Raw genomic sequence first — 84,735 nt, 5'->3', positions numbered from 1 at the left:
GTTCTCGAACCACCAGTGATGCGAGCCATCGATCTGTACCAGTTCGCCAAAGCAATCACGTCGGCCGCGTGGCTGGAAAACCCGCTTCTTGCGTTCCCGACGCGAGACCCAGATGCCGGCCTCGGTCATCCATTGCCGCAGGGTCTCCTTGGCGACCGAGATCCGGTGCAGCTCGATCAGCTTCTCACGCGCCAGCGTCGGACCGAAATCCAGATAGCGCTCACGGATCAGATCCAGTGCCGCATTGCGAAACTCCTCGCTATGGCGCCGGTTGCTCGGTCGCGATCGCTTCTTGGAAACAAGCCCGGCCGGACCATCCCGGTCATAGGCCTGCAGCAGCCGATGGACCTGACTTCGACTGAGGTCGAGCCGTTCGGCGGCCTGCACAACGCTCAGGCGTTCGTCACGGATCTTCTGGATGAGTTCGAGGCGATGCAATTCTTTCTGCGACATAGTGATCATAAAGGACATGACGACTCCGACCGCTCATGGTCTCGACCAGGCTGAAGGTCGTCATCCTTGCTCCCGACATTGGCATTGACCAGTCGTCGAGAGGCGAGATTGTCGCATCTCTAACTGGCCCAACTGTCGCATTACTAAATAGCCTCTACAATCAAAGATCACATAAGATAGATTATGGAACATAAACATGTCATTTGATTGCAAAGGCATACTGCCGTCCCGCCTATAGCCCTACTCTTTTAAAGCGGAAATTTTCCCTGTGGCGCGGCTATTCCTGAGGCGTTGGGATGACTTTGGATGGCCTTTGTAGTTCCGCCGCGGCGGCTGAAGCCGTTGCATCTCCCGTCCCGCTGGAAACATGAACCGTCGGGGTTGCAAACTGGATGCCTTTTTCCGCGAATGTCTTCTTGAGCATGGCGAGTGCCTTCCGGCGAACGCCGAATTGTTCGCCGGGTTTGGCCATGAACTTCAGCCGAATTTGCACACCGTAATCGGCCATCTGCTCAATGCCCTGCATTTTCAAGGGCTCGATGATGTTAGGCCCGAGTTCGGCATCCTCCAGAAGCTCGACGCCGATGCGCTTGATGGTCTTGCGGACCTCTTCAAGGTCGCTGTCATAGTTTAGCGTAAGGGTAATGATGTCGATCACCCAGTCGCGGCTGAGGTTCTGCACCGCGCCGAGTTCCCCGAAGGGAACGATGGTGACCGGACCGCGATGGTGCCGCAGGCGGATCGACCGCAGCGAGAAACCTTCGACCGTCCCTTTGTATTTTGCCGCCTGAATGTACTCACCGATGCGAAAGGCATCGTCGAACAGATAAAAGACGCCGGAGATGATGTCCTTGACGAGTGTTTGTGCACCGAAGCCGACGGCAATGCCGACGACGCCGGCGCCCGCCAGCAGCGGTCCGATCTGAATGCCGACGGCATCCAGGATCATCAGGAAGCCGACAGCCCCGATCGCCAGAAACAGCACATTGCGAAGGATTGGCAGCAGCGTATTCAATCGCTGACGCCGGCGCGCGTCGGGTCCGTCCTGATGGCCCGCCTGCGCACTTCTCGACGCCAGTGCCATCTGACTGTCGATCAGCGTGCTCGCGAGCTTCCAGATGACGTCGGTCACCAGCAGCACGATAACGATGCGGATTCCTGCGCGGATCAAACGTGTGGTCACAGTCTCGGCTGCGGCAAGATCACCGAGATTGACATTCCACGAACGGGCAATGAGCAGCGCGGCGACCACGATGAGGCCATTGCGCAGCGTTTGCATGATGACAACAGACCATCCGACGATGGCCGGATCTTCAACAACGTGCTCGCCGCCGGAGCGTATGATGCGACCAATGATATCGCGAGCCACGGAAACGGTCAGCGGCAGAAGCGTCATGACGATCAATGTCCAGAATGCTCCGCGCAGCCCGGACACCCATAACAGCCACGATAGCACGATGCTCGCGCTGAAGCCGACACAGGCCAGCCGGTTCACCGGCGGCCCATCAGAACGAAAATGCCGCAGCCAGATCATGGCGATCAGCGTGATTGAAACGACACCGAGCCACGCCGCGGTAAAGAGGTCGACCAGGATTGGAGAAGCCCCGATGGTCTGGAACACTTCGATGATGGCCCAGCCAGCCGCCAGCACGGCGACGATTGCGAGGAGCCAGCGGTACCAGAACCAGGCAAGCGAGGTGACAAGCGTCAGAAGCCGCATATGCGGCAGCCGGGCGCCGGGCGCGATGACAATGCGGCCCACAAGCACGCCGAGGCGCACCAACAGCGCCGCGGACAGCAGAATGAGCGCAATATCGCGAAAGACGGCAGGCCATGGAAAGAGGATAAACGCGCCGAGACTTCCGATCAGATAACCGACCAATGCGAGAAGGCCCATTGCAAGCCGGCTCGCATGCAGCTTGATCCGCTGGCGGACGGTGTCGGCAGGCGCGGTCAGCACAAAATGAAGAAGTCCTCGCCCGGACCACCAGGCAAGGCGCTGCGCAGCGAATCCGCCTGCTACGAAGAGTGTGACCGCCAGGATCAGGCCGACAGGATCGATATGATTATCCGTTTGGAAGGTCTGCACCGCCGCCCGGATCTGCCCAGGAAGAGTCGGGACTGCATCGACGAGTGTCAGCAACCTCTGGCGCAAATCCTGTAATGCGGTGGCAATCGACGGCGCCGCCTCTTGCGGGGCCGCTATCGGCTGCGCCGGTTCCTGATTGCCGGGAACGATCCGATTGACCAATGCGCGTCCGGAATCATCGTTCGGCAATTCGATGATAACCCGGATTGGTGCCGACGGATTGGGCGATTCGGCCGCTGAAATAGAATGTACGCTCCAGATCAGAAGCGCCGAAAATACAGCCGTGAGGAATATGGAGATTTTGCGGAGGGAATGACGGTCGTCGTTGATGCGCATGTACCCGTGGTCCCCCAAAAGTTGTCGTCGCTATTGCCGGCCGATAAAGCGTCGCACTTTGTGAAGGGTCGCACGATCAACGTCAATCGACGACTGTCTGGCGAACGCAGACAGAATCCCTGCCGCCACGCTCCCTGCCCGCGCATCGCCTCCCCGCCCGCATCGCCTCAATGGGCGTGAAGATCAACAACGTCGATATTGCGTCCGGTCGAAACGAGACTAAGATCTGAGGGCGAAATGGTCGATCGCCCTGTCATTCATCGAGAGCCGGGTGACGGGGACAACCGGCGGCTTTGGCGCTCAGACTGGGGATGCAAAATGAACCTTGTCAACGGAGCTTTTGGAACGCCCGAATTTCTGTCCGAGGAGCCTGGTATCTTCACGTGGGATTTGGCGACCGACACGGTTTATGCGGATTCGGCGCTGGCAATGCTTTTTGGGCTTGAGCCGGCGCAGACCATCGCGGGGCTGCCGATCATAAAATACCTCGACCGGATTCACCCGGACGACAAGCCGTCCGTGGCCAAGGCGATTTCAGACTCGGTGATCACGGGAAATCCCTATCGCCATGACTACCGGGTATTTGATCGAAGCGGGCAAGTGGTGGCCGTGGCTGCCTTCGGCCGCTGCTTCAGGGACGAAGCCGGAAACCCGTCGCACTATGCAGGCATCGTATTTCCGACGAATGATCAGAGCCAGCAAGACGAATTGTCGGCTCACTGCAGAGCGGCATTGAAAATTGCGCAGTCGTCCGGCCTGCAGACGACGGCCGATGCGCTTGAAGCAATTCTGAAAGAGCTTGCCCCGCCGATGCCTTCCGACATCGCGCCGGTTCATTGATTTCCTCCCACGCAGTGGGATCGATGCGCCTGCTCTTATCCACACCGCTGCCTTCGGTTCCCAGTCAGCCGGTCACCGCCGTCTCGCCTCGGAGAGATGACCGGCATATCCGGCAAACATGACCCCCAGCGGAACATTTCGAACCAGCCTGGCGGCAATGAAGGTTGCGCAGATCGCTGCGGCAAGCTTCGCCCAGGGATAGCTGCCCAGTTGAACATGGGCGCTTGCATCGACCGATGCGGCCTTGGCCTTCAGCGCCGCCTCCGCGTCCTCGCGCAGCATGCCTATCCGAGCCTTCAGCAGCCTTAGCTCCTGCTGCAGGGCGTTCAGATCCTGGTCGGCTTTTTCACGCGCGGTCTCCATGGCGGCATCGGCAAAAGGCGGTTCACCGTCCGCGATCAGTTCATCGGGGTCGGGAAGGCGGCCGTCGCGATTGATGGATGATTGCATGGACATATCCTCGAACAACAAGAGAGATGAGATGAAGGCCCGGCATCGTGGCCAGGCCCCCCATTGCATGTCAGCCGATCAGTGGTCGCGCCGGAAACTCTGGCTCTGCCGAGATCCGCCTTGCGACTGGCTCTGCGATTGGCGATTGGCATCGTCCGATGGCGAAGCGTCGCCGGCGCTATAGGTGTAGGCCCGCACCTTGGCGCTTCCATGCGTGGTGTCCCGCGTCGCCACGGGTCGCGTATCGTCGAATGCGCTTTCGGACACGGCGAGGTCTTCGGACGCTTTGCCGCCGGAGGATTGGCCAACAAAACCGGTATTGGATGCGCCTTGCTGCCTGTCCTCCGACGACCAGAGGTCTGCCCGTTCATCCATATCGATGCTGCCCTCGTCGTCCAGAATATCGTGGACGGTCTCATAGAGCGCGTCATCGATATTATTGACCTGGACCAGGAAACCGCCTCGCCGCAGCCCCTCTGCGTAAACAGCCCGATCCTCATCGGGGAAGAAGAAGTCGGCCAGCGCGTCGAAGAAGCCGCTGCGGTCGTCGCTCATCGTGCCGGCGGGTTTTCCATCCGCCTCATATCCCGGCATCAACCGGATTCTCGCGACCGGCACGCCGGCGTCTTCGAGACGGGAGACGGCGGATTCGGCTTGCGATCGGCTGTCGAAAAATGCGGTGAGGCTGCTGCCCCCTGTCGGGCCCGAGAAGGCCGGATTGGTATCGTTGTAAATGCTGCTCATGGGAATCTCCTCTCGATGCATAGACCCACGCCGTCGATGCCGGCTGGTTTCCTGATCAGAAAAACAGGTGGACGAGAGGAATGTTCCAAGCCAATGCGCGGGAGATATCGGCGGCATCAGCCGCACTGCCCGCCCCGGCATTCGCAACTCTCCGACATCGAAATGAGGAACTTTTGGGCATCGAGGATCGTTGTCCGGCGCCACCGCAATTCAAAGCACTGTAGCGGTTGACGTCAAACCTTCGAGACGCTAGCACGGCTTTTGACGCATTGGGGATATTTCATATGGACATCTTTACGGCAGCCGGTCTGACGGCTTTGCTGCAGGTCATTGCTATCGACCTCGTTCTAGCCGGCGACAACGCGGTGGTGATCGGTCTTGCAGCTGCCGGGCTTGAGGCCACGCAGCGCCGAAAGGCGATCATTGTCGGCATAGCGGCCGCGACCGTCCTGCGTATTCTCTTTGCCAGCGTTGCGGTCTATCTGCTCGCGATCGTCGGTCTGCTGCTGGCCGGCGGACTTCTGCTCCTCTGGGTTTGCTGGAAGATGTGGCGTGAGCTTCGCGCCGGCCATGGCGAGAACCACGAAGCGGGGGGCGCCGAAGGCGCGCCGAAAAAGACCTTTTTCCAGGCGGCGACCCAGATCGTCATCGCCGACGTCTCGATGTCGCTCGACAACGTGCTCGCCGTTGCCGGCGCCGCGCGCGAACATCCGAACGTGCTGATCATCGGTCTTGCCCTGTCGATCGCGCTGATGGGCATCGCCGCCAACCTGATCGCCCGGTTGCTCCACGACCATCGCTGGATCGCCTATGTCGGCTTGCTGATCATCCTCTATGTCTCGCTTGACATGATCTATCGCGGCGCCGTCGAGGTTATGCCCTACATGTAGTGATTTCGGGCCTGATCATGCTCTGGGGCCGGGGCTCAAGCCCCGATCCTGACCTCGGTTTCGAAACTCATCTGATCATAGGCCGGCACCACATGGTCCGGCGTCTCAGCCATCACCGCGTCGTAATCGAGCGGCGTGTGCATATGCGTGAGGATCGCCCGTTTCGGCTTCAGCCGGCCGATCCAGTCGAGCGACTGTTCCAGCGATAGATGGCTCGGATGATAGGTATATTGCAGCGCGTCGATAATCAGCACATCGAGATTCTGGAGCTTGTCGACGGTCTGCGGCGGGAAGTCGCTGATATCGCTGCAATAAGCCACATCGCCGATCCGAAAGCCGAGCGAATTTATATCGCCGTGCTGCTGGATATGCGGATGAAACCGTATCTTGCCGCCGGGACCGCGGACTTCGACGGGCTCGTCGAGGTTTTCGATGACAACAGGCAGCACGATCGGCGGATAATTGCTGCCCGGCGGTGTCTCCAGGCAATAGCCGAAGGCTTCCCGCAGCCTGTCCATCGTATATTGGTCGGCAAAGATCGGCACCCGGCGGCGGGTGTTGTGAAAATAGCCGCGCAGATCGTCGATGCCATGAATATGATCGGCATGGGGATGGCTGTAGAGCACGGCATCGACATGGTCGGCCCCTGCCCTGATCATCTGCTCGCGAAAATCCGGTCCGGTGTCGATGACGACGGTGGTGACGCCGCCATCCGGCGCAAATTGCTGCACCATGAAGGCAGCGCGCGTGCGCCGGTTCTTCGGATTGCCGGGATTGCAGGCGCCCCAGTCGCCGGTAATGCGCGGCACGCCGGGTGACGATGAACAGCCGAGAATGGTGAAGCGCCGCCGGTAGAGCACGCTCTCAGACCCTCGGCATCTTCGTAAACAGGCGCAAAGCGTTCTCCGTCGTGATCCGCGCGACCTCTGCGTAGGAAAGGCCGATCGTCTCAGCGAGCACCTCGGCGGTGTTGACGACATAAGACGGTTCGTTGCGCTTGCCGCGCCAGCGCTTCGGCGCCAGATACGGCGCGTCCGTTTCCACCAGCAGCCGATCCCGAGGGATCGTCTTGGCGATCTCGCGCAGCTCTTCCGACTTCGGGAAAGTCAGGATGCCAGAAAAGGAGATATAGCCGCCGAGTTCGACGCCGGTTCGCGCCAGTTCCGGACCGGCCGAGAAGCAGTGCAGGATGAAGGGGAAGCCCCCCTTCCCCGTTTCCTCGGTCAGGATTGCTGCCATGTCCTCATCGGCGTTGCGGCTGTGGATGACGAGCGGCAGCTGCGTGGCGCGCGCTGCCGCAATATGGCGGCGGAAGCCGGTCTGCTGGTCCTCGGGCGTCTGCGTATCGTAGAAATAATCGAGACCCGCCTCGCCGATCGCCACCACCTTCTCATGGGCGTTGGCAAGGCGCACCAGCTCTTCCGTCTGGATATCCAGCTCTTCGTCGGCATTGTTCGGATGCGTACCGACCGAGCAGAACACCGAGGGATATTTCTCGGTGATTTCAAGCAGCCCGTCGAGCTTGCGCACCCGCGTCGAGATCGTCACCATCTGCTTGACGCCGGCCTGATGGGCGCGCGCGACGATCTCGTCGCGCTCCGCCTCGAAGTCGGCAAAATCGAGATGGCAATGCGTATCGATCAGCACAGCCTCAAGCCTCCGGAGCCACGTAGCGCGGGAAGACCGGCGCCGGCGCTTCGAGCGGCGTTCCGGCAACGAGACGGCCGGCTTGCCCCAGAGCGGCGAAATCGCGCTTGTCATCGGATGCCGCGACCAGATCGAGCAGCTTGCCCGCTGAATCAGGCATGAACGGCTGCAGCAGAATGGCGATCTGGCGCACGACTTCGGCTGTCACGTAAAGCACCGTGCCCATACGCTCGGGATCGGTCTTCTTCAGCGCCCATGGCGCCTGGCCGGCGAAATAACGGTCGGTCTCGGAAACGACCGAGATGATCGAGGCGAGCGCCCGGTGAATCTGCTGCTTGCCCATGTCCTCGCGTGTCGAGGCATGCAACGCGTCGGCCTGCGCCAGCATGGCCTTGTCCTCGTCGGTCAGTGGCCCGCATTCCGGGATCTTGCCGTCGCAATTCTTCACGATCATCGACAGCGAGCGGCTGGCAAGATTGCCGATGCCGTTGGCGAGGTCGGAATTGATGCGGATGCCGATCGCCTCTTCGCTATAGCTACCGTCCTGGCCGAAGGACACTTCGCGCAGGAAGAAGTAGCGCACCTGGTCGAGACCGAAATGGTTCACCAGATTGACGGGATCGACGACGTTGCCGAGCGACTTCGACATCTTCTCGCCCTTGTTGAGCAGGAAGCCGTGGGCGAAGACCCGCTTCGGCAGCGGCAGTTTCGCCGACATCAGGAAGGCCGGCCAGTAGACGGCATGGAAGCGGATGATGTCCTTGCCGATGATGTGGACATCGGCCGGCCAGTACTTCGCCCGCGGGCCGTTCCTGTCCTCGATATAGCCGGTGGCGGTGATATAGTTGGTCAGCGCGTCGACCCAGACATACATGACATGCGAAGGGTCGTTCGGCACTTTGATGCCCCAGTCGAAGGTCGTGCGCGAGACCGAAAGGTCCTTGAGGCCCGACTTGACGAAGGAGATCACCTCGTTGCGGCGCTCGGCAGGACCGATGAAATCGGGGTTCGCCTCGTAGTGGGCAAGCAGCTTTTCCTGGTATTCGGAGAGCTTGAAGAAATAGCTAGCCTCTTCCACCCACTCGACCGGCGTACCCTGCGGCCCGTAGCGCACGCCGTCGGCGCGCAGCTCCGTCTCGTTTTCCTGGTAATAGGCCTCGTCGCGCACCGAATACCAGCCGGCATAGCTGTCCTTGTAGATGTCGCCATTCTCGGCCATCAGGTTCCAGATGTTGCGCGATGTTTCGTGATGACGCTCCTGCGTGGTACGGATGAAGTCGTCATTCGAGGCGTTCAACAGTTTCGCCATCGCCTGGAATTCGCCGGAGTTGCGGTCGGCAAGCGCCTGGGCGGTAATCCCCTCCGCGCGTGCCGTTTGCTGCATCTTCTGGCCGTGTTCGTCGGTGCCGGTCAGGAAGAACACGTCCCTGCCATCCAGGCGCTGATAGCGCGCCATCGCATCCGTCGCGATCAGCTCGTAGGCATGGCCGATATGCGGCTTGCCGTTGGGATAGGAAATCGCGGTGGTGATGTAGAAGGGTGTCTTGTCTGTCATGGCGGCCAATGTCCGGCTAACTCTATAAAAATGGTCAGCCGCTCTTAGCGCATGTCACCGTCAAGCGAAACATCAAGTTTTACCGCCGTCGATGATTTCCGGGACACGGGCGGCGGTGAACTTGACTCAGCTTCTGCCGCAATCTACCCGTCATGGAAAAGAGGGCGGGACAGAACGAAGTGCCAGTTTTCATCTATCCGGACTGTCGTGGCCACGCGCCGTCGGAGGCGCTCGATTGACGTTTGAGCCGCTCTATTCGCTTTCGGGCCTGTTTGTCGGCGCGCTCGTCGGCATCACAGGTGTTGGCGGCGGTTCGCTGATGACGCCGCTGCTGGTGCTGCTCTTCGGCGTCCATCCCGCAACCGCCGTCGGCACCGATCTTCTCTATGCGGCGATCACCAAGACCGCCGGCACCGCCGTTCACGGCATGCACGGGCGCGTCAACTGGAAGATCGTCGGCGGTCTCGCCATAGGCAGCGTGCCGGCCGCCTTGCTGATGCTGTGGCTGCTGGCAGGCGTCGATCGCAAAAGCATCGGCGTGACCAATACGATCACCACGGCGCTCGGCTGGCTTCTTGTCATGACCGCGATCATGCTGGTCTTCCGAGGCCCGATACTCGAGCTGGCGCGCCGCGCCATCGGCGACCGCACGCCGCCGCAGCCGAGAACCATCCTCGCCCTTACCGTCATTCTCGGATTTCTCCTCGGTGTTCTCGTCACCCTGACCTCCGTCGGTGCGGGCGCCTTGGGGGTGACGATCCTGCTGGTCCTTTATCCCAGGCTCGATGTGCGCGAGATCGTCGGCTCCGATATCGTCCATGCGGTGCCGCTGACCCTGATCGGCGGCACGGGCTACTGGCTGATCGGTGAAATCGACTGGCCGATGCTGTTTGCCCTGCTCATCGGCTCCATCCCCGGCATCATCATCGGCAGCCTGCTGGCGCCGAAGCTGCACGAACGCACCATCCGCATCGTCCTTGCCGTCACACTTGCCGTCGTCGCATGCAAGCTGCTGGCCGGTTGACCCCTCTCAGGGCCTCCTCGGCACAGCACATTATATGCCCGGCTGCTTGATATCGGCGAGAATGCTGATGATCGTTTGTTTGCGGTCGAGGTTATAGGCATCCGAAATGGTCAGCCGCTCGGTGATCTCGGAATAGAGCCGCGCCAGCCGTTCCGCAGCCGTGATCTTCCCCTCGCCTGCCGCTGCGCGCGCCCGGCTCATGATGTCGTCGCCGACATGGCTGACGAAGAAATCGAAGATCGTGTCGCTTTCCCTGCCCGAAAGCGCGTCGGCCAGCCGATGCATCGCCTTGCGGGCCGTCGCTCCTTCGGCCGACAACATCTCTTCATAGGCGGCGATGATCTCGCCGCCGCCGTAATTCAACAGTTTCAGCGCCTCGCCGACGCTGCCCTTGGCAGCCGAAAGCACCGCCCCGCCCTCCCCTGATATGCCGAGATGGGCAAGCGCCGCCATCAGTGCATCATCGGCAAGCGGCGCCAGTTTCAGCGGCAGGCAGCGCGAGCGGATCGTCGGCAGCAATCGTCCCGGCGCATGCGAGAGCACCAGGAACAGCGCCCGCTTCGGCGGCTCTTCCAGGATTTTGAGAATGGCGTTGGCCGCATTGCGGTTCATGTCGTCGGCCGGATCGATGATGACGATCCGCCAATTGCCGGTGCCCGAGGTCTGCGAGAAGAATTTGCCGGCGCGGCGAACCTCGTCGACGGTGATCGCCGACTTCACCTTGCCGGTCTTTTCATCCACCGGACGGGCGAGATGCAGGAGATTGTGCGAGGCGCCTGAAGTGATCTGCCGGCTGACGGATGAGGCAGGATCCGGATCGCCGATCGTCTCCGGCGCCGTGGCAGGATCGGGATGCGAGAGCACGTGATTGGCGAAGCGGAAGGCGAGCGTCGCCTTGCCGATGCCCTCAGGCCCCTCTATCAGGATGGCGTGGTGTCCCTTGCCGGAGCGGTAGGAGTGCGCAAGGAAGGCCTCCGCCTCCTCATGGCCGAACAGCCTGGTATTTTCCCCCGGCCAGATGGCACCATCGAGCAGTCCGGGTCTTTCTTCACTCATGATGGGCTTCACTCATGATGGGCGGCTTCCGGCATGCGCGCATGGCCTGCAGGCGACATCAACTGCTGCACGATCGCCTGGATCTCGGCGGCGATCGCCTCCTCGCTCTGCAACGCGTTGATCACGTGACAGCGCTCCGGCTCGCGGGTGGCGATATCGAGAAAGGCTTCACGCCGTTTCTCGTGGGTTTCGAGCCGCTCTTTCTCGAAGCGGTCGGGAGCGTCGGCGGCGGCGCGCTTCTGCGCCCGCTCCAGCCCGATCTTGGCGGGAATGTCCAGGATCACGGTGCAATCCGGCATCACGCCGTTGATGGCGATGCGCTGCAGCGTCTCGATGAAATCCGGCTCGAGATTGCCGGTGATGCCCTGGTAGACGCGGGAGGAGTCAATAAAGCGGTCGCAGAGCACGATCTTGCCGACCGCCAGTGCGGGCCGGATCACCTCTTCTACGTGGTCGTTGCGCGCCGCCGCAAAGAGGATCGCCTCCATCCGCGTGCCGAAGGCTTCGGCAGCCCCCGACAACAGCACGTGGCGCACGGCCTCGGCACCCGGCGATCCGCCCGGTTCCCGCGTCACCAGCACATCGTGACCTTCGCCCTTCAGTGCCTCGGCGAGGCGGCGAATCTGCGTGGATTTCCCAGCGCCCTCCCCGCCTTCAAACGTAACGAACAATCCCGCACAGGATGACAATGACAACTTCCCGCATTCCAGGCGCCGCACGCGCCTTGCTTCTTCTATCTATCCGAAGACAGCAGGAAGGAAAACCTTTCGCCGCGGCGACAAATTCACCTTTCCCGGCAAATTGCATCGCAGCGCCGGCATTCAGCCGGGCGCGGACTTGTCCCAGAGCCAGGAGAAGAATAGCGATTCGCCGAGTTCCAGCATGGCGTCAACAGCCCGGCTGCTGAGCGAGCCCTCGCCGACCGCCCCCACGGTATAGAGCGGCACTTCCCTGAGCAGGCGGCTGCCCGCGAAAATCCTGAGCGTGCCTGCCTGGGTATCCGGCTGCACCGGCGCCGTCAGCGGCCAGCGATAGACGATACGCGCCGACAGCCGGTCGGGATTGCTGATCGGAATATAAACGCTGACCGGCGCTTTGGCCACGAGATCGACGGTGCGCACCGTGCCGCCATAGACGCTGGCGGCTCCAATCACTTCCTTGTCGGCGAAGATCTGCCGGTTCTCGAAGGCCGTCAGCCCCCATTCGAGTACCCGCTTGGCCTCCTCCGTCCGCTCCTTGTCGGAAGCGATGCCGGCAAGCGCCAGAAACAGCCGCCTGCCGTCGCGCTCGACCGACGCGACGATCGAATAACCCTCGCCCTCGGTAAATCCGGTGGCCAGCCCGTCGGCGCCGAGATCGAGCCCGAGCAGCGGATTGCGGTTGCGCTGGAAGATCTTGTTCCACTCGAAATCCGGCTGCGCGAAATAGGGATAGAGGTTCGGATAGGTCTGCTGCAGGGCCGTGGCCAGCGTCACCATCTCGCGCGCCGTCACCTTGCTCTTTCCATCGGGAAGGCCGGTGGAGTTGCCGAACTCGGCCGTCTCCATGCCGAGCTCACGGGCGCGCCGTGTCATCGACTCGGCAAATTGGTGCTCGCTTCCAGCCATGCCTTCGGCCAGGATGATGCAGCTGTCATTGGCGCCCTGGATGGCGATGCCCTTGATCAGATCCTCAACGCGCACGCGCGATTTAAGGCTGGCAAACATCGTCGCCGTCCTCGACGGAGCGCCGCCGGTCCGCCAGGCATACTCGGAAACGGGATATTCGGTGTCGAAGGTGATCTGGCCCTTCGTCACCGCCTCGAAGACGAGATCCATCGTCATCAGCTTGGCGAGCGAAGCCGGCGAAAAGCCCTGGTCCTCGTTCTTGGCGAGAAGCACGGTGCCGGTGGCGGCCTCGATCATGTAGGCCTGCGCCGCTTTAGTGGCGAAACCGGCGGCCCCGCTATCGGCTGCAAGCGCCCCTGTGGTCAACGGCATCAGGCATGCCAGAGCAATTCCAGCAAAAGTGCGCAGCGGTTTTGCTGGAATTGCGGCGAAACAAAGGCGAAGCATAGGCTTCAGCATCAAGAGTTTCCATCGATCGAGCGGCGTGTGGTCGGGAGGTTAGAGCGAGAGGAAATCCGATGCAATTGCCGCGCTCAGCGCGCGGCGAATTTAGCCTGTTGGCGCTTGGCCGAAGCAAGGATCGACTCCTGCGTCAGCCCGTCATTGCGCACCATCACCGCGTCGAAGGCGAGATCGACGGTCACCGTCTTCACGTCTTCGTTCTGGTAACCGAGCGCGAGCGAGCCCAGCGGCCGCTCATAAGGCATGGGACCAATCTCCGGCAGCACGACCATCTGGCCGAAGGCCTGCGGGGCATTGTTGGCGGACGGTGCCGGCGGCGCCACCAGGACATGGGCGCCCGGAGCAGGAGCGGCTGCCGCATTATAGCGTGCGCTCGGCGTCGAGCCGGCATAGGAAGTCGCCGACATCGGCACCGGCACGTTGGCCGGCGTTTCGTAATCTTCCGAACTCTGCAGCTGGTCGCGGGTGATCTTGCGGCTATTGGAGGCGACCATCACACCGGTCGCGATCTGGCCTTCCGGATTGACGCTGGGAATGCGGCTGCCCTTGGGCGCGTAGGAGGCCATCAGATAGGGCATGTCGTGTCCGTCCATGCGGGCGCGACCGACATATTGCACGCGCACCTTGCCAGTGCCGCTGTGCTGCAGATCCAGCATGTCGGCCGTCTTGTTCGAAAGGTCGATAATACGGCCTTCGTGATAGGGGCCGCGATCGTTGACGCGCACGATGACAGAGGAACCACTTTCGAGATTGGTGACACGCGCATAGCTCGGCAATGGGAAGGTCGGATGCGCCGCGGAAAGATGCATCTGGTCGTAGACTTCGCCGTTCGCCGTCAGGCGGCCATGAAAGGCCGAGCCGTACCAGGAGGCGACGCCGACCTTGTTATAGGCGAAGTCTTCCTTCGGATAATACCACTTGCCCTTCACCTCGTAAGGATTGCCGACGATATAACGGCCGCCGCCCTTGGGGATATTGTTGCCGGTGGCGACCCGCGGGCTCGCCTTGACGCCATATTCGGATTCGGAGAAATATTCTTTGCCGTGGGCTTTCTTCTTCGGCACCGCTTGCGTCGTGCCGCACGCCGCAACCGTCGCACACATCGCCGACACAGCCAGCCACCGTGCTGTCGTTGCGAAAGACACCGCCCCGTATCCCAATTTCATATGTCCCACGCCGCTCAAAGATCGTTATGGTTAAGGAACTTTGCCCCATACTGGGCCAATACGCCTTATCCCCGCCCGCCTAACGAGACTTTAATCTTGCGAAGTTCGTGGCAAATTTACGAACGATTTCGCTGCGATAGCGACAATTCTAATGATTATGGTTTATAAATCACTAACGCGGGTCCAGCCGCCCTGCCCTGCCGCTGCCGCAAAGAGGCCTGAAATTCCCGTGCCGATACGAGGCATATGGTAAACATTCAGCCGCTTCAAAACGCCCGAAAAGCTCCGTATTGAAACGCCAACGTGACGGCTCCACGGCGTTTACAGCTGCCTTGCTTCAGTCGCCCATCGGACGCAACGCAACGCGGATCTTGTAGTGATACTTCGATCCCCTGGGGGAACGAAATCTCCGCCACGGGATCCGACGGGCGCTAAAACAGGATGATCTTAGTCCAGGCCGGCGCCCTATGCTGCCGGCGGGCGATACCGAACCGACTTCGCCTTCCCCAAGGCTTCGATCGTATCCTCGACGCTGAGCAGGACAGTGGTTTCCATGGAACTGACTGCTCCTCCCGCCCCGATAGCAAGCGCGACAGCCGCCATCGAGACGTTATCGGGCGCCTCCCACAGGTTCCAACCATCATGCTCGCCAAAGGCATACCAGAACCCATGGAGCTTGCCGCCCACCGATTCAATGTAGCGACGGGCCGCCTCCCGGCGATCCTCGGGGTTGTCGATCATGCGCGCCCATGTTTCGGGCGTGTAGCTGAAGCGCGTGAGATACATGGCCATGGTTTTTTCCTCCGCCAGAACAATACAGTAAACGCTCAAGCCGGACGGAACGCCAATCACTTCCAGCGAGCGGAATGGGCAAAGACCTATGCGCCGGAACTGCAATCGGCGCGGATGCCGACAAATGCTGCCGGGCAAGTTGACGCTGCTACCAAAGCTGCTAAAAAGCCAGCCATCGAGTGATTGGATGGCAAACCGGAAGCAATGGCCGGTTCGTAGAAATCAACGCAATGTGGATTTCTGAAACCTTCTCAATCAGATGGAAGAGTGTCCGAGTGGTTTAAGGAACCGGTCTTGAAAACCGGCGTGCGGGAAACCGTACCGTGGGTTCGAATCCCACCTCTTCCGCCATAACGATTTGAATTATAACGTTTTTTCCAAGACATTAAGGCGCCACCTCCGGCCTCACCGCAGAACTGTGCTTTTGCTGCTGTTGCCCGTTATTGCGGAGGTGCAATAGACGTCGGCGCCGAGTAGGCCGGTGTTCAGCGCTTGTCTGTTCGCGGTTGCGCTCCAGCCGAATGATACGTTGAAGCCAGGCGCCGATCTTGACAGCGGTGCGGGTGGGGGCCGTCCACCAGCGCAACGACGCGTTTTCATCGTGGCCAACGAATAGCATTGCCTTCGCCTTCGATCAGATGCTGGCGCCATCGATAGGACACTTCAGGCGTTTCATCGCTCGGTTGATCGTCCTTTTCCGGTTCTCCGTTGGTTGCGTCGCGAAAGCCGGAACAAGTGCTTGGGTCTCCGCATCGTAGTAAGCGGTGTGCTGTTCGCACTTAGGTGAGAAGGCCGATTAGTCGCTATTGTTTGCCAGCAATAAGATTATGGGATCCATACTGTACCGCGCCCGGGTGAACCCTCGCCAGTCCGCCATCATATCCAGGGAGGGCGCATCTGAAGCAATTTTGTTGAGATTCTCTTGGGTGCAGTCGATGGGATATAGCCCTTCCGAAAGCCTTCGCCACGTGCATTCGCAATCAAGTTCGATTTCGCTAAGCGCTGTCACATATTCTGAAATTGAGGACGCCAACATGTTGCCTGGCTCCAATTGGCCGTGCTGTCCGAAGTAGAACTGCTTTCCGATATTATTGAGCCCGTTTTTGATCGTTGCGTTCGGTGTGAGCATCGTCGCGACCATCGCGACCTGCAGGCAGTGATATCCGCCACATTGGTGGTGCAACGCGATCCATTCGCGGTCATTCGTAAGCGGTGGAACGCTTTGCAAGAATGCCAAGATGGGCACCACATGTATGGCCCGCCGCTCTTCCTCCTCTGTCGGAAATTGGTGTAGCGAGACGACGTCGTCGCGGAAAAAGAGATCGCCTGTGTTCGAAAAGAGGTTAGACGGCAGGCTGCGCACCGGAACTTTTCCTTTATCGCGAAAGCCCGACAACACCTCTTCCGTAACAATCATAGCATCGACCTCACACCATCATACCTGAACCAATACGTTGAGCAAAACCTCTGGCACGCGTAGCCAACTGCTGCAAGTGAACCACAGCGTCGTCGGGAGCGCTCGCTACCTGGTACTGAAATTCCAAGGTAAAAGTTCATCAATTCGGCGCTGTTTGTGGCCGTTGACGGTCTTGGCCCACGAGGCTTTCTCAAGGCCCGGCGAGGCCAAGAGAAAAGGCGAAACCCGGACCAATACGAAGCATAATTATTGTCTCCTCAAGAATTTTGAACTCCGCGAGTAAGACATACCAGCTATGACTACCTATGAAGGATTCCGTGAGGTCACGCCATGCCATCCGTATCGGCAGCTGAAGTCGCCGCACGCGCTTATGAAAGCAGCGAGTAGACCCAGATGCCGATAGAACCCCAGAAGATGACCGGCGCAAGTATCATCCCCGCAATGATAACCTTCGTCACAGCAAAAGCTCCGAAATTTCACTCATCCCGCGAATCTATTGCACCGACCGAAGGGTTGGTATGGGGTATGAAGTCCGGGATTGATCGGACTTTTGTCTGAGATTCGATCGCTTATCGCATATTCTAAATCGGACCGCCGGCATCAATGGATGCTTGCTGCTACACCTCCGCCTATTGTGGGCCGGACCAGCCGAAAGCGTTCAGCCGCTCGATGAAGCGTCCCTTCTGAACGTGGCGTTCAAAGATCGAATGCAGGCGGCGGGCGAAGTCGGGGGTGTCGCCGTTCTTCGCGGCGATCGTCTTCAAGTCCATGAGGAAGTGGCTGCCGGGATTTCATCGTGGACGATGGCTCAAGTCTGCGTTCCGCCTTGATGAGACCAGATGCAGCACGCCGGCAGTTTCGAAGATTCGAAACGCCTCGGCAAGGGTCAGCCCGGAATAGAGCCGCCACCATTTGCCTATGTGCCGATATTCCCGATCCATTGTTTCTTGCGCTCGATATCCTCGACCCATATTTTCGGTGCCGGACTGTATCCCACGAACCAGACGGGCCAGAATGGCAAACCACCGAAAGGCGAGCAGTGCGATGAAATTGGGCTGGCAGCCACGGAAATGGCTCGAGAAAAAGACCAAGCGGGGTATCCGCGGCTACCCCATCGGTACGATCGCCTACTATGGTCCGGACAACCGCCGCGCCACCAAGGCGGCCGTCAGTATTATCCCGGCGCCGCATGCGGAGCCGGTCGATCTGCGCCGATGGTTTGCCGAAACCGGCGATCTCAGAACAGACGACGCCGTTGTCGCTGAGATCGCGGCATTCCTGCGCGACAATGACGTGAAATCGGTGGCGGCGATGGATGGAATCTTTGGCTGCCCTCACGAAGAGGGAATCGACTATCCGGTCGGCGAGGCTTGTCCGGCTTGCTCCTATTGGAACGGGCGAAACCGCTTCACAGGTAAGCTTGAGGCAGATTGAATTCCCGACGGCTTGTGCTCGATAGATCCGGCCCGAGCGCGGTCATGCTCCTTCGGACTTGGTTCGGCGCCGGTAGGCCCCGCCCGCGATGGTGAGCGCGACGGCGATCAATGCGGCTGCGACGCCGAAGGTGATCTGCATGCCTGAATGCACGGCTTCGGGAGGCGCCGCGGCGATCTCGGATGCTGCCGATCCGTACGCAAACACGGCCCCCATGACGGATGCGCCGGTAATCAGCCCGAGATTGCGCGACAGGTTGAGTATGCCGGAGATGACGCCGCGCTGATCGGGCTGTACATCCGCCATGACGGCTGTGTTGTTGGCTGCCTGGAACAGCTGGTAGCCGGATGTCAGCATGGCGATGCCGGCGATGTAGCCGGCAATTCCGGGCAGCGCGGCAAGAGCGGTGGAGCCGGCGGTCATGGCGACGAGCCCTGCGGCAATCACGAAGGGTGCGTCCAGACGGTCGACCAGGCGACCGGCCGGGACGCCGCTGAGGATGGAGATCACGGGACCGATCGACATGACGGCTCCAACCAGCGCTTCGCCGAGCCCGAGCGCACGCGAGAGATAGAAGGGCGCGACCACCAGCGTCGCCATCATCACAGTCGAAACGAGTGCGTTCATTGCCAGGCTGGCCGTGAGCACGCGATTGCGGAACACCGGCAACTCGATCAACGGCGACGCGATTCTCGCCTCGGTGAAGACGAAGAGACCGGCGCTGAATGCGGCTGTGAGCAGCAGGGCGAGGTTCAACAGGCCAAAGCGGCCATGCCCGATCGTCATCGCCAGCGCATAGGCCGAAAGCGTCAGGGCAAGCAGCAGCGTGCCCATTGTATCGAAGCCGGCCCGATCCTTCTTCCGTCCGCCGATATCGTTCGGCAGGTAATGATAGGCGAGAACGAAGGTCGTAACGCCGAGCGGCACGTTGACGAGGAATATCGCCGGCCAGCCGAAACAGGAGATCAGCAGACCGCCGAGCGACGGCCCAAGGGCGGTGCCGATCGCCGACATGGTTCCGAGCAGCCCCATGGCGCTCCCGGTCCTCGCCTTCGGCACCGTTTCACCGACAAAGGCCATGGTCAGCGCCATCATGATCGCCGCACCCAGACCCTGCAGCGCGCGCGCCGCAATCATCAGCCACAGCGCCGGCGCAAGGCCGCAGAGGACCGAGGCCAGCGTGAACAGCAGGATGCCGCCGAGCAGCAGCCGTCGCCGGCCGGTGACATCGCCGAGCCGCCCGACGCTGACGATCAGGGTGGTAATGGCAAGGAGATAGGCGAGCACGATCCACTGCACGTGCTGGAAGGCGGCGTCGAAGCCCCGCGCCAGGCTTGGCAGACCGACATTGGCGATGCTGGTGCCGAGCGATGGCAGCAGCATGGAAAGAGAAAGGCTGGCGAGTGCCCAGCGGACGGAATAGGGTCGTTCGGCGACGGCCTCGCCTGGTTCTGCAATGATCGGTTTCACCGTTGACTCCGTTTTCTCGCTCCCGAAACGGAGCCGCCGGAAAACATAAGCCTCCGACTGGAATGGCGGAACGCGCAGCATTTGCATTCTATTCGTGCGTTGGACGCCATATGAAGCCATGTTATATCGGATGCATGTCGACACCCGATCTCAACCTGCTCGCCACCCTGGATGTGCTGCTTGCCGAAGGCAGCGTGGCCCGCGCCGCCCAAAGGCTGCGGCTCAGCCCGTCGGCAATGAGCCGGGCGCTGGCGCGACTGCGCGAGACGACGGGCGATCCGCTGCTGGTGCGCGCCGGCCGCGGCCTCGTACCCACGCCCCGGGCACTCGAACTGCGCGAGCGGGTCGGCCGGATCGTCGAGGATGCGCAAGCGGTGCTGCGCCCCGCCGAAGCGCTTGATCTCAAGCGCTTGGTACGAACGTTCACCCTGCGCGCCAGCGAGGGTTTCGCCGAGAGCTTCGGACCCGATCTTATCGCCCACCTCAGCGGGCAAGCGCCCGGCGTGCGGCTGCGCTTCGTGCCGAAGCCGGATAAGGACAGCGCCCCATTGCGCGACGGAAGCGTCGACCTGGAAACCGGCGTCGTCGGCGAAACGATGGGACCGGAGGTGCGGGCGCAGGCCTTGTTCCGCGACCGGTTCATCGGCGTCGTGCGCATCGGGCATCCGCTCTGCCAGGGCGAAATCACGCCCGCCCGATATGCGGCCGGCCGGCACATCGCCGTCTCGCGGCGCGGGCTCGACAAGGGACCGATCGACGAAGCTCTGAATGCGCTCGGGCTGGAACGGCAGATTGCCACCATCGTCGGCGGATTTTCCACGGCCCTGGCGCTCGCCCGCGCCTCGGATCTGATAGCCTGTGTTCCGGAACGACACACGGGCGCATTGCGCCACGGAATGCACAGTTTTCCCCTGCCCGTTCCGATCCCTGAGATCACCCTTTCCTTGCTCTGGCATCCGCGGATGGATGCCGATCCGGCCCATCGCTGGCTGCGCGGCTGCGTTCGGGACGCCTGCGCGGCGACGTGATCGAGGGGCCGCGGAGGACTGCGGGCGGAAGTTCGATCCGTTCGTCATGGTTGACTATCCCGTGTCGACGTGATTTTCCCGCCGAAGATCATCAGGCGAATTTATGAGGGGAACATCATGGCCGACGACATCATCGTAAAGGACAGCAATGGAAGCCAGCTTCACGACGGCGATTCCGTGACGCTGATCAAGGACCTCAAGGTCAAGGGAACTTCCGAGACGCTGAAGCGTGGAACATTGGTCAAGGGCATTCGCCTGACCGACAATCCCGGCGAGATCGAGTGCAACACCAAGCAGGTCAAAGGCCTGGTGCTGAAGACGGAATTCCTCAAGAAGGCATAGGACCGGCCTCCCCCGTCGCCGCCTGCGGCACTTCTTCGGTGATCACCTCGAAGCGGGTAAGCGTAGCCGGCCCGAAGGCCGTCGACATTGCGACGTCGGTGGCGTCGCGGCCGGTTCCCATCAGGATTCGGCCGATGCGCGGCGTGTTGTGACGGGCATCGACCGTATGCCAGTGACCGCCGAGAAAGACCTCGAACCAAGCGCTGAAATCCATCGGATTGGGATCGATCGGAACGCCGATATCGCCGAGATAGCCGGTGCAATAGCGGGCTGGGATATTCATGCATCGGCACAGCGCGATGGCGAGATGGGCAAAGTCGCGGCAGACGCCTGCCTTGTCGACGAAGCCGCCATGCGCGGTCCGGAGAAGGTCCGCCTTCAGGTAGTCGAAGGTGATGTGGTCGTGGACGAAATCGCAGATCGCCTGGACGCGCGCCCAGCCGAGCGGCGTCGACGAGAAGGTTGCCCAGGCGAAATCGGCAAGCCTGTCGGTGTCGCAATAGCGGCTGCCGAGCAGGAAGACGAGAACCTCGTCCGGCAGGTCGTTGATCGCGTGCTGGACGGCGTCGTCGGGAACGACATCGGGTTGGCCACTGTCGTAAATCTCGAACGCGGTGGAGATCGTCGTCACGCCAGCCGGGGCGACGATCCGGCTGCAGGCATTGCCGAAACCATCGGTATATTCCCAGGTCTCGATCGGCCGGTCGAATGTCAGGACCTGCTCGCTGAGAAGATCGGCGCGGCGCGAAGGATGAATGTTGAGAGCGAGCAGCATCGGCGTCGGCTGTATGCATTCATAGCCCAGATGAAACCCGGCGCGTATTTTCATGGTGGCGTCCTCGCGTCCCGCACAGATGGCGTGACTATGCAACGTCGATCGTCCTGCCCGGTTCCCGCAGACGCGATTGTCGCCGCGCCCAAACCTCGGGAAGTCCAACGTCACTTCGTGGTGACGTTGACCTGCACTGTCATGCTGTCGAAATCCGTCCCGTCGCCATCATAGCTGCCGCTTAACGGGACCGCCTGACGCGGATCGCGGGCGACGGCGACACGAATGAGATCGCGGTTGCCGACGATCCCGTTGGTCGGGTCGAATTCCGCCCAGCCGGCGCCGGGAAGATAAACCTGACACCAGGCATGGGTGGAACCGCCGCCGAGCACAGTGGAGCCGTCCCGGTCGGGAACATAGACATAGCCGGTGACGAACCGCGCCGCGAGGCCGAGGACGCGTGCCGCCTCCATCATCAGCAGCGCGAAATCCCGGCAGGTGCCGGAGCGAAGCTGCAAAGTCTGCAGCGGCGTCTGCGTTCCATGCTCCATCCGACGCGCATAGACGAAGCTTTCGCGAATGGCGTAACAGAGCGTCATCAGCATATGTCCGGTCTCCGTCGGACGCCCCTGGCGCACGAACCGGCGCGCCCAGCGTCCGACCTCATCGCCCGGGTCGGGATAGTGGCGCTGCATCGCCGGCGTCAGATCGGCAATCTCGTCCTTGTCGTAGGAGAACGGATAGGTCAGGGCCTGATCGTCCACCTTGAGGTCGAGGGCAACCTGGGGCGTATGATCGAGCGTGATCCAGGTTTCGAAACGAAGCTCGGACGCCGGCCTCGAAATATCGATGAGCGCCACGCAATTGCCGAAAACATCGTGGATCCAGCGCACATGACTTTCCTCAGGATATATCGTCAACGACGCCTCGATCAGCCGCTGGTCAAAACTGTCGCGCGGCCGGAACATCAAGCGATGCTCGCCGAAATCGACATCCCTGACGTAACGATAGGACGTGATGTGGCGGACGGAGAATATCGTCATAGGCCGCCTTTCCTCCGTGTGAGGCGCGCCCTGCCCGCTTCCCGCTTATCCCGATTTCTTGTCATATAAGCACATGCGAAAGATTGTTATTCTGCATTCACCGATCGACGGCAGAGCCGTCCAACCTAAGAGGATAAAATGCATATCATCTGGGACGTTCTGACGCTTATGCTGACAATCGGCTCGCTCTATGGCGGTCGCGAATATCGGATTATTCGCGCCCGTGCCCGCGCCCAGAACTGGGGCAACTTCTGATCCGATTCCGAAGCCTGATCGTATAGGCTGCTGCCGGAACGGCGGCGGATACGTCGAATGACGTAAAGCCACACGCTTTAGGAAATGCTTCATTAGCAGAGACGGCGTCTATCCGTCCATTCCTCCTGTTATTGCGAGCCCGCCTCACCCCAGGCGGGCTTTTTTCGCGGTGAGTCTTCTCACGTTCCTTACTTCTTGGCGCCGGCGGAAAGCACCCGATGCGTCGCATTGTCCATGGCGTGGCTCGCCTCTTGTCCATCCTTCTTCAGCCCGTATGCGGTGTTGCCGCAGCCGGAAAGTGTGAGCAGGCAGATGCAGGCGACGGCGATTGCGGCTTTTGACATCAAGTTCCCCCGGATGGATTGGCGATAAGGGAAAGATGATGCATTCCCCGGCAAAATCAATCCACCGGCGTTCAGCGCGAACGGCATAGGGAACTCTATGGCGCGACCGGCGTTTATGGAAGCCATCCAACCGAGGTACCACGACATGGATTATCAGATTGCCTTCGCTGCGACCGTTGCGACAGCGTCCTTCCTCGTCTTCATGCTCGTTGTTCACCGGACGTAGAACCAATCATCTTCCGCCAGTCACCTTCCACAAACCGCCGAGACAGGGCCGAGCGCATCAAAACGCGTCCTCGCCCGTGCACTCAGAAATAACAAACGATAAATCTTTCAATTTCTACAAGTACTCCGACGTAAATAGATGTATTAAACTTTAACTAAATGCCATACTTAACTATTCATTAACAATATACTTGCGCACCGTTCTCTTCCGCTTATGCTTTATGCAAAGGGGAGAAGAACAATGTTTACGAAAAGCCTAATCATGCCGTTGGGATTCGCAATGCTTGCCATTGCCGGCCTGTTGTTCCAGATTGCTTCCTACGCGTTGCACTCGCCCGTGACCATGCTGCAGCCGTAAGTCACATAAGTTGTTGAACCGGCAGGCAATCTCGTAACTGGGAGTGGAACTTCCGTTCGTTTCGTGCATTCTGTGACTCGTTTTGCCAGGAGGGAGATAACCATGGAAAACGCAGGCGTGGGTTGGATTGCAGCCATCATCATCGGTGGCGTCGCCGGATGGCTGGCGGAAAAAGCCATGAGCAGCAACATGGGTTTGCTCATGAACATATTGCTCGGCATCGTCGGCGCCATCGTCGCCAACTGGATCCTGGGTCTGTTGCACATCCAGCCGCTGGCCGGTTGGCTGGGTTATCTGATCACCGGCTTCGTCGGTGCCTGCATTCTGATTTTCGTCGGCCGCGCCATTCGCCGCTGATCGCCGCTGATGCAGCAGACACAATTAAAAGCCGGGCGCGCTTCGCGTCCGGCTTTTCTCTTTCCCCAATTGTCTGTCAGCGGCGGCTCAGCAGGCCAAAAACATAGGCGATGCCTGCCGTCACCGCGAGCGCCATGAGCGGCTCTTCACGAACCTTGTCGCGCAACTGTTCCGTCATCAGCGACGCCTCGTCGGTAACCGCCGACTTTGCTCCCTGCCCGAGCGCGACCACGCTTTCCGTCAGCCGGGAGAGATCGTTGCGAAGGGCTGCGACCTGCGCCGACAGGTCGTCTGCTGCCATATCAGCCTTGACGCGCGCAGCGGTGGATTCGGCGGAAGCGGTTTTCAATTCAGCCATGGTCTGCTCCTGTTGCATGGGATGCCGCTTCAACGAAATGACGGCCCGAAAGGTTCCGCCGCAACCGATCTTTTGTTGGCCGCAAAGCCGCCGCGGATAAGCGGCGCGCTTGTGCAGCTTTTCGCGCGACAAACCCTTCATTTCCTGTCGGGTTTGTTTTAAGGAACGTCGAATGTCCGCCCGCGCGCGGCTCAATGATACTGCGAGGTTTGCGTTTCCATGTTCCATATCCTGAGAAGAGCTGCTCAGACCTGGGTTGCCAAGCTGCTCCTGCTTCTCCTCGTCGTCTCCTTCGGCGCCTGGGGCGTGTCGCATCAGCTCTTGTCGGGCGGCAACAGCACCACGGTCGTGACCGTCGGCGATCAGCATGTGGACGTCAACGAATTCCACCTCGCTTATCAGCGCCAGGTGGCAAGCCTCGGCCAGCAATTCGGCATGCGTCTCACCCCGGAACAGGCCCGCGCCTTCGGCGTCGAGCAGCAGGTGCTCGCCCAACTCGTTGCCGGCGCCTCACTCGACCAGCTCGCCGAAGACATGAACCTCGGCCTGTCCGAAGACCGCCTCGCCCAGCTGATCGCCGACGATCCGGCTTTCAAGGCCGTCAACGGCAAGTTCGACCGCGAGCTCTTCGTCTCGCGCCTGCGCAATGCCAATATCCGCCAGGACGATTACATCAAGGAGCGCAGCAAGGTCGCTGTCCGCAGCCAGCTCGTCGATGCCATTTCGAACGGCTTCACCGCCCCGAAGACGCTGATCGACGCTCTGAAGCTCTATGGCAATGAAAACCGCAGCATCGACTATCTGCTGCTCACCAACGCCAATATCGAACCGATCAAGGCACCTGCCGACGACGTGCTGGCGACGTGGTTCGACGGCGTCAAGCAGCGATACCAGGCGCCTGAGTACCGCAAGCTTGTCTATCTCTCGCTGCAGCCCGCCGATATCGCCGACGCCGCGACCGTCACGGACGACCAGATCCACGAAGCCTTCGACAAGAGCAAGGATACCTACCGCACGCCGGAAAGCCGCACCATCGAACAGCTGAGCTTTGCCAGCAAGGATCTTGCCGTCGCCGCCGAAACGGCGCTGAAGGGCGGTACCAGCTTCGACCAGCTGGTCTCCGACCAGGGCAAGACGGCAAGCGACGTACTGCTCGGCGAATTCACCAAGGACAAGGTTCCCGACCAGGCCGTTGCCGATGCGGCCTTCGCAGTTTCGAAGGATGGCGGCACGACACCTGTCGTCGATGGCTCCTTCGGCTCCGTCATCCTGCGCATCACCAACATCAAGCCGGAAACCACCCGGAATTTCGACGAGGTGAAGGAGGACATCCGCAAGCAGCTGGCGCTTTCCAATGCCTCGCAGGAAGTGATCAATGTTCATGACCGCATCGAGGATCTGCGCGCCGGCGGCGCCACGCTGGAGGATATCGCCGGCCAGCTGAAGCTGAAGGCTGTCAACGTCGACGCCGTCGATATGACCGGCGCCGACAAGGACGGCAAAGAGGTCAAGGATATTCCCGTCAAGCAGCAGCTGCTCGCCGAGGCCTTCAAGACCGAGGTCGGCGTCGATGCGTCGCCGCTGCCGATCGGCAATGACGGCTATGTCTGGTTCAACGTCCGCGAAATTACCCCGACCCGCGAGCGCCCGGTCACCGAGGTCCGCGAAAAGGCGGTCGAGGACTGGACGGCGGAACAGCAGAAGGCCGAACTCGCCAAGAAAGCCGAAGCATTGAAGGTTGAAGCCGCCAAGGGCACCGCGCTTGCCGATATTGCAGCGCCGCTCGGCATCGCCGTCGAAAGCAAGAGCGGCGTCACCCGCTCCACCGATGATCCGGTGCTTGGCCGCGCCGGCGTCACCGCCGCCTTCTCCGGCCCGATCGATGCGGTCGCGAGCGCCGTCGGCGCCGATCCCTCGACGCAGATCCTGATGAAGGTCACCGAGGTCAACAGCGAGCCGACCAGCGACGCGCTGAACAACCGCGATGCCCAGATCACTGCCATGGCCAATGCCGCCGGCGACGATATTCTCGATCAGATGGTCAACCTGCTGCAGACGCAGTACGGCGCGCAGATCAACCAGACACTCGCTGAACAGGCGACGCTTCGCTAGGAGGCCTTATGACCGATCTGAAGCCGTTCCTGGCCAAGGCCGCAAGCCGCGAGCCGCTGACGCGTGACGAGGCGCGCGCCGCCTTCGACATCCTCATGTCGGGCCAGGCGACGCCCTCGCAGATCGGCGGCTTCCTGATGGCGCTGCGCGTGCGCGGCGAAACCGTCGACGAGATCGTCGGCGCCGTCACCGCGATGCGCTCGAAGATGCTGACCGTCGAAGCGCCGGCCGATGCGATCGACATCGTCGGCACCGGTGGCGATGCCAGCGGCACCTACAATATCTCGACGCTGGCGGCGCTGATCGTTGCCGGCGCCGGCGTCCCCGTCGCAAAACACGGCAACCGGGCGCTGAGCTCGAAATCGGGCGCGGCGGACAATCTCGCCGCACTCGGCGTCAAGCTCGATGTCGGTCCCGAGGTCATCTCCCGCTGCATCGCTGAGGCCGGCGTCGGCTTCATGTTCGCCCAGCTTCATCATTCCGCCATGCGCCATGTCGGCCCCTCCCGCGTCGAACTCGGCACCCGCACCATTTTCAACCTGTTGGGGCCCCTTTCCAGTCCGGCCGGCGTCCGCCGCCAGCTGCTCGGCGTCTTCTCTCCGCAATGGCTGGTGCCGCTTGCCGAAGTCATGCGCGATCTCGGCTCCGAATGCGTCTGGGTGGTTCATGGCGACGGCCTCGACGAAATCACCACGACCGGCATCACCCAGGTTGCCGCGCTCGAAGACGGCAAGATCCGCACCTTCGAGCTGTCGCCGGCCGATTTCGGCGTCAGCCCTTGCGTGCTCGCCGACATCAAGGGCGGCGACGGTGTTGCCAATGCCGCAGCACTTCGCGAGGTGCTCAGCGGCGCGAAGAACGCCTATCGCGATATTTCGCTCGCCAATTCTGCGGCCTCGCTCGTCATCGCCGGCAAGGTCGAAACGATTCGCGACGGCATGACGCTTGCGGCACAGTCGCTCGATAGCGGCGCCACCGCGCTTGCCCTCGACAAACTCATCGCCGTTTCCAACGATATCGACTAGGATTGCCCGATGACCGATATCCTGAAGAAGATCGAACTTTACAAGCGCGAGGAGATCGCCGCCGCCAAGGCTGCGGTATCGCTTGCCGACCTGAAGGCGATGCAGACCGGCCAGTCCGCCCCGCGCGGTTTTTATAAGGCGCTTACTGCAAAGCGCGACGCCGGACATTTCGGGCTGATCGCCGAAATCAAGAAGGCGAGCCCATCGAAGGGCCTCATTCGTCCGGATTTCGATCCGCCGGCGCTGGCAAAGGCTTACGAAGCCGGTGGCGCGGCCTGCCTTTCCGTGTTGACCGATAGGCCGAGCTTTCAGGGTGCGCCGGAATTCCTGACCGCGGCGCGGGCCGCCTGCGCGCTGCCCGCTTTGCGCAAGGATTTCATGTTCGAGACCTATCAGGTGCATGAGGCGCGCGCCTGGGGAGCTGACTGCATTCTGCTCATCATGGCGTCGCTGAGCGACGATGATGCGGAGCGGCTGCAGGACGAAGCTTTCTCGCTCGGCATGGACGTGCTGGTCGAGGTCCACGACGCCGAGGAGATGGAGCGGGCGCTAAAACTGTCCTCGCCCCTCATCGGCATCAACAACCGCAATCTGCGCACCTTCGAGGTCAGCCTGACAGTCAGCGAGACGCTTGCTTCATTGGTTCCGGCAGACAGGCTCCTCATCGGCGAAAGCGGCATCTTCACCCATGCCGATTGCAAGCGCCTGCAGGTCGTCGATATCAGCACCTTCCTTGTCGGCGAAAGCCTGATGCGAAAGGATGACGTGACGGCCGCCACCCACGCGCTGCTCTTCGGCGAAACCGCCATCGCGGCCGAATGATATGAGCGGCGGAAAGCCCGGCCTCACCCATATCGATGCCTCAGGCGAGGCGCATATGGTCGATGTTTCCGACAAGGCCGAGACGGTGCGCATCGCCACGGCCGAGGGCCATGTGAAGATGGCGGCGGAAACGCTGGCGCTGATCCGCCAGGGCAATGCCAAGAAGGGCGATGTGATCGGCACTGCCCGCCTTGCCGGCATCATGGCGGCCAAACGCACCGCCGATCTCATCCCGCTCTGCCATCCGCTGATGCTGACCAAGGTCACGTTAGAGATCGAGGAAGACGCCGCCCTGCCCGGCCTGCGCGTCACGGCAACCGCCAAGCTGACCGGCAAGACCGGTGTCGAGATGGAGGCGCTGACCGCCGTCTCGGTCGCCTGCCTTACGATCTACGACATGGCCAAGGCCGCCGACAAGGCAATGGAGATCGGCGGCATCCGGCTGCTCGAGAAATCCGGTGGCAAATCAGGCGATTTCCGTCATCCGGAGGCGAGATGAACCTTCTCCCGGTCACCGAGGCGCTGAGCCGCTTGCTGTCACGCGCAACGCCCGTCACTGCATCCGAGACATTGCCGCTCGCCGAGGCTGAAGGCCGCGTCCTGGCCGTCGACCTCAAGGCCGGGATAACCCAACCGCCCTTCAACGCCTCGGCCATGGATGGTTATGCGCTGCGCCGCGACGATGCGCCGGAGCCAGGCGCTGTGCTGAACGTCATCGGCACATCTTCAGCCGGCCATGCCTTTGAAGGAAACGTCGGTCAAGGCGAGGCCGTCCGCATCTTCACCGGCGCACCGGTTCCGTCAGGCGCCGACAGCGTCCTGCTGCAGGAGGATGCCGAGAAGATCGACGGCGGCATCCGCACCAATTTCCCGGTTCGGCTGGGCCAGCATGTGCGTCCCCGCGGCCAGGATTTTGCCGAAGGCGAAACCGTGCTGTCGGCCGGCAGCGTGCTCGATTTCTCGCGGCTGACGGTTGCTGCCGGCATGAACCGGCCCGATGTCGAGGTCCTCAAACGCCCGCTGATCGCCATCCTCGCAACCGGCGACGAACTGCTGCCGCCCGGAAGCACGCCCGGCCCTTCGCAGATCATCGCATCCAATACGTTCGGTATCGCAGCCCTTGCCCGCAAAGCCGGCGCCGACGTGCTCGATCTCGGCATCGTGCCTGATGATAAGACCAGGATCACGGCGGCAATCGACGCGGCGCGAGACGCCAAGGCCGACGTCATCGTCACGCTCGGCGGCGCTTCGGTCGGCGACCATGACCTGGTGCAGGCAACGCTGATCGAGGCCGGCATGCAGCTGGACTTCTGGCGTATCGCCATGCGCCCCGGCAAACCGCTGATGGTCGGCAGCTTCGGCGAGACCCATGTGCTCGGCCTGCCCGGCAATCCGGTCTCGAGCTTGGTCTGCGCCCTGTTGTTCCTGGAGCCGCTGATCCGCAAACTCGCTTCCCTGCCGCCGGTGCATCGCGAGGCAATGGTCGAGGCAGCCGTGACGCTACGCGCCAACGACCACCGCCAGGACTATATCAGGTCGAAACTCTCGAAATCCGCCGCCGGAAACTGGCTGGCCGAACCCTTCGGCAAACAGGATTCCTCGATGATGAAGATCTTCGCGCAAGCCGATTGCCTCATCATTCGCCCGCCGCATGCGCCGGAGCTACCGGCCGGAGCGCCCTGCCCGGTCATGCTGTTGCGGCCGGATCTTCTGGTATAGCTCAGGCTGTCACCTGTTTCAGAAAAGGGAAAAAACGCCCGCCTGCACCACCCCGTCGCTGGCCCCTGCGCCGAAATCCGCAACCGCATGCGTCGCGATTCGCTGAAGTGCGCCCTGCGGCAGGTAGGCGCGATGGGGATCGCCAATCAGCACCTCGATGCCGGAGGCCTGGCAACGCCGCAGGAAAGCCAGCATTCGCAATGCAAGCGCGGAATCGTAAAACAGGTCGCCGACAACGAGGAGATCAGTCGCCTCCGGCGGCGGTGCCTCGATGATATCGGCGGCGACGGCTAGGATGTTCACGCCGTTCACTGCGGCGTTGAGGCCGATTGCCGTGATTGCGTTGGCATCGACATCGACCGCCGTGACCGCGGTAGCTCCGGCCTTGGCCGCCGCAATGGCGACGAGCCCGGAGCCGGCGCCGAGATCGACGACGCGGCGGCCGGCGACCACTTCCGGCCGGTCGAGCAGGTGACGGGCAAGCACGGCGCCACCGGCCCAGGGATAGGCCCAGTAGGGCGCTGGATCGGCTTCTCCGCGGCCGGCAAGCCGCCAGAGCCCGCTCGCAGGGCCCGCCGTATGAAGAAGGATTTCGGGAATGGTGGGAACGGGCGAAATCGGCAGATGGGCCTGGATGAAGGCGGCCGGATCGGGACGCGGCGGTCCGGAACGTTTCATCGTCGTCATGTTCCCTGTCCCCGCTATAAAATCCAACGATTCAATAGATCTTCATGGCGAGATGCGGCATGCCAGTGTCGAGATATTCCGCTTGCCGGCCAACAGTCAGATAAAGCCCTCCGCCTGAACTGGCGAAGGGCTGTGGCGAAATCAGCCGGGCTTCTTCTTCGAAAACTTGTTCTTCGGCCCGGCGCCGCCCTTGCCTTCGTATTTCGGGCGTTCGGATTTGGCGCCTTCGGATTTCCCGCCTTCGAATTTTGGCTTGTCGTATTTTGGCTTGTCGAACTTCGGCTTATCTGATCTCGGACCATCGAAGCCGGGCTTGCCCGGTTTCTTGCTCCAGGGCTTGCTATCCTGCTTTTGCGGGCCGCTATTGTCGGCCGCAGCATATCCGCCGCCCGCACCCTTGCCGAACTTGTGCTTCGGGCGTTCGTCGCGGAACGTGTCGCCCGACCGTTCGTCACGCGACGACTTGCCGGCGTAGGGCTTCGGCGACGGCGCCCTGCTGAAATCCGGCGTGCCGGAAAGCCTGGTCACGCGAATGCCGCGTTCGAGTGCCTTGTTCGGCCCGATCGCCGCCAGGAAGCTTTCGGCACTCGCTGCCGCGATCTCCACAAAGGTTTCCTCGGGCTGCATCTTGATCGCGCCGATCTCGCGCTTCGTCACGTTGCCGTTGCGGCAGAGCATCGGTATAAGCCAGCGCGGCTCGGCATTCTGCTTTCGCCCAACCGAGACGGAGAACCAGACACTGGCGCCGAAATCCTCGCGCGGTCCCTTCTGCGCCGGCTCGTACGGCTCGGCATTATCCCGGCGCTTGCGGCTGCCCCCGTCCTGCACGGTGACCTCGATCAGATCCTCCGGCGCCGAATGATTGGTGCGGTAAAGACGCAGGAAAGCGGCGGCGAGCTTTTCGGCGCCGTGGCTGGAAAGCAGTTGCTGCACCAGCCCCTGTTCTTCCTCCTGCGGCGCTTCGCTGAAGATCGGATCGGCGAGCAGCCGCTCGTCGTCGCGCTCATTCACCTCTTCGGCCGATGGCGGGCGAGCCCAGGCGGCCGAAATACCGGCATTCTCGAGCAGGCGCTCGGCCTTGCGCCGTGCATTCAGCGGCACGATCATGGCGCTGATGCCCTTGCGCCCGGCCCGGCCGGTGCGGCCGCTGCGGTGCAGCAGCGTTTCCGGATTGGTCGGCAGGTCGGCATGGATGACGAGATCGAGGCCCGGCAAGTCGATGCCGCGGGCAGCGACGTCGGTCGCAATGCAGACGCGGGCGCGCCCATCGCGCATCGCCTGCAGCGCATGGCTGCGTTCGTTCTGCGTCAGCTCGCCGGAAAGCGCCACCACGGCGAAATTGCGGTTGTTGAAGCGCGACGTGAGATGATTGACGGCGGCGCGCGTCGAACAGAAGACGATGGCGTTGGTCGCCTCGTAATAACGCAGCACGTTGATGATCGCGTTTTCGCGGTCGCTCGGAGCCACCATCAGCGCGCGATATTCGATGTCGATATGCTGCTTTTCCTCGGCCGCGGTGCTGATGCGCACGGCGTTGCGCTGGTAGCTCTTGGCAAGCTTGGCGATCGCGGCCGGCACCGTTGCCGAAAACATCAGCGTCCGACGCTCGTCCGGCGCCGAATCGAGAATGAATTCCAGGTCTTCGCGGAAGCCGAGATCGAGCATCTCGTCGGCTTCGTCGAGCACGGCGGCCTTCAGTTCCGACATGTCGAGCGCCCTGCGGCGGATATGGTCGCAGAGGCGGCCGGGCGTGCCGACGACGATATGGGCGCCGCGTTCGAGCGAACGGCGTTCGCTGCGGATGTCCATGCCGCCGACGCAACTGGCGATCACCGCGCCGGTCATCTCATAGAGCCATTCGAGCTCACGCTTCACCTGCAGGGCAAGTTCGCGCGTCGGGGCGATGACAAGCGCAAGCGGCGCGCCGGCATTGCCGAAGCGCTCCCCGCCCTCGAGCAGCGTCGGCGCCAGCGCCAGGCCGAAGGCGACGGTCTTGCCGGAGCCGGTCTGGGCCGAAACCAGCGCGTCGGAGGCGGCGAGATCAGGATCGAGCATCGCCTTCTGGACCGGGGTGAGTTCGGCGTAACCGCGCTTCTGCAACGCCTTGGCGATCGCCGGAACGACGCCGTTGAATTCTGTCATGGGTTTCGATCTTTCGGAGCTGTCAGGCGCGAAATGCGCCATGGCCGGAGCCAGCCGGCGGGGTATTTGCGCCGTTCCTAGCCGCTCCCGCGGCGATTGTCAAAGCGTGCGGCTGCGCCACAGCCAGGCGTCGATATGGCTTGCCCGGCCGCGCAGCGTGGTTTCCAACGGCCCCTCCATCCGGCCGGCCTGCAGCAGCGCGCTGTCGGGGCCTGCGGCGCGGACGATTTCGGCACTCAGCGCCAGCTCGACGCCATTGTGGGCGGCCACCTCCATCAGCCGGCTGCCGACATTGATGGTGTCGCCCGCCGCCGTGATCTGCTGCCGGTCGCCGGTCCCAAGACGCGAGGCAACGATCGGCCCGCAATGGGCGCCGACCTTGAAGCCGATCTTCTTCTCGGCAAAGCCCGCATGCGCCTGAAGCCAGCCTCGGGTGCGCTCGCACAGGCTGACGGCGCAGGCTGCCGCCCGGGCGGCATCATCATCGGCTGGCTCCGGCAGTCCGAACAGGATCATCGCCCCGTCGCCCATGAAGCTGGTGATGGCGCCGCCGTGCGCGCGCGCCTCCTCGTCGATCAGTTCGAAGAAACCGCTCAGCACCTCGCTGACCTTGACCGGTCCGAGCTTTTCACTGAGGCCGGTGAAACCCGAGAGATCGATGAAGATGACGGCGGCGTTCTGGCGCACCGGCCGGGCGAGGAAATTCGGATCGCGCGCCAGCCACTCGCCGAGGCCGGGCGCCTCGATGCGCTGCAGCAGCGCGCTCTGCTCGGCGAAATGGCGGGCGCGGCCGCGATCGAGCCAGAGTTCGGCCGCACCGAAGATCAGCGCCGGCGGCAGCGCTGCGGCGATCGGCAGCGCCGCGCTCAGCCAGTAGCCATGCGCGAAGGCCGACAGATTGAGCACCGCCCAGACGATCAGCGTCAGTACGATGATGAGATAGCCCGCGGCACTCCGCCGCCAGGCGATCAACGCAACGAGCACAAGCGGCAGGCCGACGGCGGTGCCGGCGTCGATCAGGCGTATCCTGTGGTCGCGCACCATGCTGTCGCCGCTGACGAGATGGGTGATCGCCGTCGACATCACCTCGACACCAGGCATGACGGGGTCGAACGGCGTCGGGAAGACGTCGCCGCCGCCGGTGACCGTCGAACCGATGACGACGATGCGGCCGGCAACGGCATCGCCAGAAAGCTTGCCATCCAGCGCATCAGTAGCGCTTGATGTGGCGATGCTGCCATGCCCGCCATAGAAGGTCACCGGCAGGCGCTGGCCGATATCGGTGGGAATGCGCAGTTTTCCGAGCATGATGGCGCCAGGTTCGATGCTGGGATCGACGCCGAGCGCCACCGAAGCGGCGCGCAGCGGAAAGGCCGGATCCAGCCGATCCGCGCCGCGCGAAATCAGCGGGATGAAGCGCGGCGTGCCGGTCTGGTCGGTTGCGACATTGACGATGCCGACCGCGGCCGCCTCGGTAAAGCGAGGAAGCGGCAACAGAAGCTGGTTTGCCTCGGGGATAGCGGCAAGCGGATCGTTCGCCCCATCGGCGACCTCCTGGCTGCTCCTGGCAAAGGTGGCCGCGGCGGCGATCACGCTTGGCCCTTGGGCAAGGGCGGCAGCCAGCGCCGCGTCACCCTCCTCCGGCCCGGGATCGACGAGCAGAATGTCGAGCGCCAGCGCCTTCGGCTTCAAGGCGGTGATTGTGCCGACGAGGCGCGCAAGCGTGGCCCGATCAAGAGGATAGCCGTGGGTGGCGGCGGTGCGGTCGTCGATTGCAACGATCGAGACGACAGGCGGCGGTGTCTTCGCCCCGATGACGACGCTGCGGATATCGGCAAGCGACGCCTCCATCCGATCGAGAAGACCGCTTCCGCCATTGAGATTGGCATGACCCAGCGCCGCCCCCCAAAGACCGGCGAGCAGCAGCGCAATCACCGTCTGCAGGCGATGGTTCATGGATTTATTGGCCGAGGCGAGCAAGCAGGGCGGCGGCGCGCGGCGCCGGCCAGCGACGCACGACGAGCGATTCGGTCCCGCCGCTGACGTCGACGCCCTCGCCCGGCGACAGCACAACCTGCTCGCCAGCAGGCCGGCGGACCGCGACGCTGCCCCTGACGACCAGCACCGAGGTCTTGCCGGCCGCGACGTCGACTGCCCATTGCGTGCCGCGCACCGCAGCGATCGCCTGCGGCGTCACCACCTGGAAACCGCCGGCGTGCTGGCTGCTGTCGACATCGACGAGGATCGCCTTGCGCCGCAGCGACGCCGAATCGGGGCTGCCGTCACGGTTGCGGTCGGTAAGGCTGAAGGATGCGCCGGCCTCGGCCGTGATCTTTACCCCGCCGGGACACGTGAACACCTGGCGGGCGCTGGCGTCACGCGCGATTGTGCAGCCGGCAGACTGCGCAACGGCCGCCCCATTCGGAATGAGGCCGACAGCGAGTGCGGCGGCAAGCAGGCTGCGAAAGGTCATATTCATGGAAAGCCCCCATGACCGTGCGGACAGCGTTTTCGAAAGCGCCCGCCAACCGTCTTCTTCCATGTCGGGCATGATAGCCGAAATCGGGTATTTCCCTAGGCAAAAAAAAGCAAACCGGTGCGCTCGTTAAGCGCTGCCGCTCACTTCGGGCGCCGGTCCGGCATAACGCGCCCGCGGCCGGATCAATTCGCCGCTGTCGATCTGCTCCATCGCATGCGCCAGCCAGCCGGCGGAACGGGCAAGCGAGAACATGATGATCGGCGCCTCCCGCGGCAGATCGAACGCGGCGGCCATTGCGGCAAGCGCGAAATCGACATTGACCCTGTCGCCGACCATCTCCTCGCCGATTTCCCTGAGTTCGGCAAACGGCTGTGGCAGGGGAAAATGCGAAAGCAGTGTGAGAGCCCTGATATCACCGTCGGGATAGAGCGGATGGCCGAAGGCCGACAGGCGATGGCCCTGGGCAAGCGTACGGCGGATCGCCTGCTCGGCGCCAAGGCTGGCCGCGGCCTCGATCAAGGTATCGACGCCCTGCCAGGCGGCGCCATGCAGCGGCCCGGTCAGCGTCGCCAGACCGGACAGCACGGCGGCCGAAAGGGTAGCACCCGCCGATGCCGTGACCCGTGCCGCAAAGGTCGAGGCGTTGAGTTCGTGATCGGCAAGCAGCACCAGCGCCCGGCGCAGGCAATCGGCAGCATCCGGCCGCTGCCAGCTTTCCGCAAGCCGCAGATGCATAGGCCGATCCGAAGGCCCCGGCGCCAGTGCATCGGCGACCGTGGAGAGCACCCCGCTTGCTTCCCTGCGAAGGGCTGCCTGCGAGCGGCCGAGCGACGGCAGATCCGATGTCACCCGCCCAGCCAGCGCCAGGAATGCGGCCTGAAGCGATGGAGCCGCATGCCCTGTGGCGGTGACGGAGGCGAGTGCTTCCGCACCGTTCCAGAGCAATGCCGCTGTCTGCTCCAGCGTCGCCGCCTCGGCGAAATCGGCCGCGTTTCGTCCGCGGTAGAAAAGCCGTCCATTGATGATGGTGGAGATCGCCGAGGACAGCACCGGGTCGCCCCAGCGGATCGTCTCGGCGGCAACCGTTTCAGCCTTGCGCCGGCCGGCATGGCGTTCGGCCAGCCGCTGCACATCGGCCGCCTGGTAGAGGCTGCGGCGCGGGTCGGCGGGATCGGGTTTGGCGCGAATGCGCCCGCGGCTGACATTAGCATAGAGCGTCTGCGGCTTGGTCTTCAGCGCCTGCAGCGCTTCCTCGGCGGTCAGCCACGGCATCGGAGCCTCATATTGATCAATTGCATCAAGATTGACGTCAATGAGACTAGGTCGGATCATCGCAGTGGTAAAGGAGAACCAACATGAAAAATGGCTTGGAAGACGTCATTGCCGCCGAAACGCAGCTCTCGGATGTCGATGGCGAAGCGGGGCGGCTGATCATCCGCGGCGTCTCGCTGGACCATCTGGTCGCAGACTGCAGCTATGAAGGTGTCGCCGCATTGCTGCTCGACGGGCTGATGGAGCGAAGCTTCGATCAAGCGCAATTGCGCGAATGGCTGGCGAAAGCACGAGCCGGGATTTTCCACCATGTCGGGACCGCCGATACCTCCCTGCTGGCGCTGCCGCCGGTCGATGCGATGCGGGCGCTGATCGCCCGGCTGCCCGATGGCGAGGATTTTGATACCGCGCTGAGCCTTCTCGCGGCGCCTGCGGTCTTCCTGCCGGCGGTTCTGCGCCTGCAGCGCGGAGAAAAACCGATCACGCCCGACGCGGCGCTGTCGCAGGCGGCCGATGTCCTGCGCATGCTGACCGGACAATTACCGACGAGGGAGCAGACGGCGGCGCTCGATACCTATCTCGTGACGATCTCGGACCATGGCCTCAATGCCTCGACCTTCGCATCGCGCGTCATCGCCTCGACGCAGGCCGGCCTGACCTCCTCGGTGCTGGCGGCGCTGAGCGCGCTGAAGGGACCGCTGCATGGCGGGGCGCCCGGGCCGGTGCTCGACATGCTGGATGCGATCGGAACCGCTGAGAATGCCGAGCCATGGATTGGCGAAGCGCTTGATCGCGGCGAAAGGCTGATGGGCTTCGGCCACCGCATCTACCGCGTCCGCGATCCGCGCGCCGATGCGCTGAAAGGCGCGCTGAAGCCGCTGATTGCGTCAGGACAGGTCGACAGCGCCCGCGGCGCGCTGGCTGAAGCCGTGGAAGCTGCCGCCTTGGCTATCCTGAAGGCGCGCAAGCCGAACCGGCCGCTCGACGTCAATGTCGAATTTTATACCGCGCTGCTGCTGGAAACGCTCGGCTTCCCGCGTGAGACCTTCACCGGCGTCTTCGCGATCGGCCGCACCGTCGGTTGGCTGGCGCATGCCCGCGAACAGGCGCTCGACGGTCGGCTGATTCGCCCACGCTCGGTCTATATCGGCCCGCTGCCGGCCGCGGCCTGAAGACTGAAATGGGCGGCGGGGCATGTCCCTGCCGCCCGGAGGTTGCTGCATGTCATCAGTACCGATGCCGACCAACAGCCGGCACCTCTTTGAATTCTGAATGCCGCATACACGGCCATCACTCTCAGCTCTCCGGCCGCACGATGCAGCGAAATCCAAGATGCGAGATAGAGGTGTCGATGGCCTGCGCCATCCGTGCTGCGGGCCGGTAACGTCGGCAGTAGTTGGGCGCGCAAAGATGCGAACCGCCCTTGGTGACCTTGCGCGGAATCCTCATGTTCGGTTGGAGTTGGTCGTAGCTCCCCTCGCGCTCGCCACCGCGCGGGTTGGCTGCGGTGCAGCAAGGACTCTCGATCCGGCCGTGATCCTGATACCAGTCGGTCGTCCATTGCCAGACATTGCCTGCCATATCGTACAGTCCATAGCCGTTGGCCGGGAACGAGCCGACCGGCGCGGTATATTCGAAGCCGTCCGCCGAGGTGTTCCGGTACGGGAAGTCTCCTTGCCAGATATTGGCCATGTGATTGCCTCCTGGAGTCAACTCGTCGCCCCAGACGTATTCGGCGCCGTCAAGACCGCCCCGAGCGGCAAACTCCCATTCCGCTTCGCTCGGCAGCTCCTTGCCTGCCCATTTGGCATAGGCCACGACATCGTCGTAGGCCACGTGCACGACGGGGTGGTCGCCAAGCTTCCTGATGGAACTCGCCGAACCACGTGGATGGCGCCAGTTGGCGCCGCGGACATAGACCCACCAGTTGTAGTGGTCGCGCATATCGACGGGTGCTGAAGGCTTCTTGAACATGATCGAAGAAGGCGCCAGCATCTCTGGCTTGGCGCCCGGATAGTTCGCTGGGTCGGCCGGTTTCTCAGCGAGCGTCACGTAGCCTGTCGCCGAAACGAAGCGCCCGAAGTCAAGGTTGGTGACGGTGAAGCGATCCATCCAGAAGCCGTCGACTCGCACCCGGTGCGCCGGGGCCTCCTCCGGATAGGCCCTATCCGAGCCCATCAGAAACTCTCCGCCAGGAATCCAGACCATGCCGGGAAACGGCGGTGTGCCGAGCGGTCGAGGAGCTGCTGTTGGGTTCGAGACCTGCGTTTCGGTTCTCGTTACGCTACTCATTGCTCAGCTCTTGCGACCTGCCGGCAGCGGGCCGGATTCGCGCGTTTTCGAAGATGCAACTCGTTGGATTGATGATCGCTTCATTTTTCAAAACCGAATACCTTTTTCCAATCCTTCTTCATATCGACGACCGTCCAGCCATTGGCCGCGGCCTGGTCCAGCCCTTCGTCAAGCCTACCAATGCTTGACTGGCGATCATAGGCCCATTCACGCTCGCCGTCGGTGTGGTGAACATAAAGACAGAAGCGGAGGCCGGACCCTGTGCACGTCCATTGCAGCATCTGCAAGTCGCCGTCCGAGTTTCCGAAGGCAGCAATCGGTCGACGACCGATATGCCGCTGGATGCCGACAGGCTTGCCAGCCTTGTCATCGACAAAATCGACCCCCGGCTCCTTCATCAGCACCGGTCTGCCGTCGCGGGTCTCGAATTTGGTCTTGCCGGCGCTGCCGACAACTTGCTCAGGCGGGACTCCATACGTGTCCTCCGCAAAGGCGCGGACGAATTCGATACCGCCGCCCGTGACGATGAAGGTCTTGAAGCCACTCGATCGCAGGAACGCGAGCAGTTCCAGCATCGGCTGATAGGTCATTTCGGTATATTGACGCTGGGTTTTCGGGTGCCGCGCTCTAGCAAGCCAATCCTTTACGATGCTGTTGAACTCTTCCGTGGTCATATCTGAATGCGTTGCCGCAACCAATTCGACAATCGCATGCTCGCCACCTGCGAGGGCACTCTTGACATCCCCTTTCAGAAGGGAGGCAAAGGGCTCCTTGTCTTTCCATTCCGGATGCTGCGGTGCGAGCGCCTTTGCGCGGTCAATGGCGAACAAAACCTGGAAATAGAGCGGCTGTTCAGCCCAAAGGGTGCCGTCATTGTCGAACACCGCGATGCGCTCCTCCGGCACGACATAGTCTGGCCCACCTTCTGCCGTTACCCCTGCAACGAAATCGAGGATCGCCTGCTTCGACGCGCCGTCGTTCCATGATGGCAGCAGATCAGTCTGCGCCGCTGCCGGAGATGCCAAGGCCGCAAAGTTGACCCAGATTGGGATCAGAAGCGCAAAAATGCGGAGGAACGATTCCATTGGACCTCTCCATGTTAAGAAGAGACGACCGGCTCAACTGGTTGGGCTATCGACCCGCCGCCGCTTACGAATCCAGGAAGCTGCGCTAGTTACCACCCCCCGCCGCTGCGCCCTGCATATTTTCCATCACCTGGTCGATCGAGAAACTTCCGGGCTTCTGCCTGGGTGGGAACTCCTTGAACGTTTCCAAGAACTTGGCGACATAGGCTTGCGCCGGCACCACTACAAACAGGTGCTCCACACGCCAGCGTTCATAATCCATGCCCTCATGGTCGGCCGTCTCGAATGGATCGGAGCGAAGATTGAAGAGCTTGGGAAGGCGCAGCGGCACAAAAGGCTCTTGCCAGACATTGAGGCCCTCTTCGCGTTGTTCGGCGAAGACGATCTTCCACTGCTGATAACGAAGGCCAACAAGCGAACCATCGTCGACGAAATAGATGAATTCCTTGCGCGGGTCCTCTCCTTTCCCGGAGAGGTAGTCGGTAATGTTGTAGCCGTCGAGGTGCACTTTGAAGGTCTTGGCACCGGCCGTGTGACCCTTGAGGAGCTTCTCCTTGATCTCCGGTTCGCCGGCCGCGGCCAGGAGAGTGGGTATCCAATCTTCATGCGCCACGATGTCATTATAGACAGTCCCGGGCTGGATCACCCCCGGCCAGCGAACCATGGCCGGAACCCGGTAGCCGCCCTCCCAATTGGTGTTCTTTTCCCCGCGGAACGGTGATTGGCCACCATCCGGCCATGTAAACTTCTCGGCGCCGTTGTCGGTCGAATACATGACGATCGTGTTTTCCGACAGGCCGAGATCATCAAGCGCCTTGAGCATCTCACCAACCTGGGCGTCGTGCTCGACCATCCCGTCCGGATATATCCCAAGGCCGGTCTTGCCCTGGCTCTCGGCCTTGAGCCGCGTCCAGATATGCATCCGGGTCGAGTTCCACCACAGGAAGAACGGCTTGTCCTGTTCCTTGGCGCGCTTCAGGAAACCAATCGCGGCATCGGTGACCTCCTGGTCGATCGTCTCCATGCGCTTCCTGGTGAGCGGGCCGGTATTCTCGATGCGGCCGTCCGCATAGGAATGGAGGACTCCCCGTGGGCCGAATTTTTCCCGGAAGGCCGGGTCTTTGGGATAGTCCGGATTCTCAGGTTCGTCCTCCGCATTGAGGTGGTAGAGAGAGCCGAAGAACTCGTCAAAGCCGTGGGCGGTCGGGAGATGTTCATCGAGGTCGCCGAGATGGTTCTTGCCGAACTGTCCGGTCATGTAGCCGAGCGGCTTGAGCAGATCCGCGAGTGACGGATCTTCCGCCTGCATTCCCTCCTTGGCCCCCGGCAGGCCGACCTTCAACAATCCCGTGCGGTATGGCGACTGACCGGTGATGAACGCCGCCCTTCCCGCGGTGCAGCTCTGTTGACCATAATAATCGGTGAAGAGCCCACCCTCGTTCGCGACCCTGTCGATATTCGGCGTCTTGTAGCCCATCATACCCTGGTTGTAGGCGCTGATGTTCCAATAGCCGATGTCGTCACCCCACAGGATCAGGATGTTCGGCGGTCTGGTTGCGGTCTGGGCCTTTGCCGGCGTACTCAGACTGCTCAGCACACTCGAAGATAGTGCTGAAGCGCCAAGCAGCGAGACACCGCTCAGCAACAGATCGCGACGCCTCAACCCCGGTTGAGTTTGATGTTTCCGTCCTGTGATACCTGCTGGAACTTCCTTGCTCATGGCGCGCTCCTCCTTCGACGCGTTGAAGTTCGTCGACGTGCGCCGGACGCGTCCAACGCAGCTACGTTCGATGCACACCTTGCCCGCCGCTTACCCGCCGGAGCTACTCAGGGAGTGCAATGCTCGGCCCTAAAACGCAAAAATTGCGTGAATTAATTGCCTGGCAATTGGGAACTCGGTCATAGAGGCAAGCGCACAGGTCTAGGAAACATCTGTATGAAGCCAGGCTGCTGGGCGATTCAGACGAGGATTGTGAGCACTGCGCCAAGCGATCGATGCATCGCGTCCGGGAGCGGAAAACGCCCTATCTTCGAGACCGGCCCAGTCCAACAAAAGCAGTAGGTCGCCACGTCTGGGGAGGTCGACAACCATTCGCGCGCGAAGCATTGTTCCCGAAGCCGCAATGTTGCGTTACTCTGCGGGTGCAGAATTTAGCCCAAAACTGCGGGGCCGAAATTTGCTGTTGTGAGAGGCTGTGCTATGCCCCACGCTCGGAAAGATCCGTTGCGCCGATTTTCGGCTGTCCGAACCCGCGACGTTGGTGAGCTTCGCCAGCGTCTGTCGGGTATGTTCTCGGTCCGGTCACTCGATATAGGCCGCGTAGCGCAGCAGGATTTCGAGGGACACCTCAATCACTGCGAGCTGCACGATGTCGGGCTGAGCTTTGCTCGATACGGTTCTTCGATTGAGGCATCCCTTTCGCATGGGGATTTTTATCTTCAAGGCTTTCCACTTCGAGGGGATGGCAGTTTTGTCGTCGACGGCTCAGAGACGACCGTCTCCCGCCGTCGTGGTTTGGTAACAGGGGTGGGCGCCGAGGTGCGACTTAGGTACTCACCGGACTTCGAGCATTTGATCGTGAGGATCAAGCCGCAAGCATTGATCAGGAAGCTCAGCGCGTTAATCGGCCGCCCTGTCGATCCACCGTTGACGATGGTGACCGACATCGCACCGGATTCCCAGGCTTCTGCCGCCCAGTTCCGCCTGCTGGAGTTTGTGATCGGAGAGCTCGACCGCGAAGACGCTTCGCTTCCGCCGCTCGTCCTGGCCGAACTTGAGCAAGCGCTCCTCGTCGCCTTCCTTTGCAGCAACCGCCATAATTATAGTCACCTACTCAACAAGCAGCCCCTCGCATCGGCGCCGTGGCAAGTGCGCAGGGTGGAGGAATATATCCGGCAGAACTGGGATCAGCCGCTGACCATCGAGGCCATGGCTCTGGTTGCAAACGCAAGCGTTCGCAGTCTCTTTTATGCTTTCAAGAAGGGTCGCGGTGTCTCTCCTATGACTTTCGTCAAGCAGGTTCGCATGCGTAACGCCAAGGCGATGCTGGCGAGCCCGAGTTCAACAACGAGTGTAACGTCGGTCGCCTACGCCTGCGGGTTTAGCAATCTCGGGCACTTCGCCAGATACTATTACAGCACTTTCGGAGAGCACCCATCCGATACGCTCAGGAAGGCGTTCCGCGACTCCGGCCCCCATTAGGCGCGACCAGCTTCGGTGGCTTGGAACGACACTGGTGCACAGATGACCACACTCACCGGGAAAGTTTCGGGGATCCGTGTGCAAGGAGGCAGTGGATTCAATGGACCGTCATTTCGCCGGAAAAACTCTTGTCTTCGGCATCGCAGACAGTGGCCCAGATGATCCGTGGGGCCATGCCGGCAAAATAGAGCACCACAGGTACTTGCCCAGATCGCGCTTGAAATCGCGCGATCTGGATCGTCATTGCGGTTAGACGAGGCGGCTCTGTTCCGTTGCCGCTTCGATGAAGCTGGCAAACAGCGGATGCGGGTCGAGCGGCCGGCTCTTCAGTTCGGGGTGATACTGCACGCCGATGAACCAGGGATGATCGGGATATTCGATCGTCTCCGGCAGCACGCCATCCGGCGACATGCCGGAGAAGACGAGGCCGCAGCTCTCGAGCCGGTCCTTGTAGTCGACATTGACCTCGTAGCGGTGGCGGTGACGCTCGGAAATATCGGTGGAACCGTAGATATCCGAGATCTTCGTGCCCTTCTTCAGCGCTGCCTTATAGGCGCCGAGACGCATCGTGCCGCCGAGATCGCCGGCTGCCGTGCGCTTCTGCAGCTCGTTGCCCTTGACCCATTCGGTCATCAGGCCGACCACCGGCTCCTTGGTCGGGCCGAATTCGGTCGAGGAAGCGCCGGACACGTCGGCGAGATTGCGCGCCGCCTCGATGACCGCCATCTGCATGCCGAAGCAGATCCCGAAATACGGCACCTTGCGTTCGCGGGCGAAGCGGGCGGCGTGGATCTTGCCTTCCGAACCGCGTTCGCCGAAGCCGCCGGGCACGAGGATGCCGTGCACCTTTTCCAGATAGGGCGCCGGATCTTCCTTTTCGAAGACCTCGGACTCGATCCATTCGAGCTTGACCTTGACGCGATTAGCGATGCCGCCGTGATGCAGCGCCTCGATCAGCGATTTATAGGCATCCTTGAGGCCGGTATATTTGCCGACGATCGCGATCGTCACCTCGCCCTCAGGCGTGCGGATGCGGTTGCAGACCTCTTCCCAGGGGTCGAGACGCGGCTTCGGCGCCGGCTCGATGCCGAAGGCTGCGAGCACCTCGTCATCCAGGCCTTCCTTGTGGTAGGCGATCGGCACATCGTAGATGTTGGCGACGTCGAGCGCCTGAATGACGGCCGACGGGCGCACGTTGCAGAACAGCGACAGCTTGCGGCGCTCGGCTTCCGGAATTTCGCGGTCGGCGCGCACCAACAGGATATCGGGATGAATGCCGAGCGCCTGCAGTTCCTTGACCGAATGCTGGGTCGGCTTGGTCTTGAGTTCGCCGGCTGCCGGAATATAGGGCATCAGCGTCAGGTGGACGTAGACGGCCGTGCCGCGCGGCAGGTCGTTGCCGAGCTGGCGGATCGCCTCCATAAACGGCATCGCCTCGATATCGCCGACCGTGCCGCCGATCTCGCAGATGACGAAGTCGTAATCGTCATTGCCCTCGATGACGAAATCCTTGATCTCGTTGGTGACGTGCGGGATGACCTGCACCGTCGCGCCGAGATAATCGCCGCGCCGTTCCTTGTCGATGATGTTCTTGTAGATGCGGCCGGTGGTGATGTTGTCGGTCTTGGTCGCCGAACGCCCCGTGAAGCGTTCGTAGTGGCCGAGATCGAGATCGGTTTCCGCGCCGTCGTCGGTGACGAAGACCTCGCCATGCTGAGTCGGGCTCATCGTGCCCGGGTCAACGTTCAGATAGGGATCGAGCTTGCGAAGCCGCACCCGATATCCACGGGCCTGCAGCAACGCTCCGAGAGCCGCGGCCGCAATTCCTTTTCCGAGAGAGGAAACCACGCCGCCAGTGATGAATACGTATCGCGCCATGGGATTCACCGGATACCTTTTCAAAAACGATTCCACCAGCCCCAAAAATTCTTTTCCGGAATTTTCGAAGCGTGGCGAAGGAATCTGAACAAAAGAAAACCGGCAGACCCGAGGGCCTGCCGGCGGTTTATGTCGAAGACCGGTTTACTGTCCCGTCGGGACGCCGGCCGGCTGAGCCGGTGCGGCCGGAGTTGCAGGCGCTGCCGGGGCAGTCGTTGCCGGAGCCGGCGCTGAAGGTTCGCTGGCAGCCGGAGCCGCTGGAGCGGTCGTTGCCGGAGCCCCACTGGCAGGAGCTTGAGCGGCGGGAGCCTGCGGTGCGGGCGTCGCAGCACCGCTGCTCGGAACGCCGTTGCCGGCCGGCTGGCTTGCCGGAGCCTGCGCACCGCCGCCGAGCGAATCGAGAATGCCGTTGCCCTGGCCGCCCGTTGCCGGAATGCGGTCGAGAATATCGCTCGGACGGCCTTCGTAACGGGTCAGAATGCCGAGGCCGAGCGAGGTGATGAAGAACAGGGTCGCAAGGATCGCGGTCGTGCGCGTCAGCGCATTGGCCGTGCCGCGCGCCGACATGAAGCCGGAACCGCCGCCAATGCCGAGGCCGCCGCCTTCAGAGCGCTGGATGAGCACGACGCCGACAAGGGCGAGCACGATCATGAGATGAATGACAATCAATACGGTCTGCATGGGTCCAGTCCTGCCCGCCTGGAGACGGACAAAGTTAAGAATTCTGGCGGCTCTTTACATGAGGCTTTCATCTATTCCAAGCCCTTCGGCCCGGAATAAGCCCCGGGATAAACGAATAACCCGGGAATAAAAACAATGCCTCAGGCGAGCAGCGCCTCATAGGCACGGTAGATGGCGAGGAAGTCGGCCGCTTTCAAGCTCGCCCCACCGATCAGCGCGCCGTCGACATTGGCGATGCCCATCAGCTCGCCGGCATTGGCCGGTTTGACCGAGCCGCCATAGAGAAGACGCATCTTGCGGCCTTCACCGCCGAAGCGGGCCACGAGTTCGGCACGCATGAAGGCATGCGCCTTTTCGACATCGCCCGCAGTCGGCGTCACTCCGGTGCCGATCGCCCAGATCGGCTCATAGGCGATCACGGTGTTCTCGGCGGTGGCGGCGTCCGGAACCGAGGCGGAAAGCTGACGCTTGATGACGTCGAGCGCCTGGCCTGTGCGGCGCTCATCGGCCGTTTCGCCGATGCAGATGATCGCCGTCAGCCCGGCGGCGAAGGCAGCCTCCGCCTTGGCGCGGACCAGATGATCCGTTTCGGCATGGTCGGTGCGCCGCTCGGAGTGGCCGACGATGACATAAGTGCCGTAACAATCGGCAATCATCTCGGTCGAGATATCGCCGGTATGCGCACCCGACGGGTTCTGATGGCAATCCTGAGCGCCGATCGCCAGCGGGCTGTCGGTGCAGAGCGCCGTCGCTACGTAGAGCAGCGTCGCCGGCGGGCAGATCAGCGCTTCGACCTTGTCGGCAAGCGGCGAGGAAACGCCCTCGGCGATCGCCTTGATTTGATCCAGGGAGGCACGCATGCCATTCATTTTCCAGTTTCCCGCCACGAGCGGGCGCACGTCAGGTGTCATGCCAGCCTTCCAAATTCTGCCTAGGCCTTGGGCCATATCAAAAGCGCGCGGCAAAGAAAAGCATGATGCCCTTGACGTAAGGGGAATCTCGGCGATCCCGCCTATATTTCTCCGAAATTCAACTGCTAGTCGGCAAGAATCCAATTCAAGACCCGGCGCCAGTCGATCATCCGGATCGGCGTCCCGTGGTTTCCGGTCTGAAACAGTGTGAAGTGCGTCGGATATTTGACCTTGTGCAGGCTTTCAAACAGCGCCTGCTGAGTGCTGGCGGCATAGACCGGGTCGCGGCTGCCATGGGCGAACCAGAGCGGTAGCTTCGCCTTGTAGAAGACGCTCCTGGTGAAATCGGGATCGGTGACGCCACTCATGACAAGCATGCCCTTCAGCCGCTTGACGCTGTCGCCATCGCGGGCAATGCCCCAGCAGACCTGGCTGCCCATCGAGGCACAGGACAGGATGATCGGCCGGCCGGGCGATTGTGCGCTGGCATAGCGGATCAGGCCGGCGATTGCCGCAACGCCGTTGCTGTCGAAACTCCTGACCGTCGGCGAATAATAGACGCCGCCATTACCGGCGACGAGGTTCTTCAGCCGGTTGAAATTGCCGCCGAAGCTGTAGTCGTTGGCGCCCAGCCGCCGGTCGCCGTCGCGGCCATGGATGAAAATCACCGTGAAGGCGGCATTCTGGGCCTGTCCCACCCTGGTGACATCGAGCTTGACGCCGTCGAGAGACAGGGTTTCGTCGACTTGAGCCTTGCGGATGCCGAGCGCCACATATTTCTGCTGCACCCGCTTTTGCGGGATCTGGTCGCGGCCGTTGATATCGCGCATCTCGTCATAGTCGATAACCTCGAAGGCGCCGTCATCGCCGGTCTGCAAGATGGCCTGCTTCGAAAACAGATCGTCCTTGAACGGCGGCAGCGCATCGCCCGCCCTCGCCGGCCCGACAGCCGACAAAACAGCCGCGGACAGGAAAAAGGCCGCAATTGCAGTGATGATGGTGCAATGACTTGTGGACATTCGCATTCGGATGGTTCCTGAAGCCTGCCGCCGCTTGCCATTCCGCGCCCGGCAACGCAAATCATGTGTGAAAAGCCGCCAAAACTGGCGGTGTCGCGTATAGAGGTGCTTTCTGGCAAAATCTGCCTGATTCGCAAACGTGACATGAAATGCGGTGATTTTGGGTCGGCGGCGGATGCAAGCCCCAAGCCTGACCCAAGACAGGATGAAGATCTGAACGGCTCCATGGACGATAGCAACGACCTCTTTTCCGGAATGCCCCTCTCTGAAAAACGCGAGGAGGCGCAGAAGCCTGCGGCCGAACGGCCGGCGGTGACGGCTGCGCCCGCCGCTGCCCCGCCTGCTGCTGGAGCCTCCTCTGCTGGAGCCTCTGCGCGCCCGGCACCCGCCGCGTCAAACGCCGATGAATACGGCGCCTCGTCGATCCGCGTCCTCGAAGGCCTCGAGCCGGTGCGCATGCGCCCGGGCATGTATATCGGCGGCACCGATGAAAAGGCGCTGCATCACCTTTTTGCCGAAGTCATCGACAATGCGATGGACGAGGCGGTCGCCGGACACGCCAATTTCATCGAGGTCTACCTCGACCTCGAGGGTTATCTGACCGTCTCCGACAACGGCCGCGGCATCCCCGTCGAGAACCATCCGCAGGTGCCGGGCAAGTCGACGCTCGAAGTCATCATGACCAAGCTGCATGCTGGCGGCAAATTCGACGGCAAGGCCTACGAGACCTCAGGCGGCCTGCACGGCGTCGGCGTCTCGGTCGTCAACGCCCTCTCCGACGACCTCGAAGTGGAAGTGGCACGCAACCGCAAGCTCTACCGCCAGCGCTTCTCCCGCGGCTTGCCGCAAGGCGGCCTGGAAGAATTGGGCGACGTCCACAATCGCCGCGGTACCCGCGTGCGCTTCCACCCCGACCCCCAGATCTTCGGGGATCACATGAAGTTCGACGCCGCCCGGGTGTTCCGGATGGCGCGCTCGAAGGCCTATCTGTTCGGCGGTGTCGAGATCCGCTGGAGCTGCGAGCCGGGCGTCTTGCCCGAAGGTTCAGAGGTGCCTGACAAGGCGGTCTTCCATTTCCCCGGCGGCCTGAAGGATTACCTCCAGGCGACGATGGGCAAGGAGTTCACCGTCACCCGCGAGATCTTCGCCGGCAAGACCGAGAAAACCAGCGGCCACGGCTCGATGGAATGGGCGATCACCTGGTACGGCGGCGATCCGCAGGTGCATTCCTATTGCAACACCATCCCGACTCCTGAAGGCGGCACGCATGAGGCCGGCCTGCGCATCGCGCTGACCAAGGGCCTGAAGGCCTATGCCGAGCTGACGCAGAACAAGCGCGCCGCGCAGATCACCACCGATGACGTGATGATCTCGGCCGTCGGCATGCTGTCGGTCTTCATCCGCGAGCCGGAATTCGTCGGCCAGACCAAGGACAAGCTTGCGACCGTCGAGGCCCAGCGCATCGTCGAGAACGCGCTGCGCGATCCCTTCGACCATTACCTTGCCGATAACCCGAATGAGTCGGCCAAGCTGCTCGACTGGGTGATCGAGCGCGCCGAGGAGCGCCTGCGCCGCCGCAAGGAAAAGGAAGTCAACCGCAAGACGGCGGTGCGCAAACTGCGCCTGCCCGGCAAGCTTGCCGACTGCTCGCAGAACACCGCCGAAGGTGCCGAACTCTTCATCGTCGAGGGCGATTCGGCAGGCGGTTCGGCCAAGCAGGCGCGCAACCGCGCCAATCAGGCGATCCTGCCGCTGCGCGGCAAGATCCTCAACGTCGCCAGCGCCGGCCGCGAAAAACTCGGCGCCAATCAGCAGCTCGCCGATCTCATCCAGGCGCTCGGCTGCGGCACCCGCTCGAAATACCGCGACGAAGACCTGCGCTACGAACGCATCATCGTCATGACCGATGCCGACGTCGACGGCGCCCATATCGCCTCGCTGCTGATCACCTTCTTCTATCAGGAGATGCCGGAGCTGGTGCGCGGCGGCCACCTCTTCCTCGCCGTGCCGCCGCTCTACAAGATCACCCAAGGGGCCAAATCCGCCTATGCCCGCGACGACAATCATCGCGCCGAGCTGATGCAGACGGAGTTCAAGGGCAAGGCCAAGGTCGAGATCAGCCGCTTCAAAGGTCTCGGCGAGATGATGCCCGCCCAGCTCAAGGAAACCACGATGGATCCGTCCAAACGCACCCTGCTGAAGGTGCTGATCGACGAGGTGGATTTCGAGGGCACCCGCAGCGCCGTCGACGACCTGATGGGCACCAAGCCGGAAGCCCGCTTCCGCTTCATCCAGGAACGCGCGGCCTTCGCTGAAAACCTCGATATTTAAGTTATAAGAGTCGCGCCGAACTGGAATAGATACCGTTCGGCGCGGCCTGCATTTTAGCATCTGCAATTTCACGGAACTGACGAAGAACCGTAACAACTCCGTCAAACAACGGGCGCATGAAGCGGTCGGCGTGCGGCCTTCTCCTGAGAAGAGCGGCTGCGCCGGTTCGAACCGTTTTTCAACCCATTGCCGGATTTTGCCATGACCAAGCGTTTTCTCGCGGCTGCCGCTTTCGTTTTCCTGTCCAGCACCGTCACCGCCAGCGCCACAGATATTGGGGCCAGCTTCGAAACGGCCTGCCCCTTCGGCGATTGCGCCGCCGGCATTTCGCTCTCCTATCTCGGTGAATTCGTTATCCCCACAGGCCATATGGAAAACGGCGTCGAGTTCGGTGGCATTTCCGGCCTCGATTTCGATGCCGCCACCGGCCACTATCTCGCCATCAGCGACGACCGCTCGGAAAGGGCGCCGGCCCGCTTCTATGAACTCGCCGTCGATGTCGATGCCTCGGGCCTCAAGGGCGTCTCCATCGTCAAGCAGACTACGCTGAAGGACAAGAACGGCGAACCCTTCGCCGCCAGGACCGTCGATCCCGAATCGATCCGTCTCGGCAAGGACGGCATTTACTGGGGCAGTGAAGGCGACGGCAAGGCGCTGCTTGCGCCCTTCGTCCGTGTCGCTGCGCCGGATGGTTCCTTCCTGCGCGAATTCAAGCTGCCGGAGGGCTTTGCGCCGACGGCCGATAAATCGACCGGCATTCGCGACAACCTCGCTTTCGAGGATCTGGCCGTGGCACCCTCGGGCGATGTCTTCGTCGGCGTTGAAGCCGCCCTCTATCAGGACGGCCCGAACCCGTCGCTGACCACGGGCAGCCTGTCGCGCATCATCCGTTATGACGGCGCAACCGGCGAGCCGAAGGCTCAGTACGTCTATCCGGTTTCACCGATCCCGCAGGCCGCAACCAAACCCGACGGCGGCAATGACAACGGCATGTCGGAAATGCTTGCGCTTGACGATCACCGCCTGCTCGCCGTCGAGCGCAGCTATGCCCAGGGCTACGGCAACACCATCAAGATCATGATGATGGATCTGGCCGATGCCACTGATATATCCGCCATCGCTTCGCTCGCCAAAACCGACCAGCGCGTCGTCCCCGCCCGCAAGAGCCAGATCCTTGATCTGAGAGCAATCGGGCTCGTCCCCGACAATATCGAGGCGATGTCGCTCGGCAAGGCCAAGGACGGCACCGACGTTCTCATTCTTGGTTCCGACAACAATTTCTCGACCGCCCAGAAGACTCAATTCTACGCCTTCAAGCTTCTCAAGCGTCCGCAGCAGTAAGACGCGCGGTCTGACGGCCGAATAGCGACGCTTTGTATACGCTTTCGGGGTGCGGACCTTGAAACAGCCGGGGTGATGGCCCATAACCAGAGGACAAGAAAAAGAAGAGGCGCGTGTGGGTGTGTTCGACCGTCAGAAAAGCAATCATGAACCGCGATGGCTCGGCTCGTCGGCGCCGACACGCACGCCGCTGATTCCCTCCATCTCGGCCGCACGCTGGCTGCTGGTTCTGATCGTCGCGGCCGGGGTTTACTTCTTCTACGGCTTCCTGGTGCCGGTGCTGGCAGCCCTGGTCATCGGCTTTGCCAGCTGGCCGCTCTACCGCAAGCTTCTTGCCCGCGTCGGCGGCAATACGACGGTCGCCGCGACCATCGCCATCATCATGATCGTCACCTTCCTGGTCATCCCGATCGGGCTTGCGGTCACCTATACGACAGGTGAAGTGCGCACCTGGGTTGCCTGGGCAATCCACGCCAACCGCGCCGGCGCCCCGACACCGGCCTGGATCGTCGCGCTGCCTTGGGCCGGCGCCTATCTCGATGAAGTCTGGACCAAATATATCGGCAGCCCCGGCGCCCTGGGCGAGGTCATCCAGGCGGTCAGCGGCGCCAATATCGGCAATATCTACCGTGCCGTGCTTGCGGCCGGCGGCGGCGCCTTCCACCTGCTGTTGACGCTGCTCTTCATGCTGATCGCGCTGTTCTTCGTCTATCGCGACGGTTTTTCCTTTTCCAAGCAGATCGACATGCTCGGCGAGCGCATCCTGCCGAACCGCTGGGAGCGCATTTCCCGCGTCGTGCCGGCGACGATCAGCTCCACCGTCATGGGCATGACGCTGATTGCGATCGGCGAAGGCATCGTGCTCGGACTTGCCTATTGGATTGCCGGCGTGCCGTCACCGGTAACCCTCGGCGTGCTGACGGGCGTGATGGCGCTGATCCCGGGCGGCGCGCCGCTCTCCTTCACGCTGGTCTCGATCTATCTGCTGGCCAGCGGCTCGCATGTCGCCGGTATCGGTCTCTTCGTCTGGGGTACGGTCGAACTCTTCATCGTCGACAAAACTCTGCGGCCGAAGCTCGTCGGCGGTCCGATCAAGCTGCCTTTCCTGCCGACTTTCTTCGGGCTTGTCGGCGGCGTCAAGACAATGGGCTTCCTCGGCCTCTTCATCGGCCCGGTGCTGATGGCGTTGATCGTCGCCATCTGGCGCGAATGGATCCACGAGGCCCGCAGCGCCGATAAGGGCGAAACGGGACCGCAGGTTCTCATCAACGAGCAAGCCCCACCGGCAATCCCCCGTATTGCCGAAGGCTGAAAAGGCCCTATTGCCGAAGGCTGAACCGGCCTTTGCAGACCGTCATCCCAGCCGCTTTTCCATGAACAGGCTGAGCGGGTCCGGCAGATAGCTGCCGAAAGGCTCGATGTCCCGGTAACCGTATTTGCGGTAGAGCGCGATCGCCTCGGGCTGGTAGATGCCGGTTTCGAGCCGGATTGCCGACAGCTGCTTCTCCCCAGCGATCGCTTCGAGCGCATGCATCAGGCCGCTGGCAATCCTCAGGCCCCTCGCCTCGGGATCGACGAACATGCGCTTGATTTCGGCGGTGCCGTCGCCAGCCTCGACGAGCGCGCAGCAGCCGACGATCGCATCGCCGTTGCGCGCGACCAGGAAGCTCACTGACGGCTTTTCCAGCAAGGAAAGGTCGACCAGATGGTTGCTCTCTGGGGGATAGAGCGACTGCGCATAGGCATCGGAAAGATCGAGAAGGCGGATGACGCCGTCCTGACGCGGCGGCTCCAGGGCGATGGTGACGGACATGCTGCTTCTTTCTGCCGGGCAGGCACAATTTTCCCGAGATGACCAAGAGTTAATGCCCTTGCCTTCATTCGGTTGGAATTGCGCCCTCTAAGACGATGACATGCTCAATAGCCAAGGAGACAGAATATGCAAGCGGTGCTGATCGCGATGACCATTCTCGGTTGCGACGACTCCATCAGCCAGTGCAACTATGTCGCGACCGTGGACAAGCGCTGGGAGACGGTTGCCGCCTGCGATGCCGAAGCCGAACGCCGGCTGAAAACCTATGCCAATGTCAGCTATCCCTCGGTGATCGCGGTCTGCGAGGCACCGAAAGCGCTCGCCGCCGCCGAACCGCCGAAACCGGCGCCCGTACCGCCGGCCGCACCCGAAGTCGCCGAACAGCATCCGCAGGGACTGCGTGGTTTTGCCGACGACATTGCTGGAAAGGTCCGCGACCATCTGCCCTCCGGCAGGAGCGTCAAGGACACGCTCGCCAAACCGGTGCATTTCGTCTCCGCCAGCTATTCCTGGGTGGTGACGCGGCTCGCCGATTGAGAAGAGCGCGGCCGCAAACTCATTCAGTTGAAATGTCGCCAGGCCAAACCTGGGCGCCGTGGAGGACGCGAAGGATCCGGATTAGGTCCTCCTGCACGACGTATGCGGCGATATAGGGCGTGCCTGGGATGACCAACTCCCGCGTACCTGCGATCCGTCCCGGTCTTCCGCTTTCCGGAAATTCGACGAGGCGACGAACGGCAAAAACGATTTTCTGGTCGACATGGACTGCCGCCCTTGGATTCTCGATTTCAATGTATGTGAAAATATTGTCTCGATCGGATACGGCACACCTGGCCCAGACAAGCCTCACGATTCAGCGGCCTGGCTCTTCCGCATTGCGGCCGCGCGCCTCTTCTCGAAGCTAGCCTCGACATCGGCATCATCAACATCGGCTCGGGTGTCATTGAGAGCTTCAAGGACCTTTCCACGAAACCATGTGTCATAAGCGTCGCTGTTGCTGATAAGTTCGAGCGGCAGAGCCCCCTCATTCGCGGTGCGGGTCAATAAAATGCGGACGACATCCGAGACTGTCAGGCCCATATCTTCCAGAACAGCCGTAGCGCGATCCTTGACGGCAGCATCTATGCGAGTTTGGACGAGCGCGTTTGATGCCATGCGGGGTCTCCTTGGATATGCTTCAATGTAATGCAATTGAATGACATATGCCAGCCAGGATCAATCTTATCCCAGCAGGGGACGAGCGGTGCGAGCGGTTTCTGAATTTATGCAGCCGCTAGCGCCGCATAGACACGGGCCGATTGCCGCTGTTCGGCGACCCCAAGTTTTTCCACCATATCGAGCAGTTCGCCGACCGCGCCGTGGGCGCCGTCATGGTGACGAAATTTTTCGAGAAGCCGGCTGCAGACGGTGCCGAGCACGCTGCCCGGTGCTTTCCTGGCGGCTTCGCGCCACAGTAGCGTCGCCTCCACGAAGATGACGCTGATATCCCTGGGCAGGCCGGCGGACTCGTAGAGCGCGCGCACGGCATGCATGCGTCCGGTCGCCAGGATCGAGCGAACCCGGCGCTCGCCGCACCCCGTCAGATTGACGATCGCTCCGGCGAAGAAATCCACCTTGCCGGCGCAGAGCGCACGCATCAGGAAGGACGGGGTCAGCCGGCCGTTGAGGCGCAGATGTTCGACGAGGTCGGGGATTTCGCGCGGCGCGATGTCGCCGGCGATCGAAACAATGGCAGCCTCGGTCGCCTCGCGGCTGATGCGCTGGAGCCGCTGCAGGCCGATCGCCGCCTGTGCCAGCGGCAGGCCGATCAGCGCATTGCTGACATGCTGGGTCAGCAATTGACGGGCGTCGGCCGGAAGATCGCTGCGGTCGAGAAGCAGGTTGCGGATGTCGCAGCAGTCGCCGAGCCGTTCGGCGATGCGTTTCAACGACAGGGTCGAGATCACCGCGCCGTCATTCTCGAGCAGGCAGAGCAGTTCCTCTTCGTCGCCGACCTCCGCAAGAGCGGCGGAGACAGGGCGCGTCACATGCGCCCTCGCCGCGATCAGCATGCGGGTGGCGCCGTTGCCGCGTGCGGCAAGGTCGACGAGATCGGCATCGCTTAAAAGCGGCGAACAGGTGACCGCGTGGCAGGCGACTTCGGGCTGGTCTTCGGCAAGCGAAAGGATCAGGCTGCGCGGCGCATCAGGCGACCAGGCGATCGCCTCGGCCAGTGCCAGCCGCACGCGCGGCGAAGGATCATCGAGCAGGAAGGTCATCGCCATCTCGGCCGCCGCCCGTTCGTCCACCGTCATCTCGGACTGCAGATAGGCCCGCCCGAGCGCGTTTGCGGCCCGGGCCCGGTCACCGGTCTTGGCCGTTTCGATCCAACGAAGGAAAGCTTCTACGATCACGCGACGCCCCAGCACTTGAACGCGATTCCCTCGCGTTTCATTCAATGCTGCGACGGTAGCGGCAAAAGGTTTAAGATTGGTTCACCATATTTCTTAAGCCTTTATATGCCTTGCGGCCGATCTAAACCTTCGGCAGGTGCGGCCGCATCATCTCGAAAACATCGCTGCCTTCGCTGTAATCCATGTAGCCCATACGGGCCAAGGGCCGAGCGATCGACATGTCGAGACGGCCATCCCTGACGATCGCCTCGTCAATGCGGATGCCGACCACCTCACCGAAGACGAGGACGTTTTCCGACGGTGTGCCCGACAGCGTCTTCGGCTCGATGATCTCGGTGACCCTGCATTCGAGCACCGCGAAAGCCTCGCCGACATAGGGCGCGTCGATGAGCTCGGCCTGCTTCGGCGTCAGCCCGGCGAAAGCAAATTCGCTCTCGCCATAGGGCAGCGCCGCCGAGGAAAGGTTCATCTTCTCGGCGAGATCGCGACCCACGAAATTGCAGGTGAAGACGCCGGTCTCGGCCGCGTTGCGCTGGCTGTCCTTGCGCCCTGCGGACGAAAACATCACCAGCTTCGGGCGGTCGGCAACGGCATTGAAGAAGGAATAGGGGGCGAGGTTGATCGAACCGTCCCTGCCCTTGCTGCCGATCCAGCCGATCGGGCGCGGCGACACGATCGCCTTGAACGGATCATGCGCCAGCCCGTGCCGGTTCCCGTCGGTGGTGTAAAACATCAGTTCTCCCCGCCGACCCAGGTCACGGTATCGGCAAGCTCCGGCCGCGGCCGCTCGATGGCCGGAAACGTCGTCGAGCCGATGTGGATGAAGCCCGCCACCTTTTCGTCGGGCCCGACGCCGAGCAGCGGATAGGCGCGCTCGTCATAGGCGAACCATTCCGTCAGCCAGTTGGCGACATAACCGCTGGCATTGGCGGCGAGGATGACGTTGAAGCAAAGCGCGCCGGCCGACATCAACTGCTCCCATTCCGGGATCTTGATATGCGGTCCTGCCTTGCTGACGACGGCAACCACCACCGGCGCACGGGTGAAACGGGCGCGCTCGACCTGGATCATCTCTTCGGAAAGCTCGGGTTTCGTCTGAAGTGCCAAGGTCAGAAGCTCTTCGCCGAGGCGGGCGCGCTCATCTCCGCGATAGACGATGAAGCGCCATGGCGCGATCTTGCCGTGATCGGGAACACGCGAGGCAAGACGCAGGATTTCCTCGATTTCGGCCTTCTCCGGGCCTGGTTCGCACATCTGGAACGCGGGGATGGAGCGGCGCACGGCGAGGTAGTCGATCAGCTTGATATCGGATTTCATGCGGGAGAAACTCTCATTTTTATGCTGCTGCAATGGGCGGGTCTTGAATTTGCCATCGCGTTGGTCTTGAAGTGGCCTTTGCGATTTCAGAAGTCAATCGGTTCACGAAACAGATGTTTGGCATTTCGCCTTTTGCACGCATCGGCCTTGCCATTGCCCTGACGATCCTGACGCCTCCAGGCGCCGGCGCTCAGGATGCCTTCAAGGAGTTCAAACAGCTTGAATCGACGTCGAAGATGCCGAAGCTCGATGCTTTCATCGCACCGGGTGCTGCGGCCGAAGGGGTCAAGCTGCGCGATGTGCCGATGGAAGCCAAGCTGACGGCGGACGGCACCCCGGTCGAAGAGGGCCTCTCCTGGTATGTCTTCAGCCCGATCGCCGGAGCCGACGGCAAGCTGCCGCTGATTGCCAGCGCCAAGGGCGGACCCGCTGCCTTCCAGCTCGCTCCCGGCGATTATTTCGTCAACGTCTCTTTCGGCCGCGCCGGCGTCACCAAGAAACTGACCGTGCCCGCTGACGGCGAGGTCGACAAGCAGGTGATGGTGCTCGATGCCGGCGGCCTGCTGCTCAATGCCGTCTCCGGCACCGATGCCCGCATCCGCCCCGACCAGTTGAGCTTCTCGATCTATTCCTCGGAAGTGCGCGACGACGGCGAGCGCGGCCTCGTCGTGGCCGATGTCTCGCCGAACACCGTCGTCCGTCTCAATGCCGGCACCTATCACATCGTTTCCGAATATGGCAGCGTCAATGCCGTCATCCGCGCCGATATCCAGGTCGAAGCCGGCAAGCTGACCGAAGCGACGATCCAGCATCGCGCCGCGCAGGTCACCTTCAAGCTGGTCTCCGATGCCGGCGGCGAGGCGATCGCCGATACGGCATGGTCGATCCTGACAGCGGCCGGCGACAGCGTCGGCGAAAGCGTCAGCGCCTTCCCGACCATGGTTCTCGCCGAAGGCGGATATTCCGCCGTCGCCCGCAACAAGGACAAGATCTACCAGCGCGATTTCACCGTCGTCGCCGGCAGGAATACCGATGTCGAGGTTCTGATGAAGGACCAGCAGCCGCAGCCGCCGGTGAACGACGCGGCCCGCACGGTGCAGCAAGTGCCTGTCGGCACGCCGCCGCCGCCAGGCGTCCAGCCGGCTCCGGTGGCGCCACTCCCGTCCTACGAACAGCTCGCGCCGCAAGGCGGCGACGACTCCAGTCTCGATTGATTGTACCGCAAGCGGTCTCGGCTCAGCCGGGACGGGCGCGCTTCGGCAGCACCGCTGACATGAGAGGCTCATGATAGCGCCGCTGACCGTCCAGACAGGAAGCGTTCCGAGCGCGCGTTCCATCTTTGGCATGGGAAATTCTTTGAAGCGCATTGCAGCGTGTTTATTCGCTGCATGATCGTGACGGCAATATCGCGGCCTTTGATCAGATTTCCGACAGCGCCGTAGCCCGGCGCTGTCGGATAGAGGCGTTTATCAGGCCGCCCTGGCTTTCCTTGCTTCGGCCTTGCGACGGACGTCTGGCGGCGTCGCTTCCAAGGCAAGGCTGTCGACGGCGGCGTCGAGCCCCATCGAAACCTGGTCCTGGCTGCCGAGGCGGCGGATATTGACCGTGCGCTCCTCGGCTTCCTTCCTGCCGCAGACGATGATGACAGGCACCTTGGTGACCGAATGTTCGCGGACCTTGTAGTTGATCTTCTCGTTGCGGAAATCGGTCTCGACGTTGAGACCGGCCTCGCGCAGCGCCTCGGCCACTTCAAGCCCGTAAGCGTCGGCTTCCGAAGTGATCGTCGCGACCACCACCTGCAGTGGCGACACCCAGAGCGGCAGATGGCCGGCGAAGTTTTCGATCAGGATACCGAGGAAGCGTTCCATCGAGCCGCAGATGGCGCGATGGATCATCACCGGCTGCGTCTTTTCGGAGTTGCTGTCGATATAGAAGGCGCCGAATCGCTCAGGCAGGTTGAAATCGACCTGCGTCGTGCCGCACTGCCATTCGCGGCCGATCGCATCCTTCAGCGTATATTCGAACTTCGGCCCGTAGAAGGCGCCCTCGCCCGGCAGAATGCCGGTCTTGATGCGGCCCTCCGACTGCGCTTCGATCGTATTCAGCACGTCGGTCATCACGGCTTCGGCGCGATCCCAGAGTGCGTCGGAACCGACGCGCTTTTCCGGCCGGGTGGAAAGTTTGACGACGATTTCCTTGAAGCCGAAATCTTCGTAGACCGACAGGATCAGATCGTTGATCTTCAGGCATTCGGCGGCCATCTGCTCGTCGGTGCAGAAGATGTGCGCGTCGTCCTGCGTGAAGCCGCGCACACGCATCAGCCCATGCAGCGCGCCCGAAGGCTCGTAGCGATGCACCAGACCGAATTCGGCCAGACGGATCGGCAGTTCGCGATAGGACTTCAGCCCGTGCTTGAAGATCTGCACGTGGCCGGGGCAGTTCATCGGCTTCAGCGCAAAGACGCGATTATCGGCTTCCTTGTCTTCCGGATGCGTCATCGCATGCGCCGATTTCACAGCGAACATGTTTTCCTGATACCAGCCCCAGTGACCCGAGGTTTCCCAGAGCGCGGTATCGAGTACCTGCGGCGCGTTGACCTCTTCATAATCGACCGCGAGCCGGCGACGCATATAGGAGACGAGCGCCTGGAAGATGCGCCAGCCCTTGCCATGCCAGAAGACGACGCCCGGGCCTTCCTCCTGGAAATGGAACAGATCCATTTCGCGGCCGAGCTTGCGATGGTCGCGCTTTTCGGCTTCCGCCAGCATGTGCAGGTAGTTGTCGAGATCGGCCTGGTCGGCCCATGCCGTGCCGTAAATGCGGGACAACATGGCGTTGTTGCTGTCGCCGCGCCAATAAGCACCGGCAACCTTCATCAGCTTGAAGGCCGTGCCCACCTGGCCGGTAGAGGCCATATGCGGGCCGCGGCAAAGGTCGAACCACTCTCCCTGATTGTAAATCTTCAGATCCTGGCCAGCCGGGATGGCGTCGACGAGCTCGACCTTGTACTGCTCGCCCTTGGCGGCAAAGACTTCCTTGGCTTTCTCGCGCGACCAGATCTGCTTGGTGAAGGGCGCATTGCGGGCAATGATCTCCTTCATCTTCTTCTCGATCTTCGGCAGATCGTCGGGCGTGAAGGGCTCGTTCTTGGCGAAGTCGTAATAGAAGCCGTTTTCGATGACCGGGCCGATCGTCACCTGCGTGCCGGGCCAGAGCTCCTGCACGGCTTCAGCCATGACGTGCGCAGCATCATGCCGGATGAGCTCCAGCGCGCGGCCGTCCTTGCGGGTGATGATCTCGATCCTGCCATCGGTGACGGTATCGGAAAGGTCCTGCACGGCGCCGTCGAGCGCAATGGCGACTGCGCTCTTGGCGAGCGACTTGGAAATGGATTCGGCGACATCCCTGCCGGTTGCGCCAGCCGGAAAGCTGCGCACGGAACCATCGGGAAATGTCAGGGAAATGGCTTCAGACATCGAAATTCTCCTTGTCCAGTCCCGCCAACGAATGCGGGTGGTTGAAACGCAAGCGCCTCCGTTCTTTGGATGCGCCGCCGCCTGATACTCAGATTTGCGGCGCTAGTAAAGGAGAAGCGAGGCGAAACGAAACACAGCGCCTATCCGCCATAGCTTCCCGCATAGCTCTTGAGAGCCGATTTCAAGGGTTGATCGATTTCATCGTCGATAGACCCATCGTAAAGGCCGCGCCGTGACAGGCTCCTCTTTAGCGCTGTGCGGGTGAAAGGCGAAAAAGCCTTCAACTCATCGGTAATCTGCCTGTCGCCCTGCTGGATCGCGAGAAGGATGTTCTCGGCCGCATTGTCGGAGCTGAAGGTCGCATCGTAAGCATAGGCAAGTCGATAGGCGGCTCTTCGGTAGCCCGCGTCAGCGGCTCGGAGATACCATTTGATGGCTTCTTGCCGGTTGACAGCAATTCCGAGGCCATCGTCGTAGAAACGCCCGAGCGCGAACATGCCGCCGGCCGAATTCAGCTCGGCGGATTTCTTGTAATATTGGAATGCGATAGCCTGGTCTTGATCCTTGCCGTTCTCGTAATACCACGCAAGATTAAGAGCGCCGGCCGCAGATCCCGCATCGGCCGCCTTCTGAAACCAGTTGCGGGCGATGGTCTGGTCCTCTTTGGTGCCAATGCCGTTCTGGTAGTAATAGCCGACGGCGTTCATCGCTTCAGGATATTGCTTGAAGGCCGCCATCATGAACCAGCTGAGCGCCTTGGAGCGATCAATAGGCACGCCCTGCCCATATTCGTACATATCGCCCAGGGAGTATTGGGCTTTCGCATTTCCATAGGCCCCGGCCTTCGTCAGCCATTCCAGAGCCTTGCCGAAATCCTTCAGGTTTCCATCCGCTCCTCGATAGAGAGTCCCGAGCCTGTACATCGCGTCGGCAGATTTCTTGTTCGCCGCGGCTTCGTACCACTCGATCGCTTTCGCATAGTCGCGAACGACCCCATCGCCATCCTCATATTTGATGCCGAGCAGGATCATCGCCGTGGCGTTATCAGCGGCCGCGCCTTTTTCCAGATAGTCGATCGACTTGCCGTCGTCTCGTGGCAGATTGGCATCATTGGCGTACATTTCGCCAAGCTCGGCGAAGGCCTCGATATATCCGTTCTCCGCAGCGGCCTTGAACCAGTGTACGGCTTCTCTCGAATCCTGAGCAGTACCTTCGCCTCTTTCATACATAAGCCCAACACAATATTGGGCCTTGGCCGAACCACTTTCGGCGGCCTTGAAATACCAGGCAAAGGATTTTTTGGCGTCGACAGTCGTACCCGTACCGTCATAGGAACGGTCCGCGACTTCAAGATATGCGTCCTCATCTCCTTCGTTGGCCGCCTTCTGGAACCATTCGAAAGCTTTCACCGCATCCTTCGGAAGACCGCTGCCATTTTCATAACCGTAGGCAAGGACCCGCATGGCATAGGTGTCGCCCGAAGCAGCCGACTTCTCGAGCCACTTAACACCGTTTTCGACGTCGCGAGGACCACCCGTTCCCATATAGAGCGATTGGCCGAAATGTCGGGCACCGCTTGAATCTCCGAGTTCGGCAGATTTTTCATACCAGATGCGGGCTTCGCCTTCGTCTGCCGGCACACCTTTACCCTGCTCATATATACTGCCCACATCCGCCATGGCACGGGCATCTCCGCGAGAGGCGGCTTCTTTCATCCAGTACATGGCTTGGTCATAGCGCGGATCGGGCATGTTCAGGAAAAGCCCAGCCTTGCCGCGATAGGCAGCGATTATCCGTTGCGTAATTGCCTGATCCAGCAGGGCCTCTGCCTTCGCGAAGTCTCGCTCCGTTTCCTTGCCCGCGATGTAAACGTCTGCCAGCGTCCTCATCGCGCTGCCGTCGCCAAGCACCACGGCTTTCTCGAGGAGATCGAGCGCCGTCTTTTTCTGCGCCTTGTCCCCATCTTTCAGATAAAATCGAGCAAGGGTCCTCATCCCATCGGCGGAGCCTCTCCGCACCAGATCGTCCAGCATGGTAACAGCGCGTTCGGCGTTCTTTTCCGTTCCAATACCTCTTGTGTAAAGGAATGCGATGTCCGTTATCGCTCGCTCATCGCCCTTTTGTGCTGCGGCTGAAAGCAATTCGAAAGCTCGCTCGGCGTCGACCGAAACACCGACCCCATCCAGATACATCCAGGAAAGCGATCTCTTGGCCGGAACATAGCCCAGCCGTTCTGCAAGTTCGAAATAGGACCGCGCCATGACGAAGTCCTGCGGAACGCCCCATCCCAGCTTATACATCTCTCCGAGATAATCGGCGGAGCGCGGATCGTTTGCTTCTCTTGCCTTTCTCAGCCAGGACAGCGCAGTATTGAAATCGCGCTCACGTCCGAAACCGTAAGCAGATGCCGCCGCCAGATAATCCATGGAGGGAGCGTGCCCCTGGGCCGCCAATTCCTCGAATCCGGCAAGTGCCGGCTCATATTGCTGAAGATTGAACTTGCTGGCGAGCCAGAAATAACGGGCGTCGATGGAGCTTGGTTCTGCCTCCAAATAGGCTTCGCAAGCGGCAAGCGCATCCCGCCAGTAAGCGAGATTGTTGATTTCTACTTCATCACGCGCCAGATGGCGGCACCTGGCGCCGGATGTAAGGTCCGCGCCACTCGCCCAGGTTATGGGAGAATTGACAATGGAGACAACGAGAAGAAGTGACGCGGTTGCGAGATAAGTGAAAAACTTCATTTGCGCGGATTTTCAAAACCAGGAGAGGAAATACACAGATATCCGCGACTTATTCAACTGCAAGTGCATTTTTCAACTCGCGGTGAAAACTTTCAAAGACCGTGCTCTTCCTGCATCTAGAACAGCATGTCCGTCAGGCCGCACACCGTGTTCCAATTGCGCATCGTCCCGATGCCGAGCCGCTTGGTCGTCAGTGCCGAAAGCAATTTGGATTGGCTGGGTTTGCCGGCGAAATCGATCCAGAGATCGCCGCCGACGATGGCGATGCGCTGTCCCTCCGTCATCAGCGGTTTCAGCGCCTCCACCTTCTCAGGATCGACCGGCAGCCTCATCACCCGGACAATGACCTGGTCGCCGCTGCCGTCCCTGAAAGGATTGGTGCCGCAAAGCGCCATCCAGGTGCAGTCGCTGCGCACGATGATATCGACATGTTTGCCGAATTTCTCTTCGAACCCCTCTTCCAGCGCGACCTCGAGTTCGTGCGGCCTGACGTCGTCGGCCTCGAAAACCAGATTGCCGGTGGAAACAAGCGTGCGCGGCTCGCGATAGCCAAGCTCTTTGGCAAGCGCGCGCAGATCTTCCATGATGACGCGGCGGTCGGGCGTCAGGACGATGCTGTGCAGAAGTGCGACGAACATGCCCATTGCCCTCACTCTCTCTTGCGTCCGAGGAAGAAATACCGCCACGGCGTCCACCAGCGGAATTTGTCGTCCAGCATCTCCGGCACCCGGTCGGGGCCGCTGGTGCCGCCGGGGCCGCAGCGGCCGACGCGAAACAGCGTCATCCAGCCGCCAGCCCACAGGCCGTGACGGGCGATCGACTCGTAGCCATATTCGGAGCAGGTCGGGATATGGCGGCAGGAATTGCCGACAAAGCCGGAAAGCGTCAACTGGTAGAGACGGATGAACCCCATGCCGAGCAGACGGTCGGGAGTCTTACGGAACGGACCGGTATAATTGCGGGAAATACGTGCGGCCTTTTCACGCGGCTTGTCGGGCCCGGCGGCGCCACCGTCGTCCTCATCGCCTGCCTGCAGGGCGCAGAACTCACACATCTCAGTTACGCCTCGACAAACTCAGCCCGATTCGCCTCGATCTGCCCGATCGCATCGACGACCGCATCGAAGGTCAGCATCGTCGAAGCATGGCGGGCCTTGTAGTCCCGCACCGGCAGCAGATAGCGCATGTCCTCGAACCGTCCCTCGGGCCCGGCTCCATCCGCCTTCAACATGGCGAGCATATCCTGGCGTGCCTGGCGCAATTCGCCCGATGTCGCGCCGACGACATGGCGCGCCATGATCGAGGACGAGGCCTGGCCGAGGGCGCAGGCCTTCACGTCATGGGCAAAACCGGTGACGATATCGCCGTCCATTTTCAGCCAGATCCTGACCTTCGAACCGCACAGCTTCGAATAGGCCTGGGCGCTCGCATCGGCATCCGCCAATGTGCCGGTCAACGGAATATTGCCGGCGAATTCGAGGATCTTGCTGTTGTAGATGTCGTCCATGTTGGATTTCCGCTCCAAAATCGCTGCGGATCGGCCTCAATAAGGGCTGTTATTGTTATTGAAACAAAAAACACACCGTGTCATCTGAGGATACTTACATACGATGGCCGTCTTCCTATATGTATGTCGTTCGAAGGCCATTAAAATGCAATGGCCTCGTGTAAGTTTGATTGGGAAACCGTGCCGGACAGGTGTTGAATGCACCTCGAAAGCCCCGGAGCCTGCCAAAGGTGCATGAATTCCCGCATGGGATTGACCAGTGGCGATTCCGACAGATGGGTCCGCGGTGCGGACCAGGAGACCATTGTTCATGGACGCCATCGTTAAGAACTTTCCGCAGACGAACCGCGATTCCGATCGCCCCTCCCAGCAGGAGGCGGAGGAAGCCGTTCGCGTCCTGCTGCGCTGGGCCGGTGAGAACCCGGCGCGCGAAGGCCTGATCGAAACGCCGGCCCGTGTCGTCAAATCGTACCGCGAGCTTTTTTCCGGTTACGACATGGCGCCGGAAGACGTGCTCGGCCGCACTTTCGAGGAGGTCGCCGGCTACGACGACATGGTCCTCGTCAAGGACATTCCGTTCTTCTCGCATTGCGAACACCATATGGTGCCGATCATCGGCAAGGCGCACGTCGCCTACATGCCTGATGGCCGTGTGCTCGGCCTGTCGAAGATTGCCCGCGTCGTCGAGATCTATGGCCGCCGCCTGCAGACGCAGGAAACGATGACGGCGCAGATCGCCCGGGCGATCGACGATACGCTCAACCCACGTGGTGTCGCCGTGATGATCGAGGCCGAACATATGTGCATGGCGATGCGCGGCGTTCAGAAGCAGGGCTCGACCACCTTGACGACGACGTTTACGGGTACGTTCAAGACCGAGCCGGCCGATCAGGCCCGGTTCATGACCATGGTGCGGAGCCGCTGATACCGGCTCCCTCAGGAGGGCCGCGATGGGTCAACTGATCTTCAACCAACCATCCGAAGACAAGTCGGCCTTGGAAGACGCCGGCGATTTCACGCCGCGATTCGACGACCGCGGCCTGATCACCGCGATCGTCACCGACGCCGGCGACGGCGAACTGCTGATGGTGGCGCATATGAACGCCCAGGCCCTGGCGCTGACCATCCAGACCGGCACGGCCCATTATTTCAGCCGTTCGCGCGGCAAGATCTGGAAGAAGGGCGAGACCTCGGGCAATCTCCAGACGGTCAAGGAAATCCGCACCGATTGCGATCAGGACGCCATCTGGCTGAAGGTCGAGGTCGCCGGCCACGACGCCACCTGTCACACTGGCCGCCGCTCCTGCTTCTATCGCACGATCACGCTTCAAGACGGAAAGCCGATGCTCGATATCGTCGACGACGAGCGTCATTTCGATCCGCAGGACGTTTACGGAAAATAGGCTCGGAAACAGAGTCGGAATTTCCCGGCATCTGCTCCTTATTGCGCCAGAAGTCGCCTCTATATACCATTTGGAAACTGATCGGGCACACTATCGAAACCCAAGTGTTCTGCTGGGAGGGAGAGCGCCATGCTGAGCTGGAATTTGCATCGTCAAAGCTCCGAAGGCGAGGGTTCCGGTTCCGGCATGTCGACCACGATCGAGACGATCCCGCCTCCAGCTCCCGTCAAAAGAATCAAGATCGCACTCGCACTTGGCGGTGGAGCGGCCCGCGGCTGGGCCCATATCGGCGTGCTGCGCGCCCTTGACGAGGCAAAAATCGAGATCGGCATGATTGCCGGCACTTCGATCGGCGCGCTGGTCGGCGGCTGCTATCTCGCCGGCAAACTCGATGAACTCGAAACTTTCGCCCGCTCGCTGACGATGCGGCGCATCGCAAGTCTCCTCGATCTCACCATCGGCGGCAGCGGCCTGTTCGGCGGCATGCGGCTGACCAAGCGCATGCAGGAACATCTCGAAGGCCTGAACGTCGAGGATCTCGACCGGCCGTTCGTCGCCGTCGCCGCCGAGGTCAATACCGGCCATGAGGTCTGGATCGCCAATGGTTCGCTGATTACGGCGCTGCGCGCCTCCTATGCCCTGCCCGGTATTTTCGAGCCGGTGCGCAGCAATCACCGCACGCTGGTCGACGGCGCGCTGGTCAATCCCGTTCCCGTCTCCGTTTGCCGCGCCTACGAGCAGCCGCTGGTCGTCGCCGTCAATCTCAATTACGATCTCTATGGCCGCTCGGCCGTCGTCCGGCACAATGCCAGCCTCTCGCCCCAGGAAGTGCAGAAGCAGGAAGAGGCGCCCTATGCCCGTCTCGGCATGACCGGCGTCATGGTGCAGGCATTCAACATCATCCAGGATAGGATCGCCCGCGCGCGCCTTGCCGGCGACCCGCCGGATATTTCGCTGCAGCCGCGTCTGAGCTATATCGGCCTTTCCGAATTCCACCGCGCCGGCGAGGCGATCGAACGCGGCTACGAGGAAGCGAGAGCCAGGCTCCCCGAAATCAAACGCATGCAGGAAATCTACGCCAGCCAGCCCTGACGCCCAACCCCTTACACTTTGCCCAGAAGCGCGTCAGCGTTTTGGGGCAACGATCAGCCAAATGCGCCGGGGAAAACCTCAGCCCGCGATATAGGCCTTGATTTCCTCGGTCTCGCGCTCGACTTCGGCGATGCGCGATTTCACTACGTCACCGATCGAGATGATGCCGGCAAGCTTGCCGTTGCTTTCCACCGGCACGTGGCGGAAACGGCGGCTGGTCATCAGCTCCATCAGCTCGTTGACGGTCGTCTCTTCATGGCAGCGGTAGACCTTCGCGGTCATCACCTGGGCCAGCGACTGGTCGAGGCCGTCCTTGCCATATTTGGCGATGGCATGCACGAGATCGCGCTCCGTAAACATGCCGGAAATCCGGTTCTCCATGCCGACGACAACGATAGCGCCGATCTTTTTCTTGCTAAGGATGACCGCCGCTTCGGCGACGGTGGTATTCGGCCCGGCGGTAAATACGTCCCTGCCCTTCAGGTCGAGAATTGCTTTGACTGAACTGGTCATTCGAACCTCCTATGTCCGTGAAACACTTGTCACAGGCATCCGCGGCGGTTTCTCCCCCCATCGCGGATAGGTCGATGGTGCACTGACCGGCTCAGGATTGCAACACATCCTTCTGCGTATCGGCGGCTTCCGTGACAGGTGGGCGCGGCGCCCGGTCGAACAGCGAAAACAGCAGGAAACCGAAGACGAAACCGCCGATATGGGCGTCCCAGGCAATGGCCTGATCGCTGTCGCCGACGAGCGGGATGCCGACGGCGATCAGGGCGTTGCCGACCAGCCAGAGCAGCATGAAAATGACGACGGTGCGGCTCCGCAGCGCCTCGACGATGGAAAGCCGGGCATTGAGATGCGCAGGCAGCATCGGCCGCCGTTCGGCCGGAAAGGCGAATCGGCAGGCAGCCCCCATCAGCCCGGAGATGACGCCCGACGCGCCGATCAAAAGCGTCACATCCCCCCAGTTCAGGACCGCGTGCAGGGCCGCCGACGCGATGGCTGAGAAAAGCCAGAAGAGCACGAAACGCAGCGTCCCGATGCGGCGCACGACCGGCGCGCCGAAGGCCATCAACCAGAAGCCGTTGAAGACGATATGCTGGACGCTGCCATGCAGCAGCGAATAGGTGACGGGCGTCCAGAACAGCTCCGGCCCCTGCTGCGACAGCGGAATTACATAGCGGGCGGGCACGAAGCCGAAGGTGAAGAACAGCCAGCTCAGCGCATCGTCGGAGAGCACGAGTTCCTGCACCGCATAGATGACGACAAGCAGGCAAAGGCTGAAGAACAGCGCCGGCGGAAGGTTGAAGACCGGCTCGCGCGGCGGTTTTGCCGGCGGCTGGACCTCGAAAGGTTCGGGCGCCTTATGCGGCTCGACCGTCTGCTCATTCATTTCACTATCGCCTCGTTGAGGCCACAGCCATACAGGAGCACCTGTCAAAAAAAAAGCCGTCCGAAGCGCCGGACGGCATACCGGGATCTCCAGGAAAGACCTTGGCCCGGGCAGGTTGTGCTGAACTTCGAAAGTCGAAGCGATGGCGCGACAGTGTCACGATAGCCGCCGCACCTCAACCGAAACCCTTTCTTAACCTTAACCGCCCCGAGTTGGCATGAAATCCGCAAGGTAGAGCCTGTAGGGGCAATGAGTGCCCGAAAATGATCCGGAATGGGACAGGTTGGTGAAAAATGCGTGTGCAAACGACCATCGAAATTTTTGACTATTGGAACCGTATCCGCGGCGCAGCCGATGCGCCGCTGAAATCGCAGGTCGAACCCTCCGCCGTCCCCCATCTGCTCCAAAGCCTGTTCATCCTCGAGATCCGCGAGGAAGGCGACATCGGCTTCCGGCTCGCCGGCACCCGCATCTGCGATCTGTTCGGGCGGGATCTGCGCGGCGCACGTTTCTCCTCACTCTGGGCAAACGGCCAGCACGCTGACATCGAACGCACGGCGATGGGCGTCATGGACCACGCCATGCCGACCCTGTTCAACGCCACCGGCTACAGCACTGTCGGACATCAGGCCTCCTTCGAGATCATCATGATGCCGCTGCGCTCGCCGGGCGGCGTCTGTGACCGGCTGCTCGGCGCGATCGCACCCACGGCGGCCGCGAGCTGGCTGGAGATCGTACCGCTCGAATTCCTGGCGCTCGACCGCAGCCGTCTGCTGCCCGGAAAATTCGGCAATGCTGAAGCCGCTGAGCTGCGCCCGATCAACGAAATCGTCGCCGGCAGAAGCGCCGGTTTCGGCCAGGTCATGCGCCGCATGGTGTCGCAGTTGCTGACAAGTGCGGAGGCGCGCTGACAGTCCCGTTTCAGGACATCGGGCATACTCGTTTTCGGCTATATGAGAATGAGGCAAAACAACCTTCTGTTAATGGATTACGGGTAATGATCGGTCCCTCAGATCTCATAAAGAAGCCCTTTGATGCACTCGTTCCAGCCAGCTCAGACGCAAAGACCTGCGCCGCGCCCTGAACAGGGCGTTTTTCAGCGTGTGCCCATCAATATGCAGGGCCGGCTGATGCTTGCGAACTACGAGGAGTTCGAATGCATGGTGATCGACATGTCGCCCGGCGACATGTACGTCACCTGCCTTGGCCGTCCCCGCACCAACGAACGCGTCGTCGCCTATATCGACCATCTCGGCCGTGTCGAAGGCTATGTCCAGACCATCGATGGCCGCGGCTTCACCATGTCGATCAACGCCACCGAGCGGAAGCGGGAGAAGCTCGCCGCCCAGCTCACCTGGCTTGCCAACAAACATGAACTCGGCCTGCCGGAAGATCGTCGCCATGACCGTCTGACGCCGCGCGATACAAATACCGAACTGACGCTCGAGGACGGTACGCGTTATACCTGCCGGATCATGGACCTTTCGCTGTCGGGCGCCGCCGTCGATGTCGAGATGCGCCCCTCGATCGGAACCGCGGTGCGGCTCGGCAACATGCGCGGCCGCGTCGTCCGCCATTTCGTCGAAGGTGTGGCGATCGAATTCCTGTCGATCCAGTCCCGCGAGACGCTGCGCGAATTCCTCTAAGAGACCGCGGCTGACGGTGCCGCGAAGTGCTTGCCGGGCGCGCACCCGGTCGGGTCGCGTTGAAAAGCCCCGGCTTCACGGCAGGAGATCTGCCTGCGGCAACGAATCCGGCTTCGGAAAGCAGGCGCCAAATCTTGTCGCAAGTCGTTCCAACCATTCAGCCATAGATATTATGAGTAGAACAACCTGCGACAGGCAGAACGATGTCAGCTCTCTATCCGGAAATCGAACCCCATGATCATGGCCTGCTCGACACCGGCGACGGCAACCTGATCTACTGGGAGGCCTGCGGCAATCCGGCGGGCCGGCCGGCGCTGTTACTGCACGGCGGGCCGGGCTCCGGCTGTTCGAGGACGGCGCGGCGCCTTTTCGATCCCGACGCCTACCGAATCATTCTGTTCGACCAGCGCAATTGCGGCCGCAGCCTGCCGAGCGCCGCCGATCGCAAAACCGATCTCTCCCTCAACACCACCTGGCATCTCGTCGGCGATATCGAGCGGCTGCGGGTCTTCTTCGGTATCGACACCTGGCTCGTTTTCGGCAATTCCTGGGGCTCGACGCTGGCGCTCGCCTATGCCGAAACCCATCCGCAGCGTGTCGCCGCGATCGTCATATCGGGCGTGACCACCACGAGGCGCTCGGAAATCGACTGGCTCTGTCGCGGCATGGCGCCGCTCTTTCCTGAGGAATGGCACCGTTTCCGCGAGGCGGCTTTTTCAGGCGGCCAGGGGCAAGATCAGGATATGGTTGCCGCCTATCATCGTCTGCTCAACCATCCCGACTCAGAGACGCGGCTGAAAGCGGCCCGCGACTGGCATGATTGGGAGGCGGCCTCGATCCTGCTCGCCGATCCTGAAGGGTTGCCGCGCCGCTGGGCCGATCCGGCCTATCTGCTGACGCGCGCCCGCATCATCACCCACTATTTCGTCAACGGCGCCTGGTTGGAAGACGGCCAACTGTTGAACAACGCCGGACGGCTGACAGGCATCCCGGCGATCCTGCTGCAGGGGCGGCTCGATATCGAGGCGCCGCTCGTCACCGCCTGGGAACTGGCCCGCGCCTGGCCGCAAAGCGAGCTGCAAATCCTTCCGTATGCGGCCCATTCCACCGCAAATCCCGATATGAGCGCCGCGATCGTCGCCGCCACTGATCAATTTCGCGATTTCCAGCAAAAATAATTTTACCGCCGAAAACTGAAATCCGAACGATCGTCTGCTTTTGACCGGGCCGAATCGCCCGATTCCGCCTGCATTGCCAGCCCATCGCGCGGCGCCGAACCGCGGCCGGCCTTTATCCGGCTCAGCGAAAATCCTTAACGCCCAGGCGGCAATGCAAGCTTTTCCCAGTCGAAAGCCTTGTTGCGGCAGGTACAATTTTAATCGATTTCGAGACAAATGCGCGTCGAATTTTACGCGCATTCGAGATTGTTTTTAGCCAGATTTTATCGGCATTTGAATCAACTAAGCCTTTAATTCTATTGCGTAATTTTCCGTGAGATAAAAACGTACGTGTCATTGTCGCCTCAACTTACGGGGAGACGGCTATGACAACTGCAAACATCTGGAAAGGCGGCCTTCTGGCCGGTGCTCTCATGACGGCGATGGCGGGTTCGGGACAGGCGATGCCGGCCAGCATGGCCCTGGCGGGCAATGCCAGCCCGCCGATCGGGCACTATGAATTCTGCAAGGCGAATCCGACGGAATGCGTCTTTGCCGGCGGCGATGCCGGGCCGGCCATCCTCACCGAGGATCGCTGGAAGGAAATTCTCAAGGTCAACTACACCGTCAATTCGACGATCCAGCCGGAGACGGATGAACAGATTTACGGCGTCGAAGAGCGCTGGGCCTATCCGACAACCGTCGGCGACTGCGAGGATTATGTGCTGCTGAAGCGCAAGATGCTGATCGAAGACGGCTTCTCGCCATCCGACACGCTGATCACCGTCGTGCTGCAGCCGAACGGCGAAGGCCATGCCGTGCTGACTGTTCGTACCGATCACGGCGACTTCATCCTCGACAACATGCGCAACAAGGTGCTGCTGTGGTCAGATACCGAATACACCTACCTGAAGCGTCAGTCCGCCGACAATCCGGCCCGCTGGTCGAAGCTCCAGGACGGCCGCGCTGTCGCGGTCGGTAGCGTCAAGTAAGAACAGCCTGTCGGCTGCAGCCTGCGGCCCGGTCAGTCCCCGTATCCCGTCCCGACCGGTGCCCAAGAGCCGTTCCCGCTGTCCCGGGAACGGCTCGTCCCTTTTCGGGACAGGCTTCGTCCCCAGGCGACCCACGCCCCTGAAATCTTAGCGAATTATTAACCGTGCTGGTCTGATCATGCCGATCAGATTCATCATCGGCACCGGCGGCTCATGTTCCTCCTGCGGCGGACCGAAATACGAAGCACCGCCATGAGCCACGCCGCGCACAGCGCACCCGACGAGCAGCCGCTTTTTTCCATGGGCTTTCTCCTCCGCACGATGGCGGTGATCGCCATCCTCGCGGTCCTGACCGTCGCCATCAGTATCGGCGGCCGCTGGTTCGGCCGGCATATTTCGCTTGCCGGCAACACCGACAGCACGGTCGAAATCACGCTGGCCATCGGCCGCGACACCGTGAAACTCCCCGAGAATGCCATCCGCTTCCCCAGTCAAAGGCATGACGGTGCGGCCGAGCGTGTCGATCTCTACCTCGCCTGGCCCGAGATGCAGGGCTACGGCAAGGAAAACCACCTTCGATTCGACGATATCGGCCAATCCTCCGGTCTGATCTTTCTGCAGATTACCCAGAGCACCATGTCGCGCGACATGTCCGGACGGCTGGAGCCGATCTATTCGCACCTGCTCGAAGGCCCGGCCGAGCCCTTCCGCGACAGCCTGACGCTCCACCGTCTTCGCGCCGACGCGGGTTACGGCGACGAGGTACTGCTGACGGCGCCCGTCAAAAACGGGCCGGATTACGTCGTGCGCTGCATCTTGCCGTCTGTCCCGGACAGGGCGGCAAGCGGGGATTGTCAGCGTGATATCAAGGTCGGCAGAGATCTTAGTGTTCTCTACCGCTTCTCAAGCAGCCATTTGAATGACTGGGAACATATTGATGCCGCTATCCGCACCTTTGTGGAAGCGCGTCTTATGAACCGTTCTGCGACAAGTCCCTAAAATGCTCCCCTGCCAGCGAAATAAACGATTCATCATAAACGGATTGGTAACGCCCAATCGGTAAATTCCAAAGACGGGCTGTGCTGCGGGAGGCGTGCCGTCCCAGTGCCGAATATCCGAATGCCAAATAACTGAAATGCAAGCGAAGAGTGGAATAGTGTCAAGGTCAGTCTCCTCCGTATCATCGTCCCGATCCGGCAGCTTTTTTGCAAAGCTCATGGCGATCCTTTCGGTAGCCCTCACGGTCGTCCTGGTCGATTCGGTCAGTGCCGAAGCGGAAGCGGCGAATTCGAAATATGCGGGCATCGTCGTCGACGCCAAGACCGGCAACGTTCTCTACAGCGAGAATGCCGACCGGCTGCAATACCCCGCCTCGCTGACCAAGATGATGACCATCTACATGACCTTCGAGGCGCTGGAGCAGGGCCGCATCCGCTTGGATACGCCGGTTCCCTTCTCCGCCCATGCGGCAGCCCAGGCGCCGACCAAGCTCGGCGTTCGTGCCGGCGGCACGATCACCGTCGAACAGGGCATCCTCGGCCTCGTCACCCTGTCGGCCAATGACGCGGCAACCGCGCTCGGTGAAATGCTCGGCGGCGGCAGCGAGGATCGCTTTGCCCAGCTGATGACCGCCAAGGCGCATGCGCTCGGCATGACGCGCACCACCTATCGCAATGCCAACGGCCTGCCGAACACGGCGCAGATGACGACGGCGCGCGATCAGGCCCGTCTCGGCATCGCCCTTCGCCAGCATTTCCCGCAATATTACGGCTATTTCTCCACCCGTGCCTTCAAGTTCGGCACCCGCACGATCCGCAGCCACAACCGCCTGGTCGGTTCGGTGCGAGGCGTCGACGGCATCAAGACCGGATATACCCGCGCCGCCGGCTTCAATCTGGTGAGCTCGGTGCAGGTGGACGGCAAGTCGATCGTCGGTGTCGTGCTCGGCGGCGCCTCGACACCCGCCCGCGACGCCCAGATGCGCAACCTGATCGCCACCTACCTGCCGAAGGCATCGAGCCGCGGCGGATCGTCGGCACTGATCGCCCAGGCGGCCCCTGCCCCTGAGATGATCGTGACGCCTGCTCCGGTCATGCCGCAGAAGGTCCAGCCGCAAGTGGCAAAGACGATCACCGCAGCACAGCCGCCGGTTTCCGCAGCCGCTGCCGATCTCAGCCTGCCGCATAAGGGCCCGCTGCCGGATGCGCGCTATCAGGCTGCCGAGACCGAGGTCGCCTATGCCGAGACCGCTCAGCCGAAATCCGACAATCCGCTGGTAGCCCAGCCGATGCCGGCGCCGACCAAGGTCAAGACCACGACCTTCAAGCAGCAGGCATCGCTCTCCGCGCCGAAGCCGGCACCCGCTTCCATGCGGCCGGAACAGGCCGATACGGCGGTCGACAACGTCACCACTGCTTCGACCACCCCTGCCCCGGCCAGCGCCGCTTCAACCGACAATGGCCCGAGCGGCTGGGTCGTGCAGGTCGGCGTCTCGCCGAGCCGGCAGATGGCGATGGATCTTCTGGAGAGCGCCAAGACCAAGGGCGGCAAGGCGCTGGCCTCGGCAAAGCCCTTCGCCGTCGCCTATGCGGCCGGCGGTGACCAGCTTTACCGCGCCCGCTTCGGCGGTTTCGACGACCAGCGCGATGCTGTCAATGCCTGCAAGGCCTTGAAGAAGGCCGGTATCAAGTGCTGGGCGGCTGCCCAATGAGCTATTCGGTGCTGCCTGCAAGATGGCCGGCGGCATCGGTAACGGCCGGAATCGGTGTTTGCGTTTCCGGCCATCGTTCTTGAACTCGATCAGTATGGCGTACGGGGAAAACAATGGCGATCAATGAGAATGTTCCGGGAATGCCTTCAGACCGCCGCATGGCGGCCAAGGGGCGTTCGTCGCTGCATCCGTTGCACGAGGCGGCGATGCGGCTGGCCGAGATCGGCCTGCAGCGGCCGAAGGCGAAGTCTCCGAAGACCCGCGACCTCATCAACCTGCTGCTTTGCCATGGTGCCCGCGCCTGGCGCTATTCCCAGCCCGAAGCCCGCATCCATCTGCATGTAACCTCGCCTGACGGCAGCGCGCCGGTGCAGCTGCGCCTGCGCTGAAGCTTGGTGCCGCCGCCCGGAACCGAACGCGTTTTGGGGCGGTAGAGGTTAAAGCAGGCCAAGATCCGTCAGCTCGCGGCGAAGGTCCGCGGGCATTTCGACGATGCCGGCGCCAAGGCTCATCAGGTCGCGCGGCACGTCGTCCTCTGTGTAATAACGCCAGCCCTGGAAGGGACGCTTCGGCTGCACGGCCGTCTCGATGACCTCCGGGCCGAGCATCAGGCGGCAACGCGAGATGCCCTCGCCGTCGGTGAAGGTCTCGATGCCGAGCAGCTTCTGCCGCGCCTGCACCTGCCCCTTGATCACCCAATAGAGCGAGCCGCCATCGAGCAGCTCCTCCATGCGCTTCGGCACCATGCGCGTCGTGTGCACCGAATGCGGCTCGAGCCCGGCGGCGATGGCGCTGAGCGAGCGTTCCGCCACCCATTCGCGCAGATCGTCTATCGAGTCGGCGCCAACACAGAGTTTGATGAGATGCAATGCCATGCCGCCGTTGAAATCCTTTTGGCGGCAGGCGTCAAGCATCTAAAGCATTCCAGGAGAAGCGCGAAGCGGTAAAGCGCTGATCCGCTCTAAGGGCGCGTCCACAAAGTCAGCATTCGACGACATTGACGGCAAGGCCGCCCGTGGAGGTTTCCTTGTATTTCTCGCTCATGTCGTGGCCGGTCTGGCGCATCGTCTCGATACAGGCATCGAGCGGCACGAAATGCTGGCCGTCGCCCTTGACCGCCAGGGATGCCGCAGTGACCGCCTTGACGGCGCCGAGCGCGTTGCGCTCGATGCAGGGAACCTGCACGAGGCCGGCGACCGGATCGCAGGTCATACCGAGATGATGTTCGAGCGCGATCTCGGCGGCGTTTTCGATCTGCTCCGCCGTACCGCCCATGACGGCGGCAAGGCCTGCGGCCGCCATCGCCGCGGCCGAGCCGACCTCGCCCTGACAGCCGACTTCGGCGCCCGAGATCGAGGCATTGTGCTTGATGATGCCGCCGATCGCCGCGGCCGTCAGCAGATAATCGCGGATGCCGTCCTGGTCCCAGTCTTCGTGGAAATGCTCGTAATAGCGGATCGTCGCCGGAATCACCCCGGCCGCCCCGTTGGTCGGCGCCGTGACGACGCGCCCGCCGGCGGCATTCTCCTCATTGACGGCCATCGCATAGACGCTCAGCCAGTCGTTGGCGAGCAGCGGGTTGACGCGGTTGCTGCGCCACTCCTCTTCCAGCTTGTCGTGAATCCGGCGGGCGCGGCGCTTGACATTGAGGCCGCCCGGCATGATGCCCTCGACCTTGAGGCCGCGCTCGATACAGGAGCGCATCGCCTCCCAGATGCGGTCGAGCCCCTGATCGAGCTCCTCGCGCGAGCGCTGGCTCTCCTCGTTCGCCCGCTTCATCTGGGCGATCGACAGCCCGGAGCGCTCCGCCATGTCGAGCATCTGCCTGGCGGTCGCGAAGGGATAGGGCACGCGCGTGCCGCCGGCCGCATTCTTCTTCGCCCGCATCTGTTCCAGCTCGGTGTCGGTGACGACGAAGCCACCGCCGACCGAATAATAGACGCGCTTGATGAGCAGCCGGCCGTCCCGGTCAAAGGCGGAAAAGACCATGCCGTTGGCATGGCCTGGCAGCGGCTGCTTCTTGTCGAAGATCAGATCAGTCTTCGGCTGGAACTGATAGGCGGGATGTCCCTCGGGCGTGATGCGGCCGGTACGTTCGACCGTATCGATGATGCCGTCCATCCTGTCGGGATCGACGCTGTCGGGCGCCTCGCCCATCAGGCCGAGAATAACGGCCCTGCCCGTGCCGTGGCCGATGCCGGTATGGGCGAGCGAGCCGTGCAGGCTGACCTTGATCGCGACGACCTGCGCACCCGTGGACGGGCGCGGCCATTCGTCCGACAGAATCAGCGCGAGAAACCGGTTGGCGGCCGACATCGGACCCATCGTGTGCGAGCTCGACGGCCCGACACCGATCTTGAAGACATCGAATACCGAGAGAAACATGAATGTGCCTTCTGATTACGAGGATGCAAGCTTAAGCGACGCCGGTTTTCAATCCGTGCGGGTCACCGACATCGCATGCAGCCGGTGCGACATTCCCCTTGAACAGCAGAACGATACATCCGTAAGAACGCCTAAGCCGCGTCTAACACTCTTCCACTGAACCAGCAGCTACGCAAGGCGTGGTGCCGATTCGACTCCACTGCCCCTCTACCTCTTGACACCCCCATTCTCGATGACAAGTCATGTCCGCTGCCACGAAAACGGTCTCCTGTTCGTTTGCATTGCTCAAAACGTCAGTCCATCGAAGACCAGTCAGATTGGACAAAGGCTTCAGGCCAATCCGCACTAACCTACTCCATCCAAACAACTTCAATTCCACCTATGTCATCGCCGTGTCAGCGCGCTGCTCAGGCTGTAGGACTAGTCTTTGTAGTGCAATATCGCGCAATCTGCCACGCTCCACTAGCCGATTTGCGTAGTAGGAACAGCTCCTCGTATGTCGCGGGCGTGACATCGCCGGTCGCCTTGATGGTCTCGGTGCCCTTGGTGGCGCTCCGGACGAAAGCCCAGTCGGCGCTGGTTTGCACGACCTCCTTGATTTCATAGGTCATGTCGAATCCGACTTTCTCGAAGACGCCGGGATAGACCATGGCGAGCCTGTCCTTGCCCACTGCCGCCGGCCTGCCGGGAGCCATCAATACGCCGTCATCGGCGTATGTCGCTGTGACGGCGGCGACGTCGGCGCGATTGAACGCGGTCAAGTAGGAAACAGCGGTCGCTTCAACAGCGGCCAGTTCTTCATTAAATACTTCGCTCATCACCATTCCCTCAAATGCCGTGCTCCAAAGCATGGCGCATCACTGTTCAGCTTAAATTCGGCAAGCAGTTGCTTTAAGGATCGAACCTCGTTTGCAAGACCACGGCTTATCGCCATTGTCTCTTCAACCATTACCTCCGGAGATAGTCGTATTGATGTTTTCCGTTATGGATCTGAAGCCGATAGGCGCCAGTTCGTCGATAAAAATAGGAGCCGGCTGCAGAAGTCGCCCGGCTCCTGATGTTGCCTCAATGCTTATCAGCGTTTGAGGATGAGGTTCAGGCCCTGCAGGCTTTCACCGAACTGCTGTAGCCGCCCGCCTTCCTGAATTCGGCCAAGATCGATTGCCGCGTAGCCAAGTCGGCTGACAAGGGCAGCGACCGACTTTCGTGCCTCGGCATCATCGCCGGACACGAAGATAACCCTTCGGCCTTCCGCCTCGCCCGGATCTTCAGCGAGGGTCGCGGCAGGTAGAGTGTTAAAGGCCTTCACGACGCGCGCACCTGGCAAAATCTCGGCTACGATGTCCGATGAAAGTTTACCGTTTAGCTCTGTTGGACTGAAATCACTGAAGTCGATTGCGTTGGTCGCATCGATCACCGTGCGGCCGGACCAGTCGATCTTGTCCGCAAGCTCGGGCACTGTCGTGTACAGGACGGCTAAGATGATAGTGTCGGCCTGCAATGCTTCCGGCAAATCGACAGCCCGGACATGAGGACCAAGCTTTCGGGCCAGTTCCCGCAACGAGGATGCGCCGCGGCTGTTGGTGATCGCCACGTCAATTCCGTTGGCGGCGAAACGCCGCGCTAGAACCGACCCGATGGCGCCCGACCCGATGATAGAGATAGTCATAGTTACTTCCTTTCAAAAATGTGTGTCATTGACACAATTACAATTTTCGCGAATAAATTAACTAGGGATTCTGAAATCACCTCGTTGCGCAATTTCCGCTGCTATGTCCGCCACTGTCACGCATGCCAACTCTGCTTCGAGAGCGGCTTGCGCCTTATCCAAGGTTGGACGCAGCACGTTTTGGATGTTTCGCCCAACCACGCAGACGCTGTTTGGTGGCGAGCGATGCATGGAAAACAATTCGCTGTCCTCGACCGCGCGATAAACATCCAACAACGCAATGTGGGACGGCTTGCGAGCCAGCAATGCCCCACCGCCAGCGCCGAGCTGCGCGGTGGTGAAACCTGCATCGGCCAGCCCCGACAACAAAGACCTGATAACGGTCGGATTTGTATTCGCACTGAACGCCAGATCCTCCGAACGCACGGGCCGTCCCTCGTTGATCGCCAAGATCGCGAGAGTATGGACGGCCACGACGAAGCGAGTACTGGTAGGCAAGGTCCATCCTTTCGTTAGTGCGTTAGCGACTTACATACAGATCCGAGTGATATGTCAAGGTACTCGTCGGAGTCATTGCAGCATTTCGATGCATATGTAAGGTGGCCGCACTTCATGCGGAGACTGAATCACTGATGACGACGGCGGACTATATCGCTCTGGCCTTCTTTGCCTGTGTCTGGATGGGCTATTCCTGGCTGCTGAAGGGCCGCACCTTTTTCGGTCGCACAAGCCTCACCCATGCGATGACCGAGCGGCGGCGCGAGTGGATCTACAATTCGCTGCGCCGCGACCTGAAGATGATCGACACGCAGATCATGGCCGGCCTGCAGAACGGCACCGCCTTCTTCGCCTCGACGTCGATCTTCGCGATCGGCAGTTGCTTCGCCTTGCTGGGCGCAACCGAAAAGGTCGATGCCGTCTTCGCCGACCTGCCCTTCGTCTTCCATGGCGGCCACGGCGCCTTCGAGATGAAGGTCGGCGGACTGGCGGCCCTTTTCGGTTATGCCTTCTTCAAATTCGGCTGGTCCTATCGGCTGTTCAACTACTGCACCATCCTGTTCGGCTCGATCCCGATGCTGCGCGACGCCGAGGGCGACATCATCGCCGCCGAGCGGGCAGCCGAACGCGTCATCCGCATGAATGTCATTGCCGGCAGCAATTTCAACGAGGGCCTCAGGGCGATCTTCCTGTCGATCGGCTATCTCGGCTGGTTCATCAACCCCTATGTCTTCATGACGACGACAGCGATCGTCATCTTCGTGCTGGCGCGGCGGCAGTTCTTTTCGCAGGCGCGGCTGGCGATCATGGATGCCGGTCCGCCATCGAATCTCCACCTTTCCGCTCTCCGCCGCGACATGCCGTCGAGCGACGGACGTGATTTGCCCGAGGGACTGTGATGACATTGCCTGCAATCGAAACCGATGCGGCGGCAAGACCGCCGCGCATCGGCCTGTTGGACACGGCGCGCGGTGTCGCGCTGATCGCCATGGCGAGTTACCATTTCAGCTGGGATATGGAGTTCATGGGTTATCTCGCGCCGGGTACGGCCGAGACAGGCTGGCTGAAGATCTATGCCCGGGCGATCGCCACGACCTTTCTCTTCATCGTCGGCATCAGCCTGGTGCTGTCGAGCAAGCCGGAGATCCGCTGGCCGTCCTTCTGGAAGCGTTTCGGCATGATTGCCGCAGCGGCCGCTGCGATCTCGATCGCGACGCGCATCGCCATGCCGAACGAGTGGATCTATTTCGGCATCCTGCATTGCATCGCGGTGCTGACGCTGATCGGCATCGTCTTTTTGAGGCTGCCGCTCGCCTTCACGCTGATCGCCACGCTGGCGCTCCTTGCCGCCTGGCTTACCGACAATTTCGGCACGCCCGGCCTGCTGCGGTCATCCTTCTTCGATCCGAGATATCTGGCCTGGATCGGGCTGGCCGCGATGCCGGAACGGTCGAATGATTATGTGCCGCTATTTCCCTGGGCAGCGCCGTTTTTCGCGGGATTGAGTTTTGCCTCGATCGCCATCAGAACCAGGCTGCTGCATCGGCTTGCCGCTATCGGCACCGGTTCCTGGTGGCCGGCAAAGCTCGGCCGCCACAGCCTTGCCTTCTACCTTGTTCACCAGCCGGTGCTGATCGGCATCGCTTACGGGCTTTCCCTTCTCGTCCCGCCGCCGAAGCCGGATCCGGCCGAAACTTACCTAAAGCAATGCAACTCCACTTGCGTCATGCAACAGGGCGAAGCGCTTTGCAGCAGCTTTTGCCAGTGTACGCTGGAGAAATTGCAGGCCCAAAGCCTGTTGACTCCGCTGCAGGCGAACGAGATCGACGTCGAGAAGGATGAGCGGATCCAGATGATCGCCGGCGAATGCAGCGCCGAGGTCGAGCCTGCGCCACAGCCGCAGCAATGATCAGGTGGTGACGCCGATTTCGGCGAGGCGGCCGAGGCAGGCCTCTTCGATATTGTCGAGTTCCACCAGCGTGTCGTCGATATCCTTGCGCTTCTGACGCAGGTCATCGCGCTTCTCGTCGACGCGCTTCATCAGCAGCTTCAACTGACCGAGTTCGCCCGGCGGCTCCTTGTAGACCTGGATGATCTCGCGGATTTCCGCAATGGTGAAGCCGATGCGCCGGCCGCGCAGGATTTCCGCGATAAGCCGTCGGTCGGCCTGGCGGAAGAGACGGGTGCGCCCTCGCCGTTCCGGATGGATCAGTCCCTCGTCCTCGTAGAAGCGGAGCGTGCGCGTCGAGACACCGAATTCGCGCGTCAACTCCGTTATGCTATAAAACTTGTTCACCAGCATGTGTTCCCCGTCATGAACCGGCAATAATATTGACTTTTACGTAATAGTCAATTTTGACGGCCGGTCAAATGCCGAACCACCATGTGGCGATGCCGAGAAAAGCGAAGAAGCCGGTACAGTCGGTCACCGTCGTCACGAAGACCGACGAGGCGATCGCCGGGTCGGCGCCCACCTTGTCGAGCAGCAGCGGCAGCAGGATGCCGGCAAGGGCCGCTGCCATCAGATTGATGATCATCGCCGCCGCGATCACCCCGCCGAGCTGATAGTCGTGGAACCAGGTGCCGGCGATCAAGCCCATGATCGTCGCGAAGACGATGCCGTTGAGGATGCCGACACCCGCCTCCCTGCGGATGATGCGGCCGGCATTGTAGATGTCGAGATCGCGGGTGGCGAGCGCCCGCACCGTCACCGTCATCGTCTGCGTGCCGGCATTGCCGCCCATCGAGGCGACGATCGGCATCAGCACCGCAAGGGCGATCATTTTCTCGATCGAGGCGTCGAACAGGCCGATGACGCTGGCCGACAGCATTGCCGTGGCGAGATTGATCAGAAGCCAGAGGAAACGCGAGCGCGCCGTCGACAGCACATTGTCCGACAGCTCTTCGTCACCGACGCCGCCAAGGCGCTTGATGTCCTCGTCCGCCTCCTCGTGGATGACGTCGACGACGTCGTCGATGGTCAGCACGCCGACCAGCCGGCCGTTCTCGTCGACGACGGCGGCCGAGAGAAGGTCGTACTGCTCGAAGAGCTGGGCGGCCTCCTCCTGGTCCATCTCGGCCGGCACCGGATGGTTGGTCTCGCGCATGATCTGCTCGATCTTCGTCTGCCGTTTGGTGCGCAGGATCTGGTCGAGATCCACGGCGCCGAGCAGCTTGAAGGTCGGATCGATGACGAAGATCTGCGAGAAGGAATAGGGAAGATCCTCCTCGTCGCGCATGTAATCAATCGTCTGTCCCACAGTCCAGAATGGCGGCACGGCGACGAATTCCGTCTGCATGCGGCGACCGGCCGAGCTTTCGGGATAGTCGAGCGCCCGGCGCAGCCGCACCCGCTCGGTAAACGGCAGTTGCGCCAGGATTTCTTCCCGGTCTTCCTTGTCGAGATCTTCGAGAATGTAGACGGCGTCGTCCGAATCGAGATCGCCGATCGCGGCGGCAATCTGCTCGTTCGGCATCTGGTCGACGATCTCGCGGCGGATCGCCTCGTCGACTTCGGTCAGCGCCGTCATGTCGAAATCGTCGCCGAGCAGGCGCACCAGCGCCAGGCGCTGATCCGGCTGGATCGCTTCCAGCAGGTCGCCTATTTCGGATTCATGCAGGCGGGCAACGTTCTGGCGCAGGAACAGCGTGTCGCGGTCGGCGATCGCGGCGCCGACCAGCGCCAGGAAATCGCTGCGGACATTGCCGTCCTCGTCGTAGATATCGGCTCCCTCGTCGTCGGGACGCCTGCGGATGCGGTCTTCCCCATCGGTCGTCGTCATCTGCCGCCCTCGCATCTGGTTCGAATTTCAACGACTACAGCGCCACATTCGCGAATGTCGGCGGAAAACATATTGTCAACAAGCAGATAAGCAAATCCCCGCGCGAGGTTCCCGCGGTCGGAATTCATGGTTCCTGCTAGCCCAAAGCATCCCTGCCGTAAAGCCGCAAACCTGCCTCTTGATGACAATGCCCGCGGCCGGCGATAGTTTCGCCATGCATCCGAGCCGAGGAACACCGCCCCATGCCAATTCGCCCGATCCTGCGCTATCCGCATCCTGGTCTGAAGACCGTCTGCGCGCCGGTGACAGTCTTCGATTCGTCGCTTGCCGGGCTTGCCGACGACCTGCTGGCGACGATGCGCGCCGCTCCCGGCGTCGGCATCACCGCCGCTCATATCGGCGTCTTTAGCCGTGTGACGGTGCTGGAACTCGACAAGACCGACGGCGTGCGGCTCTACGTCAACCCGGAGGTCACCTGGTTCTCGAAGGAGACGATGACCCATGCCGAAGGCAGCGTCTCGATGCCGGGAGCAACCGACGAGATCACGCGCCCGCGCTCGATCCGCTTCCGCTATCAGGACGCCGAGGGCAACATGCACGAGGACGTCGCCGAAGATTTTCTCGCCATCTGCATCCAGCACGAGGTCGACCAGCTCGACGGCATTTTCTGGCTGCAGCGCCTCTCGCGGCTGAAACGCGACCGTCTCGTCAAAAAATGGGAGAAAGTGCAAGCCTGACGATCAGGGCCGACAAATCGGCCTCCCGCGCCGAACCATTCGCCATTGCCGGCGTTTCCCGCAAAGAAACCCAGCGATTTCCCGCAAAAAGGAGCGACTGCAATGGCAAGGATCGGTGACAAGCCCCCGATTTCACGCGAAGGTCCCAAGCCTTTTGATGAAAAGGCAGAGCTTTCCCGTGAAGAAGATTATCGCGACCTCGAGGAACGCAATCTCGACGACGGCTGGCCGTACGCCGACGGCACCGGCGCCGACCCGGCCAACCGCCCCTATGGCGAGACGGCCGCGAATTTCGACAGCGACCCCAACAGAGGCTTCCGGATCGACGGCACGGATGAAGACGGCAATGAGAACCGTCTGAAGGACTCGCTGCGGGCCGACACCATCGACCGCGATGAAAGCGACGAACTCGAAGCACGGGTGAACGATCATCTCGAAGCTATTCCCGAGGTCGACATCAACAGCATCGAGGTTCATGCAGACGGACACGTCATCACCCTGGAAGGTTCGGTG

General features: G+C 61.6%; 85 protein-coding genes and 1 tRNA gene (1 of these 86 cut by a window edge). 34 read left to right on the top strand and 52 right to left on the bottom strand.

All coding sequences use genetic code 11. The features are described 5' to 3' along the window. On the bottom strand, positions 1–471 hold a 471-nt coding region (locus BBJ66_RS21370), incomplete at its 3' end, for a helix-turn-helix domain-containing protein (protein WP_145926489.1). A gap of 259 nt (positions 472–730) precedes the next feature. Continuing rightward, complete coding sequence (locus tag BBJ66_RS21365; protein ID WP_071089607.1) at positions 731–2,878, bottom strand: mechanosensitive ion channel family protein; 2,148 nt, start codon at positions 2,876–2,878, stop codon at positions 731–733. Positions 2,879–3,196: 318 nt separating this feature from the next. Between BBJ66_RS21365 and BBJ66_RS21360 the strand changes: the two genes are divergently transcribed. Next, positions 3,197–3,718: a PAS domain-containing protein gene (locus BBJ66_RS21360; protein WP_071089604.1), complete on the top strand. Its 522-nt coding sequence runs from the start codon at positions 3,197–3,199 to the stop codon at positions 3,716–3,718. Positions 3,719–3,790: 72 nt separating this feature from the next. Here the strand turns inward: BBJ66_RS21360 and BBJ66_RS21355 are convergent, their stop codons facing one another. Both BBJ66_RS21355 and BBJ66_RS21350 read right to left on the bottom strand, forming a co-directional pair. After that, complete coding sequence (locus BBJ66_RS21355; protein ID WP_049735446.1) at positions 3,791–4,168, bottom strand: hypothetical protein; 378 nt, start codon at positions 4,166–4,168, stop codon at positions 3,791–3,793. A 78-nt stretch (positions 4,169–4,246) separates the two neighbouring features. Beyond that, positions 4,247–4,912, bottom strand: coding sequence for a hypothetical protein (locus BBJ66_RS21350; protein ID WP_071089601.1), 666 nt, complete (start codon positions 4,910–4,912; stop codon positions 4,247–4,249). A 284-nt stretch (positions 4,913–5,196) separates the two neighbouring features. Here BBJ66_RS21350 and BBJ66_RS21345 point away from each other — a divergent pair, with 284 nt between their 5' ends. Then, on the top strand, positions 5,197–5,802 hold the full coding sequence (locus BBJ66_RS21345) for a TerC family protein (RefSeq protein ID WP_049735444.1): 606 nt from the start codon (positions 5,197–5,199) through the stop codon (positions 5,800–5,802). Between the two features lie 35 nt (positions 5,803–5,837). On the opposite strand, the gene BBJ66_RS21340 is transcribed toward BBJ66_RS21345, so the two are convergent. The 3 genes from BBJ66_RS21340 to metG are packed head-to-tail and all read right to left on the bottom strand — an operon-like array spanning position 5,838 to position 9,004. After that, entirely contained in the window at positions 5,838–6,662 is an 825-nt protein-coding gene (locus tag BBJ66_RS21340; RefSeq protein WP_049735443.1) for an MBL fold metallo-hydrolase, read from the bottom strand. Between the two features lie 4 nt (positions 6,663–6,666). Then, positions 6,667–7,449, bottom strand: coding sequence for a TatD family hydrolase (locus tag BBJ66_RS21335; protein ID WP_071089598.1), 783 nt, complete (start codon positions 7,447–7,449; stop codon positions 6,667–6,669). Positions 7,450–7,453: 4 nt separating this feature from the next. Then, entirely contained in the window at positions 7,454–9,004 is a 1,551-nt protein-coding gene (gene metG / locus BBJ66_RS21330; protein WP_071089594.1) for a methionine--tRNA ligase, read from the bottom strand. Positions 9,005–9,239: 235 nt separating this feature from the next. Here metG and BBJ66_RS21325 point away from each other — a divergent pair, with 235 nt between their 5' ends. Next, the gene (locus tag BBJ66_RS21325) at positions 9,240–10,028 is read left to right on the top strand and encodes a sulfite exporter TauE/SafE family protein (protein WP_071089590.1); all 789 of its coding nucleotides are present in this window, start codon (positions 9,240–9,242) and stop codon (positions 10,026–10,028) included. A gap of 30 nt (positions 10,029–10,058) precedes the next feature. Here the strand turns inward: BBJ66_RS21325 and BBJ66_RS21320 are convergent, their stop codons facing one another. The 5 genes from BBJ66_RS21320 to BBJ66_RS21300 form a co-directional block, all read right to left on the bottom strand. Next, positions 10,059–11,084 carry a DNA polymerase III subunit delta' gene (locus BBJ66_RS21320; RefSeq protein WP_071089665.1) on the bottom strand — a complete coding sequence of 342 codons (1,026 nt, stop codon included), beginning with the start codon at positions 11,082–11,084 and terminating at the stop codon, positions 10,059–10,061. 8 nt (positions 11,085–11,092) lie between these two features. Continuing rightward, positions 11,093–11,773 carry a dTMP kinase gene (tmk, locus tag BBJ66_RS21315; protein WP_071089586.1) on the bottom strand — a complete coding sequence of 227 codons (681 nt, stop codon included), beginning with the start codon at positions 11,771–11,773 and terminating at the stop codon, positions 11,093–11,095. A gap of 132 nt (positions 11,774–11,905) precedes the next feature. After that, a complete protein-coding gene (locus BBJ66_RS21310) occupies positions 11,906–13,150 on the bottom strand; it encodes a D-alanyl-D-alanine carboxypeptidase family protein (protein ID WP_406550021.1) in 1,245 nt (414 codons plus the stop codon). Between the two features lie 74 nt (positions 13,151–13,224). Further along, positions 13,225–14,319 carry a septal ring lytic transglycosylase RlpA family protein gene (locus tag BBJ66_RS21305; protein ID WP_049735437.1) on the bottom strand — a complete coding sequence of 365 codons (1,095 nt, stop codon included), beginning with the start codon at positions 14,317–14,319 and terminating at the stop codon, positions 13,225–13,227. 465 nt (positions 14,320–14,784) lie between these two features. Continuing rightward, entirely contained in the window at positions 14,785–15,111 is a 327-nt protein-coding gene (locus tag BBJ66_RS21300) for a GYD domain-containing protein (protein ID WP_049735436.1), read from the bottom strand. A 261-nt stretch (positions 15,112–15,372) separates the two neighbouring features. On the opposite strand from BBJ66_RS21300, the gene BBJ66_RS21295 reads away from it, so the two are divergent. Further along, positions 15,373–15,462, top strand: a tRNA-Ser gene (locus tag BBJ66_RS21295). A 445-nt stretch (positions 15,463–15,907) separates the two neighbouring features. Here the strand turns inward: BBJ66_RS21295 and BBJ66_RS21285 are convergent. Next, entirely contained in the window at positions 15,908–16,528 is a 621-nt protein-coding gene (locus BBJ66_RS21285) for a hypothetical protein (RefSeq protein ID WP_071089581.1), read from the bottom strand. Between the two features lie 629 nt (positions 16,529–17,157). Next, a complete protein-coding gene (locus BBJ66_RS34785) occupies positions 17,158–17,298 on the bottom strand; it encodes a hypothetical protein (protein ID WP_160320414.1) in 141 nt (46 codons plus the stop codon). Positions 17,299–17,572: 274 nt separating this feature from the next. Here BBJ66_RS34785 and BBJ66_RS21280 point away from each other — a divergent pair, with 274 nt between their 5' ends. Beyond that, positions 17,573–17,962: a hypothetical protein gene (locus BBJ66_RS21280; protein ID WP_071089578.1), complete on the top strand. Its 390-nt coding sequence runs from the start codon at positions 17,573–17,575 to the stop codon at positions 17,960–17,962. A 42-nt stretch (positions 17,963–18,004) separates the two neighbouring features. Here BBJ66_RS21280 and BBJ66_RS21275 read toward each other — a convergent pair whose 3' ends face one another. Next, positions 18,005–19,432, bottom strand: a complete 1,428-nt coding sequence (locus BBJ66_RS21275) for an MFS transporter (protein ID WP_071089658.1) — start codon at positions 19,430–19,432, stop codon at positions 18,005–18,007. A gap of 134 nt (positions 19,433–19,566) precedes the next feature. On the opposite strand from BBJ66_RS21275, the gene BBJ66_RS21270 reads away from it, so the two are divergent. Continuing rightward, entirely contained in the window at positions 19,567–20,460 is an 894-nt protein-coding gene (locus BBJ66_RS21270; protein ID WP_071089576.1) for a LysR family transcriptional regulator, read from the top strand. Positions 20,461–20,577: 117 nt separating this feature from the next. Continuing rightward, the gene (locus BBJ66_RS21265; RefSeq protein ID WP_010035073.1) at positions 20,578–20,802 is read left to right on the top strand and encodes an alkylphosphonate utilization protein; all 225 of its coding nucleotides are present in this window, start codon (positions 20,578–20,580) and stop codon (positions 20,800–20,802) included. On the opposite strand, the gene BBJ66_RS21260 is transcribed toward BBJ66_RS21265, so the two are convergent. From BBJ66_RS21260 to BBJ66_RS21250, 3 genes are all read right to left on the bottom strand, one after another. Further along, positions 20,789–21,631: a transglutaminase-like domain-containing protein gene (locus BBJ66_RS21260; RefSeq protein ID WP_049735432.1), complete on the bottom strand. Its 843-nt coding sequence runs from the start codon at positions 21,629–21,631 to the stop codon at positions 20,789–20,791. The two genes, BBJ66_RS21265 and BBJ66_RS21260, sit on opposite strands and share 14 nt — an antisense overlap. Before the next feature lie 110 nt (positions 21,632–21,741). After that, positions 21,742–22,614, bottom strand: a complete 873-nt coding sequence (locus tag BBJ66_RS21255; protein ID WP_049735431.1) for a transglutaminase family protein — start codon at positions 22,612–22,614, stop codon at positions 21,742–21,744. A gap of 443 nt (positions 22,615–23,057) precedes the next feature. Further along, positions 23,058–23,213 carry a hypothetical protein gene (locus BBJ66_RS21250; protein WP_003573054.1) on the bottom strand — a complete coding sequence of 52 codons (156 nt, stop codon included), beginning with the start codon at positions 23,211–23,213 and terminating at the stop codon, positions 23,058–23,060. A 685-nt stretch (positions 23,214–23,898) separates the two neighbouring features. On the opposite strand from BBJ66_RS21250, the gene BBJ66_RS21245 reads away from it, so the two are divergent. Continuing rightward, on the top strand, positions 23,899–24,153 hold the full coding sequence (locus tag BBJ66_RS21245) for a GlsB/YeaQ/YmgE family stress response membrane protein (protein ID WP_049735430.1): 255 nt from the start codon (positions 23,899–23,901) through the stop codon (positions 24,151–24,153). A gap of 76 nt (positions 24,154–24,229) precedes the next feature. Here the strand turns inward: BBJ66_RS21245 and BBJ66_RS21240 are convergent, their stop codons facing one another. Then, positions 24,230–24,511: a hypothetical protein gene (locus BBJ66_RS21240; RefSeq protein WP_003573046.1), complete on the bottom strand. Its 282-nt coding sequence runs from the start codon at positions 24,509–24,511 to the stop codon at positions 24,230–24,232. A gap of 219 nt (positions 24,512–24,730) precedes the next feature. On the opposite strand from BBJ66_RS21240, the gene BBJ66_RS21235 reads away from it, so the two are divergent. The 5 genes from BBJ66_RS21235 to BBJ66_RS21215 are packed head-to-tail and all read left to right on the top strand — an operon-like array spanning position 24,731 to position 30,189. Continuing rightward, positions 24,731–26,623: a peptidylprolyl isomerase gene (locus BBJ66_RS21235; protein ID WP_049735429.1), complete on the top strand. Its 1,893-nt coding sequence runs from the start codon at positions 24,731–24,733 to the stop codon at positions 26,621–26,623. Between the two features lie 8 nt (positions 26,624–26,631). Next, positions 26,632–27,648 (top strand): anthranilate phosphoribosyltransferase, encoded by a 1,017-nt coding sequence (trpD, locus tag BBJ66_RS21230; protein ID WP_049735428.1) that lies wholly within the window; start codon positions 26,632–26,634, stop codon positions 27,646–27,648. A gap of 9 nt (positions 27,649–27,657) precedes the next feature. After that, positions 27,658–28,470: an indole-3-glycerol phosphate synthase TrpC gene (trpC, locus tag BBJ66_RS21225; protein ID WP_071089573.1), complete on the top strand. Its 813-nt coding sequence runs from the start codon at positions 27,658–27,660 to the stop codon at positions 28,468–28,470. A 1-nt stretch (position 28,471) separates the two neighbouring features. Then, the gene (gene moaC / locus BBJ66_RS21220; RefSeq protein WP_049735426.1) at positions 28,472–28,969 is read left to right on the top strand and encodes a cyclic pyranopterin monophosphate synthase MoaC; all 498 of its coding nucleotides are present in this window, start codon (positions 28,472–28,474) and stop codon (positions 28,967–28,969) included. Next, positions 28,966–30,189 carry a molybdopterin molybdotransferase MoeA gene (locus BBJ66_RS21215; protein ID WP_071089570.1) on the top strand — a complete coding sequence of 408 codons (1,224 nt, stop codon included), beginning with the start codon at positions 28,966–28,968 and terminating at the stop codon, positions 30,187–30,189. The genes moaC and BBJ66_RS21215 overlap by 4 nt, the downstream gene beginning before the upstream one ends. Positions 30,190–30,207: 18 nt before the next feature. On the opposite strand, the gene BBJ66_RS21210 is transcribed toward BBJ66_RS21215, so the two are convergent. From BBJ66_RS21210 to BBJ66_RS21190, 5 genes are all read right to left on the bottom strand, one after another. Then, complete coding sequence (locus BBJ66_RS21210; RefSeq protein ID WP_071089656.1) at positions 30,208–30,867, bottom strand: class I SAM-dependent methyltransferase; 660 nt, start codon at positions 30,865–30,867, stop codon at positions 30,208–30,210. Between the two features lie 150 nt (positions 30,868–31,017). After that, on the bottom strand, positions 31,018–33,018 hold the full coding sequence (locus BBJ66_RS21205; RefSeq protein WP_071089654.1) for a DEAD/DEAH box helicase: 2,001 nt from the start codon (positions 33,016–33,018) through the stop codon (positions 31,018–31,020). Between the two features lie 99 nt (positions 33,019–33,117). Then, positions 33,118–34,974 (bottom strand): CHASE2 domain-containing protein, encoded by a 1,857-nt coding sequence (locus BBJ66_RS21200; RefSeq protein ID WP_071089651.1) that lies wholly within the window; start codon positions 34,972–34,974, stop codon positions 33,118–33,120. A 4-nt stretch (positions 34,975–34,978) separates the two neighbouring features. Next, entirely contained in the window at positions 34,979–35,497 is a 519-nt protein-coding gene (locus BBJ66_RS21195) for a FecR domain-containing protein (protein WP_071089648.1), read from the bottom strand. Positions 35,498–35,623: 126 nt separating this feature from the next. Then, positions 35,624–36,769, bottom strand: coding sequence for a citrate synthase (locus BBJ66_RS21190; protein ID WP_071089568.1), 1,146 nt, complete (start codon positions 36,767–36,769; stop codon positions 35,624–35,626). Positions 36,770–36,852: 83 nt separating this feature from the next. On the opposite strand from BBJ66_RS21190, the gene BBJ66_RS21185 reads away from it, so the two are divergent. Continuing rightward, positions 36,853–37,941 (top strand): citrate synthase/methylcitrate synthase, encoded by a 1,089-nt coding sequence (locus BBJ66_RS21185; protein WP_049735421.1) that lies wholly within the window; start codon positions 36,853–36,855, stop codon positions 37,939–37,941. 124 nt (positions 37,942–38,065) lie between these two features. Here the strand turns inward: BBJ66_RS21185 and BBJ66_RS21180 are convergent, their stop codons facing one another. From BBJ66_RS21180 to BBJ66_RS21170, 3 genes are all read right to left on the bottom strand, one after another. Then, positions 38,066–38,977, bottom strand: coding sequence for a formylglycine-generating enzyme family protein (locus BBJ66_RS21180; RefSeq protein WP_071089565.1), 912 nt, complete (start codon positions 38,975–38,977; stop codon positions 38,066–38,068). A gap of 164 nt (positions 38,978–39,141) precedes the next feature. Beyond that, the gene (locus tag BBJ66_RS21175) at positions 39,142–40,146 is read right to left on the bottom strand and encodes an HAD family hydrolase (RefSeq protein WP_071089563.1); all 1,005 of its coding nucleotides are present in this window, start codon (positions 40,144–40,146) and stop codon (positions 39,142–39,144) included. 85 nt (positions 40,147–40,231) lie between these two features. Next, positions 40,232–41,866, bottom strand: a complete 1,635-nt coding sequence (locus tag BBJ66_RS21170; protein ID WP_083335594.1) for an arylsulfatase — start codon at positions 41,864–41,866, stop codon at positions 40,232–40,234. A gap of 504 nt (positions 41,867–42,370) precedes the next feature. On the opposite strand from BBJ66_RS21170, the gene BBJ66_RS21165 reads away from it, so the two are divergent. Continuing rightward, positions 42,371–43,348 carry an AraC family transcriptional regulator gene (locus BBJ66_RS21165; RefSeq protein WP_071089560.1) on the top strand — a complete coding sequence of 326 codons (978 nt, stop codon included), beginning with the start codon at positions 42,371–42,373 and terminating at the stop codon, positions 43,346–43,348. A 249-nt stretch (positions 43,349–43,597) separates the two neighbouring features. Here the strand turns inward: BBJ66_RS21165 and BBJ66_RS21160 are convergent, their stop codons facing one another. From BBJ66_RS21160 to BBJ66_RS21145, 4 genes are all read right to left on the bottom strand, one after another. Further along, positions 43,598–45,226: a CTP synthase gene (locus BBJ66_RS21160; protein ID WP_012557733.1), complete on the bottom strand. Its 1,629-nt coding sequence runs from the start codon at positions 45,224–45,226 to the stop codon at positions 43,598–43,600. A 144-nt stretch (positions 45,227–45,370) separates the two neighbouring features. Then, entirely contained in the window at positions 45,371–45,907 is a 537-nt protein-coding gene (gene secG / locus BBJ66_RS21155; protein WP_071089557.1) for a preprotein translocase subunit SecG, read from the bottom strand. A 140-nt stretch (positions 45,908–46,047) separates the two neighbouring features. Beyond that, positions 46,048–46,818: a triose-phosphate isomerase gene (gene tpiA / locus BBJ66_RS21150; RefSeq protein ID WP_071089554.1), complete on the bottom strand. Its 771-nt coding sequence runs from the start codon at positions 46,816–46,818 to the stop codon at positions 46,048–46,050. 125 nt (positions 46,819–46,943) lie between these two features. Continuing rightward, entirely contained in the window at positions 46,944–47,843 is a 900-nt protein-coding gene (locus BBJ66_RS21145; protein WP_071089551.1) for a phospholipase, read from the bottom strand. Positions 47,844–48,062: 219 nt separating this feature from the next. Here BBJ66_RS21145 and parE point away from each other — a divergent pair, with 219 nt between their 5' ends. The 3 genes from parE to BBJ66_RS21130 all read left to right on the top strand — a co-directional run bounded on the left by parE (position 48,063) and on the right by BBJ66_RS21130 (position 52,821). Next, entirely contained in the window at positions 48,063–50,168 is a 2,106-nt protein-coding gene (parE, locus tag BBJ66_RS21140) for a DNA topoisomerase IV subunit B (RefSeq protein ID WP_071089549.1), read from the top strand. Between the two features lie 201 nt (positions 50,169–50,369). Continuing rightward, positions 50,370–51,509 (top strand): esterase-like activity of phytase family protein, encoded by a 1,140-nt coding sequence (locus tag BBJ66_RS21135; RefSeq protein WP_071089546.1) that lies wholly within the window; start codon positions 50,370–50,372, stop codon positions 51,507–51,509. A gap of 115 nt (positions 51,510–51,624) precedes the next feature. After that, on the top strand, positions 51,625–52,821 hold the full coding sequence (locus BBJ66_RS21130) for an AI-2E family transporter (protein WP_071089543.1): 1,197 nt from the start codon (positions 51,625–51,627) through the stop codon (positions 52,819–52,821). Positions 52,822–52,863: 42 nt separating this feature from the next. Here BBJ66_RS21130 and BBJ66_RS21125 read toward each other — a convergent pair whose 3' ends face one another. Beyond that, positions 52,864–53,322 carry a GNAT family N-acetyltransferase gene (locus BBJ66_RS21125; RefSeq protein WP_071089540.1) on the bottom strand — a complete coding sequence of 153 codons (459 nt, stop codon included), beginning with the start codon at positions 53,320–53,322 and terminating at the stop codon, positions 52,864–52,866. A gap of 126 nt (positions 53,323–53,448) precedes the next feature. Between BBJ66_RS21125 and BBJ66_RS21120 the strand changes: the two genes are divergently transcribed. After that, complete coding sequence (locus BBJ66_RS21120; RefSeq protein ID WP_071089537.1) at positions 53,449–53,859, top strand: hypothetical protein; 411 nt, start codon at positions 53,449–53,451, stop codon at positions 53,857–53,859. Positions 53,860–53,878: 19 nt separating this feature from the next. Here the strand turns inward: BBJ66_RS21120 and BBJ66_RS21115 are convergent, their stop codons facing one another. The 5 genes from BBJ66_RS21115 to BBJ66_RS21095 form a co-directional block, all read right to left on the bottom strand. Continuing rightward, positions 53,879–54,172, bottom strand: coding sequence for a type II toxin-antitoxin system RelE/ParE family toxin (locus tag BBJ66_RS21115; protein WP_071089534.1), 294 nt, complete (start codon positions 54,170–54,172; stop codon positions 53,879–53,881). After that, positions 54,169–54,477, bottom strand: coding sequence for a type II toxin-antitoxin system RelB/DinJ family antitoxin (locus tag BBJ66_RS21110; RefSeq protein ID WP_071089532.1), 309 nt, complete (start codon positions 54,475–54,477; stop codon positions 54,169–54,171). The genes BBJ66_RS21115 and BBJ66_RS21110 overlap by 4 nt, the downstream gene beginning before the upstream one ends. Positions 54,478–54,584: 107 nt before the next feature. Further along, entirely contained in the window at positions 54,585–55,730 is a 1,146-nt protein-coding gene (locus tag BBJ66_RS21105) for a DUF2336 domain-containing protein (protein WP_071089529.1), read from the bottom strand. Between the two features lie 106 nt (positions 55,731–55,836). After that, a complete protein-coding gene (locus BBJ66_RS21100) occupies positions 55,837–56,448 on the bottom strand; it encodes a flavin reductase family protein (RefSeq protein ID WP_071089525.1) in 612 nt (203 codons plus the stop codon). Then, positions 56,448–57,032 (bottom strand): nitroreductase family protein, encoded by a 585-nt coding sequence (locus BBJ66_RS21095; RefSeq protein WP_049735404.1) that lies wholly within the window; start codon positions 57,030–57,032, stop codon positions 56,448–56,450. The genes BBJ66_RS21100 and BBJ66_RS21095 overlap by 1 nt, the downstream gene beginning before the upstream one ends. A gap of 113 nt (positions 57,033–57,145) precedes the next feature. Between BBJ66_RS21095 and BBJ66_RS21090 the strand changes: the two genes are divergently transcribed. Continuing rightward, positions 57,146–58,246, top strand: a complete 1,101-nt coding sequence (locus tag BBJ66_RS21090; RefSeq protein WP_049735617.1) for a hypothetical protein — start codon at positions 57,146–57,148, stop codon at positions 58,244–58,246. A 255-nt stretch (positions 58,247–58,501) separates the two neighbouring features. Here the strand turns inward: BBJ66_RS21090 and thrS are convergent, their stop codons facing one another. The 5 genes from thrS to BBJ66_RS21065 form a co-directional block, all read right to left on the bottom strand. Next, a complete protein-coding gene (thrS, locus tag BBJ66_RS21085) occupies positions 58,502–60,508 on the bottom strand; it encodes a threonine--tRNA ligase (RefSeq protein WP_071089522.1) in 2,007 nt (668 codons plus the stop codon). A 140-nt stretch (positions 60,509–60,648) separates the two neighbouring features. Then, positions 60,649–63,249 carry a tetratricopeptide repeat protein gene (locus tag BBJ66_RS21080; RefSeq protein ID WP_071089519.1) on the bottom strand — a complete coding sequence of 867 codons (2,601 nt, stop codon included), beginning with the start codon at positions 63,247–63,249 and terminating at the stop codon, positions 60,649–60,651. A gap of 116 nt (positions 63,250–63,365) precedes the next feature. Beyond that, positions 63,366–63,893, bottom strand: coding sequence for a DUF1697 domain-containing protein (locus BBJ66_RS21075; RefSeq protein ID WP_049735401.1), 528 nt, complete (start codon positions 63,891–63,893; stop codon positions 63,366–63,368). A gap of 5 nt (positions 63,894–63,898) precedes the next feature. After that, positions 63,899–64,303 (bottom strand): membrane protein insertion efficiency factor YidD, encoded by a 405-nt coding sequence (yidD, locus tag BBJ66_RS21070; RefSeq protein ID WP_071089516.1) that lies wholly within the window; start codon positions 64,301–64,303, stop codon positions 63,899–63,901. A gap of 5 nt (positions 64,304–64,308) precedes the next feature. Continuing rightward, positions 64,309–64,755, bottom strand: coding sequence for an iron-sulfur cluster assembly scaffold protein (locus tag BBJ66_RS21065; protein WP_071089513.1), 447 nt, complete (start codon positions 64,753–64,755; stop codon positions 64,309–64,311). Positions 64,756–65,065: 310 nt separating this feature from the next. Between BBJ66_RS21065 and folE the strand changes: the two genes are divergently transcribed. The 3 genes from folE (at position 65,066) to BBJ66_RS21050 (ending at position 67,250) form a co-directional block, all read left to right on the top strand. Continuing rightward, positions 65,066–65,680, top strand: a complete 615-nt coding sequence (gene folE / locus BBJ66_RS21060; protein WP_049735398.1) for a GTP cyclohydrolase I FolE — start codon at positions 65,066–65,068, stop codon at positions 65,678–65,680. A gap of 25 nt (positions 65,681–65,705) precedes the next feature. Beyond that, the gene (gene hisI, locus BBJ66_RS21055; RefSeq protein WP_071089510.1) at positions 65,706–66,158 is read left to right on the top strand and encodes a phosphoribosyl-AMP cyclohydrolase; all 453 of its coding nucleotides are present in this window, start codon (positions 65,706–65,708) and stop codon (positions 66,156–66,158) included. A 129-nt stretch (positions 66,159–66,287) separates the two neighbouring features. Next, positions 66,288–67,250, top strand: coding sequence for a patatin-like phospholipase family protein (locus BBJ66_RS21050; protein WP_049735396.1), 963 nt, complete (start codon positions 66,288–66,290; stop codon positions 67,248–67,250). A gap of 78 nt (positions 67,251–67,328) precedes the next feature. Here the strand turns inward: BBJ66_RS21050 and BBJ66_RS21045 are convergent, their stop codons facing one another. Beyond that, positions 67,329–67,763, bottom strand: a complete 435-nt coding sequence (locus tag BBJ66_RS21045; RefSeq protein ID WP_049735395.1) for a CBS domain-containing protein — start codon at positions 67,761–67,763, stop codon at positions 67,329–67,331. A gap of 91 nt (positions 67,764–67,854) precedes the next feature. Further along, positions 67,855–68,646 (bottom strand): rhomboid family intramembrane serine protease, encoded by a 792-nt coding sequence (locus tag BBJ66_RS21040; protein ID WP_049735394.1) that lies wholly within the window; start codon positions 68,644–68,646, stop codon positions 67,855–67,857. A 293-nt stretch (positions 68,647–68,939) separates the two neighbouring features. On the opposite strand from BBJ66_RS21040, the gene BBJ66_RS21035 reads away from it, so the two are divergent. The 3 genes from BBJ66_RS21035 (at position 68,940) to pip (ending at position 71,470) form a co-directional block, all read left to right on the top strand. Beyond that, positions 68,940–69,557: a PAS domain-containing protein gene (locus tag BBJ66_RS21035; RefSeq protein ID WP_049735393.1), complete on the top strand. Its 618-nt coding sequence runs from the start codon at positions 68,940–68,942 to the stop codon at positions 69,555–69,557. Between the two features lie 123 nt (positions 69,558–69,680). After that, entirely contained in the window at positions 69,681–70,292 is a 612-nt protein-coding gene (locus BBJ66_RS21030) for a PilZ domain-containing protein (RefSeq protein WP_071089507.1), read from the top strand. A gap of 203 nt (positions 70,293–70,495) precedes the next feature. After that, positions 70,496–71,470, top strand: coding sequence for a prolyl aminopeptidase (pip, locus tag BBJ66_RS21025; RefSeq protein WP_071089504.1), 975 nt, complete (start codon positions 70,496–70,498; stop codon positions 71,468–71,470). A 121-nt stretch (positions 71,471–71,591) separates the two neighbouring features. On the opposite strand, the gene BBJ66_RS34615 is transcribed toward pip, so the two are convergent. Further along, on the bottom strand, positions 71,592–71,807 hold the full coding sequence (locus BBJ66_RS34615; RefSeq protein WP_128146126.1) for a hypothetical protein: 216 nt from the start codon (positions 71,805–71,807) through the stop codon (positions 71,592–71,594). A gap of 28 nt (positions 71,808–71,835) precedes the next feature. Here BBJ66_RS34615 and BBJ66_RS21020 point away from each other — a divergent pair, with 28 nt between their 5' ends. The 4 genes from BBJ66_RS21020 to BBJ66_RS21005 all read left to right on the top strand — a co-directional run bounded on the left by BBJ66_RS21020 (position 71,836) and on the right by BBJ66_RS21005 (position 75,540). Next, complete coding sequence (locus BBJ66_RS21020; RefSeq protein WP_049735390.1) at positions 71,836–72,441, top strand: transglutaminase-like cysteine peptidase; 606 nt, start codon at positions 71,836–71,838, stop codon at positions 72,439–72,441. Positions 72,442–72,654: 213 nt separating this feature from the next. Continuing rightward, complete coding sequence (locus tag BBJ66_RS21015; RefSeq protein WP_071089501.1) at positions 72,655–73,440, top strand: hypothetical protein; 786 nt, start codon at positions 72,655–72,657, stop codon at positions 73,438–73,440. Positions 73,441–73,576: 136 nt separating this feature from the next. Next, positions 73,577–75,151 (top strand): D-alanyl-D-alanine carboxypeptidase, encoded by a 1,575-nt coding sequence (locus BBJ66_RS21010; RefSeq protein WP_071089498.1) that lies wholly within the window; start codon positions 73,577–73,579, stop codon positions 75,149–75,151. A gap of 113 nt (positions 75,152–75,264) precedes the next feature. After that, entirely contained in the window at positions 75,265–75,540 is a 276-nt protein-coding gene (locus BBJ66_RS21005) for a hypothetical protein (RefSeq protein ID WP_003586322.1), read from the top strand. Positions 75,541–75,588: 48 nt separating this feature from the next. Here the strand turns inward: BBJ66_RS21005 and BBJ66_RS21000 are convergent, their stop codons facing one another. From BBJ66_RS21000 to BBJ66_RS20980, 5 genes are all read right to left on the bottom strand, one after another. Further along, complete coding sequence (locus BBJ66_RS21000) at positions 75,589–76,026, bottom strand: DUF1489 family protein (RefSeq protein ID WP_049735616.1); 438 nt, start codon at positions 76,024–76,026, stop codon at positions 75,589–75,591. 106 nt (positions 76,027–76,132) lie between these two features. Continuing rightward, positions 76,133–77,536, bottom strand: a complete 1,404-nt coding sequence (locus tag BBJ66_RS20995) for an L-serine ammonia-lyase (RefSeq protein WP_071089495.1) — start codon at positions 77,534–77,536, stop codon at positions 76,133–76,135. Positions 77,537–77,943: 407 nt separating this feature from the next. Then, positions 77,944–78,354 (bottom strand): YybH family protein, encoded by a 411-nt coding sequence (locus BBJ66_RS20990; protein WP_049735615.1) that lies wholly within the window; start codon positions 78,352–78,354, stop codon positions 77,944–77,946. Between the two features lie 257 nt (positions 78,355–78,611). Then, the gene (locus tag BBJ66_RS20985; RefSeq protein ID WP_071089492.1) at positions 78,612–79,205 is read right to left on the bottom strand and encodes an NADPH-dependent F420 reductase; all 594 of its coding nucleotides are present in this window, start codon (positions 79,203–79,205) and stop codon (positions 78,612–78,614) included. A gap of 57 nt (positions 79,206–79,262) precedes the next feature. After that, positions 79,263–79,703, bottom strand: coding sequence for an Rrf2 family transcriptional regulator (locus BBJ66_RS20980; RefSeq protein WP_049735385.1), 441 nt, complete (start codon positions 79,701–79,703; stop codon positions 79,263–79,265). Positions 79,704–79,837: 134 nt separating this feature from the next. Between BBJ66_RS20980 and BBJ66_RS20975 the strand changes: the two genes are divergently transcribed. Further along, positions 79,838–80,602: a DUF599 domain-containing protein gene (locus tag BBJ66_RS20975; protein WP_071089489.1), complete on the top strand. Its 765-nt coding sequence runs from the start codon at positions 79,838–79,840 to the stop codon at positions 80,600–80,602. After that, positions 80,602–81,612 carry a heparan-alpha-glucosaminide N-acetyltransferase gene (locus tag BBJ66_RS20970; RefSeq protein ID WP_071089485.1) on the top strand — a complete coding sequence of 337 codons (1,011 nt, stop codon included), beginning with the start codon at positions 80,602–80,604 and terminating at the stop codon, positions 81,610–81,612. The genes BBJ66_RS20975 and BBJ66_RS20970 overlap by 1 nt, the downstream gene beginning before the upstream one ends. Here BBJ66_RS20970 and BBJ66_RS20965 read toward each other — a convergent pair whose 3' ends face one another. Both BBJ66_RS20965 and mgtE read right to left on the bottom strand, forming a co-directional pair. Further along, a complete protein-coding gene (locus tag BBJ66_RS20965; protein WP_049735382.1) occupies positions 81,613–82,005 on the bottom strand; it encodes a MerR family transcriptional regulator in 393 nt (130 codons plus the stop codon). Between the two features lie 64 nt (positions 82,006–82,069). Next, complete coding sequence (gene mgtE / locus BBJ66_RS20960) at positions 82,070–83,485, bottom strand: magnesium transporter (RefSeq protein ID WP_049735381.1); 1,416 nt, start codon at positions 83,483–83,485, stop codon at positions 82,070–82,072. A 242-nt stretch (positions 83,486–83,727) separates the two neighbouring features. Here mgtE and BBJ66_RS20955 point away from each other — a divergent pair, with 242 nt between their 5' ends. Then, positions 83,728–84,222, top strand: coding sequence for a peptide deformylase (locus BBJ66_RS20955; RefSeq protein WP_071089482.1), 495 nt, complete (start codon positions 83,728–83,730; stop codon positions 84,220–84,222). Positions 84,223–84,324: 102 nt separating this feature from the next. Then, positions 84,325–84,735: the 5' portion of a BON domain-containing protein gene (locus tag BBJ66_RS20950; RefSeq protein ID WP_049735379.1), read on the top strand. It continues 120 nt past the right edge of the window; 411 of the gene's 531 nt are visible here — the first part of the coding sequence; it begins with the start codon at positions 84,325–84,327; its stop codon lies off the right edge, out of view.

The organism is Rhizobium sp. RSm-3 (assembly GCF_001854685.1).
Lineage (GTDB): Bacteria > Pseudomonadota > Alphaproteobacteria > Rhizobiales > Rhizobiaceae > Rhizobium > Rhizobium ecuadorense.
This window is presented reverse-complemented; position numbering and strand designations above follow the sequence as displayed.

Coding starts and splice junctions, on each gene's coding strand:
- BBJ66_RS21065 (WP_071089513.1), bottom strand. CDS start 64,755: ATGGACGACATCTACAACAGCAAGATCCTCGAATTCGCCGGCAATATT.
- BBJ66_RS21215 (WP_071089570.1), top strand. CDS start 28,966: ATGAACCTTCTCCCGGTCACCGAGGCGCTGAGCCGCTTGCTGTCACGC.
- BBJ66_RS21200 (WP_071089651.1), bottom strand. CDS start 34,974: ATGAACCATCGCCTGCAGACGGTGATTGCGCTGCTGCTCGCCGGTCTT.
- BBJ66_RS21185 (WP_049735421.1), top strand. CDS start 36,853: ATGAAAAATGGCTTGGAAGACGTCATTGCCGCCGAAACGCAGCTCTCG.
- BBJ66_RS21175 (WP_071089563.1), bottom strand. CDS start 40,146: ATGGAATCGTTCCTCCGCATTTTTGCGCTTCTGATCCCAATCTGGGTC.
- mgtE (WP_049735381.1), bottom strand. CDS start 83,485: ATGACGACGACCGATGGGGAAGACCGCATCCGCAGGCGTCCCGACGAC.
- secG (WP_071089557.1), bottom strand. CDS start 45,907: ATGCAGACCGTATTGATTGTCATTCATCTCATGATCGTGCTCGCCCTT.
- BBJ66_RS21090 (WP_049735617.1), top strand. CDS start 57,146: ATGTTTGGCATTTCGCCTTTTGCACGCATCGGCCTTGCCATTGCCCTG.
- BBJ66_RS21030 (WP_071089507.1), top strand. CDS start 69,681: ATGCACTCGTTCCAGCCAGCTCAGACGCAAAGACCTGCGCCGCGCCCT.
- BBJ66_RS21360 (WP_071089604.1), top strand. CDS start 3,197: ATGAACCTTGTCAACGGAGCTTTTGGAACGCCCGAATTTCTGTCCGAG.
- BBJ66_RS21300 (WP_049735436.1), bottom strand. CDS start 15,111: ATGGCCATGTATCTCACGCGCTTCAGCTACACGCCCGAAACATGGGCG.
- BBJ66_RS21320 (WP_071089665.1), bottom strand. CDS start 11,084: ATGAGTGAAGAAAGACCCGGACTGCTCGATGGTGCCATCTGGCCGGGG.
- BBJ66_RS21365 (WP_071089607.1), bottom strand. CDS start 2,878: ATGCGCATCAACGACGACCGTCATTCCCTCCGCAAAATCTCCATATTC.
- BBJ66_RS21045 (WP_049735395.1), bottom strand. CDS start 67,763: ATGACCAGTTCAGTCAAAGCAATTCTCGACCTGAAGGGCAGGGACGTA.
- BBJ66_RS21100 (WP_071089525.1), bottom strand. CDS start 56,448: ATGTTTTACACCACCGACGGGAACCGGCACGGGCTGGCGCATGATCCG.
- parE (WP_071089549.1), top strand. CDS start 48,063: ATGGACGATAGCAACGACCTCTTTTCCGGAATGCCCCTCTCTGAAAAA.
- BBJ66_RS21015 (WP_071089501.1), top strand. CDS start 72,655: ATGTTCCTCCTGCGGCGGACCGAAATACGAAGCACCGCCATGAGCCAC.
- BBJ66_RS21005 (WP_003586322.1), top strand. CDS start 75,265: ATGGCGATCAATGAGAATGTTCCGGGAATGCCTTCAGACCGCCGCATG.
- BBJ66_RS34785 (WP_160320414.1), bottom strand. CDS start 17,298: ATGGACTTGAAGACGATCGCCGCGAAGAACGGCGACACCCCCGACTTC.
- BBJ66_RS21255 (WP_049735431.1), bottom strand. CDS start 22,614: ATGACGATATTCTCCGTCCGCCACATCACGTCCTATCGTTACGTCAGG.
- BBJ66_RS21095 (WP_049735404.1), bottom strand. CDS start 57,032: ATGAAATCCGATATCAAGCTGATCGACTACCTCGCCGTGCGCCGCTCC.
- moaC (WP_049735426.1), top strand. CDS start 28,472: ATGAGCGGCGGAAAGCCCGGCCTCACCCATATCGATGCCTCAGGCGAG.
- BBJ66_RS20955 (WP_071089482.1), top strand. CDS start 83,728: ATGCCAATTCGCCCGATCCTGCGCTATCCGCATCCTGGTCTGAAGACC.
- BBJ66_RS21280 (WP_071089578.1), top strand. CDS start 17,573: ATGAAATTGGGCTGGCAGCCACGGAAATGGCTCGAGAAAAAGACCAAG.
- BBJ66_RS21160 (WP_012557733.1), bottom strand. CDS start 45,226: ATGGCGCGATACGTATTCATCACTGGCGGCGTGGTTTCCTCTCTCGGA.
- pip (WP_071089504.1), top strand. CDS start 70,496: ATGTCAGCTCTCTATCCGGAAATCGAACCCCATGATCATGGCCTGCTC.
- hisI (WP_071089510.1), top strand. CDS start 65,706: ATGGGTCAACTGATCTTCAACCAACCATCCGAAGACAAGTCGGCCTTG.
- BBJ66_RS21235 (WP_049735429.1), top strand. CDS start 24,731: ATGTTCCATATCCTGAGAAGAGCTGCTCAGACCTGGGTTGCCAAGCTG.
- BBJ66_RS21345 (WP_049735444.1), top strand. CDS start 5,197: ATGGACATCTTTACGGCAGCCGGTCTGACGGCTTTGCTGCAGGTCATT.
- BBJ66_RS20990 (WP_049735615.1), bottom strand. CDS start 78,354: ATGAGCGAAGTATTTAATGAAGAACTGGCCGCTGTTGAAGCGACCGCT.
- BBJ66_RS21080 (WP_071089519.1), bottom strand. CDS start 63,249: ATGAAGTTTTTCACTTATCTCGCAACCGCGTCACTTCTTCTCGTTGTC.
- BBJ66_RS20965 (WP_049735382.1), bottom strand. CDS start 82,005: ATGCTGGTGAACAAGTTTTATAGCATAACGGAGTTGACGCGCGAATTC.
- BBJ66_RS20995 (WP_071089495.1), bottom strand. CDS start 77,536: ATGTTTCTCTCGGTATTCGATGTCTTCAAGATCGGTGTCGGGCCGTCG.
- trpC (WP_071089573.1), top strand. CDS start 27,658: ATGACCGATATCCTGAAGAAGATCGAACTTTACAAGCGCGAGGAGATC.
- BBJ66_RS21250 (WP_003573054.1), bottom strand. CDS start 23,213: ATGTCAAAAGCCGCAATCGCCGTCGCCTGCATCTGCCTGCTCACACTT.
- BBJ66_RS21145 (WP_071089551.1), bottom strand. CDS start 47,843: ATGCGAATGTCCACAAGTCATTGCACCATCATCACTGCAATTGCGGCC.
- BBJ66_RS21355 (WP_049735446.1), bottom strand. CDS start 4,168: ATGCAATCATCCATCAATCGCGACGGCCGCCTTCCCGACCCCGATGAA.
- BBJ66_RS21260 (WP_049735432.1), bottom strand. CDS start 21,631: ATGAAAATACGCGCCGGGTTTCATCTGGGCTATGAATGCATACAGCCG.
- BBJ66_RS21180 (WP_071089565.1), bottom strand. CDS start 38,977: ATGGTCTGGATTCCTGGCGGAGAGTTTCTGATGGGCTCGGATAGGGCC.
- BBJ66_RS21000 (WP_049735616.1), bottom strand. CDS start 76,026: ATGGCATTGCATCTCATCAAACTCTGTGTTGGCGCCGACTCGATAGAC.
- BBJ66_RS21190 (WP_071089568.1), bottom strand. CDS start 36,769: ATGCCGTGGCTGACCGCCGAGGAAGCGCTGCAGGCGCTGAAGACCAAG.
- BBJ66_RS21010 (WP_071089498.1), top strand. CDS start 73,577: ATGCAAGCGAAGAGTGGAATAGTGTCAAGGTCAGTCTCCTCCGTATCA.
- BBJ66_RS20970 (WP_071089485.1), top strand. CDS start 80,602: ATGACATTGCCTGCAATCGAAACCGATGCGGCGGCAAGACCGCCGCGC.
- BBJ66_RS21270 (WP_071089576.1), top strand. CDS start 19,567: ATGTCGACACCCGATCTCAACCTGCTCGCCACCCTGGATGTGCTGCTT.
- BBJ66_RS21205 (WP_071089654.1), bottom strand. CDS start 33,018: ATGACAGAATTCAACGGCGTCGTTCCGGCGATCGCCAAGGCGTTGCAG.
- metG (WP_071089594.1), bottom strand. CDS start 9,004: ATGACAGACAAGACACCCTTCTACATCACCACCGCGATTTCCTATCCC.
- BBJ66_RS20985 (WP_071089492.1), bottom strand. CDS start 79,205: ATGACTATCTCTATCATCGGGTCGGGCGCCATCGGGTCGGTTCTAGCG.
- yidD (WP_071089516.1), bottom strand. CDS start 64,303: ATGTGTGAGTTCTGCGCCCTGCAGGCAGGCGATGAGGACGACGGTGGC.
- BBJ66_RS21120 (WP_071089537.1), top strand. CDS start 53,449: ATGCAAGCGGTGCTGATCGCGATGACCATTCTCGGTTGCGACGACTCC.
- BBJ66_RS21035 (WP_049735393.1), top strand. CDS start 68,940: ATGCGTGTGCAAACGACCATCGAAATTTTTGACTATTGGAACCGTATC.
- BBJ66_RS20975 (WP_071089489.1), top strand. CDS start 79,838: ATGACGACGGCGGACTATATCGCTCTGGCCTTCTTTGCCTGTGTCTGG.
- BBJ66_RS21305 (WP_049735437.1), bottom strand. CDS start 14,319: ATGAAATTGGGATACGGGGCGGTGTCTTTCGCAACGACAGCACGGTGG.
- thrS (WP_071089522.1), bottom strand. CDS start 60,508: ATGTCTGAAGCCATTTCCCTGACATTTCCCGATGGTTCCGTGCGCAGC.
- BBJ66_RS21125 (WP_071089540.1), bottom strand. CDS start 53,322: ATGTCCGTCACCATCGCCCTGGAGCCGCCGCGTCAGGACGGCGTCATC.
- BBJ66_RS21075 (WP_049735401.1), bottom strand. CDS start 63,893: ATGGGCATGTTCGTCGCACTTCTGCACAGCATCGTCCTGACGCCCGAC.
- BBJ66_RS21285 (WP_071089581.1), bottom strand. CDS start 16,528: ATGATTGTTACGGAAGAGGTGTTGTCGGGCTTTCGCGATAAAGGAAAA.
- BBJ66_RS21195 (WP_071089648.1), bottom strand. CDS start 35,497: ATGAATATGACCTTTCGCAGCCTGCTTGCCGCCGCACTCGCTGTCGGC.
- BBJ66_RS34615 (WP_128146126.1), bottom strand. CDS start 71,807: ATGACACGTACGTTTTTATCTCACGGAAAATTACGCAATAGAATTAAA.
- BBJ66_RS21040 (WP_049735394.1), bottom strand. CDS start 68,646: ATGAATGAGCAGACGGTCGAGCCGCATAAGGCGCCCGAACCTTTCGAG.
- BBJ66_RS21050 (WP_049735396.1), top strand. CDS start 66,288: ATGCTGAGCTGGAATTTGCATCGTCAAAGCTCCGAAGGCGAGGGTTCC.
- BBJ66_RS21245 (WP_049735430.1), top strand. CDS start 23,899: ATGGAAAACGCAGGCGTGGGTTGGATTGCAGCCATCATCATCGGTGGC.
- folE (WP_049735398.1), top strand. CDS start 65,066: ATGGACGCCATCGTTAAGAACTTTCCGCAGACGAACCGCGATTCCGAT.
- BBJ66_RS21135 (WP_071089546.1), top strand. CDS start 50,370: ATGACCAAGCGTTTTCTCGCGGCTGCCGCTTTCGTTTTCCTGTCCAGC.
- BBJ66_RS21110 (WP_071089532.1), bottom strand. CDS start 54,477: ATGGCATCAAACGCGCTCGTCCAAACTCGCATAGATGCTGCCGTCAAG.
- BBJ66_RS21170 (WP_083335594.1), bottom strand. CDS start 41,866: ATGAGCAAGGAAGTTCCAGCAGGTATCACAGGACGGAAACATCAAACT.
- BBJ66_RS21210 (WP_071089656.1), bottom strand. CDS start 30,867: ATGAAACGTTCCGGACCGCCGCGTCCCGATCCGGCCGCCTTCATCCAG.
- tpiA (WP_071089554.1), bottom strand. CDS start 46,818: ATGACACCTGACGTGCGCCCGCTCGTGGCGGGAAACTGGAAAATGAAT.
- BBJ66_RS21265 (WP_010035073.1), top strand. CDS start 20,578: ATGGCCGACGACATCATCGTAAAGGACAGCAATGGAAGCCAGCTTCAC.
- BBJ66_RS21310 (WP_406550021.1), bottom strand. CDS start 13,150: ATGCTGAAGCCTATGCTTCGCCTTTGTTTCGCCGCAATTCCAGCAAAA.
- BBJ66_RS21240 (WP_003573046.1), bottom strand. CDS start 24,511: ATGGCTGAATTGAAAACCGCTTCCGCCGAATCCACCGCTGCGCGCGTC.
- BBJ66_RS21020 (WP_049735390.1), top strand. CDS start 71,836: ATGACAACTGCAAACATCTGGAAAGGCGGCCTTCTGGCCGGTGCTCTC.
- BBJ66_RS21350 (WP_071089601.1), bottom strand. CDS start 4,912: ATGAGCAGCATTTACAACGATACCAATCCGGCCTTCTCGGGCCCGACA.
- trpD (WP_049735428.1), top strand. CDS start 26,632: ATGACCGATCTGAAGCCGTTCCTGGCCAAGGCCGCAAGCCGCGAGCCG.